We start from the raw sequence: 113,138 nt of genomic DNA, 5'->3' as shown, positions 1-113,138 counted from the left end.
TAAAGCCCGCGTTTTCAAATTGAGATTCTCGGCGATCGCGATCAGCGAGCTCAGGGTGGCGCCGCGGGCCGAGATATCAAACTTCTGGCGCATCGACAGCATATCGATGTGCATGCCGTAATAGCCGCACACCATCGCTAAACTGGCCAGCCCGCATTCGGCGGCCTCCGTTTGCAAGACCTGCGGCACTTTTCTTCTGAGCGACAGGTTTAGCTTGCCAACGATATTCTCATAAACTTTATTCACGAAGTGGCCCCGACACACTGTTTTTCATGTCATAAAATGGCGCGAACATCCATTGGTAGATGGGTCTTTTCTCCAGGAAAAGCGTAGCTTGCGCCTTCATGCCGCTTGAAAGGTTCAGCTGCTTTCCCTGATAGCCGAACTGCGTGTTATCGATAGCCACCAGCACTTTGTAGTACGACTCAACCAGTTCAGCCGATTGTCGAGTTGGCGAACTGCTGTAAGTGGACATTTCCTGAATTGATGCGGGAACATAAGCGATGCTTTCGATCACGCCGGGAAACTGACCAAATTTTTCATACGGAAAGGCGTCATAACGAACGTTGATATGATCGCCTCGGCTCACGTAAGGCACGCTGCTGTTGGGCAACCATAAAACCAAATAATAGATGGCATGATTACTGGGGATTAATTGCGCCAGGCTGTCCCCCGTATTGACCATTTGCCCAGGCGTCACGCTGAGCGATTCAACACGCCCGTCCGCCGGCGCATTGACAATCAATGAGCCGCTGGCGTCCGCTTCGGCCAGCTGCCGCAGGAGATCATTGCGCTGAAATTGATATTGCGAGATTTGATTATCGAAATCGGACGCTCTTGTCGCGAGATCGCTATTCAGATTAGTTATCTGCAAAGACTCTTGAATGCTTTGGTTATAGAGACTGTGGAACGTGCTCTGCTGCTGATAGTAGAGGTAAACCTGGTTATTCAGCTGATCCCGATTAATGAGCCCCTTACTGCGATACTCATCGTAATTTTTCATGGTTTCGCGCATAAAGTTAACGCCGTTGCGTGAATTTTCGACCATCTGTTTGGACTGGCTGTGCGCCAGTTTATATTGGTCAATCTGCGCTTGCAGATTGACCAAGGTCGTTTTCTTGTTCGCCTCCAATTTGGCGATGATGCTATCGACCTGCGCCAGTTGATTTTCTATCGCCTGCCGCGTGCTTGCGCTGACGGTGCCGGAATCCGTCACCCTGCTGACGTCTATCTGATAAAGATGCTGCCCTTTTTTTACCTGATCGCCCACATTGACAAAGCGTTGTGCAATGAATCCCTGCTGAGTAGCAAATATGTTGACCGATCTTGGCAGCGTCGTGACCTCTCCGCCCACGCTGATACGCCGGGTATAACCGCCATAGGTCACGAAAATGATCAGCACAGAAACGAATGAAAGTGAAATGCCCGCGATGACCCAGGCCGGCAACCCTGCAATTAACAATGCTTTTCCTGCCCATTTAGAACGACTATGCGATAAGGCCTCTTCCCTAAACAAATTCTGACCTCTCCATATATAGCGACACCGTTCATTTTTATCTTATCCATGGCCCAACACGGCGCTTATTTAGATTTAGTCCTTGTTGGCAAAACCCACAAGTAATAATAATCTTAAAAATCATAAAACTGCTTAAACGTCACAAAAAGTGCGACCCTAATATTATCGTCGGCGTTATGAGTTGCATATTGCAACGCCGACCTCTTTAATCTAAGCGTATTCTCATCAAGCCGTCATTCACAGAGGCCGCGAGAATTAAGTGGCGAAACGCTTTACGTTTCGTTCCTGAGGCATAGGGATAAAGTTGAAAGGATTTACTATGAAAGAGCTAAATACTGCAGAGATCGAAATCGTTTCTGGTGCTGGGATTATTTCCGATACGGCAAGCTTTGTATCAGGATTTGCCGGCGATGTTGTCATTGATACCGTAAAATTGGCCAATGATGCGCTTAATACCCGATTGATCTCTTCCGTAGGCCAAGGGTTCAACGCGATCGGTTTTGGCTTGGGCGCCGTTCATAATGTCGCGGACTCGCTTGGCTATGCGGCATTTAAAAGCGTTGCAGCCGTAGGCTCCCTGCTGGGCGGGGATGCAAGCCGTATCGAATATCATTACGAGAAAGAATGGGGTGCTTGAAAACAAGCGACTCCCTCTGAAAGATTAATAATGCTAACCACCTGCCCAATCAGGTGGTTATTTCAATTACGCACTCACTAACTCTTCTGTTTGAAAACCGCTTTGGTCAATGGAGAGGAGAACACGTTGTGCGGATCATACTTATTCAGCACGTTGCAGGCATGATTCCAACTGTCATTTTTCCCTGCCCCGGCATTAAAGCTGCGCGGAATTTTTTCTTCGAGTACGGTTTTATCCTGCCACGCTGCCTGTGAAGTATAACCCCAGCCTTTACTCCACTCTACGCGAACCGTCGCATAGTCGCCCGCATAGTGGCTAAAAATCCATTTTTCCATTTCACTGTAGAATTTATTGGCATCCGGCGTATCGGGCATGGTCAGAATATCCAACCAGATCGCGACATCCCATTCCGGATGGGATTCAACGGGGCGAATGGCCGAAAGATCGGGAACAATGGCATTGGCCACCGCGCTCTCTTTTGCACTGTCCAACCCGGTGACGCGAATTTCAATTGGGCCATTCATCGGAAATGAATTTTTGCGCTGGTAATCGGCCACCATTTCTTCATATTTTTTCGTGAAATCGTGCAATACATTCTGAATATTGCTCCGTTTCGTGATTATCGCGTAACCATTGGCCGTCACGCGCAGCGTTGTCGGCTTCACATACAACAGCAGATCCTTGCTCCACCCCCACAGATCCGCCGACACGGTGGCCCCTAAACCAATGCTGACCAACTCCATCTGCGCCTTGCCGAGTGTCGGGGTCAGCTCCGGGTGGCCATTATTGATTTTTTTAATGATATCTGAAATTTTAACCGGCAAATTATCCGAGAACGGATAGTTAAATGGACCATTAACCGGTTTTGACACTTTTGGGAAGCTATCTTCTTGCTTCCACACTTTCAGCCATGGTTTTTCCGTGAACGGGAACCAGATGACTTCAACGCGCCCGCACAGATCCAAGAAATGGCTGAAGGTATTTTTTGTCGTGCTCGCAGTGGAAAAAAGATCCGCCGCGGTGACATTAACATAACTTTGACAGCGTAAACGCCTGTTGCGCGGCACCTGCAGCGTCACTTCGCTGATAAAAGCCCGGCCGACATGCACCAGGAATGCCGAGCTCTCCGCATTATCACGCGTAAACTCCTTTAATACATACTTCGACCGTGCCTGATCCCAAACGACAGCTTTTAGCGACACCACGCTATTGCTCACGGAACCAAAGCTGGCAAACTCAGCCAGACGCTCATCTTTTGCCGGGATGCAGGTTCCATGGCCGCCGATGGCGAGCACGCCACCCAGGGTCAGATCACCAGGCGCCGGCGTCGCATAAAAGCCGAGTTTCTTTTTTTCTAATTCAGTGAGCAAAGCCTGCATTGTCACCCCCGTTTGCGCGGTGACGTATCCATGCTCTTCCACTTTATTGATTGAGATGTTTTTGAATTTCCTGGTGAGGTCGATCAGCACGACATTGCTGTTATCCTCCCCGTTTGCAATAACGAGCGGTGACCAGTTGTGCTTGATGCCAACCGGACGCACGCAATATTTATTCTCATGCGCCCAGTTAATCACGGCCAAGAGCTCATCCGTATTTTGTGGATAGCAGGTCAGAATATGATTGCCGGAGATTTCTTTTGACCAATTAACAAAGTTGACATACTCATAACCCACAGGGAACGTGTTCAAACTAGAACTAGTCATAACTGACTTCCTTTTAAAATTAAAATCGATAGAGATAAAAACGGCAACAGCCCGAGCGCTAATTAATCACCCTGATAAGCACCTCCTTTTCCTTGGGATACCCCCCTCTGTTTTACTGCCCGAATAGCGTCAAGACTTGCCAATATAAACCAACACCTTGACGTTAAGTTCTGCGTATTGAAAATTCTTTTCTTTATGCAATTCAATTAAAAAGCCGTTTCTTATTCGCACGCCAAGCAAAGGAAGATAGGCGTCATAGATGCTGTCAAAAAAAAACCAGGTATTCGTTCAACCTGCCGTTAAACTCGAACAACAAATACTGCCCTCTTATCAACGTCAGATTGCGTGTCTCGTAGTACCCTTTGCTGAGCGTTACCTCCCAACCGGATGATGCCAACTTTACCGTGCGCATTGACGTATCGGTGTTTTTCCCTGTGCGGCTGCTGTATTTCTGTCGTTCCTCTCCTCCAGAGCTGGAAGCGCTCATCGAATGATAGAGAAAAAACTTATATCCCTTAAGCAGGTATATGTTCTTGGGCATTTCGACAAAATGATATGCTGACGGATTTTGTATTAAAAAAGGAGGGAGGTGCTTGGAAAAGTCCCATTCCTGGCTCGTTCTAAAGTCCTTTGGGCTCTCACCGAAAAAGCGTTGAAAGGCGCGGCTAAAAGCCTGCTGCGAGCTAAAGCCGATAGCAGTAGCCACTTCCAATACTTTTAAATCAGACTGTTTGAGCATAACGGCGGACTTGCTCAGGCGCCTATTTCTGATATACGTCGCTATTTTCATTCCCGTATAACGCTGAAACATTCTTTGCAAGTGCCATTTCGAATAACCAGACAAATCCGATAACTTTTCTATCGAGAGATCATGCTGTATATTCATCTCGATCAAATTAACTAGCTCGACCACGATACTATGCTGGTAACTCATAATGACATCCATGCCCTAACAAAACCCACCCTCAGACAACCTGTTCATTGGGCTTTTATCCATTAAAATGAAAAACAAAGCGCTGCCGCAATCATGCAATTAGGATTAGAATGTGAAAAACGATGAACCTTTCATAGTTGATTGACAGAGAGATACTTCTTTTGGGGTAGACGTCCTCCGCGTGACGTTATTGGTATAATTCTTATAAAGCTTTTCCCTAGTGAAGGCTTTTCCTGTCTCTTTCATCTCGACCAATATCCATCCTGAAGTTGTGCAACTAAGCAGTCAAAAGAAAGCATGTCCTGGTATCCATTGATAAATCACTTGCCTCCCTCTCGGCGGTACATTTTAATACCCTTACATTTAGAGTAGCCTATGTAGATAGCTTAGAAAATATCAAATGCCAGATAATTATACAGTTCGCACTTTATGTTACGACGATAATTAAAAGATAAGAAAAATCATACAATTATAATTTCAACTCCAAGAAACTAATGCTGATAAAACTTAGAATCCGCCCTTGAGAATCGTTATTAAATACAATGAAACCGCTAATTTCCCTAATAAAAACAGAAGGAAAGATTTATAAAATAAGAAATAGACTAATTCGCCATATCCTTCTGATATATTTATTCGTCAGACCAAGTATTTCAGAAAAATCCCATAAAAAGGCTTGCAGAGTCCTTTAATTTTCGCAGAGGATTAATTAGCTACGCTATAGCCCGATGCCGATGAGTCGACGCGCCTCAATACGGCAATTCATTTTAATGCCGCGTCCCGGCGGGTACGGTGAATAAAGACCCGTTATCCGACGATATCGTCGCGCCGACGAAGTGCGCGTGGTTGCAGAATACCGTGCTGCGGATAGGCGCAAAGCCGAGATGGAAAACGCCGCGTCTCAGGAAATGAGCCGTAAGCAAAGCGCGGGCTGCTCCGTGCGGACTGTCTTCTCCGTTCGCCCCTCTCTCAACCCAGCCCTCCTTTCGGCTCGGAGGCCGTCTACGGCTTAGGGCGCCAAACATCGGGCATAAAAAAACCCGCCGTTAAGCGGGTTTGGTTCTCATGTGTGGTTCACTGACGCCAGCCTACGCCGGACGCGGGATTACTCCCTCTCGATTATAAACAAAACAAAAATATCAATATAAATCAAAAACATAAATATAAAAAAATTGCAAAGACCATGAACAATACCATACTCAAAATGGCTCAAGGGGATTACACCACTCGATTTTAACTAATTATCCTTTTTTCTTAACAACGTAACGCAAGGGCCTACTCTGCTTCTCCAAAACTCCCTCATCAATCAGACGTTGTAACCATGCCTTGGCCTGTAAGTTCGACACATTCAACGCAACTGCTACTTCGGCGTCATTCATCGGAGTGCTCAAAAGTTGCTGGATCGCTGCGCGTACAGCTGTGAAGAGCACCTCGGCCGGCGTTGCTTCAGCATGCTCAAATTTTTTAATGTCCTTTGTGGATGCTAAAGACTCTTTTGTTAATGGGGATAATTCTTCCGATGCCTCAGCTTTTGACTGTTCTTCAAGAACAATGTCAGCAGATTCTGACAGCTCAATCTCGGTCTGCGAATCCGATCTGCATGAGACTTGCTCTGCTGTTTTGACGTCAGCCAACAATGTGCCCTCTTTCGACGACAGAGAAAGATCTAACTGTGGAGAGGCTGCAGGCATTGGCATCGCTATATTGAATACGTCTTTGAAGGATTCAACGCTTTGCGGGTTGGGCCAAGGAAGTGCGCCTTTCTTTTGTAATCCGATTAAACCTTCGGAAGCTTCGCCCGTCGAGCGAATAAAAACAGGGACGAACCTTAGTGTCTCCAGTTGTTCAATGGCACCAGCCCATGTCCCCCCTTTATTAAGGTCGGAATTCACCACCAACGATGTATCCGCCAATGCATAAATCAACTTATTGCGCTGCATGGCATGCCCAATGTTGAAACCAGCGTTTGGATCATAGGCAGAAACTAGTGTGAGGTTACCGTCACGTAAACGATTTCTTTCTTCACGATTCATTACGGCCTTTTCAAGGTGTTCAGCAAGCACACCAATACTCTTTCCGCCTGACTCCAATGCACCACGCATGGCAGCTTGATCAATGCCTCTTGCCCCCCCAGACACAATGGCCCGTCCAGCACAGGCGGCTAACCGTCCAATGGACATGGTATAGTCAATTAATGGCTCACTCACATTGCGCGATCCAACAACTGCTAGCCCACCTGCGTCAAGTAGCCTAATATCGCCACAGCCATAAAGTATTGCTGGAGCGTCTTCACGCAGCCGAGCTTTAAGGCGGCGTGGATATCCAGGATCTGCACGACTTACAACCCAAATAGCTCTCGCTTGCCAGCGTTCCAGCACCTGACTTAATAGAAAACCACGAGCCAATAGACGTTGCATACGACTCTGATCAATCACTGTTTGGCAAGCGCGTAAAATCTCATCAGCGTCTGGGGTTAAAAGGTCTGCTGGTTGACGGTGAATCTCACGCAAATGACGAGCAAGACGCTTGTATTCTCCCGGAGTTAAAAGCTCAGCTGACGGCATCCCACGTCCTGCAATCAGTGGTGCCGTCAGTAGCAGAATCGCTTGAGTATTAGGTGAAATCTTTTGCATCAGTCATCGTGCCCAGTTTGTGAAAGAGCTATTGGCCAAACCTCACCGCTCCCAGCCTTTCGGAGGAGCCATGCTGCCACTGTTAGCGTCCATCGAGAATTAACAATGTCATCAACAAGTAACACTGGTCCACTAGGAATAGGCTCATTGGCTAATGCAAGAGAGCCATCAAGGTTACGTGCCTGCTGAGAGGAGTTCGCCATAGTCTTTTGCTCTGGCCTATCTTCAGTTTTTACGAGCACTTGATGAAAAGGCAGCCCTACGGCAGCGGCAAGTCTTTTAGCAAAACTCGGAACAATATCTGGATGCTTCAAAGATGGGATAGCTGTGACCCATTCAGGGGCTGGTGTGGGCCCCCATTGATGAAACATCTCAGCACATGCCTGAACCAATTGTTCAGAAAAATATCCATCTTTATAGCGATTTTCTCTTACAATACGTCCCCAACCAGCATCCCCCCATACACAAAGTGCTTTACCCGAATTAGCTCGATATGCAGGAGCGATGACTCCTCTAACGTCATACTTAGGCATTCCGCCATCAGGCCACTTCTTGCGGGGTTCAATAGGCAAGCTAGTGCGACAAAGAAATTCTATGGCTGCTTTGACCAGTGCTTCATTAACGGTTGAGGGCAGTGGGGGTAAGGTAGGTGCTGTAACACTTGATGGGTCGCCATCTAGAGCTCCAATTAGGAACCCCATATGATCACCGTACTGTAGGCTCGCGTAATGCTGCATCTGTTGATGCTCTTCCTGACGGAGCGCTGTGAGGCGTTCAGCCCGCTCCCAGAACGATTCGCTCAGCGTTGCAACGGTGAGTTGCCATTTAGTGCCATGTTTTGCAATGGGGGCCGGTGACTCAAGAGAAAGAAGTGCAATCGTCTTATCTACACGCCCTTTACTGAGATTGATACGGTTCAACAACTCGGGAACTGATAACCCCTCGGGCTCGTCTTCAAGCGCTTCCAATACATATCTAACCTCATGGCGTCTCGGGAAGGCGCTACGGATAAACCAGTCAGTGATATCTGACTCTTCCTGACCACTTAGGAGGATACCATAAGCGGACTCCATTGCTCGCCCTGCACGCCCCACTTGCTGATAGTAGGCGACAACCGAGCCCGGCATCTGGAAGTGAATAACAAACGCCAAATCTGGTTTGTCATAACCCATACCTAATGCAGTTGTTGCAACCAGAGCTTTGACTTCATTGTTGAGCAACGCCTCTTCCAACTGCTCGCGCTGAGCACCGGTTTCACCTGTATAGGCTTCAACATTGTAGCCTTGAGCTTTCAACCATTGTGCCACTTGATTAGCATCACGTACAGTCAACGTATAAATGATGCCATTACCTTTTAGCGTACCTAGCTGTTCTGCCAGCCAAGCTAGACGCTCGGCCTGACTTGGTAAGCGGATAGTTTGCAGGGAGAGGGAGGTCCTGTTTAAGTCTCCACGTGAAACGTGAAGATTCGGACCTAGGACAGAAGCAAGATCTTCCATCACTCGGTTGTTCGCCGTCGCAGTGGTGGCGAGCAACCGCAGGTTTGGCGGGAGAGTTTTGACGATTCTCTCAAGCAGGCGATAGTGTGGCCGAAAGTCGTGGCCCCAGTCTGAAATGCAATGAGCTTCATCAATGACCAGCATCGAAATTTGTGCTGCGATACTGGACAGAACCTGTGTTCTGAAGCGCTCATTCGCCAAACGCTCAGGTGAGATCAGTAGTATATCGATTTTACCCTTGGCCAATTCACCTTCAATTACAGCCCATTCATCCATATTATCAGAGTTTATTGTCGCGGCACGAACCCCCATCCGCTGTGCAGCAGCTATCTGGTTTCGCATGAGAGCCAACAGTGGAGAAATCAATAACGCTGGGCCATTTCCATTTTCTCGCAATATTTTAGTCGCGATAAAGTAGACAAAGCTCTTACCCCAACCAGTCTTTTGCACGACCAGCAAACGCCCCTTGCCTTCGACAATATGACGTATGGCATCTTCTTGGCCATCACGAAAACTTGCATCCCCGCGTCCGGAGCCGATTTGAAGAAGTTGTAACGCGCGTTTTGGATCAAAGACCATTAACCCCCCCAGCCTACCACTGGCATCAATATATTTTTTACTGCGCAACTTCTGTTGCTAGTATGTTTGGTACATTTTTGGCGTATAGGGCGAAACTATAACTCAAGTCTCAGGCTCTGATTCTGCCAAAAATTTATGGACTGACGCCGCCGAGGTGACTGTGACGCCGGGCCCGGTTGTAGAACACTTCAATGTAATCGAAGATATCCGCCCGGGCCAGATCCCGGGTTTTGTATATTCTCTTCCTGATGCGTTCTTTTTTCAGTGAACTGAAGAACGATTCGGCCACTGCATTATCCCAACAGTTACCACGCCGGCTCATACTGGGTGCCAGGTTATTGGCCCGACAGAACCGTTGCCAGTCGTCGCTGCCATACTGGCAACCCTGGTCTGAGTGCACGATGACCTCGCTGTCCGGTTTACGTCGCCAGACCGCCATCATCAGCGCATCCAGTGCCAGTTCGCGTGAGAGGGTCGGCTTCATCGACCAGCCCACCACGTTACGGGCGAAGAGGTCGATAACCACCGCCAGATACAACCAGCCCTGCCAGGTGCGGATGTAAGTGATGTCGGTGACCCAGACCTGATTGGCCCGGACAACGGTAAACTGCCGCTGTACGTGATTAGGGGCAACCACCGAAGGTCGGCCGGCGATACGCCGTGGTGCTTTATAGCCCCGCACGGCTTTAATCCGGTTCAGTTGCATAAGACGGCCCACCCGGTTTTTGCCGCAGGTTTCCCCGATTTCGTTCAGATCGCTATGAACCCGCCGGTAACCGTATACGCCTCCGCTCAGTGAATATGAATCACGGATAAGCGTCAGCAGACGCTGGTTATCTTTATCACGCGCCGAGACCGGGTTGTGCAGCCACGCGTAGAACCCGGCCCGGGCGACATGCAGTACCCGACACATCGTCGTCACACCCCATACAGTGCGGTGCTCATTGATAAAGCGGTACTTCAGTCGGGCTCCCTTGCAAAGTACCGCGCGGCCTTTTTCAGGATATCCCGTTCTTCTTCGGTACGTTTTAGCTGTGCCCGTAGTTTCAGGATCTCGCTTTTGGCTTCCAGTAAATCCCTGGCATGCTGTTCGCTGGTATCAGGTTTGATAGCTCGTAGCCACTTATAGAGGCTGTGTGCAGAAACACCCAAACGGTCAGATACTTCGGCAACGGAATAACCGCGTTCCGTTATCTGACGGACGGCTTCTTCCTTAAATTCAGGTGTAAATCGTGGTGTGCCCATACGCTCCTCCTATGCTCAAACTATAGGGCAGGATCGTCTACCGGGGTGGGGTCAGTCCATACCATAACTCAACCGAAATTTATCACATGGTACTTTTTCAAACCTGAATTCGAAACCAGAGAGTACCATCAAAAATTCCATTGAAAAAACCGTGCTTCCCGTTGCTAACGGCTGCCAGAAAGTGCCAGACGCAAAAACAAAAAAGCCCGCTGTTACGCGGACTTAGAGGTACTTTACTGCTTTTACGTGCAGGCTGTTGCCAGACGTTAAATCATTCCCACTCAATCGTCGCCGGCGGCTTGCCGCTGATGTCGTACACCACGCGGGAGATGCCGTCCACTTCGTTGATGATGCGGTTGGAGACGCGGCCGAGGAAGTCATACGGCAGGTGCGCCCAGTGCGCGGTCATGAAGTCGATGGTTTCCACCGCACGCAGGGAGACCACCCAGTCGTATTTGCGGCCGTCGCCCATCACGCCGACCGAACGCACCGGCAGGAACACGGTGAACGCCTGGCTGACTTTGTTGTACAGGTCGGCTTTGTGCAGCTCTTCGATGAAGATGGCGTCGGCGCGGCGCAGCAGATCGCAGTACTCTTTCTTCACTTCGCCCAGCACGCGCACGCCCAGACCTGGGCCCGGGAACGGGTGACGGTACAGCATGTCGTACGGCAGGCCCAGCTCCAGGCCGATCTTGCGCACTTCATCTTTGAACAGCTCTTTCAGCGGCTCGACCAGGCCCAGCTTCATCTCTTTCGGCAGGCCGCCCACGTTGTGGTGCGACTTAATCACGTGCGCTTTGCCGGTGGCGGAAGCGGCGGATTCGATCACGTCCGGATAGATGGTGCCCTGCGCCAGCCATTTCACCTGCTCTTGCTTGCAGGCTTCTTCGTCGAACACTTCAACGAACACGCGGCCGATAATTTTACGCTTGGCTTCCGGTTCGTCCACGCCCGCCAGTGCGGTCAGGAAGCGGTTTTCCGCCTCAACGTGCACGATGTTCAGACCGAAGTGGTCGCCGAACATTTCCATCACCTGCTTGGCTTCGTTCAGGCGCAGCAGGCCGTTGTCGACAAACACGCAGGTCAGGCGCTTGCCGATGGCGCGGTGCAGCAGCATCGCGGTGACGGAGGAGTCAACGCCGCCGGACAGGCCGAGGATCACGTGGTCTTCACCCACCTGCTCGCGGATGCGCTCGACCGCATCTTCGATAATGGTGGCCGGCGTCCACAGGGCTTCACACTGGCAGATGTCCAGTACGAAGCGCTCCAGCATGCGCTGCCCCTGACGGGTGTGGGTCACTTCCGGGTGGAACTGCACGCCGTAGAAGCGTTTTTCTTCGTTGGCCATAATGGCGTACGGGCAGGTATCGGTGCTGGCGACGGTCACGAAGTCGGACGGGATCGCGGTCACTTTGTCGCCGTGGCTCATCCACACGTCCAGCAGCGGTTTGCCGGCCGGGCTGATGGCGTCTTCGATGTCGCGCAGCAGCGCGCTCTCGTTGACGATTTCCACCTGCGCGTAGCCGAACTCGCGTTCGTTGGAGCCCTGCACATGGCCACCCAGCTGCATCGCCATGGTCTGCATGCCGTAGCACACGCCCAGCACCGGCACGCCGGCGTTGAACACGTAGTCAGGGGCGCGCGGGCTGTCGGCTTCGGTGGTGCTTTCCGGGCCGCCGGACAGGATGATGCCGCTTGGGTTGAATTCGCGGATCTGCTCTTCGCTAACGTCCCAGGCCCACAGTTCGCAGTAAACGCCGATTTCGCGCACGCGGCGGGCGACCAGTTGGGTGTATTGCGAACCGAAGTCCAGTATCAGGATGCGATGCTTATGGATATTTTGTGTCATGTGAGGCGAATTCCAGCAACAAGAGAAAAAGAGCGAAAATGTATGTTTTCGGGATGGGGCTTGGCGCCCCACCCCGGCCTCTCACTCAGGAGAGGTTAAGGCATCAGCCCATGCGGTAGTTCGGTGACTCTTTGGTGATGGTCACGTCGTGCACGTGGCTTTCCTGAATGCCGGCGCCGCTGATGCGCACGAACTCCGCCTTGGTGCGCAGATCGTCGATGGTGGCGCAGCCGGTCAGGCCCATGCAGGAGCGCAGGCCGCCCATCTGCTGGTGCACGATGGCTTTCAGCATGCCTTTATAGGCCACGCGGCCTTCGATACCTTCCGGCACCAGTTTGTCGGCGGCGTTATCGGTCTGGAAGTAACGGTCGGAAGAGCCTTTGGACATCGCGCCCAGCGAGCCCATGCCGCGGTAAGATTTGAACGAACGGCCCTGATACAGCTCGATTTCGCCCGGGGATTCTTCGGTGCCCGCCAGCATGGAGCCAACCATCACGCAGGATGCGCCCGCGGCGATCGCTTTGGCGATGTCGCCGGAGAAGCGGATGCCACCATCGGCGATAACCGGGATGCCGGTGCCTTCCAGTGCTTCCACCGCGTCGGCGATGGCGGTGATCTGCGGCACGCCCACGCCGGTCACGATACGGGTAGTGCAGATGGAGCCAGGGCCGATACCCACTTTCACCGCGCTCACGCCGGCTTCAGCCAGCGCTTTGGCGCCCGCTGCGGTCGCGACGTTGCCGCCGACGATCTGCAGATCCGGGTATTTGGCGCGGGTTTCGCGGATGCGCTGCAACACGCCTTCGGAGTGGCCGTGCGAGGAGTCGATCAGCAGCACGTCAACGCCTGCCGCCACCAACGCGTCGACGCGCTCTTCGTTGCCGGCGCCGGCGCCGACCGCCGCGCCCACGCGCAGACGGCCGTGCTCGTCTTTACAGGCGTTCGGCTTACGTTCCGCTTTCTGGAAGTCTTTAACGGTGATCATGCCCAGCAGATGGAAGCTGTCGTCCACCACCAGCGCTTTTTCTACGCGCTTTTCGTGCATCTTCTGCAGCACCACGTCGCGCGCTTCACCTTCTTTCACGGTGACCAGGCGATCTTTCGGCGTCATCACCGCAGTCACCGGCTGGGTCAGATCGGTCACGAAGCGCACGTCGCGGCCGGTGATGATGCCGACCAGCTCGTTGTCTTCGGTAACGACCGGGTAACCGGCGAAGCCGTTGCGCGCGGTCAGCTCTTTCACTTCCTGCAGCGTGGTGGCCGGAGTAACGGTCTGCGGGTCAGTGACTACGCCGCTTTCATGTTTCTTCACGCGGCTGACTTCTTCAGCCTGGCGCTCGATGGACATGTTTTTGTGGATGAAGCCCAGGCCGCCTTCCTGCGCCAGCGCGATGGCCAGACCGGATTCGGTAACGGTATCCATGGCTGCGGACAGCATAGGGATGTTCAGGCGGATGGTTTTGGTCAGTTGAGTGCCGAGCTCTGCGGTGTTAGGCAGAACCGTGGAGTGGGCTGGAACCAGGAGGACGTCGTCAAACGTCAGAGCTTCTTTAGCGATACGTAGCATGGGCAATATCTCACCAGGGTGGGCTGTGAAAAAGATAAAATATTGCCGCGGCATTATACAGAGCGGAATCGGTTGCCTCCAGCACTTTCTTACAAAAAGTCTTGATTACCTTTTTCAGCCATGTAGTATCGACCAATTAAGTGATTGTTTTGAAATTTGATCTGGGTCACATGTCGCTACCTGTTTCGCCTTCCATTTTTACCGTAAGCCGCCTCAATCAGACGGTTCGCCAACTGCTGGAAAGGGAAATGGGGCAGATTTGGCTCTCCGCCGAGATCTCCAACCTCTCCCAGCCCGCCTCCGGCCACTGGTATTTCACGCTGAAAGACGATCGCGCCCAGGTGCGCTGCGCGATGTTCCGCAACAGCAACCGCCGCGTCACCTTCCGGCCGCAAAACGGCCAGCAGGTCTTGGTGCGCGCCAGCATCACGCTGTATGAACCGCGCGGCGACTACCAGCTGATCGCCGAGAGCATGCAGCCCGCCGGCGACGGCCTGCTGCAGCAACAGTTCGAGCAGTTGAAACAGCGCCTGAGCGCCGAAGGGCTGTTCGATCAGCAGTTCAAGCAGCCGCTGCCCGCGCCGGCCAAACGCGTCGGGGTGATCACCTCCGCCAGCGGCGCGGCGCTGCACGATATCCTGCAGGTGTTGCAGCGGCGCGATCCGTCGCTGCCGATCGTCATCTACCCCACCTCGGTGCAGGGCGCGGAAGCGCCGATGCAGATCGTGCGCGCCATCGAGGCCGCCAACCGCCGCGACGAATGCGATGTGCTGATCGTCGGCCGCGGCGGCGGTTCGCTGGAGGACCTGTGGAGCTTCAACGACGAACGCGTGGCGCGGGCGATCTTCGCCAGCCGCATTCCGATCGTCAGCGCCGTCGGCCATGAAACCGACGTCACCATCGCCGACTTCGTCGCCGACCTGCGCGCGCCGACCCCTTCCGCCGCCGCCGAACTGGTCAGCCGCAATCAGCTTGAGCTGTTGCGCCAGCTGCAGTCGCAGCAGCAGCGGCTGGAGATGGCGATGGATTACTACCTGGCACAGCGCCAGCAGCAGTTCACCCGCATTCACCACCGTTTACAGCAGCAGCATCCGCATCTGCGCCTGGCGCGCCAGCAGACGCTGCTGTTCAAGCTGCAGCGCCGGATGGAAGACGGCATGCAGCAGCAGCTGCGCCAGGCCGCCCGCCGCAGCGAACGCGCCCAGCAGCGGCTGGCGCAGGTGCAGCCGCAGGGCCGCATTCACCGCTACCAGCAGCGCGTGCAGCAGCAGGAATACCGTCTGCAGCAGGCGATGGAGCGGCAGCTCAACGCCTACCGCCAGCGCTTCGGCGTGGCCTGCAGCCAACTGGAAACCGTCAGCCCGTTGGCGACGCTGGCGCGCGGCTACAGCGTGACGCAAACTCCGCGCGGCGAGCTGCTGAAAACCACCAAGCAGGCGCAGGTCGGCGAACTGCTGAAAACCCGCCTGCAGGACGGCTGGGTGGAAAGTGAGGTGAAAACCATCACCGTCGCCAAAAAGCCGCGCAAGAAACGCGCGGCCGAGTAAGCCTTACTCCAGCGTAAAACGCTCGCCCGGTTCGCCGTTCACCCACAGCGCGCGCGTTTCGCCTTCCGGCAGACTGAGTAGCAGCGTGCGCCAGGCCGGGCGGAAACGCCCTTCCGTCGTGATATCCAGCATGATGCGCTGAGGGTCGCAGCGCATTTCCCAGCGTAGCCACAGCGCATCGCCCTGCCGCCAGCCTTCGCTTTCACCGTCGTCCTCAAACAACAGCCCGCTGCTTGCGCCGCAGCCCTTGAGCGGAAACAGCCGCAGCTTGCGCCGATCGTCGGCGGCCACGTCCACATGCGCCAGCCGCTGCGACAGCGGTAGCGCCGCCCCGGCGCGCACCAGCAGCGGCAGACGCTCCAGCGGCGCCGCCAGCGTCACCGTCTGGCCGCCGCCGAACCACTGGCCGCTGTAGAAGCAGTACCAGCCTTCGCCGTTATCCGGCAGATACACCGAACGGCGACGTTGCCCCGGTTCCACCACGCTGGCCACCAGCAGATCGCGGCCGATCAGAAAATCGTCGTTCTCGCCGAAGGTGCGCGCATCCTGTTCGTGATCGAGAAAAGTCGGGCGCAGCATCGGCTCATCGTCGGTGCAGGCCTGCCACAGCAAGGTGTAGAAATACGGCAACAGCCGGTAACGCAGGTTGATCGCCTCGCGCACCGCCGGGGTGGCGCCCGGGTACATCCAGGGCTCGTTGACCGTAGCATCGTCGTTCCAGGAGTGGATGGTGAAACGCGGGTGCATCACGCCATTTTGCACCCAGCGCACCAGCAGCTCCGCGTCCGGTTTGTCGCCGGAGAAGCCGCCGACGTCGTGGCCGAGGTTATACAGCCCGGACAGGCTCATGCCCAGCCCCATGCGGATGTTGTAGCGCAGCGTCTGCCAACTGGTGCGGTTGTCGCCGCTCCAGGTCTGCACGTAGCGCTGCATGCCGGCGCAGCCGGAGCGCGAGATCAGGTACGGCCGCCGCTGCGGCGCGAAGCGCTGCTGGGCCTCCATCGAGGCGCGCATCATCAGCAATGGCATCACCGGTCGGATATGCTTGATGGCGATCGGGCGCCCGAAGCCGTGGCAGCGCGCTTCGCCGTCCCACACTTCGTATTCGTTGTTGTCATTCCAGGTGGAATCGATGCCCATCTCCAGCAACTGCTGCGTGACACCCTGCTGCCACCAGCGCACCGTCGCCGGATTGGTGAAGTCGAGGTGCGATCCTTCGTCGTCCCAGAAGCTGGAGCGTTCCGGCGCGTCGCTTTGCGAATCGCGGATAAACAGCCCCTGCGCCGCCACCGCCTGATACTGCGGGTGATCCTGCAGCAGGCACGGCTTGATGTTGGCCGCCAGCCTGAGGCCGGCGTCGTGAAACGCCTGGCTGAGCAGCCTGGGCTGCGGCACCTTGTCGTAGTTCCAGTTGAACACGTAGCGCTTGTTGTTGATCGAGGTGTAGCCCGACGACAGTTGGAAAGAGTCGCAGGGAATGGCGTGCTGGCGGCACAGCGCAATGAACTGTTGCAGCTGCTGCTGGGCGTCCGGCGCGTCGGTGTAGTGCATGGTCGAGCCGCTGTAGCCCAGGCTCCACTTCGGCCCGAAGTGGGTGCGGCCGGTCAGGCGCACGAACGCCTTGGTGACGTCCAATACCTTCGGCCCGAGGAACAGGTAGTAATCCAGATCGCCCGCTTCGGCCTGATAGCGGCGATAGGCCGTATGGTAGTTGTCTATCTCGTTGCCCAGATCCAGCCAGCAGCTGCTCAGGTTATCGTAGAACAGGCCAAAGCTCGCCTCCGGCCCACGGGTGATGGTGAACGGAATGTGTTTGTACAGCGGATCGGTGCTGGCCGCGTTGTACCCCATGGCGTCCAGATTGCGCATCTCGAAGCGGCGGCCGGTGCGCTCCAGATCGCCGGTTTTCTCCCCCAGGCCGTAATAGCGCTCATCGGCGAAGCGGCGTTGGTAGTGCGCCACGCCGTCGCCGTGCGCATTGAGCAGGTAGGCGCTGGTCGGCCGATCCGCCGCCAGCGGCCGCCACTCGCCAGCGGCATTGCAATGCTCCCATTCCAACCACAGCGGCTGATGCACCGTCACCCGCAGCAGCGGCGTGCTGACCACCAGCCGACCGCTCTCCTGGCGCAGCTGATAGCCCGGCAGGCTGAAGCCGGCGACGCTGAGCCGTTCGCGCCCTTCCCAAGGCACATCCTCCTGCGGCGCGATGCTCCAGGTGCGATCCAGCGCCAGCTCGCCGTTGCGCTTGATCAACACGCGGAACAAACCGTCTTCCAACACGTACAGACAGAAACGGTGACGTTCATCGACCAGCAGCTCGACATGGTCGGCATGCTGCGCCGCCAGCGTCCAATTTTTCAACGTTTTCATACATATTCCACTTAGCTGTGTGAAGGGGTTTTCTTACCGCCGCGCTCGGCGATCAGGGCAATCAGGAACACAGCGCCGATCAGATCGAAGAAGCCCATGGCGATAAACAGCGGGTTGAAGCCGATGGTGTCGGACACCGCGCCGATCAGCAGCGTGAACAGGAAGCTGGCGATCCAGGCGCTGGAGCCGCGCATGCCGTTGACCGTCGCCATCTGGTTTTTATCGAACGACTCCACCACCAGCGCGCTGAGCATGCAGGAGATCACCTGGTGGCCGAAGCCGCCGATCGAGATCAGCGCGATCGCCACATAGGGATTTTGGGTGATCGCGACGAACGCCAGCGACACCATCAGGAAAGCGCCGGTCACCGAGCTGGCGACCACCGAGTTGACGCGGCTGCAGCCGAACCATTTGCGATACAGGGTGGTGAGATAGCCGCTGGCGACGCTGCCGATATCTGCCGCCAGGAACGGCAGCCAGGCGAACATCGCGATCTGTTTCAGATCCATGCCGCGTTCGGTGGCCAGGTACAGCGGCACCCAGAAACTGAATACCGCCCAGGCCGGCTCGGCGAGAAAGGCCGGGATGGCAATGCCGTAAAACTTCTTGTTCTTGCACAGGCTGGCCAGCGAAGTGAAGAACGGCAGCTTCGGCAACACCGGCTCGTTGTCTTCGCGGATCAGATCCAACTCCTGCTGGCTAAGGTTCGGGTGCTGCTGCGGCGAGTGGTAGAACAGCCACCACAGCACTACCCAGATCAGCGCCAACCCGCCGGAGAACAGGAACGCCCCCTGCCAGCCGAAGGAGACGTGAGCGATGACAATGATCGGCGGCGCCAGCATGGCGCCGATGGAGAAACCGACGCCCGCCCAGCCGGCGGCGATCGGCCGCTCCTTTTTCGGGAACCAGTCGGAGATCGCCTTGGCGTTGGCCGGGGTGGCCGCCGCCTCCGCGCCCCCCATGAAGAAGCGCAGAATGGCCAATTGCAGCCAGCTGCCGGCGCCGGCGTGCAGCATGCATACCACCGCCCAAATGCCGGCGCAGATCAGAAAGCCCATCTTCAGGCCGATAACGTCGATCAGCCAGCCGCAGATCGGCTGGAACACTGTGTAGGCCAGCTGGAACGACGCCACTACCCAGGCATATTGCTCGGTGCTCATGTTCAGGCTGGATTTCAGCTCCGGCGCCAGAATGCCCAGCGAGTTGCGGGTGATGTAGTTGACCGTCACGCCCAGCAAGAACAGCGCCAGCATCCACCAGCGCAGCGATTTGAACTTGCGCCGGCCGCTCTGCGCGACCGCCTGATTGATCTCCACACTCATCGGTTCTCTCCCCGCGGCGGCCGGCTACGGCGACGCGCGTTTTGGTAGGGTACGTTGTGCTATCAAACACGGGACGGTGAAAACGGATCGGCGCCGTATCATTTGCCGACAGACAATCACAACCCCATGATTTATTTTTTGTTTTCTTTTTCGCACACCGTTAAAATTGGACTGACAGGTCGTTAAAATTGGTGTACCAATGCAGACTACTCAGCGATAGCGCACAGCGAAACGGGGTTTTTTGCAAAGATTTTCACTGGCGGGTGAAAAAATAGCCATAATGACCGTTAAATCCGGTCAAGACGCTGAAAATGCGCAGTGAAAATATTCTCATGGACGAATTTGAAGGAGATCACAAAATGAACGGAAAGCTGAAAATCCAGGAGATCGCCCGCCAAACCGGGCTGTCGATCAGCACCGTTTCCCGCGTGCTGGCCGGCAAGGCCAACACCAGCGCCGAGGCGCGCCGCAAGGTGTTGGACTGTGCGCAACAAAATGGCATTCTGCAGGGCATTTCCAGCGGCCGGCTGATGCTGAACAACGTGATGGTGTTCGCGCCGCAGCGCGCGTTCGACGTGCGCACCGACATCTTCTACTACAAGGTCATTCAGGGCATTGCCGCCGCGCTGATGGAGCACGAGGTGCGCATCCGCTACTGCGGGCTGGAAGAGCAACACAGCGACGGCGCGCTGTTTCTGGAAAAGATGAGCGATCCGCACACCGAAGCGGCGCTGATCATCGGCATCGACGACGAGCATATCCACACCCTGGCCGCCGATCTGCCCAAGCCCTGCGTGCTGATCAACTGCAGCGATCGGCAGATGCGGCTGGACAGCGTCTCGCCGGATCATCAGCTGATCGGCGATTACTCCGCCAGCTACCTGTTCCAGCAGGGGCACAGCCATATTCTCAACCTGCAGTGTCTGCGCCGCCACACCATGGAGCTGCGGCTGGCGGGCATCCGGCAGGCCTACGCCCGGCATCATCTGCCGTTCGACGACGGCCGCCATCTGATCACCACCTCCGGCTTCGGAGGCGAAGAGGCCGAGCAGGCGCTGACCACCTATCTCAACGGCATCCACGGTCACGCCCCGCTGCCGACGGCGATCCTGGCCGGCGGCGACTACATGGCGGTCGGGGCGGTCAAGGCGCTCAACAAGCGGGGGCTGAACGTGCCGGGCGACGTGTCGGTGATGAGCACCGACGGCTTCAACCTGGCGGAAATCCATGACGTGCCGCTGACCTCGGTGCAGGTGCCGCGCGACGAACTGGGTTACGAAGCGATCCAACTGCTGCAGCGGCGCATGCTGCGCGCCGACGCGCCGCCGTGCAATCTGCTGCTGCACGGCCGGCTGGCGGTGCGCGCCTCGGTGCGGCGCATCAGCCCGCACAAGACCGCGCCGGCGGTGAGCACGCATGACCACAGGCTTTATGACGAGTAGGCTACACTTAGGCACAGTGCATTCATTCGATGAGGTAAAATTTTTTGCCTAAGGAGAGCCACTATGCCAGCCCAGCGCATGCGTTCCGTCATTCCTCCCTACATGCTGCGCCGCATCATTGAACACGGCAACGCCCCGCAGCGCGACTGCGCGCTGCACACCCTGAACCACGTGCAAAGCCTGCTCGGCAACAAGCCGCTGCGTTCGCCGACCGAGAAAAACGCCCGAGCCGGCGAAGCGCTCCGCGATATCTACGACGCCCAGAACGGCACCCAACTGCCTGGCAAACCGGTGCGCAAAGAGGGCCAGCCCAGCAACCACGATGTGGCGGTGGACGAAGCCTACGACTACCTCGGCGTCACCTACGATTTCTTCTGGCAGGCCTACCGCCGCAACTCACTGGATAACCAAGGGCTGCCGCTGGTCGGCAGCGTACACTACGGCAAGGAGTACCAGAATGCCTTCTGGAACGGCCAACAAATGGTGTTCGGCGACGGCGACGGCGAGATTTTCAACCGTTTCACCATCGCCATCGACGTGGTCGGCCACGAGCTGGCGCACGGCGTGACCGAGAGTGAAGCCGGGCTGATCTACTACCAGCAGTCCGGGGCGCTCAATGAATCGCTGTCCGACGTATTCGGCTCGTTGGTCAAGCAGTTCCACCTGCAGCAAACCGCCGATAAAGCCGACTGGCTGATCGGCGCCGGGCTGCTCGCCAAGGGCATTAAAGGCAAAGGGCTGCGCTCGATGTCGGCCCCCGGCACCGCCTACGATGACCCGCTGCTGGGCAAAGATCCGCAGCCCGCCAGCATGAAGGATTACATCCAGACCAAGGAAGACAACGGCGGCGTGCACCTCAACTCCGGCATTCCCAACCGCGCCTTCTACCTGGCGGCGACGGCGCTCGGCGGCTTCGCCTGGGAGAAAGCCGGCTACGTCTGGTATGACACGGTGTGCGACAAAGCGCTGCCGCAAAATGCCGACTTCGCCACCTTCGCCCGCGCCACGGTGAAACATGCGCAAGCGCGTTTCGACCAGAGCGTGGCGGACAAGGTGCAGCAAGCCTGGCATCAGGTGGGGGTGGAATAATGAAACCGCTGCCGACGCTCAATCAGGATACGGTCATTGAGCTGGCGCGCGAGGGAGGCTTCGCCTACATTCCCAAACTGGCGGGCCAGCGCCGCATCGCGCTGGCCGATATCACGCCGGAACAGCGGCAGCGCCTGAATCAGTTGCTGAACCAGACGCTGCCCTATGCGCAGGAAGAAGGCCAGCCCAACTCCCCCGGCTGCGGTGACCAGCGCTACTACCGCGTACAGATCAACTACACCAGCCCCACCCTGAGCACCGAGATCGTGCTGTTAATCCCGGAAAGCAGCGCGCCGCAAGCGCTGGTGGATCTGTGGAAAACCGGCCAGGTGGATGAGTGAGGGCTTACAGCGGCTGATAGCTGAAATTCACCCGTTTTTTGGAGATCAGCCCGTGCCCGTTCTGGCACAGGTAATCCACCGCCCCGCAGGCCTTCAACTCTTGCAGCGGCTGCCCGCACTCCGGGCAGCTAGCCTGCTGCCGATAATCACGCTGACAGGCGGCACAATGGTAGTGACCCGCTACCCAATTCATGGTCTGACGACAGTGCGGACAATGCGCATCCATAACGGCTCCCAGGTTAAATCGCGCCCCATGAGCGCAAGAAATAGATCCCCAACGCGGTGGTGAAGAACGACCCGACGGTGGTGATAGCGATAATGTTAGCCGCCAGCGTGGCGTTGCCGCCCATGGCGCGCGTCATCACATAGCTGCCCGAAGCGGTCGGCGTGGCGGAAAACAGGAAGATGATGCCCAACGCCGCGCCGTGAAACCCGCACAGCCAGCCGGCCAGCGTCATCAGGAACGGCACCAGAAACAGCTTGGCCGCCGACGACAGCGCCGCCACGTTGGACGAGCGGAACATGGCGCGGAAATCCAGGCTGGCGCCGGTGCACAGCAGCGCCAACGGCAGCGACAGCGCGGAGATATAGCTGCCGGTCTGGCGGATCACGGTCGGAATGCCCAGCCCGGTTTGCGCATACAGCAGCCCGCACACTAGGCCGATGATCAGCGGATTGGTGACGATGCTGCGCAGCAGCGACAGGTGGCTGATTTTCTTGCCCTGCCCGCCCTGCAGGCTGCGCGTGAGGGTGATGACCGACAGTATGTTGAACAGGATCACCGTCACGGTCAGGTACAGCGAGGCGAGCGCAATGCCTTCGCTGCCGTAGGCGGTCATGGCGTAGGCCAGACCGACGATGGCGGTGTTGGCGCGAAAGCCGCCCTGTACGAACACCCCGCGCTCACGCGGTTCTTTCACCAGCCACTTGGCCGCCAGCTCCAAGAGCAGGAAGGTCGCCAGCGTGCCGACTGCGCCGAACAGCACCAGCGGCAGATTGCCAAGCAGTTGCGGATGGTTGGTGGCGATGCTGAAAAACAGCAGGCACGGCAGCGCCAAATTGAACACCAGGCGGGTCGCGCCGTCGACGAAACGGTCATCCATCAGGCGCCAATGGCGCAGCAGGATCCCCAGCAGCATCATCAGCAAATTCGGCACGGTGACGTTAAACGCAAAACTCCAGGTTTCCCAGGACATGGTGTTCCTTCAGGCAGGCGAGGTAATCCTCAGATAATAAAACGATTTCGGGCCAATAAAAAAGGGCGCGGCATCACTGCCGCGCCCCTCATGAGCGATTACTTGCTCTTTTTCAGGTGGCTCATCAGGCGCTTGCGCTTACGCATCTGGGTTGGCGTCAGCAGATTGCGTTTACCGGCGAACGGGTTGTCACCCTCTTTGAACTGGATGCGGATCGGCGTCCCCATCACGTTCAGCGAACGGCGGAAGTAGTTCATCAGATAGCGCTTGTACGAATCGGACAGATCGCTGACCTGGTTGCCGTGGATCACCACGATCGGCGGGTTGTAACCGCCGGCGTGGGCGTATTTCAGCTTCACGCGGCGGCCGCGCACCAACGGCGGCTGGTGATCGTCCACCGCCATCTGCATGATTTTGGTCAGCATCGAGGTGTTTACGCGGCGGGTTGCGCACTCGTAGGCTTCCTGTACCGATTCGAACAGGTTGCCGACGCCGCTGCCGTGCAGGGCGGAAATGAAGTGCACGCGCGCGAAGTCGACGAAGCCCAGACGCAGATCGAGCATTTCTTTCACATGCTCGCGATCTTCTTCACTCATGCCGTCCCATTTGTTGACCGCAATCACCAGTGAGCGCCCACTATTGAGGATAAAGCCGAGCAGCGAGAGATCCTGATCGGAGATGCCTTCACGCGCGTCGATCACCAGCAGCACCACGTTGGCGTCTTCAATCGCCTGCAGGGTCTTGATCACCGAGAATTTCTCGACGGTTTCGGTCACCTTGCCGCGTTTGCGCACCCCGGCGGTGTCGATCAGCACGTATTCACGTTCGTCGCGCACCATTGGAATGTAGATGCTGTCGCGGGTGGTGCCCGGCATGTCATACACCACCACGCGCTCCTCGCCCAGGATGCGGTTAGTGAGCGTAGACTTACCGACGTTCGGGCGGCCGACGATCGCCAGCTTGATCGGCAGATCCTGCGGGTTGAACGCTTCTTCCGGCTCTTCGTCTTCTTCGCCTTCCAGCGTTTCACCGTTTTGCTCAGCCCAGTAAGCGGCGTTGGCCTCTTCCTCGGTCAGTTCGACGTCCTCCGGTTTTTCCGGCACGAACGGCACCAGCACGTGTTCGATCAGCTGGGTCACGCCGCGGCCGTGAGAAGCGGCGATAGCAAACACTTCCCCCAGGCCGAGCGAGTAGAAATCGGCGGTGGCGGTGTCCGGATCCAGGCCGTCGGTCTTGTTGGCCACCAGGAAGGTCGCCTTCTGGCGGCTGCGCAGGTGCTGGGCGATGCCCTGATCCGCCGGCATCAGCCCAGCGCGGGCGTCGACCATGAACAGCACGATATCCGCTTCTTCGATCGCCAGCAGCGACTGGCCGGCCATGCGCGTTTCGACGCCGTCTTCGGTGCCGTCGATGCCGCCGGTATCGACGATGATGAATTCATTGCCTTCGATTTCAGCACGACCATACTTGCGGTCACGCGTCAGCCCCGGGAAATCCGCCACCAGCGCATCACGCGTATGGGTTAAACGGTTGAACAAGGTGGATTTACCCACATTCGGGCGCCCGACCAGCGCGACGACAGGTATCATTGTTGAAGCCTCATTACTTAATAATCAATGCGTTACTGCACTGTGGATAGACACCAGCGGTGCAGCTTATAAAATACGAAACGGCCCCTGAACATTCAGGAGCCGTTTTCCCCTTCATCTTTCGCGCCACAGCGGCGTTGTCTGCGCACCTTCGCCTCGGTCACTTAGCTCACTAAGCTCCCGAGGGCTCATGCGCTTGCCGCCTGGCTGCAACCCGAAATCTTTCGGGCGCAAGAAGGATCACGACGAGCGGCGTTAGCGGGTGAAAGCGTAAACTTTCCCGCCGCGAGCCTGGATGACCAGCTTGTCGCTGGCCACCATCGGCGCAGACAGGAAGCCGGAGCTGTCCACTTCCTGCTGGGCGACAAAACGGCCATCGGTGGTGTTGATCCAATGCAGATAGCCTTCGGCGTCACCGGTCACCAGATAACCATTATACATCACCGGCGGCGTCAGGTTACGGTGCAGCAGATCGCTCTGCGTCCACACGGTCACGCCGCCTTCGGTGCTGAGCGCCACCACGCGATCGTTCTGGTCGATCAGGTAGATGCGGCCCGCGTCGACGATGAAATCATTCACCGAACCCAGTTCGCGTTTCCAGATGATCTGGCCGGAACGCAGATCCAGCGCCGTCAGGTTGCCGTTGTAACCCAGCGCGTAGACCACGCCGTCAACGATCACCGGCGTGGTGTCCACGTCGTTCAGGCGATCGATTTCGGTCGCGCCGCTCGGCTGAGAAATGCGCTGTTGCCAGATAATCTGGCCCTGCTGCATCAGCACGGCGCTGACGCGGCCGTTGTCACCGCCGACGATGGCGGCGCCAAAGGCGACGGCCGGCGCGGATTCACCGCGCAGCGACAGCGAAGGCATATCCAGGTTAACCGTCCACTTCACCGCGCCGTCGGCTTCATTCAGCGCCTGCAGCATGCCGTTGGAGGTGTGCACCAACACCATACCGTCGCTGACAACCGGACGGGAGATCGCTTCGCCGGCCACTTTGGTCTGCCAGGCGATGGCGCCATCGACGGTGTTCAATGCGTAAACCACCGCTTTTTCGCTGCCGACGTAAACCTTGTCGCCCGCGACCGTCAGGCCGCCCGACAGCAGCGCAGACAGGTTGCTGGAGAAGAAGCCGGTCTTCTCGGAGAGATTGACCTTCCACTTCTCGTTGCCGCTGTCGGCATCCATCGCTTTCACGATGCCGAAGCGATCGGCGGCGTAAATGGTGCTGTCCTGATAGGCCGGACGCAGGTGGGAGTAATACTCACCGATGCCGTCGCCCACCGAGGTGCTCCACGCCTTGCTCGGCGTAAACTGATTTTCAACTTTCGGCAACGGCGACATGGTAACCACGTCTTCTTCGCTGTTAAACAGCGAGCAACCACTCAGCAAGGCAGCGGAAACCAGTCCGACCAAGAGTGTTTTACGCAATTGCATGGGAATTCCCCTTAGCTGGACAAGTTATTCAATTTCATGCGCAGCAGAACCTGCAGCGCCTGAGAAGCATTGGACTCAATGCCTTTGCTGTAAGCTTCGCGCGCGCCCTTGGCGTCGCCCTTGGCCAGCAATACATCGCCGCGCACATCCTGCATCATCGCCGCCCAGCCTTCGCCTTTCACGCCATCCAACGTTTTCAGCGCTTCATCCAGCTTTTTCTCCTGCAGCTGGACGCGCGCCAGACGCAGGTCGATCATCGCCAACAGGTTGTCGTCTTTGGTCTGGCCCTGCGCCAACGTCAGCTGCTGTCCCGCCTTGGCGAAATCATTCTGTTCGACAAAGTGCTTGGCCAACTGCAGCGCGGCCAGTACGCCGTAGCTGTTGCCGTTGGCCTGGACAAATTTCTCCGCGGCAGCCACGTCATCCGGCTTGCCGGCCGCCAGACGATCGCTGGCTTCCTGATAGGATTGCGATGCCGCCATCATGTTGGAGTTTTCATGGCTCTGCCAGTAACGCCAGCCAACCAGGGCACCAATTCCGAGCACCACGCCCACCGCCAGCGCTTTGCCGTTCTCGGCAAAGAACCGACGCAGTGCGTCGACTTGTTCGTTTTCAGTGGTATAGACTTCCACGGTGTCCTTCTCCTTAACCTAACATCAAAGCCAGACGCGCAGCGACTTCGCTTTGCGCCAGCGTTTCTTGTTCACCACTGCGCAGGTCTTTCACCACCACCTGCTGCGCCGCCACTTCGCTCTCACCCAGGATCAGCGCGATGCGCGCGCCCCATTTGTCCGCACGGGTGATCTGCTTCTTGAAGTTGCCGCCGCCGTAATTGGTCATCAGCTTCAGCTGCGGCGCCGCGTCGCGCACCTGCTCAGCCAGCCGCATCGCCGCGCTCTGGGTGCCCGCGCCGGAAGAGATGACGTACACGTCGATAGCCGACGGCGCCTTGAATTCCGGGTTGACCGCCTGCACCAGCAGCACCAGACGCTCCAGGCCCATGGCGAAACCGACCGCCGGGGTGGAGCGGCCGCCCAGTTGCTCGACCAGACCGTCGTAACGGCCGCCCGCGCAGACGGTGCCCTGCGCGCCCAGGCTGGTGGTCACCCACTCAAACACGGTGCGGTTGTAGTAATCCAGACCGCGCACCAGGCGCTCGTTAACGGTATATGGGATACCTGCCTGCGCCAAAAGTTCACACAGACCGGCGAAGTGAGCACGGGATTCTTCATCCAGGTACTCGGACAGGCGCGGCGCGTCGTTCAGCAGCGCCTGCACCTCAGGATTCTTGGAGTCCAGCACGCGCAGCGGGTTGCTGTACATACGGCGTTTGCAGTCTTCGTCCAGCACCTCGACGTGCTGCTCCAGGAACGCCACCAGCGCGTCGCGGTAGTTGGCGCGCGCCTCCAGCGAGCCGATGGAGTTCAGCTCCAGCTTGACGTGCTCGGCGATGCCCAGCGCTTTCCACCAACGGGCGGTCAGCAGGATCAGCTCGGCGTCGATATCCGGGCCCTGCAGGCCGAACACTTCCGCGCCCAGCTGATGGAACTGACGGTAACGCCCCTTCTGCGGGCGCTCGTAGCGGAACATCGGGCCGATGTACCACAGACGCTGTTCCTGATTGTACAGCAGACCATGTTCGATGCCGGCGCGCACGCAGCCAGCCGTCCCTTCCGGACGCAGCGTCAGGCTTTCGCCGTTGCGGTCTTCGAAGGTATACATCTCTTTTTCCACGACGTCGGTCACTTCGCCGATCGCGCGTTTGAATAACGGGGTCTGCTCTACAATCGGCAACCGGATTTCGCTGTAACCGTAGCCGCCCAGCACCTGCTTGAGGGTGCCTTCAATACGCTGCCATAATGCCGTTTCTTCCGGCAGGTAGTCGTTCATGCCGCGAATGGCTTGAATGTTCTTTGCCACGTGAGTTCTCTGTCCGTTGTCTGTAAAAATGAACCCGATTATAGGGACTTTGCCGCCCGGTATTCAACGCGGATGCGGTTTTCCGCCCTTCAGGTGCATAAACAAGCGGGCCAACAGGCCCGCCGTGTAGCGATAACGCTTATTTTTCCAGCAGATTGACCGTGATGCGGTTACTTTCGTCCATCATCGCGGCCTTGGCGCGAATTTTCGCCTCCAGCTGGTCGATCATCTGTTCGTTGTCGAAACGCTCTTTCTGGCGCACGCCGTCTTCATAGAAGCCGCTCTTCTTATGGCCGCCGGTCACGCCCATGGTGGACACCAGCGCTTCGCCCGGGCCGTTCACCACGCAGCCGATGATCGAAACGTCCATCGGCGTGATGATGTCTTCCAGACGCTGCTCCAGCGCGTTCACCGTGCCGATCACGTCGAACTCCTGACGCGAGCAGGTCGGGCAGGCGATGAAGTTGATGCCGCGCGCGCGGATGCGCAGCGACTTCAGGATGTCGAAACCGACCTTCACCTCTTCGACCGGATCCGCCGCCAGCGAGATGCGCAGGGTATCGCCGATGCCTTCAGACAGCAGCATGCCCAGGCCGATGGCCGATTTGACCGACCCGCTGCGCGCGCCGCCGGCTTCGGTGATGCCCAGGTGCAGCGGCTGATCGATGCGCGACGCCAGCAAGCGGTAGGATTGCACCGCCAGGAACACGTCCGACGCCTTGACGCTGACCTTAAACTGGTCGAAGTTGAGGCGATCGAGGATGTCCACATGGCGCATGGCGGATTCCAGCAGCGCTTCCGGCGTAGGTTCGCCGTACTTCTCCTGCAGGTCTTTCTCCAGCGAGCCGCCGTTGACGCCGATGCGAATCGGGATGTTCTTGTCGCGGGCGCAGTCCACCACCGATCGAATGCGCGATTCGTTGCCGATGTTGCCCGGGTTGATGCGCAGGCAGTCTACGCCATATTCGGCAACCTGCAGCGCGATGCGATAATCGAAGTGGATATCGGCGACCAGCGGCACGTTGACCTGCTGCTTGATCAGTTTGAACGCCTCGGCGGCGTCCATGGTAGGAACCGAAACGCGGACGATGTCGACGCCCACGCGCTCCAGCGCTTTGATCTGATTAACCGTTGCTTCAACATCGGTGGTACGGGTGTTGGTCATCGACTGCACGGCAATCGGCGCGCCATCACCAATAGGCACCTTGCCGACGTAAATGCGTGTAGATTTTCGACGGTTGATGGGCGCTTGGTTATGCATTACTTACTCTCCATTGCTGCTCTGACATCACGACCAGCCGCGCGATTACTGCGCGGCGACGGTCAGGCGAGCAACACGGTTTGACTTAACGAACCGGCTTAAATCAACCGGTTTACCCTGATACTGGATCTGAACTGCCGCCGGCGCGCCGATGGTCAGTTTATACGGCGCAGTGCCGGTCAGGTTCAGCTTGCCGCCTTGCTTCTGGGTGCCGCTGAACAGCGTTTTACCGCTCGCGTCGGTCACCTGCAGCCAGCAGTCGGCGGAGAAATCCATCACCAGCGCGTTCGGATCGGCCGCTGGCGCAGCCACGCCCGCATCGGCGGTCGGCAACGGCGCTTGTGCCGCCGGCGCGGTTTCCGGCAGGGTGGTCTGGCTTGGCGACACCACGGCAGGCTGCTGCTGGGCCGCGCTCGGCGCCTGGGCGGTCGCCACCGGCGCCTGAGTCGCTGCGCCGGTATCAGCCGGCGCGGCGCTGTTGTCGGTCAACGGCACGTTGGTGCCGGCGTCGGCATTGCCGTCGGTCAGCGGCACGGACTGCCCTTCGTTATTCTGTGAAAGCTGTGCCGAGGATTGATCGGCCATGGTGGCGATCTCTTCCTGCTGCGCCTTGTGGTTTTGCCACCACCAGGCGCCGGTCAGGCCGATCACCACGAACACGATAAGCCAGGTGAAGCTCATCAGCCAGCCGTCGCGTTTCTTGCGACGCTTGCCCAGCGAGAAACTTTGCATCGGCGCCACTTTCGCCATCTTCAACGGCGCCTGCTTGGCCAACATCGGCAGCAGTTCGTCTTCCGGCAGATGCACCAGCTTGGCGTAGGAACGGATGTAGCCGCGCACGAAGGTGGACGCGAGGTCAGCGGACACGCTGTCTTCCTCGATATCGCGCACGGTGGACATTTTGAGACACAGGCGTTCTGCAACGGTCTGTTGGCTCAGCCCGAGTTGCTCACGGGCCTGACGCAGGCGCTGGCCCGTCGTCATGGATACGGTTTTATCTTGGGAGGCTTCAGTATTCATTAGCTAAGAACTGCTGGTACTGTTTGGATTGTGGAAAACTTCGCGCTAGCTGCTTGCCATAGCGTTGAACGCTATCCTGGCGGCCGGCTAACGCGGCGAAACGAATCTGTAACCATAAGCTGCTGGCGCTGGCCGGCAGAACATGCTGATAAACATCCAATAAAAGTTGCGACTGGGCGCGCTTCCCTTCTCCAAATTGCTTTTCGGCCTCCGCCAGCAGCGGAGCGCCTTTGTCCGGATCGACTTTCAGCGCGCGGCTCAACAGCGTGCGCGCTTCATCGTTTTGTCCGGCCTTGAGAAAACAGTAACCTGCGTTTTCCAGGCTGTCGGCGACCTGGCCATAATCGGGCGCCAGCGCCGCAGCGCTAAACTGCTGTTGCGCCGGTACATACTGCCCTAAACCGCAAAGAAACGCACCGTAATTATTCAAGACGGTGCCATTGCCCGGCGCAAGTTTGAGCGCTTGCCGATAACGCTGTTCGGCCGCGGCGTTTTCACCGTTCCGCTGCGCGTAGAGCGCCATGCCCAACTGCGTGCGGTAATCCTGCGGGGCCGCGTCCAGCGCCTTTTCCAGGTTCTGGCGCGCGGCGTCCATGTCGCCTTGCTGCAGGTACTCCAGGCCCAGCTGCAACCGCGTCTGGCCCGCCTCAGAGACTTGCGCTTCCTTTTCCGGCGCTGAACCGGAACACCCGGCCAACAGTCCGGCCGCCAGCCACACACCCCACAGTTTCAGCTTCATGCCCGCATTCATTTCCTTATCGGCCGCCAGCTAACGCCCATTAGCGTGAATATTTCACATAACAGGCTGTTAGATAACAAAAAAATGGTGCTATAGGATTCAGACCGCCCGTACGTTGATAGGTTCCCCGGCCATTTTCTTTTTCAGGGTACGCTTGGTACGGTCGATCACTTCACCCGCCAGTTGCCCGCAGGCGGCGTCGATATCGTCACCGCGGGTTTTACGAACAATAGTCGTAAAGCCGTATTCCATCAACACCTTGGAGAAACGATCCACCCGGCTGTTGGAGCTGCGGCCGTACGGAGCGCCCGGGAACGGGTTCCATGGGATCAGGTTGATCTTGCACGGCGTGTCTTTCAGCACTTCCGCCAGCTGATGCGCGTCGTCGGTGCTGTCGTTGATATGATCCAGCATCACATACTCGACGGTGACGCGGCCCTGGTTGGCGTTGGATTTCTCCAGGTAGCGACGCACCGCGGACAGGAAGGTTTCGATGTTGTACTTGCGGTTGATCGGCACGATCTCATCACGGATGGTGTCGTTCGGCGCGTGCAGCGAAATAGCCAGCGCCACGTCGATCATGTCGCCCAGCTTGTCCAGCGCCGGCACCACGCCAGAGGTAGATAGAGTCACGCGGCGTTTGGACAGGCCAAAGCCGAAGTCGTCCAGCATGATTTCCATCGCCGGCACCACGTTGTTCAGGTTAAGCAGCGGTTCGCCCATGCCCATCATCACCACGTTGGTGATCGGGCGTTGGCCGGTCACCTTCAGCGCGCCGATGATCTTCGCCGCGCGCCACACCTGGCCGATGATTTCCGACACGCGCAGGTTGCGGTTGAAGCCCTGCTGCGCCGTCGAACAGAATTTGCACTCCAGCGCGCAACCTACCTGCGAGGAGACGCACAGCGTCGCGCGGTCGGCTTCCGGGATATATACGGTTTCGACCTGCTGATCGCCCACCTTGATCGCCCACTTGATGGTGCCGTCGGCCGAACGCTGTTCTTCCGCCACTTCCGGCGCGCGGATTTCCGCCACGCGCTGCAGCTTGCCGCGCAGGACTTTGTTGATGTCGGTCATCTGCTCGAAATCGTCGCAGCAGTAGTGGTAAATCCACTTCATCACCTGATCGGCGCGGAACGGTTTTTCGCCCATTTCGGCGAAGAACTCGCGCATTTGCTGGCGGTTCAGATCCAGCAGGTTGATTTTGGCCGCAGCCGGTTGCTCCACGTTAACGGAGGGGGTAATCAGCGAATTATTTTCAGACACGGTGTGCTCGGACGTGATGGGTTCTAACATAATGATCTCTGGCCTCGTTATTACACGTTATGGCGCTAAAGAATGGACAGTAAGTTGTGCATTTCAGCCCGCATGATTCGGGTGGCGGCACTAAAAACACGCCCCTGACAAGTCGTCTTATCAGGGGCGCGGCATTGTACAAATTTTAGTAGCGGGTTTCTATGGCTGAAAGGCATTCAGGGCATTTTTATTGTTTCAGCCGGTGAATGCCTGGCTATCAGCTCAGAAACGGCACGATTAACGTGCGCAGATTTCGCTTTCGTTGAAGAAGTAAGCGATTTCACGCTGTGCGGATTCAACGGAGTCGGAACCGTGAACGGCGTTAGCGGTGAAGCTGTCCGCGTAGTCGGCGCGCAGGGTGCCGGCCAGTGCGTTGTCCGGGTTGGTTGCGCCCATGATGTCGCGGTTGCGCTGCACGGCGTTTTCAGATTCCAGAACCTGCACCATGATTGGGCCAGAGGTCATGAACTCAACCAGACCGTCGAAGAATGGGCGGCCTTTGTGCTCAGCGTAGAAGCCTTCAGCTTGTTCGCGAGTCAGACGCAGCATTTTAGCGGCGATGATTTTGAAACCGGCGCGCTCGAAACGCGCGTAGATAGCGCCGATGTCGTTGTTGGCTACAGCGTTTGGTTTAACGATGGAAAAGGTACGTTCTACGGTCATGATGGCCTCTGTATGACTTCCAAAACAGGCCGGTCTGCAATGTTGCCGGCCTTCTCAAGTGGCGCAGATTATATGTGCGCCGTTAACGCTTGCCTACGGGAAAATCAACATTTCATTAAAAAAATATGATCTTCCTGCGGCATTTCCGACCACGCGCCGCGTTACTGGGTCTTGTCGGTGGACGGAATCAAATTGCGCAGCCAGCTGCCCCAGCGGCGCTGATAAAACGGCTGCGTATGGGCGATCAGGTAGTGGCTGATGCCGCGCTCTTTCTCCGACACCAGACAGAAATCCACCGGCTCGTCATTCGGCGCCGTTTCGCTGGCGACGCTGCCGGCCTCGTTGATCAACGCCTCGATCTCCGCCGGCTCGGCGTCCACTTCCAGCCCGATCAGCAGATTCGGCTTCTCGTCCGCCGCCTGGTCGTGCATCAGCGCCAGAAACGCGCGGCGCACCGGTTTGCGCTGGCTGAACAGCGTGGTCAGCGCATCCACCATCGCCGACGGGTACTCTTCGGGCTGCCCCAACAGGATTTGGGTTTCTTTGTCGACGTAATGCTCCACCGGTTTGACGACGCCGCCGGTCGCCAGCAGCATCGCCACCTCTTCCGGATAGAACTCTTTGCCGTACTCCGCCTTCGGGTTGAGGAACAGATCCGCGCCCTGGGTGATTTCGAACAGCACCCGCGCCGGCATGGCGATGAACGGCTGTTCGTCCTCAACGGCCTTCTGCAACGCTTCCAGCGAGGTGAAGAACGGAATGATGCTGCCGCCGTCCTGCTTTTCCCAATGCTGGATATTGACCGGCGTATCCGCGTTCAGCGTGATGTCGCCGTCCTGCTGCACCTGTTCGCTGTCGCCGAGGATCAACACCGTGGCATCGAGCAGTTCACGGAAGAACGCCGGGCGGTGGGCCGGCTCCGTCACCGCCAGCTTCAGCAGGCGTTCAAGCTCGTTCTCGCTCGGGGCGACATCGTGATGATGGGAACTCATGGCAAACTCCAGGGATCAAATAGCGAGGCCCAGCATGCTGGGCCCCGAAGATAATGCGCATTCTAGCGCCCGCCACGGCGGGCGTTCAATTATTTGGCTTTGCTCAGCAAGAGATTGGCCAGGGTGCGCACGCCCAAACCGGTCGCGCCGGCCGACCACTGATCCACCGCGCCTTTGCGATAGGTGGCGGAGCAGTCGATGTGCAGCCAGCCCTGTTGGTAATTCTTGACGAAGTGCGACAGGAAAGCCGCCGCGGTGCTGGCGCCGGCGGTGTAGGCCGGGCCGGCCACGTTGTTCAGCTCGGCGAAGTTGGACGGCAGCTGGCTGCGGTGGAACTCGGCCAACGGCAGACGCCAGAATGGCTCTTGCTCGGCGGCGGCGCTGCTCAGCAGCTCCTGCGCCAGCGCATCGTCGAAGCTGAACAGGGCGTGGTAGTCGTTGCCCACCGCGGTTTTGGCCGCGCCGGTCAGGGTGGCGCAGTCGATAATCAGTTGCGGATTCTGCTCAGAAGCGTCGATCAGGCCGTCGGCCAGCACCAGGCGCCCTTCCGCATCGGTGTTCATCACCTCAACGGTTTTGCCGTTGCGATAGCGAATGATGTCACCCAGTTTGAAGGCGTTGCCGCTGACCATGTTGTCGGCGCAGCACAGGTACAGCTTCACGCGCTGCTTCAGGCCGCGCGCCGCCGCCAGCGCCAGGGCGCCGGTGATGGTGGCCGCACCGCCCATGTCAGCCTTCATCGAATCCATAAAGGCGCTCTGTTTCAGGCTATAACCGCCGGTATCGAAGGTGATGCCCTTGCCGACCAGGCAAGCGAACACCGGCGCGTCCGGGTTACCGGTCGGGTTGAAGTCCAGCGCCAGCAGCACCGGCGGGCGTTCGGAACCGCGGCCGACGGTGTGGATGCCGGCATAGTTCTGCTCGCGCAGATCTTCGCCCTTGGTGATGCGGTAGCTGACGGCATCGCAGCCGACGTCGCACATCAGATCGACGGCGCGGGTCGCCAGTTGCTCCGGCCCCAGCTCTTCCGCCGGCATATTGATGGTGTCGCGCACCCAGTCAACGATCTTCAGGCGCTTATCCAGCTCCTGACGCGCGGCTTCCGGCAGATCGGCCCATTCGACGTTGCGCTGCCCTTTCGGCCCGCGGTAGCCCTGCCAAAACGCCCAGCTGTTTTCCAAATCCCAACCGTCGCCGGCCAGCTTGACGTTTTTGATGCCCTGGCCGTCAATTTTGCGGCCCGCGCGCTGGATCGCGCCCAGCTTGTCGGCGCCGGTCAGATGGATGGTCATCCCTTCGCCGTTGGTGCTCAGCAGCGCTTTCTCGCCCCAGCGGGCGTCGGCAGGTTGTTGCGACAGCATGACCTGCATGAATTCTGTTGTCATAGCCTTCTTACTCCGGATTATTCTTTTATTAATCTTGTCGGATACAAAATAAACGGGCCGCCTATGGCAGCCCGTTACGCTATTTACTCCGCTTCATCTAACCAGACCAGCAGGATCGCTTCCAGTATTTTTTCGTTGGAAGCCTGCGGATCATCATCGAACTCTTCCAGATCGCAGATCCACTGATGCATGTCGGTAAAACGCACGGTTTTCGGATCGGTGTCCGGGTATTGGTCGTACAGGGCTTCGCCGATTTCACGGCTGTCGGTCCACTTCAGTCCCATTATGATCTCCTGGTTGGCGCCGCGGCTAACAATTAATGCTCACGCGCGTGGTTGACGGTGTAGCGCGGCATTTCGACCACCAGATCTTCGTCGGCGACCAGCGCCTGGCAGCTCAGACGGCTTTCCGGCTCCAGCCCCCACGCTTTGTCCAGCATGTCGTCTTCCAGCTCGCTGCTCTCTTCCAGCGAATCGAAGCCTTCACGCACGATGCAGTGGCAGGTGGTGCAGGCGCAGGATTTCTCGCAGGCGTGCTCGATTTCAATGCCGTTGCGCAGCGCAACGTTGAGGATCGACTCCCCTTTTTCGGCTTCCAGAACCGCCCCTTCCGGGCACAGATCTTGATGGGGCAGGAAAACAATTTTAGGCATGGTTAAACCTCATCCACAGAATGGCCAGCCAGCGCGCGGCGAATGGAAGCGTCCATGCGGCGCGCGGCAAAATCTTGCGTTTGTGCATCTAATGTTTTGATGGCGTCTTCGATAGCGGCGGGGTCTTCACCCTGCGCCGCCTGCTGCAACGCCTGGGTCGCGGCGGCGATCGCCTGGCTTTCCGCCTCGCTCAGCAGCGCGGCGTCGGTGGCCAGCGCGCCCTGCAGGCTTTCCAGCACCCGCGCGGCTTCCACGCGTTGCTCCGCCAGCTTGCGCGCGCCCACGTCGCTTTGCGCGTTGGCCATCGAATCCTTGATCATGCCGGCGATTTCGCTGTCCGACAGGCCGTACGACGGCTTGACCTGGATCGAGGCTTCCACGCCGGTGGATTTCTCCATCGCGGTGACGCTCAGCAGGCCGTCGGCATCCACCTGGAAGGTGACGCGAATGTGCGCGCCCCCGGCAGGCAATGGCGGCAGGCCGCGCAGCGTGAAGCGCGCCAGCGAACGGCAATCCTGCACCAGCTCGCGCTCGCCCTGCAGCAAGTGGATCATCATCGCGCTCTGGCCGTCTTTAAAGGTGGTGAACTCCTGCGCGCGCGCCACCGGAATGGTGGTGTTGCGCGGGATCACTTTCTCCACCAGGCCGCCCATGGTTTCGAGGCCCAGCGACAGCGGGATCACGTCCAGCAGCAGCATGTCGCTGTCCGGCTTGTTGCCCACCAGAATGTCGGCCTGGATCGCGGCGCCGATGGCGACCACTTTATCCGGATCGATCGACGTCAGCGGCGTGCGGCCAAAGAAGGCGCCCACTTGCTCACGCACCAACGGCACGCGGGTAGAACCGCCGACCATCACCGCTTCCAGAACCTCGTCGGCGCCGACGCCGGCGTCTTTCAGCGCGCGGCGGCAAGCCATCAGCGTACGTTTCACCAGCGGGGCGATCAGCGCTTCAAACTGGGCGCGGGTCACTTCGCCCTGCCAACCGGCCACCTCAACGCGCACGCTGTCGGCATCGCTTAATGCGATTTTGGCGGCGATGGCGGCATCCAGCAGTTGGCGCTGCACGCCGTGATCGCTGCGATCGGCCACGCCGGCCTGCTCACGCAGCCAGTCGGCCAACAGATGATCGAAGTCGTCGCCGCCCAGCGCGGAATCGCCGCCGGTGGCCAGCACTTCGAACACGCCGCGGCTGAGGCGCAGAATGGAGATATCAAAGGTGCCGCCGCCCAGATCGTAAACCGCGATCACCCCTTCCTGGCCGGAATCCAGCCCGTAGGCGATCGCCGCAGCGGTCGGTTCGTTCAGCAGACGCAGAACGTGCAGGCCGGCCAGACGCGCCGCGTCTTTGGTGCCCTGGCGCTGCGCGTCGTCGAAGTAAGCGGGAACGGTGATCACGACGCCATCCAGCTCGCCTTCCAGCGCCGCTTGCGCGCGCGCGGACAGAGCCCGCAGGATGTCGGCGGAGACGCCGACCGGGTTAACCGGGCCGGCGGCGGTGACGATCAGCGGCAGGCCGTTGTCGCTGGCCTGAAATTGATACGGCAGGTTCGGGTAACGTTGCTGCACGTCCGCCAACGAGCGGCCCATCATGCGTTTGATGGAGCTGACGGTATTGGCCGGATCCTGCGCCGCCTGTTGGCGCGCATCCCAGCCGACGCGCTGTGCGTCCGCCTGATAATGCACCACCGAAGGCAGCAAATGGCGTCCCTGATCGTCAGCCAGCGTTTCCGCTTGCCCGCTGCGCACCGTGGCGACCAGCGAGTTGGTGGTGCCTAAGTCGATGCCGGCGGCCAGACGTCGCTGGTGCGGTGCGGCGCTGAGGCCAGGCTCACTAATTTGTAATAAGGCCATGTTGAAGCTTCCACAATCAGAATCAGAAGGTGTTACTCAAAACCCAGCAGTTTTTCTTCGAGTTGTTCAACCTGTTGCTGGAGTTTGTCCAAAAAGCGCAGCTTGCGCACGGTGTCGGCGGCATCCGCCCACTGTTCACTGTCCAACTGCTGCAGCATCAGCGCGCTGCGCTGCTTGATGGAGGTGGCCAGCCGCGCGCCGAAATCGGTCAGCAGGCTTTCCGCATCCGGCTTGCGCTCAATGGCGTCGAGCTCTTCACGCAGCTCCAGCTGTTCCATCAGAAACGCGGTGTCGCGCATCGTATGCTGTTCGTTGCCCAGATCGAAGCCGTGCAAAGATAGCATATACTCCGCGCGTTTTAACGGGTGCTTCAGCGCCTGGTAGGCTTCATTGATGGTCGCCGCCTGCTGCAACGCCATCAGGCGTTCGCGCTCCGGCTGGTTGGCGAAACGATCGGGGTGGAATTGGCGCTGCAGATCCTGGAAGCGGGACGCAAGCAGGCTGCCGTCCACGGTGTAGCGAACTGGCAGCCCGAATAAAGTAAAGTAATCCATAGCGTGCTCTGGGCGTTAGCGGATGAAGTTCCCCCGCCGAAACGGGGGAGCACGATGGACTGTCAGACGTTGAAACTCTCGCCGCAGCCGCACTCGCTTGAGACGTTCGGGTTGTTGAACTTGAAGCCTTCGTTCAGGCCTTCCTTAACGAAATCAAGCTCGGTGCCGTCAAGGTAGACCAGGCTCTTGCCGTCGATGATCACCTTGATGCCTTTGTCTTCAAATACGATGTCGTCATCGTTGGCTTCGTCAACAAATTCCAGCACGTACGCCATCCCGGAGCAGCCGGAAGTTCGCACTCCCAGACGCAGGCCAAGACCTTTGCCGCGGTTCGTCAAAAACGCCTGAACACGCTGCGCAGCGCTGTCGCTCATGGTAATAGACATCACAACCTCACACTTCACATCAAAGCCCGGCGCGGCCGGGCCGACTCAGACAAATTACTTGGCGCTATGCTTGCTCTTATAGTCGGCAATCGCTGCTTTGATGGCGTCTTCAGCCAGGATCGAGCAGTGAATTTTGACCGGCGGCAATTCCAGCTCTTCGGCGATCTGGGTGTTTTTGATCGCTTCAGCCTGATCGAGCGACTTGCCTTTCATCCATTCGGTCACCAGCGAGCTGGAGGCGATGGCAGAACCGCAGCCGTAAGTTTTAAAGCGCGCGTCTTCGATGATACCTTCATCGTTAACCTTGATTTGCAGCTTCATGACGTCGCCACAAGCCGGCGCCCCTACCATGCCGCTGCCGACGGTAGGATCTTCGTTGTCGAAAGAACCCACGTTGCGCGGGTTTTCATAATGATCGATTACTTTTTCGCTGTAAGCCATGACCTTGCTCCTGAAACCTGAGAATTAATGATGCGCCCATTCGATGCTGTTGATGTCCACGCCCTGCTTGAACATCTCCCACAGTGGGGACAGATCGCGCAGACGGCCGATGGATTTACGCACCAGTTGAATGGTGTAGTCGATCTCTTCTTCCGTGGTGAAACGCCCCAGGGAGAAACGGATCGAGCTGTGCGCCAATTCATCGCTCATGCCCAGCGCGCGCAGCACGTAGGACGGCTCGAGGCTGGCGGAGGTACAGGCTGAACCGGAAGAAACGGCCAGGTCTTTCAGCGCCATGATCAGCGACTCGCCTTCTACGTAGTTGAAGCTGACGTTCAGGATGTTCGGTGCGCCGTGCTCCAGATCGCCGTTCAGATACACTTCTTCCATATCTTTCACGCCGTTCCACAGACGGTCACGCAGGGTGCGCAGACGCGCCATCTCTTCGGTCATCTCTTCTTTGGCGATGCGATAAGCTTCGCCCATGCCGACGATCTGGTGGACAGGCAGGGTGCCGGAACGCATGCCGCGCTCGTGACCGCCGCCGTGTACCTGCGCTTCGATGCGGATGCGCGGCTTGCGACGCACGTACAGCGCGCCGATGCCTTTCGGGCCATAGATTTTGTGGCCGGAGAACGACATCAGGTCGACTTTCAGCTTGCTCAGATCGATAGGCAGTTTGCCCACGCTCTGGGTGGCGTCAACGTGGTAGATGATACCGCGCGCACGGCACATTTCGCCGATCGCTTCGATGTCCTGCACCACGCCGATTTCGTTGTTGACGTGCATGATGGAGACCAGGATGGTGTCATCGCGCAGCGCCGCTTCGAGATCCTGCAGGCTGATGATGCCGTTGCTCTGCGGCGCCAGGTAGGTGACTTCAAACCCTTCGCGCTCCAGCTGACGGCAGGTGTCGAGCACGGCTTTGTGTTCGGTTTTGCTGGTGATGATGTGCTTGCCTTTTTTCTGGTAGAAATTGGCAGCGCCTTTGATCGCCAGGTTGTCGGATTCGGTCGCCCCGGAGGTGAAGACGATTTCGCGCGGGTCAGCGCCCACCAGTTCGGCGATTTGGTTACGGGCGATGTCTACCGCCTCTTCCGCCTGCCAACCGAAACGGTGGGAACGGGAAGCCGGGTTGCCGAAAGTGCCGTCCAGGGTCAAAAACTGCATCATCTTCTCAGCAACGCGCGGGTCAACCGGCGTCGTTGCTGAGTAATCCAGATAAATCGGTAATTTCATTGCTCTTGTGCTCCGTACATCACTTCCAAAAACTAAAATAATTTCGCCAGCTGCTTATGCGCGCAGATTAACGTTGATAGTTTCTTGCGGACGGCCGTTGGCCGTGCGGCGCGTATCGTTGTTTTGACGATCCGCCACCACCAGCACTTCCTGGTTGTTGACCAGTTCTGCCAGCGTAATGTTGTTCAGGAACCCGCTGATGCGCTCGCTCAGATCGCGCCATAGGGCGTGGGTCAAGCAGCGATCGCCGCCCTGACAGCCTTCTTTGCCCTGGCAACGGGTTGCATCTACCGATTCATCGACGGCAGTGATGACAGCGCCAACGGCGATCTCACCCGCGTCTTTACCCAGCAGATAACCACCGCCCGGGCCACGCACGCTGGCCACCAGGCCATTCTTGCGCAGACGGGAGAATAATTGTTCCAGATAAGAGAGCGAAATACCCTGGCGTTCGGAAATGTCCGCCAGTGGCACCGGCCCTTCCTGGGAATGCAGCGCTACGTCGAGCATAGCGGTTACGGCATAACGGCCTTTGGATGTCAGTCTCATAGCTCAATGGTTACCTGTTGGTCAAATATGGCCGAAAGTCTGACATTCCTGAGTAAAACAGTCAACTATTTAACCCAGTAATTAACTCAAGTATTAGCACGTTTTGAACTTAGCAAGAACAAAGGTATATAAAATACATGTTATAACCTTTGGATAACTAATACTATTGTCACCCACCGTTATGCCACATCAATTAATTACCTTGATGTTTATCCTGTTTCTCTATCGACGTCAGCATGCCGCGCAGGATATTCAGCTCCTGCCCTTCCGGGCGCGCGCGGGTGAACAGCCGACGCAGGCGGTTCATCACCTGGCCCGGATGCGACGGGCGAATGAAACCGGTGCGCTGCAGCGTCTGCTCCAGATGCTGATAGAAACGCTCGAGGTCGTCCACCAGCGGATACGGCGTCTCTTCCAACTGCGGCGCGCCCGCCTGTTGGCGATCGAGGTAAGCCACGCGCACTTCGTACGCCAGGATCTGCACCGCCATCGCCAGGTTCAGCGAGCTGTAGTCCGGGTTGGCCGGAATGGCGACGTGGTAGTGGCACTTTTGCAATTCATCGTTGGTCAGCCCGACGCGTTCGCGGCCGAACACCAGCGCCACCGGCGCGTGCTCGCCCTCGTGTACCGCGCGCACGCCGCATTCGCGCGGCTCCAGCATCGGCCACGGCAAGGTGCGAGAACGTGCGCTGGTGCCCACCACCAGGCTGCAGCCGGCGATGGCGTCATCGAGGGTATCGACGATAGTGGCGTTGCCGATCACGTCGCTGGCGCCGGCGGCCAGGGCGATGGCCTGAGAATCGGGTTTGATCAGCGGATTAACCAGATAAAGGTTGGTTAACCCCATGGTTTTCATGGCTCTGGCGGTCGAGCCCATGTTGCCGGTATGTGAAGTCTCTACCAGAACAATGCGGATATTGTGCAGCATACAAACTCTGAGCGTGGCGGAAAATCGCAGCATCTTAACACAGCCGTAGGCAATTTGCCGAACAGCTGCTATACTTCGCGCCGTTTCCTGTTCTTTAACATCCTAGTTGGAAGATACCCATGCATCCGATGCTGACTATCGCCGTGCGCGCTGCGCGCAAGGCCGGTAACCTGATTGCCAAAAACTACGAAACCCCGGACGCTGTAGAAGCGAGCCAGAAAGGGACCAATGACTTCGTCACCAACGTCGATCGCGATGCAGAGCATCTGATCATCGACGTCATCCGCAAGTCTTATCCGCAACACAGTATCGTGAGCGAAGAACGCGGTGAGCTGATCGGCGAAGATCGCGATGTGCAATGGGTGATCGATCCACTGGATGGCACTGCAAACTTCATCAAACGTTTCCCTCATTTCTCCGTTTCCATCGCCGTACGCATCAAAGGCCGTACCGAAGTGGCCGTGGTTTACGATCCGATGCGCAACGAACTGTTCACCGCCACGCGCGGCCAGGGCGCACAGCTCAACGGTTACCGTCTGCGCGGCACCAACGCCAAAGATCTGGATGGCACCATCCTGGCGACCGGCTTCCCGTTTAAAGTCAAACAGCACGCCACGCCTTACATCAATATCGTCGGCAAGCTGTTCACCCAGTGCGCGGACTTCCGCCGCACCGGTTCCGCTGCGCTGGATCTGGCCTATGTCGCCGCCGGCCGCGTGGACGGTTTCTTCGAAATCGGCCTGAAGCCGTGGGACTTCGCCGCAGGCGAACTGCTGGTGCGTGAAGCTGGCGGCCTGGTCACCGACTTCGTCGGCGGCCACAATCACTTCAGCTCCGGCAACGTGGTCGCAGGCAACCCGCGCGTGGTGAAAGCCATGCTGGCCACCATGCGTGAAGAACTGAGCGAAGCGCTGAAGCGTTAATCGCCAGAAGCGAATCGAAAAAAAGCGCTGCCGATGCAGCGCTTTTTTTATGCCGGTTAGCGGGAGAAGGGGCGGATGCCGCCGCCGAATTCTGGCTGCGCGCTGACGTACAGCAACAGCCCGGCGGCCAACAGGATCAGACCGCCGGCCAGCGCCAGCGCCCCCCAGGCCACCGCGCTCCAGGCGGCGGGCGCGCGCGAACGGCTGAGGCGCACCGCCAGCCGGCGGCTGTAATGCACCAGCAGCGCCAGCATGGAGATGGTCAACGAGGTGCCGAACGCCATCGCCAGCGCGGAGATCACTCCCCAGCCGAACACGCCGATCACCTTGGAAAACAGCAACACCAAAATCGCTCCCGAACAGGGACGCATGCCCATCGCCAGCACGATGGCGGCCTGAGTGCGCCAATCGCTTCCCGCCTGCAGCTCGCTGTCGCTCGGCAGATGCCGGTGGCCGCAGCCGCAATTGGCGCTGTGCACATGATCCGCCGCCAGCGGCGTCAGGCTGTTGATGCGCAGCGCCGGCGCCGGGCGCATCGCCTTGATCGCCGCAAACAGGCGTTTCAGCGCGCGCCAACTCAGCAGCACGCCAAGCAGCATCACCAGGATAAAGCTGCCCTTCTCCAGCCAGAAACTGCTTTGATGCAGCTGGCGCGAAGAGAGCTGTAACACCACCAGCATCAACGTGACCAGCGCGATCGCCACCCCGCCCTGCACCAGCGAAGCGGCGAAGGTCAGCTTCAGGCTGCTTTTCAGCCGCGCCGGATGGGTGGCCAGATAGGTGGCGATCACCACTTTGCCGTGGCCGGGGCCGAGCGCATGCAAGACGCCATAGCCGAGGCTGAACAGCATCAGCGCCAGCCCGGCCTGCTGCGGCGCGGCCTTCACCTGCTGCAATAGCCCCGCCATCTGCTGGTGCAGCGCTTTTTGCCATACCACGCTCTGCATCAGCAGCTGCGGCCAATAGTGCCACGCCAGCAGCGCGGCGGCCGCCAGCGCCAGCGTAAACGGCAGCAGCGGCCACAGGCCGAAGGCCCAGTGGCGCCGGCTCGTCGTCGGTTGCGAGAGATTCAGCGACATTGCAGCGTCACCCGCTGGGCGAACTGCTGCCCCAGCGCCAGGTCTTCACCGGGCGAGTCGTTCTTGTCGAGCGACAGCGCATAGGCCTGCAGCGACGCATTCGGCTGGGGCGTCATCAGCTTGTAGCTGCACTGCTGCGCCATCTCCGGCGGCAAATGCAGCGCATTTTGATCTTTATAGGTCATATCCACGAAATAAGTCGGATCGTAAGTAGAAAGTTCGAACGGCTTGCCCGCCAGCGGCTGCGGTTCGGCCAACGGCAGCACGAACTCCAGCACCGCCTGGTTGCCCTGGCGCGACAGGTGATATTCGCTGGGCAAGTTCAGGTATTTCACCGGCTTGCCGTCGCGGTAAAGATCGGTGAAATAGTGCTGCCCCAGCACATTGGCCATCACTTCCGCCGCCAGCTTTTTCCATACTTCCGAATCGCTCTTGGCGTTTTTCGCATCGTAGAGCAGATCCGCCGAGGTGATTTCATCCATCACCCACACCATTTTCAGGCCGACCAGCCGCTGGTCCTTGGCGACAAAGGTGGTGTTCATGTCGATAAAGCTGTGTGGATGCGCGATCGCACCGGCGCTGAACACGGCGCCGAAAGCAGCCAAAAGACGACGTAACTTCATCATTATCCTGTCTTACCTGCATTTGTTATAACGTAACACAAATAACTGCCGAACGGCCCGCCTCTCCCGGCGATATTTGTGACGAAAGTTGTAAGCCGAAGTAAAAGCCGCGCTGTCATCCTGACGTTGCAAAGCCTTTTGCTATGCTTAGGCATAATCGCAACCTTTTATGCCGGAAGGTGATAATGAGCCTGGACACCTCTCCCGTGCCCGCGCTCTCCGGACAACAACGGCGCTGCCATCTGCTGCTGATGCTGTACACGCCGGAGCCCGAGTTACAACTGGAGACCCTAAGCCGAATCAACGGCGTCGCCCCCCCGATAACCCGGCAAGATATAGCCGAGGTAGCCAGTGAAATCCAGCGTTTCCATCACCTGGAGATCGCCGTCGATCCCGACCATGGCTACCAACTGCGGGGCAGCGCGCTTGACCAACGCCTGTGCCTGATCCATTGGCTGCGGCGGGCGCTGCGCTGCAGCCCGCTGTTTGTCGAAAGCCACTTCGCCCCGCGCCTGAGGCAAGCGCTGGCGGCCGATGCCGTCCCGACGTCTGCGCTGGCGGAGGCGATCGACGCCTGCGGGCCGCTGCTTAACCGCCACTTCGACGCGCGCGACCGCCAATTTCTGCAGCATTACCTGCTCTACTGCGCCTGGCAAAATCGCCTGCAGCAGCATCCGCGTTTCGACGCCGTTCAACGCGACTGGCTGCGGCAAAAGCCGGAGCAGCAAGCCGCCGCCTGGCTGCATCAGGCCTGCAACCGGCTGTTTAACCAGCCGCCGCAGGCAGACGAGCGCGATTTTTTGGCGCTGACCTTCACCCTGTTGAAAAATCACAGCTACCACAGCAATGACTCGGCGCAAGAGCAGCGGTTGATGACGGCGATCGACAGCATGGTCGAGCGTTTCCAGCAGCTTTCCGACATGGCCTTCAGCAACAAGGCGGAGCTGGTCAGCCAGCTGTTCGCCCACCTGGCGCCGGCGCTGGAGCGCTGCCGTTTCGCCATCGGCATCGACAATATGCTGCTGGAAGACGTGGTGCGCAAATACCCGCGGCTGATGCGCACCACGCAGGAAGCGCTGAAACCGCTGGAACAGGAGTACGGCGTGCATTTTTCCAACGAGGAGGCGGGCCTGGTGGCCATCAGCTTCGGCGCCTGGCTGATGCAGGACAACGCGCTGCAGGAAAAACAGGTGCTGTTGCTGACGCTGGACAACCCGCAGCTGGAAGAGGAGGTGGAATATCAGATCCGCGAGCTCACGCTGCTGCCGCTGAACATCAAGTATCTGCCGCTGAGCGACTATCTGCGCGGCGGAGCGCCGCAGGGCGTCACGCTGGTGATCACCCCCTACGCGGCGGTGCACAACGAGCCGCACCCGCCGCTGATCTATACCGAACTGCCGCTGGAAAACCGCCAGCGCCAGGCCATCCGCGCGCTGCTGGAAGCCCCTTAATCACCGGCTGACGCTGACCGCCGGCGGCCGGATGAACAAGGCCGGCACCGCGACCGCCGCCATCACCCAGAACACCCCGCCCTGCCAATGTTCGAACAGGAACCCGGCAATGACCGTCATGACGGCGATGCCGCCGCCCATCGCCAGCGCCGAATACACCGCCTGCAGTTGGATCACCTCTTGCCCCTGGCGCGCGGCGATAAAGCGCATCGCCGCCAGATGGCAGACGGTGAAGGTGCCGCAGTGCAGGATTTGGATCAGCAGCAGCCAACCCAGCTCGGTGCTGTAGGCCATCAGGCTCCAGCGCAACACGCCGCAACAGGCGGAAAGCAGCAGCAGGTTGCGCGCATTCCAGCGGCGGAACAGCACGTTGCTGCTGGCGAAAATAATCACTTCCGCCACCACGCCCAGCGACCACAGATAACCGATGGTCGAGGCCGAATAGCCCGCCTCCTGCCAGTAAATGGAGCCGAAGCTGTAGTAGCCGGCGTGCGCGCCCTGCAGCAGCGTGACGCACAGCAGGAAGCGCCACACCGGCCCCTCTTTCAGCAGCGCCCACAGCGAACGCTCGGCCCCGCCGTGCGTGCGCGCTTCGCCCTGCGGCATCACGCTCGGCTTCAGCAGCATGCCCAGCAGCATCGCCAGCACGCTGAGGATCAGGCTGTAGAGAATGGCGTTATGGCCCCACACCGCCACCAGTTGCCCGGTCAGCGCCGAGCCGATGACGAACGCCAGCGAGCCCCACAGCCGCACCCGGCCGTAGTCCATGCGGATCTGCTTTTGCCAGGTGGCGGCCAGCGCGTCGGTCAGCGGCACCAGCGGCGAGAAGAACAGGTTGAACCCCGCTATCACCAGCATCAGCCAGCCCCAACCGTTGCCGAAACAGAAGCCAACCGCGAAAGCCAGGGTCAGCAGCGCCAGCAGGCGCAGGGCGGCGACCAGATGAGAGGGATCTTTAACGCGGGGAGCAATCAGTAAACTGCCGAGGAAGCGGGCCACCAAACCGGCGCCGAGCAATATGCCGATGGTTTCGGGCGCGATGCCCTCGCCTTTCAGCCACACGCCCCAGAACGGTAAGAAAATGCCGTAGGAAAAAAAGTAGGTGAAATAACTGAGCGCGAGCCAACGCGTGGATTGCAGAACCATGATCCCTCCGGTGTGAGGGCAATACTTTGACAGAGCTCACACCGGCCCGCAATCTTCATTCCACTTCAATGCGTTAGAGTGCCAGACAGCTCACAGTTTGCCGCAAGCGGCCATAAAAAAACCCGCCGCAGCGGGTTTTGTCAGGCGAAAGCGGGATTAGGCGTAAACCGGCAGGCGGGCGCAGATATCCAGCACTTTCTTCTTGGTGCGTTCGATGGTGGCTTCATCGTTGATGTTGTCCAGCACATCACAGATCCAACCGGCCAGTTCGCGCACGTCGGCTTCTTTGAAGCCGCGACGGGTGACGGCCGGGGTGCCGATACGCACGCCGGAGGTAACGAACGGGCTCTTCGGATCGTTCGGCACGCTGTTTTTGTTGACGGTGATGTTGGCGCGGCCCAGGGCGGCGTCAGCTTCTTTACCGGTCAGGTTTTTGTCGACCAGATCCAGCAGGAACAGGTGGTTATGGGTGCCGCCGGAGACCACTTTGTAGCCGCGCTGCAGGAACACTTCCACCATCGCCTTGGCGTTGACCGCCACTTGCTGCTGGTAAACCTTGAACTCAGGCTCCATCGCTTCTTTCAGCGCCACCGCCTTGCCGGCGATCACGTGCATCAGCGGGCCGCCCTGGCCGCCAGGGAACACGGCGGAGTTCAGCTTCTTGTACAGCTCTTCGTCGCCGCCCTTCGCCAGGATCAGGCCGCCGCGCGGGCCCGCCAGGGTTTTGTGGGTGGTGGTGGTGACGATGTGCGCGTGCGGCACCGGGTTCGGGTACACGCCGGCGGCGATCAGGCCAGCCACGTGCGCCATGTCGACGAACAGGTAAGCGCCGATGCTGTCGGCGATTTCGCGCATTTTGGCCCAGTCAACCACGCCAGAGTAGGCGGAGAAGCCGCCGATGATCATTTTCGGCTTGTGGGTTTGCGCCTGTTTGGCCAGATCGTCATAGTCGATTTGACCTTTGTCGTCGATGCCGTAAGGCACCACGTTATACAGTTTGCCGGACAGGTTAACCGGGGAACCGTGGGTCAGGTGGCCGCCGTGCGCCAGGTTCATGCCCAGAATGGTGTCGCCCGGCTGCAGCAGCGCGGTGTAAACGGCGAAGTTAGCCTGGGAGCCGGAGTGCGGCTGCACGTTGGCGTAATCGGCGCCGAACAACTCTTTGGCGCGGTCGATAGCCAACTGCTCAACGATATCCACGTATTCGCAGCCGCCGTAGTAACGCTTGCCCGGATAGCCTTCAGCGTATTTGTTGGTCAGCTGGGAACCCTGAGCCTGCATTACGCGCGGGCTGGTGTAGTTCTCAGACGCGATCAGCTCGATGTGCTCTTCCTGACGCACCACTTCCTGCTCCATGGCACGCCACAGTTCCGCATCGTAATCGGCAATGTTCATTTCACGCTTTAACATCCGGCATCTCCTGACTTAAATCAGCTAACTAAAAAATCACCAAATAACTACCCGTTTGGGTTCTGGGTCACAGTGTAAACCGTTTCGCCCTACCGAAGATAGGTCTTGACAGAGGTTTTTACGCAAACGATTGGCTTAAGGCGGCGCAAGGCTTTGATCCGCGAAACGCTCCCGTTTATCAACGGACATTTCCTCATGCGAACAATGCGCTTTTTTCATGTTCTGTGAGCGCGATCGACGCCCGAAGAACACCGCAACGAAAACAAGGGTATTTACAAGCGGCGCGGAACCCAATAAGATGCATTTAAAATACATCATTACAATTGTCGTCAAGATCCCAACCCAAGGAGCGCCCCCATGCTGGATAGCCAAACCATCGCCACCGTGAAATCCACCATTCCCCTGCTGGCAGCAACCGGGCCGAAGCTGACCGCCCACTTTTACGATCGCATGTTCGCCCACAATCCGGAATTGAAAGACATTTTCAATATGAGCAATCAGCGCAACGGCGATCAGCGTCAGGCGCTGTTCGACGCCATCTGCGCCTATGCCGCCAACATCGAGAACCTTGCGGCGCTGCTGCCGGCGGTGGAGCGTATCGCGCAGAAGCACACCAGCTTCAATATCCAGCCGGAGCAGTACCAAATCGTCGGCGGTCACCTGCTGGCGACGCTGGACGAAATGTTCAGCCCGGGCCAGGAAGTCTTGGACGCCTGGGGCAAAGCCTACGGCGTGCTGGCCAACGTATTTATCCAGCGTGAAGAGCAGATTTATCAGCAGAGCGAAACCGACAACGGCGGCTGGCGCGATCTGCGCGCATTCCGCATCCTGAAGAAACAGCCGCAGAGCGACGTGATCTGCAGCTTCGTGCTGGCACCGGTGGACGGCGGCCGGGTGGCGGACTTCAAACCGGGGCAATACCTGGCGGTTTACATCAAGCACGACAGCCTGGAGCATCAGGAAATTCGCCAGTACTCGCTGACCACCTCGCCGAACGGCGAGTTCTACCGCATCGCGGTGAAGCGTGAAAATCAGGGTAAAGTGTCCAACTACCTGCACCAGCAGGCGCAGGAAGGCGACGTGATCTACATCGCCCCGCCGCACGGCGACTTCTTCCTCGACGTGACGCCGACTACGCCGGTGGCGCTGATCTCCGCCGGCGTTGGCCAAACCCCAATGCTCGGCATGCTCAACACCCTGCACGACAGCCAACATCAGGCGCAGGTCTACTGGCTGCACGCGGCGGAAAACGGCAGCGTGCACGCCTTTGCCGATGAAGTGGCGGATATTGCCGGGCGCATGCCGAATCTGAGCCGCCATGTGTGGTACCGCGAGCCGGGTGCCGATGACGTGGAAGGCCGCGACTACCACAGCCGCGGATTGATGGATTTGAGCGCGCTGCAAGGCAGCCTGGCCGATCCGCAGATGCACTATTACTTCTGCGGCCCGGTGGCCTTCATGCAGTTCGTGGGCAAACAGCTGCTGGAGATGGGGGTAGAGGCCGAGCGCATCCACTACGAATGCTTCGGCCCGCATAAAGTGCTGTAATGCGTGCGGAGCGCGGCCGTCAGACCGCGCTCCCTCTTCATTTCGCCTGCAGTTGGCGCGCGTCCTGGACCTGCTGTACCGTCACCGGCGCCGCCTGGTTGCCCCAGCTTCCCCGCAGATAGCTCATCAGATCCGCCGCTTGACGATCGTTCAACGCCCAGCCGTAAGCCGGCATGTCGAACGCCATCGCCTGCTGCGTGATCGGCGTATGCGCCCCTTCCAGCACCACCCGCAGCGCGGTCAGCGGATTGTCCGCCGTTACCGTGGCGTTGCCCGCCAGCGCCGGAATGGCGAAGTCGGTGCCTTCACCTTTATTGCCGTGGCAGGTCGAGCAGTACATCGCATAGGTCGCCTTGCCGCCCGAATTATCCGCCTGCACGACAGGCGCAGCGGCTTTGGCGGCGGTGTCCGGCGCCAGGCTGCGCAGGTACACCGCGATGGCGTTCAGATCGCCGTCGCTGAGGTACTGCGTGCTGTGGGTCACCACATCGCTCATCGGCCCGGCGACCGCCGCATGGCGGCTGCGGCCGGTCTTCAGCAGCGCCGTCACCTCTTCCGGCGGCAGCCCGCGCAGATTGGAGGCGTACCAGCCGTCCAGCTCGGCGCCGCTCAGGAACACCGGTTCCTTGCCGTCCAGCCCCTTCTCCTGCATCGCCCAGCCGCGCGGCGTATGGCAGCTGCCGCAGTGGCCCGCGCCCTGCACCAGATAAGCGCCGCGGTTCCACTCGGCGCTTTGCTGCGGATCCGCCTGATACGGCTGGTCGTCGTGGAACAGCTGATTCCACACCGCCAGCGGCCAGCGTATCGACAGCGGCCAGCTGATGTCGCTGTCCCGGTTGGCGACGTTCTGCGCCGGCACCTCATTCATCAGATAGTCATACAGCGCGCGCATGTCTTCCGCGCTCATTTTGGCGTACGAGGTGTACGGCATCGCCGGGTAGAGCCGGTGGCCGTCTTTGGCCACCCCCTGACGCATGGCGCGATCGAACTCCTCGAACGAATAGGCGCCGATGCCGTGCAGCTTGTCCGGTGTGATGTTGGTGGCGTAGATAGCCCCGAGCGGCGTCGGAAACTTCATGCCGCCCGCCAATTCTGCGCCGCCCGGCGCGGTATGGCAGGCGGTGCAGTCACCGGCTTTGGCGACGTATTCCCCGGCCGACATCGCCTGGGCAGAACCGCCGGCGGCCAGCAGGCTCAACAGGTACAGCGAGCGCAGACTCATGCTCCCTCCTTGGCGGCAATCTTGCCGTAGGCCAGTTCATTCACCGCACGCCACGCCTGATCGATCGCCGAGTTGGCGTACGGGCTCCAGTCGGCATCGGAGTTGGCGATAGCGATCTTGCCGATCGGCTGCCGCGCCGTTTCGATGATTTTCTTGGCTTCGTCTTCGTCATCAAACAGCCCGTTAAGGAAGTAGGAGTAACCGTGTGACCAGCGGTTGACAGTGATCGCCTGAATGTCGCGCTGATGATCGAAACCGGCCTCGCCCAGCATGCCCTGCAGCTGTTCGCGGATCATCTGTTCGTGCACTTCGAACGGCGTGCCCAGCAGCAGCGCGCGCCCTTTGCGCGACTGTTCGCGCGTGCTGAGGCCGCTGCCCGGCAGCGTCGGCACATACACCATATGCAGGCCGATCGGCCGATCCGGATCGCGCGGGTGCTGATACCCGCCCATGCTCACCGGATAGTCCAGCTTCACGCGGCTGTACGGCGCGGCCGGCGAATAGACCTCGTGCACGCCCAGCTTGATGAACGGCTGCCAGTTGCGGATCACCACCTTGCTGTACACCAGGGGCGCCTTGACGTTCTGCTTCAGCGCCTCCTGCTGCTCGTGCGCCATCTCCGGCACCAGATACGGGATCATCATGTTGTAGCCGGCCATCACCACCTGTCCGGCGCGCACTTTGGTCATCTTCTCGCCGGTCATGTAGGTGACTTCCACCTTGTCGCCGACGTTGGCCGCGTGCAGCCCGGTGCTGTTCAAACGCAGCTTCACCGGCGATTCCGGCCGATCGAGCTGGCTGTAGTCGAATTTAGCCAGCACCACGTCGTTCATGTCCTTGCCGGCCGGCGCCACCGCCGGGATCAGTTGGCGCACCATCAGGCGCGCCAGCGTGGCGTTGCCGTCCGGGAAGTGGAACACGTAAGGATCGTCGAGATCCGCCTGCGACTCTTCGTCCAGCGGCGGCAGATTCATGCCGTTCAGGCCCGGCAGATCGCAAATGCGCGCATCGCTGCACGACGTGCCGTCGATGCCCACCGCCTGGAAATCGTTGGTGGTCTGCTGGAAATAACGGATCGCCAGTTCGCTCAGGCCCACCTTCTCGCGCAGGAACTGGGTGTAGCTGTGGCTGTCGAGCCAGTCGACCTTCTGCTCCAGCGTCATCTCCGGCAGATAGTCTTTCTCCACCGTGTGCAGCGCGATCAGCGCCTGGCGATCGCTTTCCGGCAGCGGGAAATCGCCGATGAACGCTTCATAAGAGCGGCCGTTGAGGCGATCGCGCGGAATGTCGTCCGCCACCGTGCGGCCCGGATCGCCGCTCACCACCTTGTCGACGCCGAAGTTCTTGCGATCGAAGTAAACCCCGCGGCTCAAATTCAAATCCGGGTAGAAGGTGGTGTCGAAAGCCTGCTCCAGTTGGTCGATATCGACGCCGAGCTTGCGCAGCAGCCCCATCGCCACCGGGCTGAAGTTGGAGCGCGGCGACTGCAGCGATTCGCTGCCGCCGTAGCCGAGCAGCATGCCGTCGTCGCTGTTGAACTCGTTGCGCTTGGCGTGGCCGCCGAAGTCGTCGTGGTTGTCGATCAAAAGAATGCGCTGCTGGTCGCCTTTCAGCTGCTGCCAGAAACAGGCGGCCGCCAGCCCGCTGATGCCGGCGCCCACCACCACCAGATCGAACTCTTCAACGGCGGGCACGCTGCCGAAATCAAAGGTTTTGCCGTCGCGCCCCAGCTGGTGCGCATGCTCGAACGAGCCCGGATGATTGCCCCGCAGCCCGGTCAGCGCCGGCGGATAGTACAGGGTTTGATTGGCGGTTTGCGGCGACGCGCGCAAGATTTGCAGCGGCGTCAACCCGGCGGCGATGGTGATCGCCACTCCGTTGAGAAAATCGCGTCTGGTGATACCCATATAGGCTTCCTTTCAATTTTTATTATCATCAGCCGGCCGGAGCCGGCTCGAAGGCCGCGCTATTGTGCGGATAATTACTGTAAAATCAATGTTTGAACATGACATGACGAATGGCCGTGTAATCCTCCAGCCCGTACATCGACATATCCTTGCCGTAGCCGGACAATTTCTGGCCGCCGTGCGGCATTTCGCTCACCAGCATGAAGTGGGTGTTCACCCAGGTGCAGCCGTATTGCAGGCGGGCGCTTAAGCGATGCGCGCGGCCCACGTCGCGGGTCCACACGGACGACGCCAGGCCGTAGTTGGATTCGTTCGCCCAGGCCAGCACCTGCTCTTCGTCGTCGAACGGCGTCACCGTCACCACCGGGCCGAACACTTCGCGCTGCACGATCTCATCGTCCTGGCGCGCGCCGGCCAGCAGCGTCGGCTGGAAATAGTAGCCCGGCCCCTTCAGCTTCTCGCCGCCGGTCACCACCTGCACGTGCGGCAACGCTTTGGCTCGCTCGACAAAACCGGCCACCCGCTCCAGATGCTGGGCGGTAATCAACGGCCCCAGCTCGGTGCTCTCGTCGTCCGGCGCGCCGATCTTCAGGCTGGCCACCGCCTCGCCCAGCCGCTTGACCAGCTCGGGATAAATGTTTTTCTGCGCGTAGATGCGGCAGGCGGCGGTGCAATCCTGCCCGGCGTTGTAGAAACCGAAGCCGCGAATGCCGTCCACCACCTGCTGCAGATCGGCGTCGTCAAACACCAGCACCGGCGCCTTGCCGCCCAGCTCCATATGGGTGCGCTTAATGCCGGCGGCGGTGTGGGCGATGATGTGCTCGCCGGTGGCGATCGAGCCGGTCAGCGACACCATGCGCACCTTGTCATGCCCGGTCAGCCGATCGCCCACGCTGGCGCCGCGCCCGAACAGTACGTTGAGCACGCCCGGCGGGAACAGCCCGGCGGCCAGTTCGGCCAGTTTGAAGGTGGTCAGCGGCGTCTGCTCCGACGGCTTGATCACCACGCAGTTGCCCGCCGCCAGCGCCGGCGCCAGTTTCCAGGCCGCCATCATCAGCGGGTAGTTCCACGGCGCGATCGAGGCCACCACGCCGAGCGGATCGCGGCGGATCATCGAGGTATGCCCGGCCAGATACTCGCCGGCGGCCATGCCGGTCAGGCAGCGGCTGGCCCCGGCGAAGAAGCGAAACACGTCGGCCACCGCCGGCAGTTCGTCATTCAATACGCAGTGATAAGGCTTGCCGCAGTTGAGCGACTCCAGCCTGGCGAAGGTCTCGGCATGCTCGTCGATCAGATCCGCCAGCTTGAGCAGATGCTCGGCGCGCTCCTTCGGCGTGGTTTGCCCCCAGGCGGCGAACGCGGCGTCCGCCGCCAGCACCGCGCGATCGACCTGCTCCGGGCTGGCCTCCGCCACCTGCGCGATCACTTCGCCGGTCGCCGGGTTATACACCGGCTGGGTCGCGCCCTGGCCATTCACCAGTTGGCCGTCAATCAACAGTTGGCTTTGCATAGGGTTATCCTTTTATCAGAGGTCGGGTAAGGAAATTATTTGCCGCTGCCGGCGACGCTTTCTCCACCTTTGGTCAGGTAGTAAGCGCCGAGGATCGGCAGCATGGTCAACAGCATCACCGACAGCGCCACCACGTTGGTGATCGGCACGTCGCGCGGGCGACCGAGCTGGTTCAGCAGCCACAGCGGCAGCGTGCGCTCGTGGCCGGCGGTAAAGGTGGTCACGATGATTTCATCGAACGACAGCGCAAACGCCAGCATGCCGCCGGCCAGCAGCGCCGAGCCGAGATTTGGCAGGATCACATAGCGGAAGGTTTGCCAGCCGTCGGCGCCGAGATCCATCGACGCTTCGATCAGGCTGTACGAGGTGCGGCGGAATCGGGCGATGACGTTGTTGAACACGATCACCACGCAGAACGTCGCATGGCCGACGACGATGGTCAGGATGTCCGGCTCGATGTTCAGCGCCTTGAACGCCGCCAGCAGCGCCAAGCCGGTGACGATCCCCGGCAGCGCGATCGGCAGCAGCAACAGCAGCGAAATGCTGTCTTTGCCGAAGAAATCGCGCCGATACAGCGCCGCCGCCGCCAGGGTGCCGAGCACCAGCGCGATGGCGGTCGCCAGGCAGGCGATCTGCGCCGACAGCAGCACCGCATCGATAATGTCCTGCCGCCCGGCGGCGACATTGAACCAGTGCAGCGTGAAGCCCTTCGGCGGGAAGCTGAAGGCCGCGTCCTCGGTGTTGAAGGCGTAGATGGCGATGATCGCCAACGGGAAATGCAGGAAGACAAGTCCGCCCCAGGCGGCCAGCTTCAGCCCTAAGGGCGCGCGTTCAGAGTGCATCGAAAGCCCCCAGACGTTTGACGATGGAAAGATAGATGGCGATCAGGACGATCGGCACCAGCGTAAAGGCCGCGGCCATCGGCATATTGCCGATCGCGCCCTGCTGGGCGTACACCATGCTGCCGATGAAATAGCCCGGCGGCCCCACCAGCTGCGGCACGATAAAGTCGCCCAGCGTCAGCGAGAAGGTGAAGATCGATCCGGCGGCGATGCCCGGCACCGCCAGCGGCAAAATGACGTGGCGGAAGGTCTGCGCCGGCCGGGCGCCCAGATCCGCCGAAGCGTGCAGCAGCGAGGGCGGCAGGCGCTCCAGCGCCGCCTGGATAGGCAGGATCATGAACGGCAGCCAGATATAGACGAACACCAGAAAACGCCCCAGCCCCGAGGTCGACAGCGTGTTGCCGCCGACGCCGGGCACCGTCAGCAGCGAAGCCAACAGCGGCTCCAGCCCCAGGTGCTGCAGGAACCACTGCGCCACGCCGTCTTTCGCCAGCAGCAAAGTCCAGGCATAGGCTTTGACGATATAGCTGGCCCACATCGGCATCATCACGGCGATGTAAAAGAACGCCTTGACGCGGCCGCTGGTGTAACGCGCCATGTAATAGGCGATCGGGAACGCCAGCGCCGCGCTGGCCAGCGACACCAGCACCGCCATGGTCAGCGTGCGCAGGATGATGTCGTAGTTGGCCGGGTTGAACAGCGCCGCCAGGTTGGCGAAGGTCAGATCCGGCGTCACCGCCATGGTGAAATCGTCGAAGGTGTAAAACCCTTGCCACAGCAGCGTCAGCAGCGAACCGAGGTACACCGCGCCGAACCACAGCAGCGGCGGCACCAGCAGTAACAGCAGATACAGCGTCGGCCGGCGATAGAGCCAGGTCGACAGCGCGCGCACGGTACCGCCGCGCGCCGGGGGGGAATCGATGCTCATGTCCATCTCACCTCTCCTCCAGCAGCGGCACCATCGCCGCGCGCGGCCAGCAGGCGACGATCGGCTGGCCGATCTGCCGCTGTTGCCCTTCGGCGATCCACTGCGGATTGGCCTGGCTGACCAGCAGCTTTTCGCCGCCGTTCAGCGCGATTTCATAGCGTGTGGCCGCGCCCTGGTAATGGATTTCCTGCAGCGTGCCCTGCACCTGGATCTCGTCCTGCGCCGCGCCGCCTTGCTCCAGCAGGCGGATATGTTCCGGCCGGATCGAGAAGGTTCGGCTTTCGCCGAGCAGGCGCTGCGCCAGCTCGCTGCGCACCACGTTGGAGGTGCCGACGAACTCGGCGACGAACGGCGTCTTCGGCCGCATGTAAAGCTCGCGCGGCGTATCCACCTGTTCGATACGGCCGTTATTGAACACCGCCACCCGATCGGACATCGACAGCGCTTCGCTTTGATCGTGGGTGACGAAGATAAAGGTGATGCCCAGCTGGCGCTGCAGCTTCTTCAGCTCGCCCTGCATCTGCTCGCGCAGCTTGAGATCCAGCGCGCCGAGCGGTTCGTCCAGCAGCAGCACCCGCGGCCGATTGACCAGCGCGCGCGCCAGCGCCACGCGCTGCCGCTGGCCGCCAGACAGGTGCGCCGGCTTGCGTTCGGCGACGAAACCGAGCGCCACGCTCTCCAGCGCCTCTTGCGCCCGCGCCAGCCGCTCGCGTTTGGCGACGCCCTTCACCATCAGGCCGTAGGCGACGTTTTCCAGCACCGACATGTGCGGAAACAGCGCGTAATCCTGAAACACGGTGTTCACGTCGCGCTGGTACGGCGGCAGGTTGGCGGCTTCCTGGCCGTGGATGCGAATCGAGCCGGAAGTGAGTTGTTCAAAGCCGGCGATCAGGCGCAGGCAGGTGGTTTTGCCCGAGCCGGACGGCCCGAGCATGGAGAAGAATTCCCCGTCCTGAATGTCGATGGATACCCGATCCACGGCGCGAACATCGCCGAAAGTCCGCGAAACATCGATGAATTGCACGGCAATGGTCATTTTCTGTGCTCCATTCTGATGTAATTCGGGCGCAGCGGGCTGCGCCCCGCGGCTTAGCGGCCGCCCATGATGGCGATGTAATCCTGGGTCCAGCGGCTGTATGGCACAAACTTGCCGCCCTGCGCCTGCGGCGTTTTCCAGAAGGCGATTTTATCGAACTGGTTAAAGCCGTTGGTTTCGCAGCCCTTCTCACCCAGCAGCGTGCTGGCCTTGCAGCCAGCCGGCGAAGACGGCACCGACCCGAACCAGGCCGCCACATCACCCTGCACCTTCGGCTCCAGCGACCAGTTCATCCACTGGTAGGCGCAGCTCGGGTGTTTGGCGTCGCTGTGCAACATGGTGGTATCCGCCCAGCCGGTCACGCCCTCTTTCGGGAACACGGTGGCGATCGGCTGCCCCTCGCCCTTCAGGGCGTTGGCCTGATACGGCCAGGCGCTGGAGGCCACCACGCCTTCGTTTTTAAAGTCGCTCATCTGCACCGAGGTGTCGTGCCAGTAGCGGTGGATCAGCGCGTGCTGGCTGCGCAGCAGCTTCAGCGCCGCCTGATACTGCTCTTCGTTGAGCTGGTAAGGATCGCTGATGCCGAGCTGCGGCTGGGTGGCTTTCAGGAACAGCGCCGCGTCGGCGATGTAGATCGGGCCGTCGTAAGCCTGCACCCGCCCCTGGTTGCTCTTGCCGTCCGGCAGGTTCTGCTGCTGGAAGATCACCGCCCAGCTGTCCGGCGGCGTCGGGAAGGTTTTGGTGTTGTACATCAGCAGGTTCGGCCCCCACTGGTACGGCGTGCCGTAGGTTTTGCCGTCCACGGTGTACCAGGCGCCGTTCAACAGGCGCGGATCGATGTTCTTCCAGTTCGGGATCAGCGCGGTATTGATCGGCTGCACCCGCTTGCCGAAGATCAGGCGCAGCGAGGCGTCGCCGGAGGCGGTCACCAGATCGTAGCCGCCCTTGGCCATCAGGCTGACCATTTCATCGGAGGTGGCGGCGGTCTTCACGTTCACCGCGCAGCCGGTTTGCTTCTCAAACTGGGTGACCCAGTCGTAGTTTTTGTCGGACTGGCCGCGTTCGATGTAGCCGGGCCAGGCGATGATGTCCAGCCGGCCTTCGCCTTTGCCCAGCGACTGCGGCAGGTCGGCCGCCTGGGCCAGGCCACACAGCACGGTGAGACAGAGCGCGGAGACGGTGGTGGTGACTGCGGTAGTTTTTGCCATCGTAATTACCCCTGTGTTGCTTATCGGTATGCGGCAGGGAACGGCTGCCGCCTGATTTTTCTTGATATAACCGTTAGAAGCCGGCTTTGAACTTCGCCATTACGTGCCTGACAACGCTGTAATCCTGCAGCGAATCGCTGGACAGATCCTTGCCGTAGCCGGAGCGTTTCAGGCCGCCGTGCGGCATTTCGCTCGCCAAGGTGAAATGGGTGTTGATCCAGGTGCTGCCGTACTGCAGATGAGCGGCGATGTGCAGCGCCCGATCGATATTTTGCGTCCACACCGACGAGGCCAGGCCGTATTCCGAGTCGTTGGCCCACGCGACCGCCTGCTCCAGGTGTTCGAAGCGCGTGACGCTGACCACCGGGCCAAACACCTCGCGCTGCACGATCTCGTCGCTTTGCAGGCAGCCCGCCAGCAGGGTCGGCTGATAGTAGAATCCCGGCCCGGAGTGCGCCGCGGCGCCGGTGATCAATTCGATATGCGGTTGGCTGAGCGCCCGCTCGACAAAGCTGGCGACGCGATCGCGCTGGCGGCTGCTGATCAAGGGGCCGATCTCGTTGTCCTGATCGCGCTTGCGGGCGAAACGCAGGCTGGCGACCGCTTCGCCCAGCGCGTCCACCAGTTTGGGATAGATGCCCGCCTGCGCGTAGATGCGGCAGGCGGCGGTGCAGTCCTGGCCGGCGTTGTAATAGCCGTAGGTGCGAATGCCGTTGACCACCTCGTCGAGATCGGCGTCGTCGCAGACGATCACCGGCGCTTTGCCCCCCAGCTCCAGATGAGTGCGCTTGACGCTTTTGGCCGCCGCCTGGAGAATTTTTTGCCCGGTGACGATATCGCCGGTGACCGACACCAGCCGCACCTGCGGGTGCCCCACCAGCTGGCTGCCGACCCCTTCCCCGCCGCCGTAGACGATATTCAGCACGCCCGGCGGCAGGATCTCCTGCAGCGCCGGCACCAGCGCCAAAATGGTCAGCGGCGTGTGCTCGGACGGTTTGAACACCACGGTATTGCCCGCCGCCAACGCCGGCGCAATCTTCCACGCCGCCATCATCAGCGGATAGTTCCAGGGGGCGATCGAGGCCACCACGCCGATCGGATCGCGGCGGATCATCGAGGTGTGGCCCGGCACATACTCACCGGCCAGTTGCCCTTGCTGCGTACGCACCGCGCCGGCGAAGAAGCGGAACACGTCGACCGCCGCCGGCAGATCGTCATTGAGCGCCTGATGCAGCGGTTTGCCGCAGTTGAGGGCTTCCAGCTGCGCCAGCTGCGGCGCCTGCCGCTCGATGGCGTCGGCGATGCGCAGCAACAGCGTGGCACGCTGGGCCGGCGTAGTGCGCGACCAATGGCCAAACGCCTGCTGCGCGGCTTTCACCGCGCTGCCGACCTGCGCCGAAGAGGCTTCGGTAAGGGCGATCAGCGTCTCGCCGTTGGCCGGATTGACGATGCACTCCTGCTGGCCTTCGCCGTCGATAAGCTGACCGTTAATGAACTGCTGACAGGACAAACCTGAGAGAACCTGCACATCCGCCATCGCCTGACGCCCCTAAGTGACAAAAACGTTAACCAAATGTGAATAAGTTAGTTTTAATCAGCCTAAGCGAGCCTCTGGCGGGCAACAAATTCTAAATACTGAACGACGCGTTCGATTAAATCGAATGCTTAAGCCCGGCGGCGTGTTTGCTGCCGTTCTCGCGCGCGATGGTGAGGAACGGCGTCACCAGCTCCGGCCGCGCGCTGCCGCGCCGCCATGCCAACCCGATGTCCAGCGGCTCCAGCAAATCGTCCAGCTTGCGCGCCTCGATCATGTTGCCCTCCAGCGACCAGGCGCGGTACGCCATGTCCGGTTGGATGGAGACGCCCATCCCCGCCGCCACCAGGCTGCGCACCGCCTCGGTCGAGGCGGTCTTCATGGCGATCTCCGGCTTCAGCCCGGCGCGCGCCCAGATGCGCCGCGCGTGCACGTCCATTTCATCGGCGTTGAGCTGGATCAGCGGCTGTTTGGCCACGTCCGCCAGGCTGATGCTCTCGTGCTCCAGCAGCGGGTGCAGCGGCGGCAGCCACAGACGATACGGCGAGTGCATCAGCACCTCGGTCTGCAACGCGTCGCGGTCTTCGATATTCGACAAGATCAGCACGCCGATATCGATCTCGCCGCTGACCAGCAGATGCTCGATGTACGGACGTTCGTCTTCAACCACCTGCACGGTGACGTTGGGATAAGCCGATTTAAAGCGCGTGAGCAACTCCACCAGGAAGTAACCGGCCACCAGGCTGGTGACGCCGATGGTCAGCTTGCCGGTCAGGCTTTCGGTGCCGATCTGCAGGCTGCGCTTGGCGTTGTCCACCGTCGCCAGGATCAGATACGACTGGCGCAAAAATTGGTGCCCCTGATGGGTCAGCGTCATGCCCTTGGCGTGGCGATCGAACAGCCGCACGCCGATCTCGGTTTCCAGCTGCTGGATCGCCAGCGTCAGTGAAGACTGGGAAACAAACACCGCCTGGGCGCCGGCGGAGATCGACCCGGTTTCCGCCACGGCGATGAAGTGGCGGATTTGGCGTAATGTCATCATCCCCATCGCCTTTCAAGCCGCTGCGTTGTTGTCTGCGTTCGCTTACCCCAGTCACTTACTTGAGTAAGCTCCTGGGGATGCACGCCCTTGCCGCCTAGCCGCAACTTGAAATTCATTGGGGATCACCTTAATCAAAATAGTTACGTTGATTGTAGTTCTCGCGAGAGAAGCGATCGGGAAAAGTATCAAAAACGCGATAGCGTTCGCTTTTTTAGAATGCCGACAGGCAAAAATGGGGGGAACAATGAGGCGAAGAAGTGCGATGTGCGGGGGACTGAAATGACAAGGGCGCAGCACGCTGCGCCCTGATGGCCGATGATCCTGCGGAGGCTCAGATCGCTTCTTCGTCCTGCTCGCCGGTACGGATGCGCACCACGCGCGCCACGTCGAAGACGAAGATTTTGCCGTCGCCGATCTTGCCGGTCTGCGCCGTCTGCATGATGGTTTCCACGCAGGTGTCGACGATGTCGTCGGCAACCACAATCTCGATCTTCACCTTAGGCAGAAAGTCGACCATGTATTCGGCGCCGCGGTACAGCTCGGTGTGGCCCTTCTGGCGGCCGAAGCCTTTCACTTCGGTGACCGTCATGCCGGTGATGCCCACTTCGGCCAGCGCTTCGCGGACGTCATCCAGTTTGAACGGCTTGATAATCGCGTCGATCTTTTTCATCTTCTTTCCTTTTACCAATTTTTGCGGCCAAAACCGGATGTGATGGGGTAGCGGCGGTCTTTGCCGAAGTTACGGGCGGTGATGCGCGGCCCGACGGCGGCCTGACGCCGCTTGTATTCGTTGATGTCCACCAGGCGGATCACCTTACGCACGATCGCTTCGTCGAACCCTTCGGCCACCAGATCGGCGACCGACTTGTCGCGCTCAACGTAGCCTTCCAGGATCGCATCCAGGATATCGTACGGCGGCAGGCTGTCCTGATCGACCTGATCCGGCGCCAGCTCGGCGGACGGCGGACGATCGATCACCCGCTGCGGGATCACGTAGGAGACGGTGTTACGGTATTCGGACAGCTTGAACACCAGCGTTTTCGGCACGTCTTTCAACACGTCGAAACCGCCGGCCATATCGCCGTACAGCGTGGCGTAACCGACCGCCATTTCGCTCTTGTTGCCGGTGGTCAGCACGATGCTGCGGCGTTTGTTGGACAGCGCCATCAGCACCACCCCGCGGCAACGCGCCTGCAGGTTTTCTTCGGTGGTGTCGCGCTCGGTGCCGGCGAACATCGGCGACAGCTGGCCCATAAAGGCGTCGAACATCGGTTCGATGGAGACGATATCGAACTCCACGCCGAGGATTTCCGCCTCTTCCTTGGCGTCGGCGATGCTGATATCCGCGGTGTAGCGGAATGGCATCATCAGCGCCTGCACCTTGTCTTTGCCCAACGCATCCACGGCGATCGCCAGCGTCAGCGCCGAGTCGATGCCGCCGGACAGCCCCAGCACCGCGCCTTTAAAGCCGTTTTTGGTCACGTAGTCGCGCACCGCCAGCACCAGCGCCTGATACACCTGCGCCAGCTGCGGCAGTTCGGCGGCCGGATCGGCCATCGGCACCACATCCAGCTCGTTGAATTCCAGGCGGGTCACCTGCTCGTCGAAAGCCGCCAGACGGTGGGTCATGGTGCCGGCGGCGTCGAAGACCTTGGAGCAGCCGTCGAAGATCAGCTCATCCTGGCCGCCGACCTGGTTGAGGTACACCAGCGGCAGCTGGGTGCGCTGGCAGTGGCCGGCCATCAGCGTTTTGCGGATATACGGTTTTTCGCGGTTATACGGCGAGGCGTTGATCGACAGGATAATCTCCGCGCCGGCCGCCTTGGCGGCGTCGATCGGCTCAGGGAACCACAGATCTTCGCAAATCAGCAGCCCCAGACGGTAGCCCTTCAGCGCCACCACGCAGGTGTCGTTGCCGGCGTGGAAATAGCGCTTCTCATCGAACACGCCGTAGTTCGGCAGCTGCTGCTTGAAGTAGCGGGTCAGCAGGCGGCCTTCGGCGAACAGCGACAGCGCGTTATACAGCTTGTCGCCTTCGCGCCACGGGTGGCCGACCAGGATCGCCGTCTCGGCGGAAGCCTGCTGCAGGCGCAGCAGCTGTGCATCACAGCGCTCATAGAAATCATTGCGATACAGCAGATCTTCCGGCGGGTAGCCGGACAGCGCCAGTTCGCTGAACATGACCAGATCGGCTCCCGCCTTCTGCTGCTCCTGCACGATTTGCAACATGCGTTCGGTGTTGCCTTCAATGTCGCCGACCAGCAGGTTCAGCTGGGCCAGGGCGATGGAAAGTGATCTGCTCATTTGTGTACGATCCCGCTTAATACGTTCCATGGTGCTCTACGCCGGGGCGCGCCGCGGCAAAGAGAACGGAGTGTAAATCATTCCGCCGGATTTGTTGAGAACCTGCGTGGCAGGCGCCGGCGGGAAACTGTCATTCTTTAAAATCGTTGGCGTCCAGCTCGTGGCGCGACAGCAATTTGTAAAACTCGGTGCGGTTGCGGCCCGCCATGCGCGCGGCCTGGGTCACGTTGCCCTTGGTGATCTGCAGCAGCTTGCGCAGGTAATGCAACTCGAACTGGTTGCGCGCTTCGGCGAAAGTCGGCAGTGCGGTGTTTTCCCCTTCCAGCGCCTGCTCCACCAACGCTTCGCTAATCACCGGCGCCGAGGTCAGCGCCACGCACTGCTCGATGACGTTGACCAGCTGACGCACGTTGCCCGGCCAACTGGCGGTCATCAGCCGCTTCATGGCGTCGGTCGAGAAGCTGCGCACGAACGGCTTGTGCCGCTGCGCCGCTTCGCGCAACAGGTGATTGGCCAGCAGCGGGATATCTTCGGCGCGCTCGTTGAGTGCCGGGATCTTCAGGTTCACCACGTTGAGGCGGTAGTAGAGATCCTCGCGAAACTCGTTCTTCGCCATCGCCTTTTGCAGATCGCGGTGGGTGGCGGAGATGATGCGCACGTCAATGTCCAGATCGCGATTGCTGCCGAGCGGCCGCACCTTGCGTTCCTGCAGCACGCGCAGCAGCTTCACCTGCAGCGACAGCGGCATATCGCCGATCTCGTCGAGGAACAGCGTGCCGCCCGCCGCCGCCTGGAACAGCCCTTCGCGGCTGCTGACCGCGCCGGTGAAGGCGCCCTTGGCGTGGCCGAACAGTTCGGACTCCAGCAGTTGCTCCGGCAGCGCGCCGCAGTTGATGGCGATGAACGCCTTGCTGGCGCGCGGGCTGGCCGCGTGGATCGCCTGCGCCACCACCTCTTTACCGGTGCCGCTCTGGCCGTTGATCAACACGCTGACGTCTGACTGGGCCACCATTTTCACCTGCTCCAGCAGGCGCAGCATCAACGGGCTGCGGGTAACGATGTCTTCCCGCCAGGCATCGTCGCCGGCCGGGCTGGCCGACAGCGCGAGCGCCTCGTCGATGGCCTTGTACAGCGCATCGCGATCCACCGGTTTGGTGAGAAAGCTGAACACCCCCTGCTGGGTGGCGGCCACCGCATCGGGAATCGAACCGTGCGCGGTGAGAATGATCACCGGCATGCCCGGCTGATGTTTTTGGATCTCGGCGAACAGCGCCATGCCGTCCATCTCATCCATGCGCAGATCGCTGATCACCAGATCGATCTGTTCGCGCGCCAGCAGGCGCAGCGCTTCCTGGCCGCTTTCGGCGGTGGTGACGTGAAAACCTTCGCTGGTCAGGCGCATGCCCAGCAGCTTCAGCAGGCTGGGATCGTCGTCAACCAATAACAGGTTGGCCGGTTTGCGTGCGGTCATTGCGCGTGGGACTCCTTATTGGCGGGATGCGGCGTATAGGTGTCTTCCGGTTCAACCGGCAGCGCAGTGCCCTTTTCCGGTTCGTCCTGCGGCTCAGCCCCTTTGGCGGCCGCGCCGCTTTTACCGGCGGCGTCGCCCTTTTGCGAGCCCGCGCCGCTGTCCGGGATTTCCCCTTGCAGCTGCTTGCGCGATGAGAGCTGGCGCTCGATATCGGTCAGGTTTTCCAGCTTGCGCGAGGTGTCCTGCAGCTGCGACTGCAGGCGCGCCTGATTCTGGCGCAGCGAATCGATCTGGCTGTCGCTGCTCTCCTGCAGATGCTGATAGCGCGCTTTCTCATCGAACAACGTGATCTGCAGCATCTGCTGCTGGCGCCACAGCTGCGTCAACGGACGCAGCGAACCGGGGAACTCCATCCGGTAACTGTTGATCCTGTCGAGCATCTGGCGACGTTCGCCGGAGGTCGGCTGTGCGCTCCCCAGCAGGATGCTCTGTTTGAAAACGCCGGACCAGCTGTCACCCGGCACCGTTTTCGCCAGCGCACGCGCCTGGGTCGAGCCGATGCGATCGGCGCAGTCCATCGCGCGCAGCCAGTAGAGCGCGTTATCCAGCGCATCCTTGTCGTCCAACTGCCACAGGGTATCGCAAGCCGCGGTGCGGTAATCGATCACCTTGGTATCCGGGATCGCCTCTTGCTGCTGAGCGCTCAGGCCGCCGCTGACGGCGCGATCGACGCAGCCCGCCAGCAACAGCGGCATAAAGAAAACGGCGCCCAACCAGCTGATCGGGCGTTTGCCGAGCGGCGCTCTGTGCGTGGCACGCGGTGAACGTTCGGTCTGTGAAAGACGAAGGCGCTTAGACCATGTGTACATTATTTATTCATTCTCGGCGGTTAACGGCAGTTCAATGCGGAAGCAGACGTCTGCACCGGCGACCGTCGCCAGTTGCAGCTCACCGCGCATGCGACGGATACAGTCCTGAGCGATGCTCAACCCCAGTCCGCTTCCTTTTACCGCCCCTTTTCGCTGGTGACTACCCTGGAAAAAAGGCTCGAAAATCATGGCTCTTTCAGCCTCGGGGATCGGCGTGCCGGTATTGGCGACGTCGATTTGCACCCGTTGTCCAACCTGACGGCTGCGGATCCAAATGTTACCGGATTCCTTGCCGTAGTGCACCGCATTGGAGTAGAGATTATCCAGCACGCGCATTAATAGCGTAGGCTCTGCCCAGCAGATTTCCGCCTCCAGCGCGATTTCGGTGGAAATCATCTTCGCCCGCGCCGGCAAACTGTGCGCGGCGACCACCAAATCGACCATCTCGCGCAGCTCGACGTTCTCGTGTTCCGCCGGGCCATCGGCCAGTTTGCGGTTGTAATCCAGCAGCTGTTCAATCAGCTGCTGCAGGTGGCGACTGCTGTTGTCAAGGATCGCCACCACCTCTTTCTGATCGGAAGTCAGCGGCCCCGCCACCTCGTCGGCCAGCAGCTCGGTGCCTTCGCGCATGCTGGCCAGCGGCGTTTTCAACTCGTGCGAGATATGGCGCAAAAATTCGTGGCGCTGCGATTCCAGCCACGCCAACCGCTCGCTCAGCCAAATGATACGCTGCGCCAGCGAACGCAGCTCGCGCGGCCCTTTGAACGATGCGGTGCTGCCCAGCGCACGCCCCTCCCCCAAGCGGTTGATCATCCGTTCCACGGCCTTGACCGGCCCGATGATCATGCGGGTAAACAGCACCACCAGCAGCACGCTGACCAGGAACAACAGCAGCGCCTGCCAGCCGAAGAACTGGCCGCGCTCGGCGATGGCTTGCTGCAGTTGCTGGCCGCGCGAGAACACCACCGCACGCGTGGCCTGCACCATTTCGGCGTTGGAACGGGAGAACGATTCGAGCAAGGCCGAAGCCTCTTGGTCCGGCCCGCTGTTATGGCATTTGATCGCCGCCAGCTGGGTCAGCAACTGACGCAGCGTTTGGTAGTAGCGCTCGTCCGGCAGAATCGGCGCATGGGCGTCCAGCATCTGCGAATACTGTTTGCGCTGGTTCTGGTACAGCTTCTGCAGCGTAGGATCGACCAGCACGCAGTACTGACGATAGCTGCGCTCCATCTCCAGCGCCACGCTGGTCATCGCCTCGCTGCGCCGCGCGTCCACCAGCGTGGTGCGGTTAATGTCCGCCGCCTGCGCGCTGAGGTGATCCAGGCTCTGGTAGGCTTGATAGGCCAGCACCAACAGCGGTAGCAGCACCAACAGGAAGGCCAGCAGCACCAATTGCCGCAGCGAACGGGGGAATAAACGCCATTTTTTCAACGAAATCATCTCATTCTCTCAGCTCTGTCACGATGCTAACTGACTCGCCGGAAAGAGAAAAGCCCGGCAGGGGAGAATCCTGAACGCACAAGGAAAAAGCGGCAGAATCGGCGAACCGCGCCCATAGGCCTGGCCTGCCGACGGCATGCGGCCCCGGTAACATCAACCGGTGCGAAAACGAGCGTGTGGGGATAGCGTCTGCGTTCGAGGACATAGGCAACGAAAGGGGCATAAGCGCAGCGTTGAGAATTGACATCGGGGCAAGAAACTTGCCCCAACGCAAGGAAAGTGTGGATGCCCTTAAACCTCGTCCCCAGGGTGATGTAGCACAGCGGCTGGCATCGAACAGGACGAATAGCATCCGTAAGTATCCAGGATTGATGAACCCTTCATCACAGTTGGATACAGGCGGTGCCTCACTCCACGTGTCGCCCGATGCTTGATAAAGCCGCTTGCACGGTCTGTTATCGGTTTGGTTGGACGATAGGCACCATTTCTTTGGCATCATTCGGAGGCTTATGAGGCGATTTGCCGTCTAATTACGGCGCCGTCATAAAAAGGTGAATGAGCAGCCGCCGAGAATAATGCACGTAGCGTGCCAATTTTGCAATAAAAATCATAACACAATGATTCTATTTGAAAATAAAACAAAACAAGCAAATTCCATCGTCCATTACACGGTGATGAATGATGAAAAAAAAGCCGTGCTGTCGCCAAATGCAGACAACTAAAGTCAAACCTGATTACCGCCAATAAAATCAAATAGTTAAATGTCTCCATTTAGCGACACGAAAAATAGCGCCTGTCGCAAAATGCAGACACTGCCGCCAGACGGCGAACACCGGCCATAAAAAAGGGCGCAATTGCTTGCGCCCTCTGTACGGTGGTGGCCGTTTTTAACCCAGTTGCTTACGGGCGTTGCGGAACATGCGCATCCACGGGCTGTCCTCGCCCCACTCTTCCGGGTGCCAGGAGTTGCTGACGGTGCGGAACACGCGTTCCGGGTGCGGCATCATCACCGTGGCGCGCCCGTTGGCGCTGGTCACGGCGGTAATGCCGTTCGGCGAACCGTTCGGGTTAGCCGGGTAAGCCTCCGTGACCTGACCGGCGTTGTTGACGAAACGCAGCGCCACCAGGCCATGGCTTTCCAGCGCCGCCAGATGCGCCGCATCGCGCACTTCAACGTGCCCTTCACCGTGGGAAACGGCGATCGGCATGCGCGAACCGGTCATACCTTGCATGAACAGCGACGGGCTGGCCGCCACTTCCACCAGGCTGAAGCGCGCCTCGAAGCGATCCGACAGGTTACGCACGAAGCGCGGCCAGTGTTCGGCGCCCGGGATCAGCTCGCGCAGGTTGGACATCATCTGGCAACCGTTGCATACGCCCAGCGCCAGCGTCTGCGGACGGTGGAAGAACGCTTCAAACTCGTCGCGCACCCGCTCGTTGAACAGGATAGACTTCGCCCAGCCTTCGCCGGCGCCCAGAACGTCGCCGTAAGAGAAGCCGCCGCAGGCCACCAGCGTGTGGAAGTCCTGCAGATCGCGGCGCCCGGTCAGCAGATCGCTCATGTGTACGTCCACGGCGTCAAAGCCGGCGCGGTGGAACGCCGCCGCCATTTCAACGTGGGAGTTCACCCCCTGCTCGCGCAGCACCGCCACTTTCGGGCGAGCGCCCTTGGCGATGTACGGCGCGGCGATGTCTTCCTGCGGCGCAAAGGTCAGTTTCACGTTCAGGCCGGGATCTTGTTCATCCTGCTTGGCCTGATGTTCCTGATCGGCGCACGCCGGGTTGTCGCGCAGACGCTGCATCTGCCAGGTGGTTTCCGCCCACCAGGTGCGCAGCGTATTGCGGCTTTCGCTGTACAGCGCCTTGCCGTGTTGGTTGATGACGAAACGATCGCCGGCCTGCGCGCTGCCGATGTGATGCACGTTGTCGGTCAGCCCGTGCTGCGCGAACGCCCGCTTCACGTCGTCAAGACGTTCGGCGCTCACCTGGATCACCGCGCCCAACTCTTCGTTGAACAGCACCGCCAGCGCATCGTCGCCGAGGCCATCGAGGTTAACCTCTACGCCGCAGTGACCGGCGAAGGCCATCTCCGCCAGCGTCACCAGCAGGCCGCCGTCGGCGCGATCGTGGTAAGCCAGCAGCGCGCGATCGGCTACCAGCTGCTGCATGGCGTTGAAGAAGCCCGCCAGCTGCGCGACGTTGCGCACGTCGGCCGGTTTGTCGCCCAGTTGGCGATAAACCTGCGCCAGCGCGGTGGCGCCCAGCGCGTTATGCCCGTTGCCCAGGTCGATCAACAGCAGCGCGCTGTCGCCCTTATCGGTGCGCAATTGCGGCGTCACGGTATGGCGCACGTCTTCCACACGGGCGAAGGCGGTGATGACCAGCGACAGCGGCGAGGTCATTTCACGTTGCTCATTGCCTTCCTGCCAGCGGGTTTTCATCGACATGGAGTCTTTACCCACCGGAATGGTGATGCCCAGCGCCGGGCACAGTTCTTCACCCACCGCTTTTACCGCCTCGTACAGGCCGGCGTCTTCACCCGGGTGGCCTGCGGCGGCCATCCAGTTGGCGGACAGCTTCACGCGCTTCAGGCTGCCGATTTCCGTGGCGGCCAGGTTGGTCAGCGCTTCCCCGACCGCCAGGCGGCCGGAAGCGGCGAAGTCCAGCAGCGCCACCGGCGCGCGTTCGCCGAGCGACATCGCCTCGCCGTAATAACTGTCCAGGCTGGCGGTGGTGACCGCGCAGTCGGCCACCGGGATCTGCCACGGGCCGACCATTTGGTCGCGCGCCACCATGCCGGTGACGGTGCGGTCGCCGATGGTGATCAGGAAGGTTTTCTCCGCGACGGCCGGCAGATGCAGCACGCGCTTCACCGCGTCGGCCAGCGTGATGTTCTCACGCTGCACCGCCTGGCCCTGCGCCTGCAGACGGGTCACGTCGCGGGTCATCTTCGGCGTTTTGCCGAGCAGCACGTCCAGCGGCATGTCGATCGGTTGGTTGTCGAAGTGGCGGTCGTTCAGCGTCAGGTGCTGTTCTTCGGTCGCTTCGCCGATCACCGCGTAAGGCGCGCGCTCGCGGCGGCAGATCTCATCGAACTGCGCCATCTGCGCCGGGGCGATCGCCATCACGTAACGTTCCTGCGATTCGTTGCACCACACTTCCAGCGGGCTCATGCCCGGCTCGTCGTTGAGGATGTCGCGCAGCTCGAAGCGGCCGCCGCGGCCGCCGTCGCTCACCAGTTCCGGCATGGCGTTGGACAGGCCGCCGGCGCCGACGTCATGGATAAACAGGATCGGGTTCTGGTCACCCAACTGCCAGCAGCGGTCGATCACTTCCTGACAGCGGCGTTCCATTTCCGGGTTGTCGCGCTGCACCGACGCGAAGTCCAGATCGGCATCGGACTGGCCTGACGCCATCGATGACGCCGCGCCGCCGCCCAGGCCGATATTCATCGCCGGGCCGCCCAGCACCACCAGCTTGGCGCCGACGGTGATTTCCCCTTTCTGGACGTGATCGGCGCGGATGTTGCCGATGCCGCCCGCCAGCATGATCGGTTTGTGGTAGCCGCGCAGCTCGACGCCGTTATGGCTGTTGACGCGCTCTTCATAGGTGCGGAAGTAGCCCAGCAGCGCCGGACGGCCGAATTCGTTGTTGAACGCCGCGCCGCCCAGCGGGCCTTCGGTCATGATATCCAGCGCGGTGACGATGCGTTCCGGTTTGCCGAAGTCCTGCTCCCACGGCTGTTCAAAGCCGGGAATGCGCAGGTTGGACACCGAGAAGCCCACCAGGCCGGCCTTCGGCTTGGCGCCGCGGCCGGTGGCGCCCTCGTCGCGGATCTCGCCGCCGGAGCCGGTCGCGGCGCCCGGCCACGGCGAGATCGCCGTCGGGTGGTTGTGAGTTTCCACCTTCATCAGGATGTGCGCGTCTTCCTGATGGTAATCGTACGTGCCGTTGTCCGGCGCGGCGAAGAAGCGGCCGACCTGCGAGCCTTCCATCACGGCGGCGTTGTCTTTATACGCCGACAGCACGTAGTCCGGCGTCTGCTCATAGGTGTTCTTGATCATTTTGAACAGCGATTTAGGCTGCTGTTCGCCGTCGATGATCCAGTCGGCGTTGAAAATCTTGTGGCGGCAATGCTCGGAGTTGGCCTGCGCGAACATATAGAGTTCGATATCCGTCGGGTTGCGCCCCAAACCGGTAAAGGCATTCAGCAGGTAGTCGATCTCGTCCTGCGCCAGCGCCAGGCCGAGCCGGACGTTGGCCTGCTCCAGCGCAGCGCGCCCTGCGCCCAGCACGTCGACCGACTGATACGGCGCCGGCTGATGGTGCGCGAACAGCTGTTCGGCCTGTTGCAGCTCGCTGAAGACGGTTTCCATCATGCGATCGTGCAACAGCGCGGCGAGTTGGCGCCATTGGGTTTCCGTCAGCTCGGGCGCCTTGACGTAGAACGCCAGGCCGCGCTCCAACCGCAGCACCTGCTGCAAACCGCAGTTGTGGGCGATGTCGGTGGCTTTGGAAGACCAGGGAGAAATGGTGCCCGGGCGCGGCGTAACCAGCAGCAGCCGGCCTTCGGGAGCGTGTTCGGCGAGAGAAGGACCGTACTTGAGCAGACGCTGAAGCTTGGCGTGTTCTTCGGCACTTAGCGGTGCGCTGACATCGGCAAAGTGGACGTACTCGGCGTAGATATCACTGACGGGCAGGTGAGCGTCCTGGCAGCGGGACAGCAGTTTGGTAATGCGAAAAGCCGATAAAGCGGGCGAACCACGCAGAATTTCCATAATCAAAGTTCTCTCGTCTTCGAAGCGACGGATAAGACGCTTCATTGGGCGCAACAGGGGAAAACGCGCGCCATTATAGAGAATCCTCGCCGCCGACGAAACCGTTTGCGTAGGGATTATTGATAAAAGCATGCCGCACCGTCGAATTGTCATAACGTGTCAATAAAGTTGCACACTGGCGTTTTGTTGCGCAAAATGCCCCCCGCACTGGTGATTTAACCATGAGAAAAGTCGCGGTTGTCGTCGCCGGTGTACCTGTGCCACCACTGGATAACTATTTGAAACGTCTTAAAATAAACTACATCCTCATCGGCGTTGTCACCCTGCTTCTGGCTCTCGCGCTGTGGCCCAATATCACCTGGCGCAGCGGCCAGGGCGGGCAACTCCAGGAGATCATTTCCCGCGGCGAGTTGCGCATCAGCACGCTGAATTCACCGCTGACCTATTTCAACACCAAGCAAGGGCCGGGTGGGCTCGACTACGAACTGGCCAAGCGCTTCGCCAACTACCTCGGGGTGAAGCTGGTGGTGATCCCCCATCAGAACATCAATGACCTGTTCGACGATCTGGACGACGACGACGCCGACCTGCTGGCGGCGGGCCTTATCTACAACCAGGAACGCCTCAGCCGTGCGCGCACCGGCCCGGCCTACTATTCTGTTTCCCAACAGCTGGTGTACCGGCTGGGCACCCCGCGGCCGAAAAGCTTCGCCGACATCAAAGGCAAGCTGGCGGTCGCCTCCGGTTCCGCGCACGTCAGCACGCTAAAACAGCTCAAGCAGGATAAATACCCGGATCTCGCCTGGGAGTCCTCCAGCGATCTCACCTCCAAAGAGCTGCTGGAACGGGTGGCCGACGGCAAGCTGGACTACACCCTCGGCGATTCGGTGACCATCGCGCTGCTGCAGCGCATCCATCCGCAGCTGGCGGTGGCGTTCGACGTCACCGACGAAGAGCCGGTCACCTGGTATCTGAAACGCGACGGCGACGACAGTCTGTACGCGGCGATGCTGGATTTCTACAGCCAGATGGTGGACGACGGCACCCTGGCGCGGCTGGAAGAGAAGTACCTCGGCCACGTCGGCAGTTTCGACTATGTGGACACCAAAACCTTCCTGTCGGCCATCGACTCGGTGCTGCCCAACTTCCGCCCGCTGTTCGAGAAGCACGCCAACGAGATCGACTGGAAGCTGCTGGCGGCCATCGCCTATCAGGAATCGCACTGGAATCCGCAGGCCACCTCCCCCACCGGCGTGCGCGGCCTGATGATGCTGACCCGCGCCACCGCCGACGGCCTGGGGGTCAACGACCGCCTCGATCCGGAAGAGAGCATTCAGGGCGGCGCGCTCTACCTGCAGCGGCTGATGGCCAAGGTGCCGGACAGCGTGCCGGAAGACGAGCGTATCTGGTTCTCGCTGGCGGCCTACAACATGGGCTGGGGCCACATGCTGGACGCGCGCAAGCTGACCAAGACGCAAAAAGGCAACCCGGACAGCTGGGTCGACGTCAAACAACGCCTGCCGATGCTCAGCCAAAAGCGCTACTACCCGCAGTTGACCTACGGCTATGCGCGCGGGCGTGAAGCCTACAACTATGTAGAAAATATCCGCCGCTATCAGGTCAGCCTGGTGGGCTATCTGCAGGAAAAAGAGAGAAAGGCGGCGCAAGCGGCCGCCGAGCAGGAGGCGTTGGGGCAAGGCTATCCGACGGTGATGCCGGAACTGGCGCTCAACTACTGATTATTCCGGCTTATCCGCCGCCCGCTGCGCCAGCCTGAGCGCTTTTTTTTGTTCGCGGCGCAGGCGGAAGAAATTGCTCAGGGTGGCGGCGCATTCGTCCGCCAGCACGCCCGAGACGATCTCCACCTGATGGTTCATGCCCGGATGGCGCAGAATGTCCACCAGCGAACCGGCCGCGCCGGTTTTCTCGTCGGCGGCGCCATACACCAACCGGCGGATACGGCTGTGCACCATCGCGCCGGCGCACATCACGCAGGGCTCCAGCGTGACGTACAGCGTGGCGTTCAACAAGCGGTAGTTTTGCAGCACCGCGCCGCCCTGGCGCAGCGCCATGATCTCGGCGTGCGCGGTAGGATCGTGTCGGCCGATCGGGCGGTTCCAGCCCTCGCCGATGACCTGATTGTCCAGCACCAGCAGCGCACCCACCGGCACCTCGCCCTCTTCCTGCGCGCGCAGGGCCAGCTGCAATGCCTGACGCATCCAGTACTCATCGTTATATTCAGTCATCGCATAATTCCTCGTGCGCTTTTGCGGCGGGCATTATACACACTAGCCTCCCTTTGTCGTAGCCGCCCGCCAATGGCTATACTGGCCGAATCAGCATGTGACTCAGGGACAAGAAGCATGAAACTCAGTAAAAAGAACGCCGTCGTGGTGCGCAAGGCGCTGGACGGCTGGGTTGGGGAAGGCGCCATGACGCCCGAACAACGGCAGCAGTTGCTGCTGCATGTGGACGTACAACCTTTCGACTGGCGGCGGCTGGCGCGCTATGCGTTTCTCGCCGCGCTGGCCTCGCTGCTGATCGCCGTCACCAGCCTGTTCGCCGACAGCGCACTGCTTGCATGGCTGAGCGAACTGTTCCGCTTCGACGCGCCGGTACGCATGGCGATCGCCGGGGTGTTGGCGGCGCTGGCCTACGTCTGGGCGCTGCGCCGCCGCCAACGGCACCCGGAAAAACGCTACGGCAACGAGGCGGCATTGTTTGTCGCCGTGTTGCTTACCGCCTGCGCCTTATGGCAGTTGGGGGTCTGGCTGGATAACGGCAGCGGCCGGGTTTCCGTACTGCTGCTGGTCGCCGCGCTGCTGTACGGCGCGATCGGCTGGTTCAGCCGCTCCGGGCTGGTGTGGTGGTTCGCCCTGCTGTCGCTCGGCAATGCCTTCGGCGCAGAGACCGGCTACCTGTCCGGCTGGGGCGCCTACTGGCTCGGCATGAGCTACCCGATTCGCTTTATCGCCTTCGGCGCGGTGCTGATCGCCGCCGCATTGCTGCTGCGGCCGCTATTGGCGCAGCGCGGCCTGCAGCGGGTGTCGCTGGCGATGGGCCTGCTGTACCTGTTCATCGCGCTGTGGCTGCTGTCCATCTTCGGCAACTACGGCGATCTCGACAGCTGGTACCGCGCGCGCCAGATTGAGCTGTTCCACTGGAGCCTGCTGTTCGGGCTGGCCGCCTTCGCCGCCATCTGGCTGGGGTTGAAGCATGACGACGCCATGCTGCGCGGTTTCGGGCTGACCTTCCTCGGCATCAACCTGTACACCCGCCTGTTCGAGTTTTTCTGGGACAGCATGCCGAAGGCGATTTTCTTCGCGCTGCTCGGCCTGAGCCTGTGGGCGCTGGGGCATTATGCGGAGAAGATTTGGCAGCTCGGGCGCAAACCGCACGACGTAACCGACGACTGATCGCGGCAGCGATAACAGCAAAGGGCGGAATTCTCCGCCCTTTGTTTATTCCAGCTGCTGCAGCTCGCCCTGCTTGCTTACCCGCCAGCGGTGTTCGCAAAAAAACAGCAGCGGATTGTCCTGCTTGCTGTCGCTGTAACCGCTGTACAGCTTCAGCGGCGCGCCGAGCCGTTGCTCCAGCTGCACCACTTTTTGTACGCCCAGACAGCGCAAGGTCAGCACCCAACCGCCGCAGCGTCGCGTGATGCGGCTGCCGATCAACCGCACCCGCGGCAGAAACGCCGAATCCCGATACACCTGCGCCACCAGTTGCTCCGGCGAGCCGGTAATCAGCCACACCTCGGCATCGTGTTCATCCAAATACTGCCGCAGCCGCATTTGCACCACCGGAAACGCGGTCACCTTCTGGCGGAAAGCCTCGATAAACTGCCGCTCCAGCGCCTTCAGCGTCGCTTCGGAGCGCCCGAAAGTGATCGCCCACAGCAGCAGGCTCATCGGCCAACGCGCGGCGCGCCCCAGCAGCAGCAGCGCCAACCCGATCGGCGGCAGCAGCGGTATCACCAGCAACAGGTTCAGCGGTAAGCGGCGCAGCAGAAAGCGCAAGAAACTGCCGAACATATCCTCCTGATGCAGGGTGCCGTCCAGATCGAAAAAGACCACGCGGCGCCCCTCTGCGGCCGGTTGTTGCTGCTTGTCGCTCAAACGCTACTCCTCGGGATCGTTGAACCCCATCATCCAGGTGAAGAGAAAACCGGCGATAATCGTAATCAACATCCCCGCCAGATACAGCATCACCTTACCTGAGACGATGGTCAACGCCAAAGGCAGCCCCGAAATGCCGAAGGTGATGACCGTCGCCACCTTCCAGTAGCTGATTAACGCGCCGCCGACCGCGCCGCCGAGGCAGGCGCCGATAAACGGCCGACCCAGCGGCAGCGTCACCCCGAAGATTAGCGGCTCACCGATGCCGAGAATGCCGACCGGCAATGCCCCTTTGATCACCTGCTTCAGCCGCGCGTTGCGGGTTTTCAACAGCACCGCCAACGCCGCCCCCACCTGCCCGACGCCGGCCATCGCCAGGATCGGCAACAGCGGGTTGGAACCGTGTGCCTGCACCAGCTCGACGTGGATCGGCACCAGCCCCTGATGCAGGCCGGAGAGCACCAGCGGCAGGAACAGCCCCGAGAGCAGCGCCCCCACCAGCAGCCCGCCCTTGTCGATCGCCAGATTGGCGCCGTGGGCGATGGCATCGGAAATATAACCCCCGATCGGCTGCAGGATCAGGATCGCCAATGAGGCGGTGACCAGCGTGGTCAGCAGCGGGTTAAGGATCAGCTCGACCGACTCCGGCAACAGCGTGCGCAGGCGTTTCTCCACCCAGCACATCAACGCCACCACCAGCAGTACGGCGATCACCCCGCCGCGCCCCGGCTGCAGCGCCTCCCCGAACAACGTGATCTGCGCCAGCGCCGGGCTGGAGAGGATCCCGGCCATCACGCCGCCCATCGCCTGCGAGCCGCCGAATACCCGCGCGGCGTTGACCCCGACCAGAATGTTCATGATGGCGAACACCGCGCTGCCGAAGATCGCCAGCAGCCCCAGCGCGTTCGGGTAGTCCACGGCCAGTTGACCGGCGATGTCGGGCCGTTTCAGCAGGTTGATGATGCCGGTGATCAGGCCCGAGGCGATAAACGCCGGGATCAGCGGAATAAAAACGTCGGCCAGCTTTTTCAGCGCGCCGCTCATCGGCGCAGCGTATTTTTGCTTGGCCTGCGCCTTGGTGCGGGCGGCGTCACCGACGGCGGGCTGCGCGCTGCCGCTCAACAGCCCGCGCATGGCGTCCACCACCTTGGCAGCGGCGCCCGGGCCGACGATAAACTGATGCTGCTCACCCTGTTTGATATAGCCCTTCACGCCGGGCAACTGCTTGAGAGCGGCCAGATCCAGACGCTGCTCGTCGCTGACTTCGACGCGCACCCGCGTCATGCAGTTCTCCAGTTTGAGGATATTGCCCTCGCCCCCCACGCCCGCCAGGATCTGTGTCGCCAATGCCGTTGTCTTGTCCATCGCCGCCCCCACCGTGAATTAACGCGCCAGCGCCGCGCGCAGGTAGCCATCGTGCCGCTGCAGCCGCTGCTGCGCCTCTTCGGCGCTGACGCCGGCCAAAAGCATCAGGATCGCCGGTTTAACCTCAAAGCCGGTCTGCGCCAGCGCCGCTTCCGCCTGAGCGCGTTCGGCGCCGGTGGCCTCCACCACGATGCGGCAGGCGCGATCCACCAGTTTGACGTTGGTGGCCTTCACGTCCACCATCAGGTTCTGGTAGACCTTGCCCAGTTTGACCATCGCGCCGGTCGACAGCATGTTGAGCACCAGTTTCTGCGCAGTGCCGGATTTCAGGCGCGTCGAACCGGTCAGCGCCTCCGGCCCCACCACCGGCGAAATCGCCACCTGCGCTTCGTGCGCAATCGGCGAATCCGGGTTGCAGGAGATGGCCGCCGTCGGGCAACCCAGCCCGCGCGCATAGCGCAGCGCGCCGATCACGTAAGGCGTGCGCCCCGAGGCCGCCAACCCCACCACCATATCGACGGCGGTCAGGTTCAGCGCCCGGAGATCGGCCTCGCCCAGGGCTGCGTCATCTTCCGCCCCCTCCACCGCTTTGAGCAGCGCACCCGGCCCGCCGGCGATTAGCCCCACCACCACACCGTGCGGCACGCCGAAGGTCGGCGGGCACTCGGAGGCATCCAATACGCCCAGGCGCCCGCTGGTGCCAGCGCCCAAATAAATCAGCCGCCCGCCGGCCTTCAGCGCCGCCGCGGCCAAATCGACCGCCTGCGCGATCGCCGGCAGCACCTTTTCAATCGCCTCCGGCACCTTGCGATCTTCCTGGTTAAAGCAGCGGACCATGTCCAGCGTCGACATTTCATCCAGCCCCATGGTGGCCGGGTTGCGGGTTTCCGATACCAGTGCGCCTAAGTTCATCTGTTCACCTTTGAATTTTTAATTCACAAAACTTAATCAATATTTGAATATTTTATTCAACAAAGCGAGCGCTATTTGCTATTTTAACGGTGAGCTCACAAAAATTTTCACCGCGCGTTTTCGCCCTCTGCATGGCAAAATGGCCGCTGGTTTCCAGGGAAAGAACAATGAGTACCCTTCTGCGCATTCGCCAGATGTATCCGACACTGGCGCAAAACGACCGCAAGCTGGCGGACTTTCTGCTGAATAACGCCGAGCAGGCGCGCCATCTCAGCTCGCAAAAGCTGGCCCAGTTGGCCGGCATCAGCCAGTCGAGCGTGGTGAAGTTCGCCCAAAAACTGGGCTATAAAGGTTTCCCGGCGCTGAAGCTGGCGCTGAGCGAGACGCTGGCTCAGCCACAGGTTGAACCGGTAGTGACCGTTCACAACCACATCCTCAGCAGCGACACGCTGAAAACCGTCGGTGAAAAGCTGCTGGCGGAAAAGCAGGCGGCGCTGCGCGCGACGCTGGACATCAACAGCGAAGAACGGCTGCATCAGGCGCTGGACATGCTGCGCCAGGCGCGCCGGGTGATGCTGATCGGCATCGGCGCCTCCGGGCTGGTGGCCAAGGATTTTTCCTTCAAGCTGCTGAAAATCGGCGTGATGGCGGTGGCCGAAGCGGACATGCACGTCCAGTTGGCGGCGGTGCAGGCGCTGGACAAGCGCGATCTGCTGCTGGCTATCTCCTTTAGCGGCGAACGGCGTGAAATCAATCTGGCGGCGGAAGAGGCGCGCCAGGCCGGCGCCAGGGTGCTGGCGCTGACCAGCTTCTCGCCCAATGGTCTGCAGCAGCGCGCGGACCACTGCCTCTATACCATCGCCGAAGAGCCCCATACCCGCAGCGCGGCCATCTCCTCCAGCACGGCCCAGTTCGCCCTCACCGACCTGTTGTTTATGGCCCTGATCCAGCACGATCTCGATCATGCCCGCGATCGCATCAAGCACAGCGAACAGTTAATGAAAAAGTTGGTTTAACCGGTATAATCGCCGCTGCGAAAATACCCCTGTTAATAATGAGAGATACGTCATGGCCCTGCTAATCACACGCAAATGCATCAACTGCGACATGTGCGAGCCGGAATGCCCGAACCAGGCAATTTCGATGGGTGATGACATTTACCAAATCGATACCGATCGCTGCACCGAGTGCGTTGGTCATTACGATACGCCGACCTGTCAGCAGGTTTGCCCTATCGACAACACCATCATCACCGATCCGCAGCATCGCGAGACTAATGAGCAGCTGTGGGACAAGTTCGTGGTGTTGCACCACGCCGATCGCATTTAATCGCCGCAGGACTGACAAGGGCGCCACAGGCGCCCTTTCTCTTTTCAGCTTTCGACGATCACCGTCGCGCAGGCATAACGCCGTTCGTCGGCCAGCGAAACGTGGATCGCGGTGACCCCCATCTCCCCCGCCAGTTCGGCGGCGCGACCGTGCAAACGAATATTCGGCTTGCCCAGCGCATCGTTGAACACTTCGAACTGGTTGAACGCCAGGCCGTTGCGAATGCCGGTGCCGAACGCCTTGGCGGCGGCCTCTTTCACCGCGAAACGTTTGGCCAGAAAGCGGATCGGCTGCTGGTGCTGCTGATACAGCGCCCACTCGGCGTCGCTCAGCACCCGGCGCGCCAGACGATCGCCGCTACGCTCCACCACCGCTTCGATACGCGCCATCTCGACGATGTCGGTACCCAGCCCGAGCACCGCCATTACCGGCGCGCTTCCCGCATCAGCACTTTCATGTCGGCAACCGCGGCCGGCAGCCCGCTCATCACCGCCTGGCCGATAATCGCATGGCCGATGTTGAGCTCGTGCATTTCCGGCAGCGCGGCGATCGGCTGCACGTTATGGTAGGTCAGGCCGTGGCCGGCGTTGACCTTCAGCCCCTTCTCGGCCGCGTAGGCGGCGGCTACCGCGATGCGACGCAGCTCGGCCTGTACCGCCAGCTCGCCCTGCGCTTCCGCGTAGGCGCCGGTGTGGATTTCGATGTAAGGGGCGCCCACCGCCACCGCCGCGTCGATCTGGCGATGATCGGGATCGATGAACAGCGAAACCAGAATGCCCGCCTGCGCCAGGCGCTCAACCGCCACGCTCATTTTGTCCAGCTGGCCGGCGACGTCCAGGCCGCCTTCGGTGGTCACTTCCTCGCGTTTTTCCGGCACCAGGCAGCAGAAATGCGGCTGCAGCTCAATGGCGATGTCCAGCATCTCGTCGGTCACCGCCATCTCCAGGTTCATGCGCGTCTGGATGGTCTGGCGCAACAAGCGCACGTCGCGGTCGGTGATATGGCGGCGATCTTCGCGCAGATGCACGGTAATGCCGTCGGCTCCCGCCTGTTCGGCAATGAATGCCGCCTGAACCGGATCCGGGTATTGGGTTCCGCGCGCGTTACGTAACGTGGCGATGTGATCGATATTGACGCCCAGCAGCAAATCAGCCATGACAACCTCTAAATACGATTTTCAGTGCCAGCAGTTTACACGCGGGCGCAGGGCGGCAAAAGGGGAAAAGGTCAGGCGTCGTCGACCGGCGTATTCGGCTGTTTGCGCACGAATTGGCGGAACAGTTCGCGGCTCTTCAACGGCTTGCCGCCGAGGTAGGGCTTCAGCGCCATGCGGGTGAAGCGCTTGGCGGCGCGCAGCGTCTCGGCATCGGGAAACTGCCGTTCCGCCAGCGCGCGCAGTTCGCGCCCGGTGAAGCTGTAATGATCCACCACCAGGCTGGCGATAAAGCCTTTCTCTTCGCGGTAGCGGTAGGTCATGGCGTCATCCACCGGCAGGCCGCTGCCGGCGCAGTGCAGAAAATCGAGGCCGTAGCCGAGATGATGCAACAAAGCCAGCTCGAACTGGCGCAGCGCCTGTTCCGGCGAACTGTCTTCCGCCGCCAGCGCCTGCAGGCATTGCAAGTAGTCGAAGAACAGCACCGAGTAGTTGGTTTCCTGCTCCAGCACGCGCGCCAGCAGTTCGTTCACGTACAGGCCGCTGTAAAGCATCATGCCGCTGAGGGGTAAACCGAGAGAGACCGCTTCGGCGTTGCGCAGCGTTTTCACTTCGCCGCGGCCGCCCCAGCGCACTAACAGGGGGGTAAAGGGTTGCAGGCAACCCTTCAGATTGGAGCGGCGGCTGCGCGCGCCTTTCGCCAGCAAACGCACCCGCCCATGACCTTCGGTAAACAGATCCAGCATCAGACTGGTTTCACTGTACGGCCGCCCATGCAGGACGAAAGCGCGCTCCCAGCCGTCCATGGATCGTTACTTCAGATCGTCAACATAGCCCAGGCTGCGCAGCGCACGTTCGTCGTCCGCCCAACCGGATTTCACTTTCACCCACAGCTCGAGATGCACTTTAGCGTCGAACATCTGTTCCATGTCCTGGCGCGCTTCGATGCCGATGGTTTTGATCTTGGCGCCCTTGTTGCCGATGACCATTTTCTTCTGGCCTTCGCGCTCAACCAGGATCAGGCCGTGCACATCGTAGCCGCCGCGATCGTTGGCCACGAACTGTTCGATTTCTACCGTCACCGAGTACGGCAGCTCTTCGCCCAGGAAACGCATCAGCTTCTCGCGGATGATCTCAGACGCCATAAAGCGCTGGGAACGATCGGTGATGTAATCTTCCGGGAAGTGGTGTTCCGCTTCCGGCAGCAGCTTGCGCACGATGCCGGCGATGGTGTCGACGTTCATCCCTTTCTCGGCGGAGATAGGCACCACGTCGAGGAAATTCATCTGCTGGCTGAGGAACGCGATATGCGGCAACAGCTTGGATTTGTCGGTAACGTTATCGACCTTGTTGATCGCCAGCAGTACCGGGCAACGCAGGCTGCGCAGCTTGTTGACCACCATTTCGTCGTCGGCGGTCCAGTTGGTGCCTTCGACCACGAAGATCACCAGCTCAACGTCGCCGATCGAGCTGCTGGCCGCGCGGTTCATCAAACGGTTGATGGCGCGTTTTTCTTCGATGTGCAGCCCTGGGGTATCGACGTAGATCGCCTGATAGGCGCCATCGGTGTCGATGCCCATGATGCGGTGACGGGTCGTCTGCGGCTTACGCGACGTAATGGAAACCTTCTGCCCCAGCAGTTGGTTCAGCAACGTCGATTTGCCCACGTTCGGGCGGCCGACGATGGCGATAAACCCGCAGTGTTGTTTTACTTCGCTCATTCAAGCTCCAGCTTTTTCAGCGCTTGTTCCGCTGCCGCCTGCTCGGCTTTACGGCGGCTCGAGCCGGTGCCCACCACGGGCTCGCTCAAACCACTCACCTGGCAGTGGATGGTAAACTCCTGGTCGTGCGCTTCTCCGCGAACCTGCACCACCAAATAAGAAGGCAACGGCAGATGACGCCCCTGCAAAAATTCCTGCAAACGGGTTTTCGGGTCTTTCTGCTTATCGCCGGGGCTGATTTCGTCCAACCGGCTGCGATACCAGTCCAAAATCAGGCGCTCGACGGTCTGGATGTCGCTGTCCAGGAACACGCCGCCGATCAATGCCTCCACCGTATCCGCCAGGATTGACTCGCGGCGGAACCCACCACTTTTCAATTCGCCCGGCCCAAGCCGCAGACATTCGCCCAGGTCAAACTCGCGCGCCATCTCCGCCAGCGTGTTGCCGCGCACCAGCGTGGCGCGCATGCGGCTCATGTCGCCCTCGTCTACGCGAGGAAAACGGTGATAGAGCGCATTGGCGATGACAAAGCTCAGAATCGAGTCACCCAGAAACTCAAGACGTTCATTGTGTTTACTGCTGGCGCTGCGGTGAGTCAAAGCCTGCAGTAAAAGCTCCTGCTGTTGAAAAGTGTAGCCCAGCTTCCGCTGCAGCCTGTTTATTACGATGGGGTTCATGAGTTACCAATAGATCAAGAATGCGTCAAAAACTTGCAGCACACGGAACAGGCCTGCTTCGCCGAAAGCCGATCCAAAGCTGTTTCGTTTGCAGTGGCTCCCAGCAGGAGCCAACTTTTATCGCTCGAGAAAGTATTCTACAACGAGTGGAAACATAATGCTGTGTTTATATCCCCTTAATCTTTCACGCCGCAGTAGGCTGCGGCGTGAAATTGACAGGGAATAAATCAGCGATTAATGAATGCCGCCGATCCGGCTGAAACGCACGCCGGTAGGCCACTCGCCTTCCTGTTTTTCAAAGCTCATCCAGATGGCTGTGGCTTTGCCCACCAGATTCTTCTCCGGCACAAAGCCCCAGTAACGGCTGTCCGCGCTGTTGTCACGGTTGTCGCCCATCATGAAGTAATGCCCGGCCGGCACCACCCACTCCGCCAACGGTTTGCCCGGCTGTTGATAGTAAGCGCCCACCCGATCCTGCGCGTCCGGCACGGTCAGGATGCGATGCGTAACGTTGCCGAGGCTTTCCTGGCGCTCACGCATGCGAATGCCGCCCGACGGCACGTTATCGTTCAGCGGGATCTGATAGAAGCCGTTGCTGGCCTCGCCCATGCCGCTGCGGCTGAACAGCTGCACGAAGTCGCTCGGCTGCGCATCGGCGTAGGTCACGGCCAGCGCGGTATCGCAGGACTGCCCGCTGTTGCAGGACGGCTGCACCGTGACGCGCTTATTCACCGGATCGTAAGTAATACGGTCGCCCGGCAGGCCAATCACGCGCTTGATATAATCCAGCTTCGGATCCAGCGGATATTTAAATACCGCAATATCGCCACGCTTCGGATGGCCGGTTTCAATGAGCGTCGTCTGGGTAATCGGATCTTTAATGCCGTAGGCATATTTCTCCACCAGAATGAAATCGCCAATCAACAGCGTCGGCATCATTGATCCGGACGGGATCTGGAATGGTTCGTAAATAAACGAACGCACCACAAAGACCAGCAGCAACACCGGGAACACCGATGCGCCAGTCTCTACCCAACCAGGCTGCTTCGCCACTTTCGCCAGCGTTTTATCGTCGACGGCGCCCGCGGTCTGTTCGTTGACCGCCGCGATCTTCGCGCGGCGGGCCGGCGCCCATTTAAAGCGCTCGAAGCACCAGATGATCCCGGTGACCAGAGTGGCCAACGCCAGGACCAGGGCAAACATATTCGCCATGCAAACTCCCTCGTTTCGCGAACTCGTCGCGGTTACTTGCCGTCTTTACCGACGTGCAGAATGGCCAGGAACGCTTCCTGCGGCAGCTCGACGTTGCCGACCTGCTTCATGCGTTTCTTACCGTCTTTCTGTTTCTGCAGCAGCTTTTTCTTACGGCTGACGTCACCGCCGTAGCATTTCGCCAGCACGTTTTTACGCAGCTGCTTCACGGTGGAGCGCGCGATGATATGCGTGCCGATCGCCGCCTGAATCGCGATGTCGAACTGCTGACGCGGGATCAGATCTTTCATCTTCTCCACCAGTTCACGGCCGCGGTACTGCGAGTTGTCGCGGTGGGTGATCAGCGCCAGCGCATCCACGCGCTCGTTGTTGATCAGCACGTCCACGCGCACCATGTCGGAGGCCTGGAAGCGCTTGAAGTTGTAATCCAGCGACGCATAACCGCGCGACGTGGACTTCAGGCGGTCGAAGAAGTCGAGCACCACTTCCGCCATCGGGATTTCATAAGTCAGCGCCACCTGGTTGCCGTGGTAGACCATGTTGGTCTGCACGCCGCGCTTCTCAACGCACAGGGTGATGACGTTGCCCAGGTATTCCTGCGGCATCAGCATGTGACATTCGGCGATCGGCTCGCGCAGTTCCTGGATGTTGTTCAGCGGCGGCAGCTTGGACGGGCTGTCGACGTAGATCACTTCTTTGCCGGTGGTTTCCACTTCGTAGACTACCGTCGGCGCGGTGGTGATCAGATCCAGATCGTATTCACGCTCCAGACGCTCCTGAATGATCTCCATGTGCAGCAGACCGAGGAAGCCGCAGCGGAAGCCGAAGCCCAACGCGGTGGAGCTTTCCGGCTCGTAGAACAGGGAAGCGTCGTTAAGGCTCAACTTGCCCAGCGCATCACGGAAAGATTCATAGTCGTCGGAGCTGATTGGGAACAGACCGGCGTACACCTGCGGCTTCACTTTCTTGAAGCCCGGCAGCGCTTTATCCGCCGGCTGACGCGCCTGCGTCAGGGTATCGCCCACCGGCGCGCCGAGGATATCTTTGATCGCGCAGACCAGCCAACCCACTTCGCCGCAGTTCAGCACGTCGCGATCGACCTGCTTCGGCGTGAAGATGCCCAAACGATCGGCGTTATACACCTGACCGGTGCTCATGACCTTGATCTTGTCGCCCTTGCGCAGGGTGCCGTTCTTGACGCGCACCAGAGACACGACGCCCAGGTAGTTATCGAACCAGGAGTCGATGATCAGCGCCTGCAGCGGCGCCTCCGGATCGCCCTGCGGCGGCGGGATGTCGCGCACCAGGCGCTCCAGCACGTCGGGCACGCCGACGCCAGTTTTGGCCGAGCAGCGCACGGCATCGGTGGCGTCGATGCCGACGATGTCTTCGATTTCCTGCGCGGCGCGATCCGGATCGGCGGCCGGCAGGTCGATTTTGTTCAACACCGGCACCACTTCCAGATCCATTTCGATCGCGGTGTAGCAGTTGGCCAGCGTCTGGGCTTCTACGCCCTGGCCGGCGTCCACCACCAGCAGCGCGCCTTCGCAGGCCGCCAGCGAGCGGGAAACTTCATAGGAGAAGTCAACGTGGCCGGGAGTGTCGATAAAGTTAAGCTGATAGGTCTGCCCATCCTGCGCTTTATAATCCAGCGTCACGCTCTGCGCCTTGATGGTGATGCCGCGCTCACGCTCCAGATCCATGGAATCGAGCACCTGCGCAGCCATTTCACGGTCGGTCAAGCCACCGCAGATTTGGATAATGCGGTCAGACAGCGTCGACTTACCGTGGTCAATATGGGCAATAATGGAGAAATTTCGTATATGCTTCATTATAAAAGTTTTTCTGCCTTGGTATTTCTGAATTACTCGCCTATAGAAACCCGCATGGACCTAAAGCGACAGTGAATGGGTGAGGCCGTCTTGCACCTGAATCGCTGCATTCTACATGCCACACCACTGAAAACCTAGCGATCGGTGCAGTGAAGGCATTCTATTATGCGCCGCTAAATGTTACAGGGCGCCCCGGCGGGTGAAAACAGATGTTAACGCGGACGATGCGGCCTGAACCCAAGGCTTGCCGGTGCTTCGTGGCCGTCAAACTCCGGCATTAATACATAACCGGCCACAGCGCAATAAACCCTCTCCGAAATTATAAAAAAAGAATATTTGGATCAACCTCTTAGAATTCCATTTTGCCCCACTTCCTTTAGGAAAAACCCCATATACGCCACCACCGTCCCTCGGATAGAAAGGGCATGAGCTCCGCGACAAAACATTATTCAGGGCACTACATCGGCAGCCCACCGGGGTTCACCAGCATATCTGCGTACGTTGATTGGAAGGTGCATTATGATCGATAAAGGGCAAATGCTGAGCCGGCACGATTTTTCAAAGGTCAACTGGGGCATACTGGCGGCGGCGGCGCTGCTGTTTAGTGTGGGGGCGGCGCTGTTGGTGCTGCCGCTGCTGAGCAGCATTGACGAGAGCCAGGTCATCACGCTGTTGCAGGCCGGCGCGGGCACGATTTTACTCGGCTGTACGCTGCTGGCGCTGCGGCATTATCTGCGTCCGGCGCTGACTTATCGTCTGTACGAGCACGGCGTGCGGGTCTTTGACAGCCACCATCACAAAGAGCGTTTCATCCCGTTTGAGAAGATCAGCGACATCTATCGCTTTCGCGGCGGCCAGGCTTTTGGCGGGCTGTTTGACGTTACGGCGTTCCGCGCCGGTGCGGATCAGCCCTGGTGCACGGTTTTCAGCAACGTCGCCCACTCGTGGCGATTGGCGGACGTAATCGTCGACCAACAGCTGCAGCAGCGCGGGCCGCTGGCGCTGAATGCGCTCTATCAGGGGGGGACGGTGTCGTTTCACACCATAGAGGGCGACGCGCGCTGGCTGTGGCAGTTACTGCTCGGCAAGCGGCAAGGCACGCCGGCCGAAACGCTGCGGCTGAGCGCCACCCTGCTGACGACGGAACGGGGAAACGTGCCTATCGAACAGATCCGCACGTTGGAAAATCATCCGCAGCGCGGCATCCGCTTATTCGATGGCCAGGGAAATGTGCTGTTCGCGATTAACTACGATTCGCTGCTCAGCGCCGATCTGTTCATCGCGCTGTTGGAGCATATGATCCACAACCGCATCCCCGCCTATCACAACCCGGCGATGACGCGGCCATCGGTTTAAATCAGCGGGGAGTTTTCCGCCTGCAGGCGCATCGCGGTAGGCGGCAACCCAATCTGCAGCACCACCGGCTGGTAATCGGCCTGCTCACCCAGACGTCGAGCCAAGCGGCGAGCCAGCATAAAGGCCGCACCACCGCCCAATACGGCGCCGACTGCCGCCGAGGCGTCGCTGCCGAAACAATATTGCAGCAATGTGCCGCCCAACATCATGCCCAGCAGCGGCGTCAGGTAAACCAGCATGGCGGAGCGCAGCAGGCTGCCTTCCGCGATGCCGACCTCGACGCGCTGCCCCGGTTCGAGCGGCTGATCGATATGTACCTGCAGCTGATGCTCGGTTTCCGGCACCAGCTCGTTCAGCGCACGCGCGCCACAGCCGGAGCGCGCGGTGCAGCTGCCGCAGCCGGCCTTGGGTTCACAGCGCAGCAGCGCTACGCCCTGTTGCCACGATACCACCGTGGCCCACTCTTTCATCATTACGGCGATACCTTGAAAGAAATGCTGTCGGCGATGCGCTTGGCCGTCGCCGGCGGCAATTCGCCCACAATCGTGATTTCGTTGCCCGCGCGCACTTCGGTCTGAATGGTGCGGCGCCCCTGACGGTAGTACTGCTGCCCGGCGCCGCTGCCCGCCGGGCTGACGTTGACCGAGAAGCTGAACAGACCGTCGCTGTAGAGCCGGGACTCCACCGGCACGGCGACGTTCGGCAATTTGCGGCGATTGCGCGCCACCTCGTCCACGCCGGCCGGCAGCCAGCCGGTGCTCCAGCTGAGCTGGACGTTTTCCACCGCCGGCAGCGACAGCAGCGGCGGCAAATTGGCCTTGAGCAGCCCCTGCATCGCGCCCTGCACGTCGGCGCCGACCGCGAAGGAGATCACCCGATATTGCTCCAGCGTTTCGCCGTCGCGATCGAGTAGATCCACCCGCAGCGGCAGCTTGGTGTCTTCGTCCATCCAAACGATGTAGCTGTAGCGGGAACCGTCGCGCGCCACCACGCGCAGCACTTCACACGGCCGATCGGCGATGCGGGTGCTGCCCACGGAGATGAAGTCGTAATACTTCGCCAGACGAGTGAAATCAGCATAGACGATCGCCGGCAGCGCATCGACGATGTGATCGCCGGTGAGCGTGAACGGTTCCAGACCGGGTTCGAAGTAGCTGATCCCGCCGCCGCGCTGCAACACTTCGCGGCGCGGGCCGTCCATATGCAGCAGCTGGCCGAGCGGCACGTTGCCGATCACCGCATGGCGATAGCGCAACGACTCGATTCCCTGCTTGCTGACGCTGATGTAGGCGAGCTCGTAATTGAGAGAACGGCTGGCGCTGCTCATCTGTTGCAATAACGCCCCGGACGCAGTTGGCTGCGCCGGGGCGATGCTGGAATAGAGCAGGCTGCCCGTCAATAAACAAACGGAGAACCAGATTTGCTTCATTACTGCTGTTGCATTCCTAAAGACTGAGTTCCGGGAACCTGAATGGCAGCCTGTTGCGGGTTGCCTTGCTCAAGCTGCAGCTGATCCGAATGCAGGCGACGTTGCAGTTCATAGTCCTGCAGCATGGCGTTGATACGCTTGCGCTGTTCCTGCACCTGCTGCTGTTGGCCGCTGCCGGTGGAGAAACTGTCGGCAGGTACGCCCAGGCTGACCGGCGAGGCCTGGCCCATGATCGGCAGCGTGGTGAAGGCCGGCGATTCGGACGCGTTCGATGGCGCAGAAGGCTGGTTGTACTGCTGCACGCCGACGATCACCGCCAGCGACACGCAGGCCGCCATGCCGATTTGCGTAATCTGGCTCGCCCAAGGACGCACTTTGTCCCAGAACGGCATTTTCTGCCAGGTGTGAGGCTGCGGCTGAGATTCCTGAACGGCGGAAGGCACCAGCCGGGCGGGTTCTTTCTCAAGTGCAGCGGCGACGCGATCGGCGATGTCGAGATGCATCACTTGCCCGACATCACCTCGCAGTGTGTCACGTATCAGGTGATAGCTCTGCCAGCTTTGTTGAAGCGTTCGATCTTGCGACAGAGAACTCAACAGCTCGCTGTCGAACGATTCACCATCCATCAGAGCGGAAAGCTTTTCTTTCTGCATGCCTAAGTACCCTTCCTGTGCCCGCCATTGCTAACGCTGGATCAGCGGTTGAACTTTATTATCGATAGCTTCCCGGGCGCGGAAAATACGCGAACGTACGGTTCCGACCGGGCAATCCATGATGGCGGCTATCTCTTCGTAGCTTAGACCATCCAACTCCCGCAGGGTAATCGCCATGCGAAGATCCTCAGGGAGCGACTCAATGGTACGGAAAACTATCTGTCTCAGCTCTTCTGACAACATTAAGTTCTCAGGGTTCGAAATTTCTTTCAGTGCGCCCGCACTTTCGTAATTTTCCGCATCGTTGGCGTCCACATCACTGGATGGCGGACGGCGCCCCTGAGCAACCAGATAATTCTTTGCCGTGTTCACGGCGATTCGATACAACCAGGTATAAAAAGCGCTGTCGCCACGGAACGATTCCAGTGCGCGATAGGCCTTGATAAACGACTCCTGCACCACATCGGGCACATCGCCCTGCGGCACATAGCGGGAAACGAGACTCGCCACCTTATGCTGATAGCGCACTACCAGTAGGTTAAACGACTTCTGGTCGCCCTTTTGGACCCGCTCGACCAGAACTTGATCCGTTAACTGCTCGCTCATCCGAGGTAAACTCTCCCCAAATCCGTCTCCACGCGTAAAATTGTACTGCCAGCCATACATTATTTTCCTGAGCAAGCACTCGCTTGGAGTTCATATAGAACACGAAGTTCCATATCGCCATTGTTTTTTCTGTTGATGTCACCCTATCCGTGGCTTTTGCCCGGACAGTTAGGCTAACATGAAATTCACTCTTCTTCTGCACACATCATACGTTATGCAACCATCATCTGAACATGTTAGCGATGTCCTGATCGTCGGCAGCGGCGCTGCGGGCCTGTCACTGGCGCTGCGCCTGGCGCAGCATTGCAAGGTTACCGTCCTCAGCAAGGGGCCGCTCAGCGAGGGCGCCACCTTTTACGCCCAGGGCGGGATCGCCGCGGTGTTCGATGAGACGGACAGCATTGCCTCACACGTTGATGACACTTTGATTGCCGGCGCCGGCCTGTGCGACAAAGAGGCCGTCGAATTCATCGCCGGCAACGCGCGCCACTGCGTGCAGTGGCTGATCGATCAGGGCGTGCTGTTCGACACCGAGGTCAACGCACAGGGCGAGGCGCATTATCACCTCACGCGCGAAGGCGGCCACAGCCATCGCCGCATCCTGCACGCCGCGGACGCTACCGGTAAGGAAGTAGAGACCACGCTGGTGGGGAAAGCAAGCGCTCACCCCAATATTTGCGTGATGGAACGCCGCAACGCGGTTGACCTTATCACCTCGAACAAAATCGGCCTGCCGGGCACCCGCCGAGTGGTGGGCGCTTACGTCTGGAACCGCGAGCTGGAACGGGTGGAAACCTACCGAGCCAAAACGGTGGTGCTGGCCACCGGCGGCGCGGCCAAGGTGTACCAATACACCACCAACCCGGACATCTCCTCCGGCGACGGCATCGCCATGGCCTGGCGCGCCGGCTGCCGGGTCGCCAACCTGGAATTCAACCAGTTCCACCCGACCTGCCTGTTCCATCCGCAGGCGCGCAACTTTCTGCTGACCGAAGCGCTGCGCGGCGAAGGGGCTTACCTGAAGCGCCCGGACGGCAGCCGCTTTATGCCGGATTTCGATCCGCGTGGCGAACTGGCCCCGCGCGATATCGTCGCCCGCGCCATCGACCATGAAATGAAGCGCCTGGGCGCCGACTGCATGTACCTGGACATCAGCCACAAGCCGGCGGAATTCATCACTCAGCACTTCCCGATGATCCACGAAAAGCTGCTGACGCTGGGCTTCGATCTGACCCGGCAACCGATCCCCATCGTTCCGGCGGCGCACTACACCTGCGGCGGCGTGATGGTCGATCAGCATGGCCGCACCGATCTCGACGGGCTGTACGCCATCGGCGAGGTCAGCTACACCGGCCTGCACGGCGCCAACCGCATGGCGTCGAATTCGCTGCTGGAGTGCCTGGTTTACGGTTGGTCGGCGGCGGAAGACATTCTGCAGCGCCTGCCGTTCATCCAGCAGGCCAAACAGGTGCCGCACTGGGATGAGAGCCGGGTGGATGATGCGGACGAACGGGTGGTGATCCAGCACAACTGGCACGAGCTGCGGCTGTTCATGTGGGATTACGTCGGCATCGTGCGCACCACCAAGCGGCTGGAGCGCGCCCTGCGCCGCATCAACACGCTGCAGGCGGAAATCGACGAGTACTACGCGCACTTCCGCATCTCCAACAACCTGCTGGAGCTGCGCAATCTGGTGCAGGTGGCCGAGCTTATCGTGCGCAGCGCCATGGCGCGCAAAGAGAGCCGCGGCCTGCACTACACGCTGGACTACCCGGATTTGCTGCCGGAAGCGCTGCCGACCATTTTGCAACCTTAAACGAAGCGACAGGGCGCCTTATCGGCGCCCTTTTCCTTTCAGTAGAACAGATAGAAGTCGGCGATCAACCGGCGGAAATCGTCGGTATAGCCGCCGTCGGCCTGTTTGATCGCCAGCGCCTGCTCCCGCAGCGGCGTTTCCCGCCGGGTCAGCGCCAGCAGCATCCGGTGCCGCGGCGTATCGGCGCGATCGCTGACGTTCACTTTCGCCGCCGTGTGCCAGCCACTTTGCTGCGCCAGGCGTTCGAATTCGGCGCCGATGTCGTGCGGCAGCACCACGCAAAACGTCCCCTGCGCGGCCAGCAGCTGCGCCGCGCAGGCCAACAGCGCGTCGTGCGTCAGGGTTTCGGTGTAGCGCGCGTTGTGGCGCGCCTGGTCGCGGCAGGCCACCGCCGGCTCGAAATACGGCGGATTGCTGACGATCAGATCATACTCAGCGGCATGCTGCTGCGCATAATGGTGAATATCCTGCGCATGCACGCGGATGCGCTGCGGCCACGGCGATTCCGCCGCGTTTTCGCGCGCCTGGCCGGCGGCGGCTTCATCCAGCTCCACCGCGTCGATGGTCACTTCGTCGCCGCTGCGCTGCGCCAGCATCAGCGCGATCAGCCCGCTGCCGCTGCCGATGTCCAGCACCCGGCGCGCCTGCCCCAGCGGCGCCCAGGCGCCGAGCAGCACCCCGTCGGTGCCCACTTTCATGGCGCAACGATCGTGGGCGACAAAGAATTGTTTAAAGGTAAAACCCCCGCGGCGCGGGGTAAAATCGGCTTTCGATCGCTTGCTCACACTCACCACCCGGCTATAAAACTGGCGTAGCATAAGGCAATCTGATCGACGGGAAAAGAGCGGCTTTCCGCTTAAATAGGTGAAGATCGCGGCCAACCCGTCTATAATCGGCGCCCCAAGTAGAGGTAGACCATGACAGCAACCACTTTTTCCGAACTCGAACTCGATGATCGCCTGATCGACGCGCTGCGCGACAAAGGCTACGATCGCCCCACCGCCATTCAGGCCGCTGCGATCCCGCCGGCGATGGACGGGCGCGACGTCTTAGGTTCGGCTCCGACCGGCACCGGCAAAACCGCCGCCTTCCTGCTGCCCGTGTTGCAGCACCTGCTGGACTTTCCACGCAAGAAATCCGGCCCGCCGCGCGTGCTGATCCTGACGCCAACGCGCGAGCTGGCGATGCAGGTCGCCGACCAGGCGCGTGAATTGGCTGCTCATACCTCGCTGGATATCGCCACCATCACCGGCGGCGTCGCTTACATGAACCACGCGGAAGTGTTCAGCGAAAACCAGGACGTGGTGGTCGCCACCACCGGCCGCTTGCTGCAATACATTAAAGAAGAGAACTTCGACTGCCGCGCGGTGGAAACCCTGATCCTCGACGAAGCCGACCGCATGCTCGACATGGGCTTCGCGCAGGACATCGAAACCATCTCCGCCGAAACCCGCTGGCGCAACCAGACGCTGCTGTTCTCCGCCACGCTGGAAGGCGAAGCGATCCGCGAATTCGCCGAACGCATCCTGAAAGAGCCGGTGGAAGTGGAAGCCGATCCGTCGCGCCGCGAACGCAAGAAGATCCTGCAGTGGTACTACCGCGCCGATGACGTGCAGCACAAAACCGCGCTGCTGATCCACCTGCTGAAACAGCCGGACGTGCAGAAATCGGTGATTTTCGTGCGCAAGCGCGAGCGCGTGCATGAGCTGGCCACCTGGCTGCGCGAAGCGGGCATCAACACCTGCTATCTCGAAGGCGAGATGGTGCAGGCCAAACGCAACGAAGCGGTCAAACGCATGATGGATGGCCGGGTTAACGTGCTGGTGGCCACCGACGTTGCCGCGCGCGGCCTGGATATCCTCGATATCACCCACGTGTTCAACTTCGACATGCCGCGCACGGCGGATACCTACCTGCACCGCATCGGGCGTACCGGCCGTGCCGGGCGCAAAGGCACCGCCATTTCGCTGGTGGAAGCGCACGACCATCTGCTGCTGGGCAAAGTGGGCCGTTACCTGAACGAGCCGCTGAAAGCGCGCGTGATCGACGAACTGCGGCCGAAAACCAAGGTGCCGAACGAGAAGAGCAACGGCAAGCCATCGAAGAAAGTGCTGGCCAAACGCGCGGAAGATAAAGCGAAGAACAAAGAGAAGGCCAAGGTGAAAGTGCGCCATCGCGACGCCAAAAACGTCGGAAAACGCCGTCAGGCGAAGGCCAAACCGGCCGGCGACGCAGAATAACCACCGCTGCCTAAGAAAAAACCGCCTGTACAGGCGGTTTTTTTATTGGCGTTTACTGCTGCGCGTAATGCGTGGCCAGGCGGCGCCCCTGCAGCCATTTATCCAGCTCGCGGAACTGCGCCTTCAGCTCGTCATTCTGCAAATGCGCCGGCGTTTGCGAGAAATAAAACTGGAACGCATAACCCTGCTGATTGCGCGCCTGGGCATCGGCCCCGGCCTGCAACAGCAACAGCGCCAGATGCGGCGCGTTGATCTTCGCCGCCAGATGCAGCGGGGTATCCCCCAGCCGATCGCTCAGGGTGGTGTCCGCCCCGGCCGCCAGCAACAACCGCAGTTGCTCCTCGCGCCCGGCCAGCACCGCCGCCGCAAGCGGCGTGGCGCCGGTAACGGCATTGCGCACGTTCACCTGCGCCCCTTCAGCCAGCAGCAACCGCAGATACTGCACGTCTTGCAGTATCGCCGCGGTGTGCAGCGCGCTGTTGCCGTCCAGCCCCGCTACCGACGGGTCGGCCCCGAGATCCAGCAACGCCTGCACGCTGGCCGGCTGCTGCGAAAGCACCGCCCACTGCAACAGCGTGACCTGCCGATCGCCTCGTTCGCGCAAGCGATCCTGCGTAGCCTGCGCATGGATGCCCTGCGCATCGCCGCGCGCCACCGCCTGAGCCAGCGCCAAGTTGCCGCGGCCGTCAAACGGTGAAATCTCCTGCCCCATCTGTTGCTCCTTAGCCATCATCAGTAAACCGGTCACCGCGACCAGCGCCAGTAAGGCTATCGCCAGCGCTCGCCGCAAGCGACGCCCTTCAGGCATTGGCCTTCGCCTCCCACGGCTTTTGTTCCGCCATCGAGCTTATCACCTTGTCGATGCCGTGCGCCGTCAGGCTGCGATCCAGATGCTTGCTCGGCCGCCAGTCATCGATACCGGTCAGGGTATCGTTGTTGGCCAGGGTGATGTTGTGGCCAATGGCGTTCGGGATCAGCGAAGTCGACTCCTGGGTGCTGGTCAGCATGTCATATTGTTCGCTGTAACGACGGATGCCGCCGGCTTCGGCGTCTTTCTTCGCCGCCGCCGGATCGATACCCAGGCGATTCAGCGTGTAATCTGACACCCCGGCCGCATTGAAGGTGACCGCGACGGTGCCGGTCGCCAGCGCCGCCGTGGCCGCCAGACCGCCGCCGAGCGAATGACCGGCGATCACCAGCGCATCGCCGAAGGCCGCCTTGGCGCTTTTGGCGGCGGCAACCGCCTGATTGTACTGCACATCATCATAGCCCGTCGCTTGCCGCACGTTGCTCAGCCAGTCGCGCCAGTCGTTGGTGCCGGCAAACGCCAACACATACTGCTTGTCGTTGCTGTAAACCCCGGCCTGGAAACCGCTGCCTGCGTCGTGCAGGCTGGCGGGATCGATGCCGAAACCGAGCAGCGCGCTGTCGCTCAAGCGGTTGAACCCAGCGGCGCCCTGACCGTTCAGTGAATAAACGTCCTTGGCCAACAGCGCCAACGCATAATCACCCTCCTGCGATTGCTGCCCCCGGGTCACGCCCGGCGCTGCCGCCGCCGTCGGCGCCGCCGCGGAGATATCGCCGACCAGCGTATTCAACATGGCCTGCGCATTGAGCGAGTTCTGAGAGGGAGTGGCCACCGGCGCCGAATTTGCCGGCGCTGCCGCGGGCTGCGCCGCCGTCACCGTCTCGGCAACGGCGCGAGGTGTAGGGATCGCGGCCACCGGGGATACTGCAGAGGTAAAACTTAAAGGCATACTCATGCCGACTCCTTGTCGATAGACTTTTTATTGAGCACCTAAATAGGTGCTGATTTAGCTATCGGCAGGTCGGATGAGTTCTGTATTAGAAATGCTTATCTTTGTACAGAATGTGATCCGCATTCCGTTTTCGGCCGTCAAACGCAAGAAAGGGAGCCGAAGCTCCCTGATTGACAGCGCCGCAAATTACAGGCTTTCGGTAAAGGTGCGGGCGATAACGTCGCGCTGCTGTTCCGGCGTCAGGGAATTGAAGCGCACCGCATAACCGGACACGCGGATAGTCAGCTGCGGGTATTTTTCCGGGTGCTTGACCGCGTCTTCCAGGGTTTCGCGACGCAGCACGTTGACGTTCAGGTGCTGACCGCCTTCCACACGCACGGTCGGCTGCATTTCCAGCGGCACTTCACGGTATTCGATCTGGCCCAGGTCGCTCACTGCGACAACCTGATCTTCCGCGTAGTTGGCCTTGGCGCACACGCAGCGGGCTTCCGCTTTTTCATCGTCCAGCAGCCAGAAAGAGTTCACCAGCGCCTGGTCGTTCGCTTTGGTAATTTGAATACCGGTAATCATTATGTTGCCTCCGTACAAGGGCGTAAAAATTCACGTCGTGAGAAAACCCAATCCTGGTTTCGGCCATTTGGTAAAACCATTGTTGTCTTGTTGTTCTGTATACCAGCCTGACCGGGCCAGTTCCTTGATTAAAGTCAATTTTTACCGGGTAGGCGTAGGGCGTGAAGGGGCAAATTTATGTTTTATATCAATTTTACCACCGCGGCAAAAACCAATTATTTTTGTAAATTTTCAAAAATAATTGCATTACGCGCGGCGACGAGAAATGAAAAGCGGGTTTCGCTGCGCGAGCCGACACGGTAAGCTATAGCCCATGAATTGCTAAAGAAAACAAAGGAGAGCGTTTATGGCCACCTCCCTCACCTGGCATGACGTGATCGGCAAAGAGAAAGAGCAGCCCTATTTTGTTGAAACGCTCGCCTTTGTTGCCGCTGAACGTCAGGCCGGTAAGACCATTTATCCACCGCAGAAAGACGTGTTCAACGCGTTCCGCTTTACCGAACTGGCGGACGTCAAGGTCGTCATCCTCGGCCAGGATCCGTATCACGGGCCCAATCAGGCGCATGGCCTCTCTTTCTCGGTGCGCCCCGGCGTGCCGGCGCCGCCGTCGCTGGTGAACATGTATAAAGAGCTGGCGACCGACATTCCCGGTTTCGAACGCCCGGATCATGGCTACCTGCAAAGCTGGGCCGAACAGGGGGTGCTGCTGCTCAACACCGTGCTGACGGTAGAGGGCGGCCGCGCGCACTCGCATGCCAATTTGGGCTGGGAAACCTTTACCGATAAGGTGATCGCCGCCCTGAACGAGAACCGCGAAGGCGTGGTGTTCCTGCTGTGGGGCTCGCACGCGCAGAAGAAAGGCAACTTTATCGACCGCAACCGCCACCACGTGCTGAAAGCGCCGCACCCATCGCCGCTTTCCGCCCACCGCGGTTTCCTCGGCTGCCGCCACTTCTCGCAGGCCAATCAGCTGCTGGAGCAGCAAGGGCTCACGCCGATCGACTGGATGCCACGCCTGCCGCAGGCGTAGCACAGAGACAAGAAAGGCACCCTTGGGTGCCTTTCTTTATATCGTTGCCGGAGCGATTACGCCTTGGCCTTGGAGACCGCGACCATCGCAGGGCGCAGCAGGCGGCCGTTCAGCGTATAGCCTTTCTGCATAACCATCATCACGTGGTTCGGCTGGTGATCGGCGGATTCCATCATGCTCATCGCCTGATGCACTTCCGGGTTGAACGGCACGTTGACGTCGCCGACGATTTCGATGCCGTACTTGCGCACCACGTCCAGCAGCGATTTCAATGTCAGCTCGATGCCTTCAATCATTGCGGCCAGTTCCGGATTGTTTTTATCCGCCAGATCCAGCGCGCGCTCCAGGTTGTCGATCACCGGCAGCAGATCGCCGGAGAATTTCTCCAGGGCGAACTTGTGCGCTTTCTCGACGTCCAGTTCGGCGCGGCGACGGATGTTTTCCGCTTCCGCTTTGGCGCGCAGCAGGCTGTCGCGCTCTTGCTGCTGAGCTTCCGCCAGTTGGGCTTCCAGTTCGGCGATACGCGCATCGCGCAGATCGACGCCTTCCGCCGCTTCCGGCAGCGTATCCTCGTGATGAGCGTGTTGTTCCATTTCTTCCGAGACTTGCTCGTTTGGCGTCTTCTGTTCTTTACTACTCATGAATATCTCCGCGTTTTAGCATTAATCTCGCAACTTGGCTTATTATGGGGATCAAAACCGGGGTTTCAAGTCAACCGGTCACAATGTGGGGCATAAACGGGTCCCGGTGAGGAAAATCACAGCAAATGAATAAAAAATTCGCCTGTATTGGCATTGTTGGCCACCCGCGTCACCCTTCAGCGCTGGCAACCCACGAGATGCTGTTCCACTGGCTGGTCGCCCGCGGCTATTCAGTGATGGTCGAACGCCAAATCGCCCATGATTTGGGGCTGAAAGACGCCGTGACCGGCAGCCTAGCGGATATCGGCCAGCGCGCCGACCTGGCAGTGGTGGTCGGCGGCGACGGCAACATGCTCGGCGCCGCGCGCGTGCTGGCGCGCTATGACATCAAGGTGATCGGAGTCAACCGCGGCAACCTCGGCTTCCTCACCGATCTCGATCCCGACAACGCTCTGCAGCAGCTGGCGGACGTGCTGGAAGGCGAGTACATCGACGAACAGCGTTTCCTGTTGGAAACCATCGTGCATAAAGAGCACCAGCAGTGCCGCATCAGCACCGCCATCAACGAGGTGGTGCTGCACCCCGGCAAAGTGGCGCACATGATCGAATTCGAGGTGTACATTGACGATCGTTTCGCCTTCTCACAGCGCTCCGACGGCCTGATCATCGCCACCCCGACCGGCTCCACCGCCTACTCGCTCTCCGCCGGCGGGCCGATCCTCACCCCGTCGCTGGAGGCGATCGCGCTGGTGCCGATGTTCCCGCACACCCTTTCCGCCCGGCCGCTGGTGATCAACGGCGACAGCACCATCCGCCTGAAGTTTTCGCAGATCGGCAGCGATCTGGAGATTAGCTGCGACAGCCAGATCGCGCTGCCGATCCAGGAAGGCGAAGAAGTGCTGATCCGCCGCAGCAACTTCCATCTGAACCTGATTCACCCGAAGGACTACAGCTATTTCAACACGTTAAGCACCAAGTTGGGCTGGTCTAAAAAATTGTTCTAAAATCTGCGCCGGCCACTTTACTGTATATAAAACCAGTTTATACTGTATGAAACTACAGTTATGTGTTTATACACAGGAAGGTTCCCATGCTGGCGCAATTAACCATCAGCAACTTTGCTATCGTTCGTGAGTTGGAAATCGATTTTCAACCGGGCATGACGGCGATCACCGGTGAAACCGGCGCCGGCAAATCCATCGCTATCGATGCGCTCGGGCTGTGCCTCGGCAACCGCGCCGACGGCAACGTGGTGCGCCTGGGAGCCGCCCGCGCCGACATCTGCGCCCGCTTCTCGCTGGCGGACACCCCGTCCGCGCGCGAATGGCTGGAGCAGAACCAGCTGGACGACAGCAACGAATGCCTGCTGCGGCGGGTGATCAACGCCGACGGCCGTTCGCGCGGTTTTATCAACGGCACCGCCGTGCCGCTGTCGCAGCTGCGCGAGTTAGGGCAACGCCTGATTCAAATCCACGGTCAACACGCCCATCAGCTGCTGCTCAAGCCGGAGCACCAAAAAGCGCTGCTCGACGCCTACGCCGACGAACCCGCCCTGCTGGCGGCGATGAGCCAGGCCTACCAGCGCTGGCACCAGAGCTGCCGCGAACTGGCGCACCATCAGCAGCAGTCCATCGAACGCGAAGCGCGCAAGCAACTGCTGCAATACCAATTGAAAGAGCTGAACGAATTCGCGCCGCAGGCCGGCGAGTTCGAGCAGACCGACGCCGAGTACAAGCGCCTGGCCAACAGCGGCCAGCTGCTGACCCTCAGCCAGCAAACGCTGCAGCTGCTGGCCGACAGCGACGAGAACAACATGCTCAGCCAGCTTTACAGCGCCAAACACCTGCTGCTTGAGCTGGCCGGGCTGGACGATAAGCTCAGCGGCCTACTGGACATGCTGGAAGAGGCCTCTATCCAGATCAGCGAAGCCAGCGACGAGCTGCGCCATTACGCCGATCGCATGGATCTCGATCCCAATCGCCTGCACGAGCTGGAGCAACGCCTGTCGCGCCAAATCAGCCTGGCGCGCAAACACCAGGTCGCGCCGGAAGAGCTGCCGCAGCTGCATCAGCAGTTGCTGGATGAACAGCAGCTGCTATCTCAGCAGGAAAGCGACCATGAGCATCTGAACGAGGCGGTCACCCTGCATCATCAGCAGGCGCTGGCGCTGGCGGAGCAGCTGCATCAGAAACGCCTGCACTACGCCGCCGAGCTGACCACGCTCATCACCGACAGTATGCAGGCGCTCTCCATGCCGCACGGCAAATTCAACATCGACGTGCGCTTCGAACCGCAGCACCTGAGCGCCGAAGGGGCCAGCCGCACCGAGTTCTGCGTCTCCACCAACCCGGGGCAGCCGCTGCAGCCGCTGGCGAAGGTCGCCTCCGGCGGTGAGCTGTCGCGCATCGCGCTGGCCATTCAGGTGATCACCGCCCGCAAGATGGAAACCCCGGCGCTGATCTTCGATGAGGTGGACGTGGGCATCAGCGGCCCGACCGCCGCCATCGTAGGCCGTTTGCTGCGCCAGCTCGGCGAATCCACCCAGGTGATGTGCGTGACTCACCTGCCGCAGGTGGCCGGATGCGGGCATCAGCACCTGTTCGTCAGCAAGCAGACCGACGGCACGGTCACCGAAACCCAGATGGCGCCGCTGGATAAACGCGCCCGGCTGCAGGAGCTGGCGCGCCTGCTCGGCGGCAGCGAAGTCACCCGCAATACGTTGGCAAACGCCAAAGAACTGCTGGCGGCATAAAAAAGCTCAACTTTTTCACTTTCCTGCGGTCTGACAGTGACGCTGTTGGCCCGAGAAATATCTAAAGTGCGGCGCGGCGGTGATCCAAAGCCATCTCAACAGCCTGAAAAAGGCCAAGCGCTTGAGGTGCTAAAGGAAAGCCAATGCGTCGCAACGTGAAAGATGAAGGGTATAAAGGTTTCCAACTGCCGCAAGGTCTATTATCATCGGCATCCTATGCCCTAAAGGAATGTGATTACTATGCGCTGTAAAACGCTGACTGCCGCCGCTGTAGTTCTTGTGATGCTGACTGCAGGCTGTTCTACTTTTGAAAAGGTGGTTTATCGTCCTGACATCAACCAGGGGAACTACCTGACGTCGACCGACGTGGCGAAAATTCAGAAAGGGATGACCCAACAACAGGTCGCTTACACATTGGGCACCCCAATGCTGCAAGACCCGTTTGGAACGCAAACGTGGTTCTATGTATTCCGTCAGCAGCCTGGCCATGAAGATATCACCCAGCAGACGCTGACGCTGACCTTCGACAGCGCAGGCGTGTTGACCGATATCCAGAACAAACCGGCGCTGACCAAGTAATCGGCGTCGGCCGCTCTTCCGGCCCATGGGGGGGCATGGTGTTCCTCATGACAGTCGCAGGCTGCAACGCGGAAGAGAAAATCAATTTCAGATAAAAAAATAAGGCGCTATAAGCGCCTTATTTTTTTGCCTTTTCTGCCCGTTGCCGGCGCAGCTCTTTCGGATCGGCGATCAGCGGCCGGTAAATCTCCACCCGGTCGCCGTCGTTCAGCGTATCGCCCAGCTTGGCCGGGCGGCTGTAGATGCCGATTTTGTTGCTCTTGAGATCGATATCCTGGCGCAGCTCCAGCAGGCCCGAAGCCTGGATCGCCTGCTCAACGCTGCTGCCCTCGGCCAGCTTCACCTTGCGCAGGTACTGCCGCTCCGGCAAGGCGTACACCACCTCGACCAGGATGTCAGACACTGTAGACCTCTTTCGCCCGCTGGGTGAATGCCTGCACCATGCTGCCCGCCAGCTCTTTGAACACCTTGCCGAACGCCAGCTCAATCAGTTTGTTGGTGAACTCGAAGTCCAGGTGCAGCTCCACCTTGCAGGCCTCTTCGCTCAGCGGTGTGAACTGCCAACCGCCCATCAGCTTGCGGAACGGGCCATCGACCAGCTGCATATTGATGCTCTGGTTATCCAGCAGCGTATTGCGCGTGGTGAAGGTTTTGCTGATACCGGCCTTGGCGACGTCCACCGCGGCGGTCATCTCGTTGGAGGTAGCGTTAAGCACCCGGCTGCCAGTGCAGCCTGGCAGAAAATCGGGATAAGAATGAACATCGTTAACCAACTGATACATCTGCTCGGCGCTGAACGGCACTAATGCAGACCGACTGATCTGGGGCATATCATTTCCTGTAAGACATAAAACGTACAGATAATATCATTTATCTGGCGGCAAACAAAAAATCTGCTACGGGATGAGGGCACCAAAAATGCGAAAAATTGCGCAGGTGCTGAACGGGAAAGGATTTCTTTCGCTGAAGCATCCAGTATAATGAACGCACTATGACAAAGAAAAAAGCACACAAACCCGGTTCCGCCACCATTGCCCAAAACAAGCGCGCGCGTTTCGAATACTTCATTGAAGAAGAATTCGAGGCGGGCCTGTCGCTGCAAGGGTGGGAAGTTAAATCGCTGCGTGCCGGCAAAGCCAACCTCAGCGACAGCTACGTGACGTTCCGTGACGGTGAAGCCTATCTGTTTGGCGCCACCATCACCCCGCTCAACGTGGCTTCGTCGCATGTGGTGTGCGATCCGACGCGTACCCGTAAACTGCTGCTGAACCGACGCGAGCTGGACACCCTGCTCGGCCGCGTCAACCGCGAAGGTTACACCGTGGTGGCCTTGTCCCTGTATTGGAAAAATGCCTGGAGCAAGATCAAGATCGGCGTAGCCAAAGGCAAGAAAGAGCACGACAAACGCGATGACATCAAAGATCGCGAATGGCAGACGGCGAAAGCCCGTATCATGAAGCACGCCAATCGTTAAGCCGCTGGCTTATCGAGGTAAACTTCTGGTATACTGCACAAAGTTACTTGGGGCTGATTCTGGATTCGACGGGATTTGCGAAGCCCTAGGAGCATGCCGAGGGGCGGTTGGCCTCGTAAAAAGCCGCAAAAAAATAGTCGCAAACGACGAAAACTACGCTTTAGCAGCTTAATACCCTGCTTAGAGCCCTCTCTCCCTAGCCTCCGCTCTTAGGACGGGGATCAAGAGAGGTCAAACCCAAAAGAGATCGCGTGGATGTCCTGCCTGGGGCTGAAGCGTTAAACTCAATCAGGCTAGTCTGTCAGTAGCGTGTCCATCCGCAGCTGGCCGGCGAATGTAAAGATTGGACTAAGCATGTAGTGCCGACGGTGTAGTAATTTCGGACGGGGGTTCAAATCCCCCCAGCTCCACCAAATACGTCGCCAGTGAACCAGATAGACCCGGCGATAATAGCGAAAAAGCCCACAACTTCGGTTGCGGGCTTTTTTGTGTCTGTTCATCACCAACGTGTCAAAGATCGTTCCAGTCCGGCAACCTGTTCGCCTTTTTTCGCCAATAGTGGAAAAGCGCCATAAAAAAGCCAAACAGCAGGCCGGCGGCGAGGCTTAATATCAGGGCCTCGTCACCAGTATGTCCCTGATTTTTCCATACCATGAACCACATCAGCACGCCCCACAGCGGGCCAAACCAAATGCCGAAGAACAGCATATTCAGCCAGAAAGGCGCAAACGGCGGCGGTGGCATATTCACGTCCATTCGCCACAGCAAGCGCAAGATTGGCGGCGCATAGTTACTCCGCCACATCTTCTTTTCCTCCATCAGCGCTATCGCCTTATCCCTTTGTTGTTCAAACGTCATCGTTCGCTTCCTTTCAGTAGAGATTACCCTTTGGTGAGATGATACGCGCTTAAGCCCCATTCCCAAATATCCGGCATGCCCGCAGGCATGCCGGCCCCCTCTCACCGCCCCTCTTTTTCCCCCAGGAAGAAATACCACAGCGGAATGGAAAGCAGCAGGGTGAACACCTGCGTATACAGCAACACCATCAGGCTCTGCATGATCACCATCTGGGCGCTCCAGTCACCGATCGGCAGTTGAAACTGTTCGACGGTGCCGCCGAGGATCGCTCGGCCCATCACGCAACCGACCGCTACCGCCACCGTCGCCACCGCCGCGCGGAACTTGCGCACCTTGGCGCGGCGGGCGGCCGCTTCCGGCGTTTCATCCCGCTGGCCTTGCCGCTGGCCGCGCCAGCGCCATACGTCCACCAGCAGTAACGCCGCGAGGCTCACCCCCATTACCGGCAGGCAATAACCCAGCGCCGCTGCTACCAGCAGCGTGCCGGCGCGCGCAGGCAGGGAAAGCGCCATCCAGGCGGCAACCAGCGTATGCACCGGATGCTGCGCACCCGCCGCCGGGCGGCGACTCCACCACATGCGGTAACCCAGCACAATCATCAGGCACAGCCCGAGGCCGAACGCTGCCAGCAGCAGCTGATTCGGCAAGCCGAACAAAATGCCCATGTGGGCGTCGATGCCCCAGCGGGTCAGCTTGGCGATGAGCGGGAAGGTCTCGAACCGCACCTGATCGATGACGGCGAAGCTTTGCGGCGCGATGGCAACCGCGTCCACCTGCGTCGGCCAGCTGCGATCCACTTCGGTTACCGTCCAGGCTTTGCCCTCGCCTTTCGGCTGGCGCAGCTCGACCTTGGCGGCGTCGATCCCGGCGGCGCGCGCAGCGTGCAGCGCCCGATCCCAGTCGCCGTTCAGCGCATTGGCCTGCACGGCAGGGTTCATCTTCATGCCCGGCATCATCCCGCGGTGCTCGGCGTGCGGATCGGCCGGCATCTGCGGCGCATCGGCCTGCAGGCTAGTGTTGACCTGCGGCGTCAGCCAGCCCAGGTTGGCCCGCAGCGCGTCGATGTTGCCACCGGCCCACTGCGACCAGGTCAGCCCGGTAGCCGAGAAAAACAGCAGCCCGGCCAGCAGCGCCACGCCCAGCGTGATATGCCAATGGCGGCTGGCGGCGAAGCCCCCTTTTGCTCTTTTCAGCCTGCGCTTCGGCCGCGTCGCCAGCCACAGCGCCACGCCGCCCAGCGCGGCCACCCACAGCCAGGAGGCCGCCAGCTCGCTGTAGTTGCGCCCCAGATCGCCAAGCAGCAGGCTGCTGTGCAACTTATCCAGCCAGGTGCGCAACGGCAGCACGCCGGAGGTGCCGTATACCGTCATATCGCCCTTGATCGCCAGGGTGTAAGGATCGACAAACAGCGCGCGCGACTCGGAAGCGCCCAGATCGGCGCCCGCGAACTGCACTCGCGTGGTGTCCATTACGCCGGGTGCCGGGCGCACGGCGTAAATGCGTGCCTCGTCACCCACCGCGCGGCGGGCGGCGGCGATCTGGTCAGCCAGCGATCTCGCCTGCCCGTGCGGTTCAGTGAAAAGCGCATCGCGATACAGCGCCTCTTCAAGCTGCGGCGTCAGCACATACAGCGTGCCGGTCAGTGCTGCGACAAAAATAAAAGGAGCGACCAGCAGGCCGATATAAAAATGCAGCCGTCTGATCAGGTTCAGCATCGCGCCACGCGGCGATGCGGCAGGTGGAGTTTTGGTTATTGAAGACATGGCCTTTCTCGTTTTTCAAACTGTGCGCGCAGGCAAACCGTCCGCAGCGATACGGACGGCGTTACCCATGATCAAGCAATAAGGAAAATCGGCTGGCCGGGCGGCCCGCGCGGGCTGGGCCGCAGAGCAAGGCGCCGAATGGGCGGGGGGACGATGCGCGGCGCGCAAGGCAGGCGCGCGATACGCGTCATCAGCCACAGCAGCGGGACGAATACCCACAACAGCAGCGGCACATGGATCAGCAGCTCGCAGTAGCCGCAGAAAATCATCTCCGCCGAGTCCATGCCGTGGTGGCCGGCATGCTCGGCGGCGGGCATCGCCATCCCGTGCATGTCGTGCGGCATGGCGGCGTCCGTTTGCATCATGCCGCCCATCATCTGATGGTGCATCAGCGATTTCGACACCACCGGCGCCACAAACAGCAACAGCACCGCCATAATGGCGATGCAGACGGTGAAGCGTTGCGGTAGCTGGCGTGGCACTCTCATCGCGGCGGCGAATTAACCCGGTCGGTGGCGAACAAGCGGCCAGTGTAACCCGCGAGGCGCGATGAGGTGAAAGAAAAGTCAGATTTGTCTTGCTCGCCCCCGGCGGCGGTGATCACAGCACCCGCGAATAGACCCGCGAGGCCTCGCCCCAGGGGTGATAGCCGAGCCCGTTATAAACGAAGCCATTACGCTCGTAGTACCCTTCCAGATCGGTGCAAAGGTGCAGTTGCGGGAAACCCAGCCGGCGGGTTTCCGCCGCTACATGCTCAATCAGTTTGGCGCCGTAGCCCCTGCCGCGCTGCGTCTCTTCTACGTAGAGCGCGCACAGCCAGGGATACAACTCCCCACGGCTGATAAAGTCGTTGGTGATGAGCCCCGCGCAGCCGAGGATTAGGTTATTTTCCATCAGCAGGTACCACTGCGGCAGCGGGTTGGCAGCGCCGAGGCTGCGGTTGATGGCGTCTTCATACATCATCAGCGTCTCTGCCGTGGCCCAGTGCCGCTGAAAATACGCAATGGCGCGCGGCGCCAGCTCGGGCGCTTGCCGCACCGAAATCATGTCCATCGTCATTCCCGTTATTCATGTTGTCAGCGTAGAATTATGCAGCAATATGCATGGTATGGCAGCGGCATTCCGCCGCCGTCATTCACCCCAAGGAGTCATCATGACGCAAAATATCTATGACAATCAGGCTTTCTTCGACGGCTATGCGCAGCTCAGCCGCTCGCAGCACGGTCTGGACGGCGCGCCGGAATGGCCCGCCATCCGCCGCATCCTGCCGGATTTGCAGGGAAAAAGTGTGGTCGATCTCGGCTGCGGCTACGGCTGGTTCTGCCGCAGCGCGCGCGAACAGGGCGCAGCCAGCGTGCTGGGGCTGGACGTTTCGGAAAAAATGCTGGCCAAGGCGCGGGAGATGACCGCCGACGCGGGCATCGAGTATCGTCGGCAGGATTTGGCGCAGCTGCAGCTGCCTGTGAACCGTTACGATCTGGTCTACAGCTCGCTGACGCTGCACTACCTCGAGGATTTGTCCGCGCTGTTCGCCACGGTGTACGCCGCGCTGAAACCTGGCGGGCAGTTCATCTTCACCGCCGAGCACCCGATCTATACCGCCCCGGCGCAGCAGGGCTGGCTGACCGACGGCAACGGGCAGAAATCCTGGCCGGTCAACGGTTACCAGCGAGAAGGCCAGCGCGTTTCCAACTGGCTGGCGGAAGGCGTCATCAAGCAGCACCGCACGCTTGGCGGCTATATCAACCCGCTGGCGCATCAAGGGTTTATCATCCAGCATTTGAACGAATGGGGCCCCAGCGCGCAGCAAATCGCCGCTAACCCGGCGCTGGACGAAGAGCAGGAGCGCCCGATGATCTTCATTCTCGCCGCCCGCAAACCCACCTGATCCTGACCTGATTCACCCGCAGTAAACCGATCACACCACCACAGTTGGGGAGGCCGCCTCCCCCCAATGACGGTTACGCCGGCAGCGCCGCCCCGTGCGCCGCGAAGTACGTCAGCGCCTCGCCCTCCATACGATAACGCACCCACTCGCCCTGCGGCTGCGCGCCGATGCTGAGGTAGAAATCGATGGCCGGTTGGTTCCAGTCCAGCACGCTCCACTCCAGGCGGCCGCACTGCCGTTCGCACGCCAGCCGGGCGATGTGCCGCAGCAGCGTTTTACCGGCGCCCGCGCCGCGATGCTTCGGCGCCACGTACAGGTCTTCCAGATAGATGCCGTTTTTACCCAACCAGGTGGAGTAACTCATAAAGAACACCGCATAACCCGCCGGCTCGCCGTTCACCGTACAAATCAGCGCTTCGGAACAGGCGCCCGGCCCAAACAAGCTGCGTTCGATGTCTTCCACGCTGGCCAGCACCTGCTCGCGCGCCTTTTCGTACACCGCCAGCTCGATAATCATATCCAGAATCAGTTTGGCGTCGCTTTTTTGCGCCGGGTAAATCTCAATGGCCATGGTAAATCCTGGGTGTGTTGATGACTGTGCTTGCCAGCATACCGCGCCTCTCATGCTGCATGAACGGCATTTTCATCAACAGGTAATGAATATCATGCATCTGGATCTGAAACGCCGCGATCTCAACCTGCCGCAGGTGTTCGAAGCGGCGTTATAGCGCGGGTTCGCCGATTGGCAGATACCCCTGCCACAGCGGCCGGGCCGGTTTCCCGTGCGGGTTGGCCCGCAGATGCACGTGGTAGCCTTGCAGCGCCTGCAGCAGCAGACAGTCGTCCACCTCGGCCAGGTCATCCTTGTGCTGCTGCGCGCTGTCAGTCAGCAGCGCCCGTTTGGCTTTGTCTTTCGCCTCGTCGGCGGAGCGCGCCACGAACAGGCCGAACTGGTGCAATTCCGCCAGCTCATCGCTGCGGTAACCGCCCACGTTAACGAAAAACAGCTTCTCTTCACCGGCGAACGGCGCAGACTCCAGGCTCACGTCGTAACCGTCCGCCCAGTCGATGCGCGCATAACCGTCGACATGCACCTTGCGCTTATCGCCGAACCACTTTTCGCGCAGCAGCGGATACGCCTCTTCCGGCCGATCCTCCGCCGCAAACTGCACGTCGTGCAACTCAATATTGGCGCCCGGCGCCGTACCGCCCACATAAAACATCAATAATCCCGGCATGTTAGTCTGCTCTCCTTGGTGATAATCGCTATATAATCTAATGCATAACGAAACACCTGCCAACGGCGGCGCCATTCTGTGTTATCAATAGATGAGGTTTAATCTGTTGTGGAGGAACGCATGGCATTCAATATCGGTGATTTTGTACAACGCACCACCGGCGGCCCGAAGATGACCGTGGTGGCGATCGACGGCGAAACCCTGGTTTGCAGCTGGAATGAACTGGGTAAAGAGCAGCGTACGGAGGTGCAGGCCAACGAGGTGGCGCTGTACCACGAAGACGGCGATTTCGGCGTCTGCTGAATGATCGGGGCGCGCCGCGCCCCGTTATCGCCTCAGGCGCGAATGTCCTGATAGGCTGGGGTGGTATCGAACTCATGCTTGGCGAACGGGCATAGCGGAATGATTTTACGCTGCTCCGCGCGCATTTTCTCCACCACCAGCGCCACCAGCTTTTTGCCGACGCCCTGCCCCTTCAATGACTCATCCACCCAGGTGTGATCGATAATGGTCAGCTTGTCGCCGCTCGGCACGAAAGAGATCTCGGCGATCAGCTTGCCGTGCTCGTCATTGATATAAAAACGCTTCTCGTCTGCCAGTATTTTATGTTCCATATTATTTCTCCCTATATTTCAGTGCGCCGCTGGGGCAAGTGTCGATAACGCGTTTCACTTCGGCCGCGTCGGCATTATCCGGCATAATCCACGGCCGGCGGTTCAGGGTAAAAATAGCCGCGTTGCCACGCACGCAGTTGGCGGAATGGCGGCATATCGCGCTGTTAAAATAAACGTCAATCTTGTCGCCGGAATAACGGCGGTAACCGGCGGCGGTCAATTCCTCATCCATCTTGGCCTCACATTGCCTGTTTTATTGTTTTTGCTCCAGGCTCAAGTATAGGCAATGCCGTCGGCTTCACCACGCGTCTCACCCAATGAAAAAAGTGGCGCAACCGCCCGTCGCCGCTAGAAAAAAACGTAAATTGTTCTAATCTTTAATCAGCAAGACAACATAATTCCGACAGTGGCTAAGGAGTTCGAAATGGGTGATAGCTCAAAAGACGGCGTAATTCTGCTGTCCCGCATTCTACTGATGGTTCTGTTTATCATTTTCGGCTGGATGAAACTGGTCAACTTCGGTGCGACCGTCACGGCGATGGAAGGCTATGGCACGCCGATGCCTTATTTGGCGGCGATCGTTGCCGTGGTAGTGGAGTTTATTTTCGGCATCGCGCTTATTCTCGGCCTGTTTACTCGGCCTATCGCGGTCATTTTCGCCCTGTATGTGTTGGGCACCGCGTTTATCGGCCATCCGTTCTGGAAAATGACCGGCATGGAAATGATGGGCAACGAAATCAACTTCTTTAAAAACATCAGCATCATTGGCGGTTTACTGTTGCTGGCGGTAACCGGTGCCGGCCGTTATTCGCTGGACTATAAAATATTTAATAAATAATTCATCGATGGCCGGCGATATTCGCCGGCCATTTTATTTCGGCTATCCTTTCACCGGCTGCGCTTGGCGTGGCGCTCAAAGTTTTCTGCCCTGGCCTGCGCCGATTTACGCAGCGTGACATAGCAGGCGCCCTCGCCGCCGTCGCGCGGTAAGGCTCGGCAAAATGCCTGTACCTGTTCAAACTGCGCCAGCCACTTAGCGACGTAACTGCGCACGATATTCGGATGGCTTTCGTTCTGCCGCCCGCGGCCGTGCACGATCAGCAGTGAACGCAGGTTTTGCGCCTCCGCCTGCACGATGAAGCGAAACAGCGCCTGCCGGCTGGCTTCGACCGACTGACGCAGCAGGTTCAGCGATGCCTGCGGCGGGTAACGCCCGTTACGCAGTTTGTCCAGCACGCCCTGCTGAATGCCTTCCCCTTTGAACTCCAGCGGCTGTTCACAGGGGATCACTTCGAGAAAATCGGTGCTGAGGAAGTTTTCCTGCCGCAGCCGCTGCGCGTCGCGCCGTGCGCTTTTGTCCACCGCCACCTGCGGCTTGAGGTACAGCGTCTGCCGTCCGCTCTCCAGCGGCACCACGTCCGCCATCGCCTGTTCAAAAAAGTCTTTTTCCTGCTCGCTCATGCTCCACCTCTCTTGAACGGCAGCCTTTACGGCTGGGAATGGGGTCGATTGTAAGACGCCTTGTCACGGTTGCAAGCCGGGAATTGTCAGCGGCATGTGTCTCATTTGTCGTCAACGGGTGAGCTTGCGAACAGTTTTCGCTATACTGCTAAGCCATCATTGAGTGCCGCAAAGGATCGAGCCCATGACAATGCGCGAGCTGGAAATCCAGTTTCAAAATGCGATGAATGAGTTGCAGAGCAGCTTCGAACGGCAACACCGCGAATGGCAGCAGAGCTACCAGGCGCTGCAGCAACTGCTGGAAGAAGCCAAACAGCGCGAAGCCGCGCTGCGGGCGCAGAATGAACAACTGGCGCGCAAACTGAGCACCGCCAGTTCGGTGCCGGAACAGCATGCGCTGGTCAAGCAGATCAAAATGCTCGGCGCCCATCTGGACGCGCTGGCCAAAGACGCGGCCACCTTCAATCACCACCTGCGCCAACAGAGCGCGGTCGGTAATTTCAGCGGCGAACAGCATTGATAGCGGGCGCTGTCGCACAGCGCCTCCCGCCCCTCTTCTGGCGTATTGAGAGTGTAATAAAGCCTAAATGACCTGGATCATCCTCGCCGCCCTGATCGTCGTATTCATTATCGGTTACCGCATCTTGACGTCCGACACCCGCAAAGCCATCGATTCGCTGGCCCATCTGCTGAGGGTCAAGCCGATGCTGATCGAATCGATGATCCAGGAAATGGGCGGCCGCCAAAGCCAGACCTTTATCCGCATGCTGAACAACGGCTACACCGAAGAGATGCACCAGGCGGCTTATCTGCTGTTCATCTACCTGACGTTCATCAAACAGGCGGACGACGAACAGATTGCCCTGTGGCGCGACGTGCTGCTGCGCGCCGGGTTGTCGCCGGAGCTGCATGCCGAGCACACCGAAGCGGCGCTGTTTTACTTCGCCGAGCTGGATATCGATGCGTTTGAACTGGCGCAGTTCCGCCGCGCCTACAACGAGCGTTTCAACCGCGAAGCGTTGGCGCACGGCTGATCGCGTCCCCCGGGCGGGGGACCGATTACAGGAACATGCTGTAGAGGTAGCGCGACAGCGCTTCGCGCGAGCTGAAGCCGTGTGCGATGCCGTAGCGCTGGTTCGGGGCGTCGCTGCTTAAATCCAGGGGAAACTCCAGATACTGCTCGCTGGTGCGCACCGGGGAGGTCGGCGTGGCGAAATGCACGCTTCTCTCTTTCAGCGCCGGGTGGATCACCAACGCGGTTCTGCCCATCCGCGCTTCGCGATTCACATACACATAATGCGTACCCTTGCGGTAGCCATAGGCCTGATCGGTGACATAATCACGCTCAAAGCCGGTATTCTCCAACACTTTAGCCACTTCATCCGGCCGTAAATACATCGATTCCTCCTCTCATTCTGGACCGCTGAGCGACCTTACCGTAATCATTCAC

At 59.9% G+C, this 113,138-nt stretch carries 109 protein-coding genes and 1 other RNA gene (1 of these 110 running past the window's edge); 26 read left to right on the top strand and 84 right to left on the bottom strand.

Annotation, left to right across the window (positions count from 1 at the left end):
- Both ACJ8PL_RS21955 and ACJ8PL_RS21950 read right to left on the bottom strand, forming a co-directional pair.
- Window positions 1-246: the beginning of a peptidase domain-containing ABC transporter gene (locus tag ACJ8PL_RS21955; RefSeq protein ID WP_442531390.1), read on the bottom strand. The gene continues 1,869 nt to the left of window position 1, outside the view; only the first 246 of its 2,115 coding nucleotides appear in the window; its start codon is at window positions 244-246; the stop codon falls past the left edge of the window.
- Window positions 239-1,516 (bottom strand): HlyD family secretion protein, encoded by a 1,278-nt coding sequence (locus tag ACJ8PL_RS21950; RefSeq protein WP_033639628.1) that lies wholly within the window; start codon window positions 1,514-1,516, stop codon window positions 239-241. The genes ACJ8PL_RS21955 and ACJ8PL_RS21950 overlap by 8 nt, the downstream gene beginning before the upstream one ends.
- A gap of 319 nt (window positions 1,517-1,835) precedes the next feature.
- On the opposite strand from ACJ8PL_RS21950, the gene ACJ8PL_RS21945 reads away from it, so the two are divergent.
- Window positions 1,836-2,153, top strand: a complete 318-nt coding sequence (locus tag ACJ8PL_RS21945; protein ID WP_016929740.1) for a hypothetical protein — start codon at window positions 1,836-1,838, stop codon at window positions 2,151-2,153.
- Window positions 2,154-2,230: 77 nt separating this feature from the next.
- Here the strand turns inward: ACJ8PL_RS21945 and ACJ8PL_RS21940 are convergent, their stop codons facing one another.
- From ACJ8PL_RS21940 to guaB, 7 genes are all read right to left on the bottom strand, one after another.
- Window positions 2,231-3,856, bottom strand: a complete 1,626-nt coding sequence (locus ACJ8PL_RS21940) for a cholesterol oxidase substrate-binding domain-containing protein (protein ID WP_442531389.1) — start codon at window positions 3,854-3,856, stop codon at window positions 2,231-2,233.
- Between the two features lie 265 nt (window positions 3,857-4,121).
- Complete coding sequence (locus ACJ8PL_RS21935) at window positions 4,122-4,790, bottom strand: helix-turn-helix domain-containing protein (RefSeq protein WP_442531388.1); 669 nt, start codon at window positions 4,788-4,790, stop codon at window positions 4,122-4,124.
- Between the two features lie 1,238 nt (window positions 4,791-6,028).
- On the bottom strand, window positions 6,029-7,420 hold the full coding sequence (locus ACJ8PL_RS21930; protein WP_442531387.1) for a DNA-processing protein DprA: 1,392 nt from the start codon (window positions 7,418-7,420) through the stop codon (window positions 6,029-6,031).
- Window positions 7,420-9,546, bottom strand: coding sequence for a RecQ family ATP-dependent DNA helicase (locus ACJ8PL_RS21925; RefSeq protein ID WP_442531386.1), 2,127 nt, complete (start codon window positions 9,544-9,546; stop codon window positions 7,420-7,422). Before ACJ8PL_RS21925 ends, ACJ8PL_RS21930 begins: the two co-directional genes overlap by 1 nt.
- Window positions 9,547-9,631: 85 nt before the next feature.
- Window positions 9,632-10,743 (bottom strand): IS3 family transposase gene (locus tag ACJ8PL_RS21920; protein ID WP_442531385.1). Its coding sequence is split into 2 segments (ribosomal slippage): window positions 9,632-10,497 and window positions 10,497-10,743, totalling 1,113 coding nucleotides; the frame shifts between segments, so codons are not numbered across the junction.
- Window positions 10,744-11,014: 271 nt separating this feature from the next.
- Complete coding sequence (gene guaA / locus ACJ8PL_RS21915) at window positions 11,015-12,592, bottom strand: glutamine-hydrolyzing GMP synthase (RefSeq protein ID WP_442531384.1); 1,578 nt, start codon at window positions 12,590-12,592, stop codon at window positions 11,015-11,017.
- Between the two features lie 103 nt (window positions 12,593-12,695).
- Entirely contained in the window at window positions 12,696-14,159 is a 1,464-nt protein-coding gene (guaB, locus tag ACJ8PL_RS21910) for an IMP dehydrogenase (protein WP_004941460.1), read from the bottom strand.
- Between the two features lie 170 nt (window positions 14,160-14,329).
- Between guaB and xseA the strand changes: the two genes are divergently transcribed.
- On the top strand, window positions 14,330-15,706 hold the full coding sequence (xseA, locus tag ACJ8PL_RS21905; protein ID WP_115436747.1) for an exodeoxyribonuclease VII large subunit: 1,377 nt from the start codon (window positions 14,330-14,332) through the stop codon (window positions 15,704-15,706).
- Window positions 15,707-15,709: 3 nt separating this feature from the next.
- On the opposite strand, the gene ACJ8PL_RS21900 is transcribed toward xseA, so the two are convergent.
- Window positions 15,710-18,076, bottom strand: coding sequence for a glycoside hydrolase family 31 protein (locus ACJ8PL_RS21900; RefSeq protein ID WP_421086040.1), 2,367 nt, complete (start codon window positions 18,074-18,076; stop codon window positions 15,710-15,712).
- 11 nt (window positions 18,077-18,087) lie between these two features.
- Window positions 18,088-19,398, bottom strand: a complete 1,311-nt coding sequence (locus ACJ8PL_RS21895) for an MFS transporter (RefSeq protein ID WP_016929747.1) — start codon at window positions 19,396-19,398, stop codon at window positions 18,088-18,090.
- A gap of 359 nt (window positions 19,399-19,757) precedes the next feature.
- Between ACJ8PL_RS21895 and ACJ8PL_RS21890 the strand changes: the two genes are divergently transcribed.
- The 3 genes from ACJ8PL_RS21890 to ACJ8PL_RS21880 all read left to right on the top strand — a co-directional run bounded on the left by ACJ8PL_RS21890 (window position 19,758) and on the right by ACJ8PL_RS21880 (window position 22,270).
- The gene (locus ACJ8PL_RS21890) at window positions 19,758-20,840 is read left to right on the top strand and encodes a LacI family DNA-binding transcriptional regulator (protein WP_079450436.1); all 1,083 of its coding nucleotides are present in this window, start codon (window positions 19,758-19,760) and stop codon (window positions 20,838-20,840) included.
- Between the two features lie 63 nt (window positions 20,841-20,903).
- Window positions 20,904-21,929, top strand: a complete 1,026-nt coding sequence (locus ACJ8PL_RS21885; RefSeq protein ID WP_033639624.1) for a M4 family metallopeptidase — start codon at window positions 20,904-20,906, stop codon at window positions 21,927-21,929.
- The gene (locus ACJ8PL_RS21880) at window positions 21,929-22,270 is read left to right on the top strand and encodes a protealysin inhibitor emfourin (protein WP_016929750.1); all 342 of its coding nucleotides are present in this window, start codon (window positions 21,929-21,931) and stop codon (window positions 22,268-22,270) included. Before ACJ8PL_RS21885 ends, ACJ8PL_RS21880 begins: the two co-directional genes overlap by 1 nt.
- A gap of 4 nt (window positions 22,271-22,274) precedes the next feature.
- On the opposite strand, the gene ACJ8PL_RS21875 is transcribed toward ACJ8PL_RS21880, so the two are convergent.
- From ACJ8PL_RS21875 to trmJ, 22 genes are all read right to left on the bottom strand, one after another.
- Complete coding sequence (locus ACJ8PL_RS21875; protein ID WP_028127372.1) at window positions 22,275-22,496, bottom strand: zinc ribbon domain-containing protein; 222 nt, start codon at window positions 22,494-22,496, stop codon at window positions 22,275-22,277.
- Window positions 22,497-22,509: 13 nt separating this feature from the next.
- Entirely contained in the window at window positions 22,510-23,466 is a 957-nt protein-coding gene (locus ACJ8PL_RS21870) for an AEC family transporter (RefSeq protein ID WP_048795796.1), read from the bottom strand.
- Window positions 23,467-23,564: 98 nt separating this feature from the next.
- Complete coding sequence (gene der, locus ACJ8PL_RS21865; RefSeq protein ID WP_015378774.1) at window positions 23,565-25,055, bottom strand: ribosome biogenesis GTPase Der; 1,491 nt, start codon at window positions 25,053-25,055, stop codon at window positions 23,565-23,567.
- 255 nt (window positions 25,056-25,310) lie between these two features.
- The gene (bamB, locus tag ACJ8PL_RS21860) at window positions 25,311-26,492 is read right to left on the bottom strand and encodes an outer membrane protein assembly factor BamB (protein WP_116404010.1); all 1,182 of its coding nucleotides are present in this window, start codon (window positions 26,490-26,492) and stop codon (window positions 25,311-25,313) included.
- A gap of 11 nt (window positions 26,493-26,503) precedes the next feature.
- Window positions 26,504-27,124 carry a YfgM family protein gene (locus tag ACJ8PL_RS21855; protein ID WP_442531383.1) on the bottom strand — a complete coding sequence of 207 codons (621 nt, stop codon included), beginning with the start codon at window positions 27,122-27,124 and terminating at the stop codon, window positions 26,504-26,506.
- Between the two features lie 13 nt (window positions 27,125-27,137).
- Window positions 27,138-28,412, bottom strand: a complete 1,275-nt coding sequence (gene hisS / locus ACJ8PL_RS21850; RefSeq protein ID WP_239442439.1) for a histidine--tRNA ligase — start codon at window positions 28,410-28,412, stop codon at window positions 27,138-27,140.
- A 139-nt stretch (window positions 28,413-28,551) separates the two neighbouring features.
- On the bottom strand, window positions 28,552-29,673 hold the full coding sequence (ispG, locus tag ACJ8PL_RS21845) for a flavodoxin-dependent (E)-4-hydroxy-3-methylbut-2-enyl-diphosphate synthase (RefSeq protein WP_016929756.1): 1,122 nt from the start codon (window positions 29,671-29,673) through the stop codon (window positions 28,552-28,554).
- Between the two features lie 45 nt (window positions 29,674-29,718).
- Window positions 29,719-30,693: a cytoskeleton protein RodZ gene (gene rodZ / locus ACJ8PL_RS21840; protein WP_016929757.1), complete on the bottom strand. Its 975-nt coding sequence runs from the start codon at window positions 30,691-30,693 to the stop codon at window positions 29,719-29,721.
- Window positions 30,683-31,432, bottom strand: coding sequence for a type IV pilus biogenesis/stability protein PilW (gene pilW / locus ACJ8PL_RS21835; RefSeq protein ID WP_028127503.1), 750 nt, complete (start codon window positions 31,430-31,432; stop codon window positions 30,683-30,685). Before pilW ends, rodZ begins: the two co-directional genes overlap by 11 nt.
- A 99-nt stretch (window positions 31,433-31,531) precedes the next feature.
- Complete coding sequence (locus tag ACJ8PL_RS21830) at window positions 31,532-32,728, bottom strand: bifunctional tRNA (adenosine(37)-C2)-methyltransferase TrmG/ribosomal RNA large subunit methyltransferase RlmN (RefSeq protein WP_239442440.1); 1,197 nt, start codon at window positions 32,726-32,728, stop codon at window positions 31,532-31,534.
- Between the two features lie 237 nt (window positions 32,729-32,965).
- The gene (gene ndk, locus ACJ8PL_RS21825; protein WP_004941424.1) at window positions 32,966-33,391 is read right to left on the bottom strand and encodes a nucleoside-diphosphate kinase; all 426 of its coding nucleotides are present in this window, start codon (window positions 33,389-33,391) and stop codon (window positions 32,966-32,968) included.
- Between the two features lie 161 nt (window positions 33,392-33,552).
- Entirely contained in the window at window positions 33,553-34,383 is an 831-nt protein-coding gene (gene sseB / locus ACJ8PL_RS21820) for an enhanced serine sensitivity protein SseB (protein WP_110147285.1), read from the bottom strand.
- An 89-nt stretch (window positions 34,384-34,472) separates the two neighbouring features.
- On the bottom strand, window positions 34,473-35,768 hold the full coding sequence (gene pepB, locus ACJ8PL_RS21815; RefSeq protein WP_028127505.1) for an aminopeptidase PepB: 1,296 nt from the start codon (window positions 35,766-35,768) through the stop codon (window positions 34,473-34,475).
- A gap of 83 nt (window positions 35,769-35,851) precedes the next feature.
- Window positions 35,852-36,052 carry a Fe-S cluster assembly protein IscX gene (gene iscX / locus ACJ8PL_RS21810; RefSeq protein WP_006327336.1) on the bottom strand — a complete coding sequence of 67 codons (201 nt, stop codon included), beginning with the start codon at window positions 36,050-36,052 and terminating at the stop codon, window positions 35,852-35,854.
- A 32-nt stretch (window positions 36,053-36,084) separates the two neighbouring features.
- Complete coding sequence (gene fdx / locus ACJ8PL_RS21805) at window positions 36,085-36,420, bottom strand: ISC system 2Fe-2S type ferredoxin (RefSeq protein WP_004941417.1); 336 nt, start codon at window positions 36,418-36,420, stop codon at window positions 36,085-36,087.
- 2 nt (window positions 36,421-36,422) lie between these two features.
- The gene (gene hscA / locus ACJ8PL_RS21800) at window positions 36,423-38,273 is read right to left on the bottom strand and encodes a Fe-S protein assembly chaperone HscA (protein ID WP_442531382.1); all 1,851 of its coding nucleotides are present in this window, start codon (window positions 38,271-38,273) and stop codon (window positions 36,423-36,425) included.
- A 32-nt stretch (window positions 38,274-38,305) separates the two neighbouring features.
- Complete coding sequence (gene hscB / locus ACJ8PL_RS21795) at window positions 38,306-38,827, bottom strand: co-chaperone HscB (protein ID WP_079450439.1); 522 nt, start codon at window positions 38,825-38,827, stop codon at window positions 38,306-38,308.
- A gap of 62 nt (window positions 38,828-38,889) precedes the next feature.
- Window positions 38,890-39,213 (bottom strand): iron-sulfur cluster assembly protein IscA, encoded by a 324-nt coding sequence (gene iscA / locus ACJ8PL_RS21790; protein ID WP_004941410.1) that lies wholly within the window; start codon window positions 39,211-39,213, stop codon window positions 38,890-38,892.
- Between the two features lie 54 nt (window positions 39,214-39,267).
- Window positions 39,268-39,654 carry a Fe-S cluster assembly scaffold IscU gene (iscU, locus tag ACJ8PL_RS21785; protein ID WP_004941408.1) on the bottom strand — a complete coding sequence of 129 codons (387 nt, stop codon included), beginning with the start codon at window positions 39,652-39,654 and terminating at the stop codon, window positions 39,268-39,270.
- 24 nt (window positions 39,655-39,678) lie between these two features.
- Entirely contained in the window at window positions 39,679-40,893 is a 1,215-nt protein-coding gene (gene iscS / locus ACJ8PL_RS21780; protein WP_016929764.1) for a cysteine desulfurase, read from the bottom strand.
- Window positions 40,894-40,947: 54 nt separating this feature from the next.
- Window positions 40,948-41,442 carry a Fe-S cluster assembly transcriptional regulator IscR gene (gene iscR / locus ACJ8PL_RS21775; protein ID WP_004941404.1) on the bottom strand — a complete coding sequence of 165 codons (495 nt, stop codon included), beginning with the start codon at window positions 41,440-41,442 and terminating at the stop codon, window positions 40,948-40,950.
- A 193-nt stretch (window positions 41,443-41,635) separates the two neighbouring features.
- Window positions 41,636-42,370, bottom strand: coding sequence for a tRNA (cytosine(32)/uridine(32)-2'-O)-methyltransferase TrmJ (trmJ, locus tag ACJ8PL_RS21770; RefSeq protein WP_015378781.1), 735 nt, complete (start codon window positions 42,368-42,370; stop codon window positions 41,636-41,638).
- A gap of 119 nt (window positions 42,371-42,489) precedes the next feature.
- Between trmJ and suhB the strand changes: the two genes are divergently transcribed.
- Window positions 42,490-43,293: an inositol-1-monophosphatase gene (gene suhB / locus ACJ8PL_RS21765; protein WP_004941400.1), complete on the top strand. Its 804-nt coding sequence runs from the start codon at window positions 42,490-42,492 to the stop codon at window positions 43,291-43,293.
- Window positions 43,294-43,349: 56 nt separating this feature from the next.
- On the opposite strand, the gene ACJ8PL_RS21760 is transcribed toward suhB, so the two are convergent.
- Entirely contained in the window at window positions 43,350-44,372 is a 1,023-nt protein-coding gene (locus tag ACJ8PL_RS21760; RefSeq protein ID WP_016929766.1) for a nickel/cobalt transporter, read from the bottom strand.
- Window positions 44,363-44,998 (bottom strand): DUF1007 family protein, encoded by a 636-nt coding sequence (locus ACJ8PL_RS21755; protein WP_028127507.1) that lies wholly within the window; start codon window positions 44,996-44,998, stop codon window positions 44,363-44,365. Before ACJ8PL_RS21755 ends, ACJ8PL_RS21760 begins: the two co-directional genes overlap by 10 nt.
- A 182-nt stretch (window positions 44,999-45,180) precedes the next feature.
- Here ACJ8PL_RS21755 and csiE point away from each other — a divergent pair, with 182 nt between their 5' ends.
- The gene (csiE, locus tag ACJ8PL_RS21750) at window positions 45,181-46,446 is read left to right on the top strand and encodes a stationary phase inducible protein CsiE (RefSeq protein WP_284065683.1); all 1,266 of its coding nucleotides are present in this window, start codon (window positions 45,181-45,183) and stop codon (window positions 46,444-46,446) included.
- Here csiE and ACJ8PL_RS21745 read toward each other — a convergent pair whose 3' ends face one another.
- Together ACJ8PL_RS21745 and glyA are read right to left on the bottom strand one after the other, a co-directional pair.
- A complete protein-coding gene (locus ACJ8PL_RS21745; protein ID WP_016929769.1) occupies window positions 46,447-47,592 on the bottom strand; it encodes a 3-phenylpropionate MFS transporter in 1,146 nt (381 codons plus the stop codon).
- Between the two features lie 156 nt (window positions 47,593-47,748).
- Complete coding sequence (glyA, locus tag ACJ8PL_RS21740) at window positions 47,749-49,002, bottom strand: serine hydroxymethyltransferase (protein ID WP_004941389.1); 1,254 nt, start codon at window positions 49,000-49,002, stop codon at window positions 47,749-47,751.
- A gap of 357 nt (window positions 49,003-49,359) precedes the next feature.
- On the opposite strand from glyA, the gene hmpA reads away from it, so the two are divergent.
- A complete protein-coding gene (gene hmpA, locus ACJ8PL_RS21735; RefSeq protein ID WP_442531381.1) occupies window positions 49,360-50,550 on the top strand; it encodes an NO-inducible flavohemoprotein in 1,191 nt (396 codons plus the stop codon).
- A 37-nt stretch (window positions 50,551-50,587) separates the two neighbouring features.
- On the opposite strand, the gene ACJ8PL_RS21730 is transcribed toward hmpA, so the two are convergent.
- From ACJ8PL_RS21730 to purL, 15 genes are all read right to left on the bottom strand, one after another.
- Window positions 50,588-51,772, bottom strand: a complete 1,185-nt coding sequence (locus ACJ8PL_RS21730) for a c-type cytochrome (RefSeq protein ID WP_442531380.1) — start codon at window positions 51,770-51,772, stop codon at window positions 50,588-50,590.
- On the bottom strand, window positions 51,769-53,679 hold the full coding sequence (locus ACJ8PL_RS21725; protein WP_442531379.1) for an NAD(P)-binding protein: 1,911 nt from the start codon (window positions 53,677-53,679) through the stop codon (window positions 51,769-51,771). The genes ACJ8PL_RS21730 and ACJ8PL_RS21725 overlap by 4 nt, the downstream gene beginning before the upstream one ends.
- Window positions 53,680-53,764: 85 nt before the next feature.
- Window positions 53,765-55,189 (bottom strand): aminobutyraldehyde dehydrogenase, encoded by a 1,425-nt coding sequence (gene patD / locus ACJ8PL_RS21720; protein ID WP_016929773.1) that lies wholly within the window; start codon window positions 55,187-55,189, stop codon window positions 53,765-53,767.
- A gap of 35 nt (window positions 55,190-55,224) precedes the next feature.
- Window positions 55,225-56,031 carry an ABC transporter permease gene (locus ACJ8PL_RS21715; RefSeq protein ID WP_442531378.1) on the bottom strand — a complete coding sequence of 269 codons (807 nt, stop codon included), beginning with the start codon at window positions 56,029-56,031 and terminating at the stop codon, window positions 55,225-55,227.
- Window positions 56,021-56,965: an ABC transporter permease gene (locus tag ACJ8PL_RS21710; protein ID WP_016929775.1), complete on the bottom strand. Its 945-nt coding sequence runs from the start codon at window positions 56,963-56,965 to the stop codon at window positions 56,021-56,023. The genes ACJ8PL_RS21715 and ACJ8PL_RS21710 overlap by 11 nt, the downstream gene beginning before the upstream one ends.
- Before the next feature lies 1 nt (window position 56,966).
- Window positions 56,967-57,995: an ABC transporter ATP-binding protein gene (locus ACJ8PL_RS21705; RefSeq protein ID WP_015378790.1), complete on the bottom strand. Its 1,029-nt coding sequence runs from the start codon at window positions 57,993-57,995 to the stop codon at window positions 56,967-56,969.
- Window positions 57,996-58,048: 53 nt separating this feature from the next.
- Entirely contained in the window at window positions 58,049-59,203 is a 1,155-nt protein-coding gene (ydcS, locus tag ACJ8PL_RS21700; RefSeq protein WP_442531377.1) for a putative ABC transporter substrate-binding protein YdcS, read from the bottom strand.
- Between the two features lie 73 nt (window positions 59,204-59,276).
- The gene (locus ACJ8PL_RS21695) at window positions 59,277-60,740 is read right to left on the bottom strand and encodes a gamma-aminobutyraldehyde dehydrogenase (protein ID WP_016929778.1); all 1,464 of its coding nucleotides are present in this window, start codon (window positions 60,738-60,740) and stop codon (window positions 59,277-59,279) included.
- 115 nt (window positions 60,741-60,855) lie between these two features.
- On the bottom strand, window positions 60,856-61,779 hold the full coding sequence (locus ACJ8PL_RS21690) for a LysR substrate-binding domain-containing protein (protein WP_015378793.1): 924 nt from the start codon (window positions 61,777-61,779) through the stop codon (window positions 60,856-60,858).
- A 331-nt stretch (window positions 61,780-62,110) separates the two neighbouring features.
- A complete protein-coding gene (glnB, locus tag ACJ8PL_RS21685; protein WP_004847623.1) occupies window positions 62,111-62,449 on the bottom strand; it encodes a nitrogen regulatory protein P-II in 339 nt (112 codons plus the stop codon).
- A gap of 11 nt (window positions 62,450-62,460) precedes the next feature.
- Window positions 62,461-64,083 (bottom strand): NAD+ synthase, encoded by a 1,623-nt coding sequence (locus ACJ8PL_RS21680; protein WP_016929779.1) that lies wholly within the window; start codon window positions 64,081-64,083, stop codon window positions 62,461-62,463.
- A 130-nt stretch (window positions 64,084-64,213) separates the two neighbouring features.
- Complete coding sequence (gene glrR, locus ACJ8PL_RS21675) at window positions 64,214-65,554, bottom strand: two-component system response regulator GlrR (protein WP_004941361.1); 1,341 nt, start codon at window positions 65,552-65,554, stop codon at window positions 64,214-64,216.
- On the bottom strand, window positions 65,551-66,423 hold the full coding sequence (gene qseG / locus ACJ8PL_RS21670) for a two-component system QseEF-associated lipoprotein QseG (RefSeq protein WP_318670137.1): 873 nt from the start codon (window positions 66,421-66,423) through the stop codon (window positions 65,551-65,553). Before qseG ends, glrR begins: the two co-directional genes overlap by 4 nt.
- 3 nt (window positions 66,424-66,426) lie before the next feature.
- The gene (locus tag ACJ8PL_RS21665) at window positions 66,427-67,863 is read right to left on the bottom strand and encodes a sensor histidine kinase (RefSeq protein WP_004941357.1); all 1,437 of its coding nucleotides are present in this window, start codon (window positions 67,861-67,863) and stop codon (window positions 66,427-66,429) included.
- A gap of 887 nt (window positions 67,864-68,750) precedes the next feature.
- Window positions 68,751-72,641, bottom strand: a complete 3,891-nt coding sequence (gene purL / locus ACJ8PL_RS21660; protein WP_097101506.1) for a phosphoribosylformylglycinamidine synthase — start codon at window positions 72,639-72,641, stop codon at window positions 68,751-68,753.
- Window positions 72,642-72,919: 278 nt separating this feature from the next.
- Here purL and mltF point away from each other — a divergent pair, with 278 nt between their 5' ends.
- Entirely contained in the window at window positions 72,920-74,380 is a 1,461-nt protein-coding gene (gene mltF / locus ACJ8PL_RS21655; RefSeq protein ID WP_016929782.1) for a membrane-bound lytic murein transglycosylase MltF, read from the top strand.
- On the opposite strand, the gene tadA is transcribed toward mltF, so the two are convergent.
- Window positions 74,381-74,887, bottom strand: a complete 507-nt coding sequence (gene tadA / locus ACJ8PL_RS21650) for a tRNA adenosine(34) deaminase TadA (protein ID WP_015378796.1) — start codon at window positions 74,885-74,887, stop codon at window positions 74,381-74,383.
- A gap of 117 nt (window positions 74,888-75,004) precedes the next feature.
- Between tadA and ACJ8PL_RS21645 the strand changes: the two genes are divergently transcribed.
- Window positions 75,005-76,057: a DUF2157 domain-containing protein gene (locus ACJ8PL_RS21645; protein ID WP_261106636.1), complete on the top strand. Its 1,053-nt coding sequence runs from the start codon at window positions 75,005-75,007 to the stop codon at window positions 76,055-76,057.
- A 45-nt stretch (window positions 76,058-76,102) separates the two neighbouring features.
- On the opposite strand, the gene yfhb is transcribed toward ACJ8PL_RS21645, so the two are convergent.
- From yfhb to murQ, 3 genes are read right to left on the bottom strand one after another with little or no spacing between them, the layout of a single operon-like run.
- Entirely contained in the window at window positions 76,103-76,759 is a 657-nt protein-coding gene (gene yfhb / locus ACJ8PL_RS21640) for a phosphatidylglycerophosphatase C (protein ID WP_016929785.1), read from the bottom strand.
- Between the two features lie 3 nt (window positions 76,760-76,762).
- Entirely contained in the window at window positions 76,763-78,124 is a 1,362-nt protein-coding gene (locus ACJ8PL_RS21635) for a PTS transporter subunit EIIC (protein WP_049299989.1), read from the bottom strand.
- A gap of 18 nt (window positions 78,125-78,142) precedes the next feature.
- Window positions 78,143-79,036, bottom strand: coding sequence for an N-acetylmuramic acid 6-phosphate etherase (murQ, locus tag ACJ8PL_RS21630; protein WP_442531376.1), 894 nt, complete (start codon window positions 79,034-79,036; stop codon window positions 78,143-78,145).
- Between the two features lie 167 nt (window positions 79,037-79,203).
- On the opposite strand from murQ, the gene ACJ8PL_RS21625 reads away from it, so the two are divergent.
- Together ACJ8PL_RS21625 and ACJ8PL_RS21620 are read left to right on the top strand one after the other, a co-directional pair.
- A complete protein-coding gene (locus ACJ8PL_RS21625; protein WP_033639602.1) occupies window positions 79,204-80,052 on the top strand; it encodes a MurR/RpiR family transcriptional regulator in 849 nt (282 codons plus the stop codon).
- 52 nt (window positions 80,053-80,104) lie between these two features.
- On the top strand, window positions 80,105-80,365 hold the full coding sequence (locus ACJ8PL_RS21620; RefSeq protein WP_016929789.1) for a YfhL family 4Fe-4S dicluster ferredoxin: 261 nt from the start codon (window positions 80,105-80,107) through the stop codon (window positions 80,363-80,365).
- A gap of 44 nt (window positions 80,366-80,409) precedes the next feature.
- Here ACJ8PL_RS21620 and acpS read toward each other — a convergent pair whose 3' ends face one another.
- The 7 genes from acpS to lepA all read right to left on the bottom strand — a co-directional run bounded on the left by acpS (window position 80,410) and on the right by lepA (window position 86,960).
- On the bottom strand, window positions 80,410-80,790 hold the full coding sequence (gene acpS / locus ACJ8PL_RS21615) for a holo-ACP synthase (RefSeq protein WP_004929169.1): 381 nt from the start codon (window positions 80,788-80,790) through the stop codon (window positions 80,410-80,412).
- Window positions 80,790-81,521: a pyridoxine 5'-phosphate synthase gene (pdxJ, locus tag ACJ8PL_RS21610; protein WP_016929790.1), complete on the bottom strand. Its 732-nt coding sequence runs from the start codon at window positions 81,519-81,521 to the stop codon at window positions 80,790-80,792. Before pdxJ ends, acpS begins: the two co-directional genes overlap by 1 nt.
- 71 nt (window positions 81,522-81,592) lie before the next feature.
- Window positions 81,593-82,324, bottom strand: coding sequence for a DNA repair protein RecO (recO, locus tag ACJ8PL_RS21605; RefSeq protein WP_004929165.1), 732 nt, complete (start codon window positions 82,322-82,324; stop codon window positions 81,593-81,595).
- Window positions 82,325-82,330: 6 nt separating this feature from the next.
- Window positions 82,331-83,239: a GTPase Era gene (gene era, locus ACJ8PL_RS21600; protein ID WP_004929162.1), complete on the bottom strand. Its 909-nt coding sequence runs from the start codon at window positions 83,237-83,239 to the stop codon at window positions 82,331-82,333.
- A complete protein-coding gene (rnc, locus tag ACJ8PL_RS21595; protein WP_004929158.1) occupies window positions 83,236-83,916 on the bottom strand; it encodes a ribonuclease III in 681 nt (226 codons plus the stop codon). The genes era and rnc overlap by 4 nt, the downstream gene beginning before the upstream one ends.
- A 234-nt stretch (window positions 83,917-84,150) precedes the next feature.
- Window positions 84,151-85,128, bottom strand: coding sequence for a signal peptidase I (lepB, locus tag ACJ8PL_RS21590; protein ID WP_016929791.1), 978 nt, complete (start codon window positions 85,126-85,128; stop codon window positions 84,151-84,153).
- A 32-nt stretch (window positions 85,129-85,160) separates the two neighbouring features.
- Window positions 85,161-86,960, bottom strand: a complete 1,800-nt coding sequence (gene lepA / locus ACJ8PL_RS21585) for a translation elongation factor 4 (protein WP_016929792.1) — start codon at window positions 86,958-86,960, stop codon at window positions 85,161-85,163.
- Between the two features lie 519 nt (window positions 86,961-87,479).
- Between lepA and ACJ8PL_RS21580 the strand changes: the two genes are divergently transcribed.
- Complete coding sequence (locus ACJ8PL_RS21580; RefSeq protein ID WP_016929793.1) at window positions 87,480-88,316, top strand: hypothetical protein; 837 nt, start codon at window positions 87,480-87,482, stop codon at window positions 88,314-88,316.
- Here the strand turns inward: ACJ8PL_RS21580 and rseC are convergent.
- Genes rseC through rpoE form a run of 4 tightly spaced genes read right to left on the bottom strand, consistent with a single transcriptional unit; the run spans window position 88,313 to window position 91,004 of the window.
- Window positions 88,313-88,789, bottom strand: a complete 477-nt coding sequence (gene rseC / locus ACJ8PL_RS21575) for a SoxR-reducing system protein RseC (protein WP_048794671.1) — start codon at window positions 88,787-88,789, stop codon at window positions 88,313-88,315. The genes ACJ8PL_RS21580 and rseC overlap by 4 nt on opposite strands.
- A complete protein-coding gene (rseB, locus tag ACJ8PL_RS21570) occupies window positions 88,789-89,745 on the bottom strand; it encodes a sigma-E factor regulatory protein RseB (RefSeq protein WP_016929794.1) in 957 nt (318 codons plus the stop codon). Before rseB ends, rseC begins: the two co-directional genes overlap by 1 nt.
- A complete protein-coding gene (gene rseA / locus ACJ8PL_RS21565; RefSeq protein WP_016929795.1) occupies window positions 89,745-90,398 on the bottom strand; it encodes an anti-sigma-E factor RseA in 654 nt (217 codons plus the stop codon). Before rseA ends, rseB begins: the two co-directional genes overlap by 1 nt.
- Window positions 90,399-90,428: 30 nt before the next feature.
- A complete protein-coding gene (gene rpoE, locus ACJ8PL_RS21560; protein ID WP_004929136.1) occupies window positions 90,429-91,004 on the bottom strand; it encodes an RNA polymerase sigma factor RpoE in 576 nt (191 codons plus the stop codon).
- Window positions 91,005-91,218: 214 nt separating this feature from the next.
- Between rpoE and nadB the strand changes: the two genes are divergently transcribed.
- Complete coding sequence (gene nadB, locus ACJ8PL_RS21555; RefSeq protein WP_016929796.1) at window positions 91,219-92,820, top strand: L-aspartate oxidase; 1,602 nt, start codon at window positions 91,219-91,221, stop codon at window positions 92,818-92,820.
- 38 nt (window positions 92,821-92,858) lie between these two features.
- Here the strand turns inward: nadB and trmN are convergent, their stop codons facing one another.
- On the bottom strand, window positions 92,859-93,638 hold the full coding sequence (gene trmN, locus ACJ8PL_RS21550; protein WP_016929797.1) for a tRNA(1)(Val) (adenine(37)-N(6))-methyltransferase TrmN: 780 nt from the start codon (window positions 93,636-93,638) through the stop codon (window positions 92,859-92,861).
- A gap of 99 nt (window positions 93,639-93,737) precedes the next feature.
- On the opposite strand from trmN, the gene srmB reads away from it, so the two are divergent.
- Entirely contained in the window at window positions 93,738-95,060 is a 1,323-nt protein-coding gene (srmB, locus tag ACJ8PL_RS21545; protein ID WP_016929798.1) for an ATP-dependent RNA helicase SrmB, read from the top strand.
- Window positions 95,061-95,112: 52 nt separating this feature from the next.
- Here srmB and ACJ8PL_RS21540 read toward each other — a convergent pair whose 3' ends face one another.
- From ACJ8PL_RS21540 to grcA, 3 genes are all read right to left on the bottom strand, one after another.
- The gene (locus ACJ8PL_RS21540; protein WP_079450451.1) at window positions 95,113-95,868 is read right to left on the bottom strand and encodes an ankyrin repeat domain-containing protein; all 756 of its coding nucleotides are present in this window, start codon (window positions 95,866-95,868) and stop codon (window positions 95,113-95,115) included.
- Complete coding sequence (locus ACJ8PL_RS21535) at window positions 95,861-96,823, bottom strand: phospholipase (protein ID WP_442531375.1); 963 nt, start codon at window positions 96,821-96,823, stop codon at window positions 95,861-95,863. The genes ACJ8PL_RS21540 and ACJ8PL_RS21535 overlap by 8 nt, the downstream gene beginning before the upstream one ends.
- Window positions 96,824-97,006: 183 nt before the next feature.
- The gene (gene grcA / locus ACJ8PL_RS21530) at window positions 97,007-97,390 is read right to left on the bottom strand and encodes an autonomous glycyl radical cofactor GrcA (RefSeq protein WP_004929114.1); all 384 of its coding nucleotides are present in this window, start codon (window positions 97,388-97,390) and stop codon (window positions 97,007-97,009) included.
- Window positions 97,391-97,736: 346 nt separating this feature from the next.
- Here grcA and ung point away from each other — a divergent pair, with 346 nt between their 5' ends.
- Window positions 97,737-98,420 (top strand): uracil-DNA glycosylase, encoded by a 684-nt coding sequence (gene ung / locus ACJ8PL_RS21525; RefSeq protein ID WP_004929112.1) that lies wholly within the window; start codon window positions 97,737-97,739, stop codon window positions 98,418-98,420.
- A 56-nt stretch (window positions 98,421-98,476) separates the two neighbouring features.
- Here the strand turns inward: ung and grpE are convergent, their stop codons facing one another.
- Window positions 98,477-99,061 (bottom strand): nucleotide exchange factor GrpE, encoded by a 585-nt coding sequence (grpE, locus tag ACJ8PL_RS21520; RefSeq protein WP_016929801.1) that lies wholly within the window; start codon window positions 99,059-99,061, stop codon window positions 98,477-98,479.
- 125 nt (window positions 99,062-99,186) lie between these two features.
- On the opposite strand from grpE, the gene nadK reads away from it, so the two are divergent.
- From nadK to bamE, 3 genes are all read left to right on the top strand, one after another.
- Window positions 99,187-100,065 carry an NAD(+) kinase gene (nadK, locus tag ACJ8PL_RS21515; RefSeq protein WP_004929107.1) on the top strand — a complete coding sequence of 293 codons (879 nt, stop codon included), beginning with the start codon at window positions 99,187-99,189 and terminating at the stop codon, window positions 100,063-100,065.
- Window positions 100,066-100,151: 86 nt separating this feature from the next.
- A complete protein-coding gene (gene recN / locus ACJ8PL_RS21510) occupies window positions 100,152-101,813 on the top strand; it encodes a DNA repair protein RecN (RefSeq protein ID WP_038870807.1) in 1,662 nt (553 codons plus the stop codon).
- Between the two features lie 240 nt (window positions 101,814-102,053).
- Window positions 102,054-102,392 carry an outer membrane protein assembly factor BamE gene (gene bamE, locus ACJ8PL_RS21505; RefSeq protein ID WP_004929101.1) on the top strand — a complete coding sequence of 113 codons (339 nt, stop codon included), beginning with the start codon at window positions 102,054-102,056 and terminating at the stop codon, window positions 102,390-102,392.
- Window positions 102,393-102,510: 118 nt separating this feature from the next.
- Here the strand turns inward: bamE and ACJ8PL_RS21500 are convergent, their stop codons facing one another.
- The gene (locus ACJ8PL_RS21500; protein WP_442531374.1) at window positions 102,511-102,795 is read right to left on the bottom strand and encodes an RnfH family protein; all 285 of its coding nucleotides are present in this window, start codon (window positions 102,793-102,795) and stop codon (window positions 102,511-102,513) included.
- A complete protein-coding gene (locus ACJ8PL_RS21495) occupies window positions 102,788-103,222 on the bottom strand; it encodes a type II toxin-antitoxin system RatA family toxin (protein ID WP_004929096.1) in 435 nt (144 codons plus the stop codon). The genes ACJ8PL_RS21500 and ACJ8PL_RS21495 overlap by 8 nt, the downstream gene beginning before the upstream one ends.
- A gap of 161 nt (window positions 103,223-103,383) precedes the next feature.
- On the opposite strand from ACJ8PL_RS21495, the gene smpB reads away from it, so the two are divergent.
- Both smpB and ssrA read left to right on the top strand, forming a co-directional pair.
- Complete coding sequence (gene smpB / locus ACJ8PL_RS21490) at window positions 103,384-103,866, top strand: SsrA-binding protein SmpB (RefSeq protein WP_004929094.1); 483 nt, start codon at window positions 103,384-103,386, stop codon at window positions 103,864-103,866.
- Between the two features lie 49 nt (window positions 103,867-103,915).
- Window positions 103,916-104,279: a transfer-messenger RNA gene (gene ssrA / locus ACJ8PL_RS21485) on the top strand.
- 97 nt (window positions 104,280-104,376) lie between these two features.
- Here ssrA and ACJ8PL_RS21480 read toward each other — a convergent pair.
- From ACJ8PL_RS21480 to ACJ8PL_RS21465, 4 genes are all read right to left on the bottom strand, one after another.
- Entirely contained in the window at window positions 104,377-104,724 is a 348-nt protein-coding gene (locus ACJ8PL_RS21480) for a DUF6404 family protein (RefSeq protein ID WP_110147320.1), read from the bottom strand.
- A gap of 101 nt (window positions 104,725-104,825) precedes the next feature.
- Window positions 104,826-106,487: a DUF2534 family protein gene (locus ACJ8PL_RS21475; protein ID WP_442531373.1), complete on the bottom strand. Its 1,662-nt coding sequence runs from the start codon at window positions 106,485-106,487 to the stop codon at window positions 104,826-104,828.
- A gap of 71 nt (window positions 106,488-106,558) precedes the next feature.
- Window positions 106,559-106,969 carry a DUF2946 domain-containing protein gene (locus ACJ8PL_RS21470; RefSeq protein ID WP_442531372.1) on the bottom strand — a complete coding sequence of 137 codons (411 nt, stop codon included), beginning with the start codon at window positions 106,967-106,969 and terminating at the stop codon, window positions 106,559-106,561.
- Between the two features lie 118 nt (window positions 106,970-107,087).
- Complete coding sequence (locus tag ACJ8PL_RS21465; RefSeq protein ID WP_028127516.1) at window positions 107,088-107,540, bottom strand: GNAT family N-acetyltransferase; 453 nt, start codon at window positions 107,538-107,540, stop codon at window positions 107,088-107,090.
- A gap of 100 nt (window positions 107,541-107,640) precedes the next feature.
- Here ACJ8PL_RS21465 and ACJ8PL_RS21460 point away from each other — a divergent pair, with 100 nt between their 5' ends.
- Window positions 107,641-108,375: a class I SAM-dependent methyltransferase gene (locus tag ACJ8PL_RS21460; RefSeq protein ID WP_116404022.1), complete on the top strand. Its 735-nt coding sequence runs from the start codon at window positions 107,641-107,643 to the stop codon at window positions 108,373-108,375.
- 73 nt (window positions 108,376-108,448) lie between these two features.
- Here the strand turns inward: ACJ8PL_RS21460 and ACJ8PL_RS21455 are convergent, their stop codons facing one another.
- Together ACJ8PL_RS21455 and ACJ8PL_RS21450 are read right to left on the bottom strand one after the other, a co-directional pair.
- Window positions 108,449-108,946: a GNAT family N-acetyltransferase gene (locus ACJ8PL_RS21455; protein ID WP_442531371.1), complete on the bottom strand. Its 498-nt coding sequence runs from the start codon at window positions 108,944-108,946 to the stop codon at window positions 108,449-108,451.
- Between the two features lie 151 nt (window positions 108,947-109,097).
- The gene (locus tag ACJ8PL_RS21450; protein WP_442531370.1) at window positions 109,098-109,613 is read right to left on the bottom strand and encodes a DUF1543 domain-containing protein; all 516 of its coding nucleotides are present in this window, start codon (window positions 109,611-109,613) and stop codon (window positions 109,098-109,100) included.
- Window positions 109,614-109,733: 120 nt separating this feature from the next.
- Here ACJ8PL_RS21450 and ACJ8PL_RS21445 point away from each other — a divergent pair, with 120 nt between their 5' ends.
- Window positions 109,734-109,916, top strand: a complete 183-nt coding sequence (locus ACJ8PL_RS21445; protein ID WP_016929823.1) for a YodC family protein — start codon at window positions 109,734-109,736, stop codon at window positions 109,914-109,916.
- Between the two features lie 32 nt (window positions 109,917-109,948).
- Here ACJ8PL_RS21445 and ACJ8PL_RS21440 read toward each other — a convergent pair whose 3' ends face one another.
- Together ACJ8PL_RS21440 and ACJ8PL_RS21435 are read right to left on the bottom strand one after the other, a co-directional pair.
- Window positions 109,949-110,227, bottom strand: coding sequence for a GNAT family N-acetyltransferase (locus ACJ8PL_RS21440; protein ID WP_016929824.1), 279 nt, complete (start codon window positions 110,225-110,227; stop codon window positions 109,949-109,951).
- A gap of 1 nt (window position 110,228) precedes the next feature.
- Window positions 110,229-110,459, bottom strand: coding sequence for a (4Fe-4S)-binding protein (locus ACJ8PL_RS21435; protein ID WP_016929825.1), 231 nt, complete (start codon window positions 110,457-110,459; stop codon window positions 110,229-110,231).
- Window positions 110,460-110,651: 192 nt separating this feature from the next.
- Between ACJ8PL_RS21435 and ACJ8PL_RS21430 the strand changes: the two genes are divergently transcribed.
- On the top strand, window positions 110,652-111,065 hold the full coding sequence (locus ACJ8PL_RS21430) for a DoxX family protein (protein WP_016929826.1): 414 nt from the start codon (window positions 110,652-110,654) through the stop codon (window positions 111,063-111,065).
- A 50-nt stretch (window positions 111,066-111,115) separates the two neighbouring features.
- Here the strand turns inward: ACJ8PL_RS21430 and smrA are convergent, their stop codons facing one another.
- Entirely contained in the window at window positions 111,116-111,688 is a 573-nt protein-coding gene (gene smrA, locus ACJ8PL_RS21425; protein WP_442531369.1) for a DNA endonuclease SmrA, read from the bottom strand.
- A gap of 184 nt (window positions 111,689-111,872) precedes the next feature.
- Here smrA and ACJ8PL_RS21420 point away from each other — a divergent pair, with 184 nt between their 5' ends.
- Window positions 111,873-112,208 carry an MbeD/MobD family mobilization/exclusion protein gene (locus tag ACJ8PL_RS21420; protein ID WP_004928976.1) on the top strand — a complete coding sequence of 112 codons (336 nt, stop codon included), beginning with the start codon at window positions 111,873-111,875 and terminating at the stop codon, window positions 112,206-112,208.
- A gap of 67 nt (window positions 112,209-112,275) precedes the next feature.
- Entirely contained in the window at window positions 112,276-112,722 is a 447-nt protein-coding gene (locus ACJ8PL_RS21415; protein ID WP_025303978.1) for a DUF1198 family protein, read from the top strand.
- 25 nt (window positions 112,723-112,747) lie between these two features.
- On the opposite strand, the gene ACJ8PL_RS21410 is transcribed toward ACJ8PL_RS21415, so the two are convergent.
- The gene (locus ACJ8PL_RS21410; protein ID WP_016929830.1) at window positions 112,748-113,086 is read right to left on the bottom strand and encodes a DUF2002 family protein; all 339 of its coding nucleotides are present in this window, start codon (window positions 113,084-113,086) and stop codon (window positions 112,748-112,750) included.
- Between the last annotated feature and the right edge of the window lie 52 nt (window positions 113,087-113,138).

This window comes from Serratia sp. CY83965, from assembly GCF_052166375.1.
Taxonomy (GTDB): domain Bacteria; phylum Pseudomonadota; class Gammaproteobacteria; order Enterobacterales; family Enterobacteriaceae; genus Serratia; species Serratia marcescens.
This window is presented reverse-complemented; position numbering and strand designations above follow the sequence as displayed.

Bases quoted from the DNA above. Each gene is read 5' to 3' on its own strand.
- smrA (WP_442531369.1), bottom strand. From the start codon at position 111,688: ATGAGCGAGCAGGAAAAAGACTTTTTTGAACAGGCGATGGCGGACGTG.
- rpoE (WP_004929136.1), bottom strand. From the start codon at position 91,004: ATGAGCGAGCAGTTAACGGATCAAGTTCTGGTCGAGCGGGTCCAAAAG.
- rseC (WP_048794671.1), bottom strand. From the start codon at position 88,789: ATGATGAAAGAGTGGGCCACGGTGGTATCGTGGCAACAGGGCGTAGCG.
- ACJ8PL_RS21695 (WP_016929778.1), bottom strand. From the start codon at position 60,740: ATGGCGGATGTGCAGGTTCTCTCAGGTTTGTCCTGTCAGCAGTTCATT.
- iscU (WP_004941408.1), bottom strand. From the start codon at position 39,654: ATGGCTTACAGCGAAAAAGTAATCGATCATTATGAAAACCCGCGCAAC.
- ACJ8PL_RS21665 (WP_004941357.1), bottom strand. From the start codon at position 67,863: ATGATTTCGTTGAAAAAATGGCGTTTATTCCCCCGTTCGCTGCGGCAA.
- ACJ8PL_RS21645 (WP_261106636.1), top strand. From the start codon at position 75,005: ATGAAACTCAGTAAAAAGAACGCCGTCGTGGTGCGCAAGGCGCTGGAC.
- ACJ8PL_RS21935 (WP_442531388.1), bottom strand. From the start codon at position 4,790: ATGAGTTACCAGCATAGTATCGTGGTCGAGCTAGTTAATTTGATCGAG.
- lepB (WP_016929791.1), bottom strand. From the start codon at position 85,128: ATGGCGAATATGTTTGCCCTGGTCCTGGCGTTGGCCACTCTGGTCACC.
- glyA (WP_004941389.1), bottom strand. From the start codon at position 49,002: ATGTTAAAGCGTGAAATGAACATTGCCGATTACGATGCGGAACTGTGG.
- ACJ8PL_RS21725 (WP_442531379.1), bottom strand. From the start codon at position 53,679: ATGGGTATCACCAGACGCGATTTTCTCAACGGAGTGGCGATCACCATC.
- ACJ8PL_RS21620 (WP_016929789.1), top strand. From the start codon at position 80,105: ATGGCCCTGCTAATCACACGCAAATGCATCAACTGCGACATGTGCGAG.
- ACJ8PL_RS21890 (WP_079450436.1), top strand. From the start codon at position 19,758: ATGAACGGAAAGCTGAAAATCCAGGAGATCGCCCGCCAAACCGGGCTG.
- sseB (WP_110147285.1), bottom strand. From the start codon at position 34,383: ATGAGTTCCCATCATCACGATGTCGCCCCGAGCGAGAACGAGCTTGAA.
- era (WP_004929162.1), bottom strand. From the start codon at position 83,239: ATGAGCGAAGTAAAACAACACTGCGGGTTTATCGCCATCGTCGGCCGC.
- ndk (WP_004941424.1), bottom strand. From the start codon at position 33,391: ATGACCGTAGAACGTACCTTTTCCATCGTTAAACCAAACGCTGTAGCC.
- qseG (WP_318670137.1), bottom strand. From the start codon at position 66,423: ATGTACACATGGTCTAAGCGCCTTCGTCTTTCACAGACCGAACGTTCA.
- ACJ8PL_RS21440 (WP_016929824.1), bottom strand. From the start codon at position 110,227: ATGGAACATAAAATACTGGCAGACGAGAAGCGTTTTTATATCAATGAC.
- ACJ8PL_RS21495 (WP_004929096.1), bottom strand. From the start codon at position 103,222: ATGCCCCAGATCAGTCGGTCTGCATTAGTGCCGTTCAGCGCCGAGCAG.
- grpE (WP_016929801.1), bottom strand. From the start codon at position 99,061: ATGAGTAGTAAAGAACAGAAGACGCCAAACGAGCAAGTCTCGGAAGAA.
- ACJ8PL_RS21710 (WP_016929775.1), bottom strand. From the start codon at position 56,965: ATGGACATGAGCATCGATTCCCCCCCGGCGCGCGGCGGTACCGTGCGC.
- fdx (WP_004941417.1), bottom strand. From the start codon at position 36,420: ATGCCTAAAATTGTTTTCCTGCCCCATCAAGATCTGTGCCCGGAAGGG.
- tadA (WP_015378796.1), bottom strand. From the start codon at position 74,887: ATGACTGAATATAACGATGAGTACTGGATGCGTCAGGCATTGCAGCTG.
- ACJ8PL_RS21445 (WP_016929823.1), top strand. From the start codon at position 109,734: ATGGCATTCAATATCGGTGATTTTGTACAACGCACCACCGGCGGCCCG.
- ACJ8PL_RS21875 (WP_028127372.1), bottom strand. From the start codon at position 22,496: ATGGATGCGCATTGTCCGCACTGTCGTCAGACCATGAATTGGGTAGCG.
- ACJ8PL_RS21940 (WP_442531389.1), bottom strand. From the start codon at position 3,856: ATGACTAGTTCTAGTTTGAACACGTTCCCTGTGGGTTATGAGTATGTC.
- hscA (WP_442531382.1), bottom strand. From the start codon at position 38,273: ATGGCCTTATTACAAATTAGTGAGCCTGGCCTCAGCGCCGCACCGCAC.
- pepB (WP_028127505.1), bottom strand. From the start codon at position 35,768: ATGACAACAGAATTCATGCAGGTCATGCTGTCGCAACAACCTGCCGAC.
- der (WP_015378774.1), bottom strand. From the start codon at position 25,055: ATGATACCTGTCGTCGCGCTGGTCGGGCGCCCGAATGTGGGTAAATCC.
- xseA (WP_115436747.1), top strand. From the start codon at position 14,330: ATGTCGCTACCTGTTTCGCCTTCCATTTTTACCGTAAGCCGCCTCAAT.
- suhB (WP_004941400.1), top strand. From the start codon at position 42,490: ATGCATCCGATGCTGACTATCGCCGTGCGCGCTGCGCGCAAGGCCGGT.
- rnc (WP_004929158.1), bottom strand. From the start codon at position 83,916: ATGAACCCCATCGTAATAAACAGGCTGCAGCGGAAGCTGGGCTACACT.
- nadK (WP_004929107.1), top strand. From the start codon at position 99,187: ATGAATAAAAAATTCGCCTGTATTGGCATTGTTGGCCACCCGCGTCAC.
- recN (WP_038870807.1), top strand. From the start codon at position 100,152: ATGCTGGCGCAATTAACCATCAGCAACTTTGCTATCGTTCGTGAGTTG.
- rseA (WP_016929795.1), bottom strand. From the start codon at position 90,398: ATGCAGAAAGAAAAGCTTTCCGCTCTGATGGATGGTGAATCGTTCGAC.
- glnB (WP_004847623.1), bottom strand. From the start codon at position 62,449: ATGAAAAAGATCGACGCGATTATCAAGCCGTTCAAACTGGATGACGTC.
- srmB (WP_016929798.1), top strand. From the start codon at position 93,738: ATGACAGCAACCACTTTTTCCGAACTCGAACTCGATGATCGCCTGATC.
- ACJ8PL_RS21895 (WP_016929747.1), bottom strand. From the start codon at position 19,398: ATGAGTGTGGAGATCAATCAGGCGGTCGCGCAGAGCGGCCGGCGCAAG.
- ACJ8PL_RS21410 (WP_016929830.1), bottom strand. From the start codon at position 113,086: ATGTATTTACGGCCGGATGAAGTGGCTAAAGTGTTGGAGAATACCGGC.
- ACJ8PL_RS21830 (WP_239442440.1), bottom strand. From the start codon at position 32,728: ATGTTAGAACCCATCACGTCCGAGCACACCGTGTCTGAAAATAATTCG.
- murQ (WP_442531376.1), bottom strand. From the start codon at position 79,036: ATGAACTTAGGCGCACTGGTATCGGAAACCCGCAACCCGGCCACCATG.
- ACJ8PL_RS21625 (WP_033639602.1), top strand. From the start codon at position 79,204: ATGAGTACCCTTCTGCGCATTCGCCAGATGTATCCGACACTGGCGCAA.
- ACJ8PL_RS21475 (WP_442531373.1), bottom strand. From the start codon at position 106,487: ATGTCTTCAATAACCAAAACTCCACCTGCCGCATCGCCGCGTGGCGCG.
- ACJ8PL_RS21535 (WP_442531375.1), bottom strand. From the start codon at position 96,823: ATGAGTATGCCTTTAAGTTTTACCTCTGCAGTATCCCCGGTGGCCGCG.
- ACJ8PL_RS21885 (WP_033639624.1), top strand. From the start codon at position 20,904: ATGCCAGCCCAGCGCATGCGTTCCGTCATTCCTCCCTACATGCTGCGC.
- guaB (WP_004941460.1), bottom strand. From the start codon at position 14,159: ATGCTACGTATCGCTAAAGAAGCTCTGACGTTTGACGACGTCCTCCTG.
- nadB (WP_016929796.1), top strand. From the start codon at position 91,219: ATGCAACCATCATCTGAACATGTTAGCGATGTCCTGATCGTCGGCAGC.
- ACJ8PL_RS21420 (WP_004928976.1), top strand. From the start codon at position 111,873: ATGACAATGCGCGAGCTGGAAATCCAGTTTCAAAATGCGATGAATGAG.
- pilW (WP_028127503.1), bottom strand. From the start codon at position 31,432: ATGAAGCTGAAACTGTGGGGTGTGTGGCTGGCGGCCGGACTGTTGGCC.
- csiE (WP_284065683.1), top strand. From the start codon at position 45,181: ATGAGCCTGGACACCTCTCCCGTGCCCGCGCTCTCCGGACAACAACGG.
- recO (WP_004929165.1), bottom strand. From the start codon at position 82,324: ATGGACGGCTGGGAGCGCGCTTTCGTCCTGCATGGGCGGCCGTACAGT.
- ACJ8PL_RS21430 (WP_016929826.1), top strand. From the start codon at position 110,652: ATGGGTGATAGCTCAAAAGACGGCGTAATTCTGCTGTCCCGCATTCTA.
- pdxJ (WP_016929790.1), bottom strand. From the start codon at position 81,521: ATGGCTGATTTGCTGCTGGGCGTCAATATCGATCACATCGCCACGTTA.
- ACJ8PL_RS21455 (WP_442531371.1), bottom strand. From the start codon at position 108,946: ATGGCCATTGAGATTTACCCGGCGCAAAAAAGCGACGCCAAACTGATT.
- hscB (WP_079450439.1), bottom strand. From the start codon at position 38,827: ATGGATTACTTTACTTTATTCGGGCTGCCAGTTCGCTACACCGTGGAC.
- ACJ8PL_RS21760 (WP_016929766.1), bottom strand. From the start codon at position 44,372: ATGTCGCTGAATCTCTCGCAACCGACGACGAGCCGGCGCCACTGGGCC.
- ACJ8PL_RS21415 (WP_025303978.1), top strand. From the start codon at position 112,276: ATGACCTGGATCATCCTCGCCGCCCTGATCGTCGTATTCATTATCGGT.
- iscA (WP_004941410.1), bottom strand. From the start codon at position 39,213: ATGTCTATTACCATGAGCGACAGCGCTGCGCAGCGTGTTCAGGCGTTT.
- ACJ8PL_RS21460 (WP_116404022.1), top strand. From the start codon at position 107,641: ATGACGCAAAATATCTATGACAATCAGGCTTTCTTCGACGGCTATGCG.
- ACJ8PL_RS21480 (WP_110147320.1), bottom strand. From the start codon at position 104,724: ATGACGTTTGAACAACAAAGGGATAAGGCGATAGCGCTGATGGAGGAA.
- iscX (WP_006327336.1), bottom strand. From the start codon at position 36,052: ATGGGACTGAAGTGGACCGACAGCCGTGAAATCGGCGAAGCCCTGTAC.
- bamB (WP_116404010.1), bottom strand. From the start codon at position 26,492: ATGCAATTGCGTAAAACACTCTTGGTCGGACTGGTTTCCGCTGCCTTG.
- ACJ8PL_RS21755 (WP_028127507.1), bottom strand. From the start codon at position 44,998: ATGATGAAGTTACGTCGTCTTTTGGCTGCTTTCGGCGCCGTGTTCAGC.
- lepA (WP_016929792.1), bottom strand. From the start codon at position 86,960: ATGAAGCATATACGAAATTTCTCCATTATTGCCCATATTGACCACGGT.
- ydcS (WP_442531377.1), bottom strand. From the start codon at position 59,203: ATGGCAAAAACTACCGCAGTCACCACCACCGTCTCCGCGCTCTGTCTC.
- rodZ (WP_016929757.1), bottom strand. From the start codon at position 30,693: ATGAATACTGAAGCCTCCCAAGATAAAACCGTATCCATGACGACGGGC.
- ACJ8PL_RS21870 (WP_048795796.1), bottom strand. From the start codon at position 23,466: ATGTCCTGGGAAACCTGGAGTTTTGCGTTTAACGTCACCGTGCCGAAT.
- ACJ8PL_RS21635 (WP_049299989.1), bottom strand. From the start codon at position 78,124: ATGGACAAGACAACGGCATTGGCGACACAGATCCTGGCGGGCGTGGGG.
- iscR (WP_004941404.1), bottom strand. From the start codon at position 41,442: ATGAGACTGACATCCAAAGGCCGTTATGCCGTAACCGCTATGCTCGAC.
- ACJ8PL_RS21690 (WP_015378793.1), bottom strand. From the start codon at position 61,779: ATGATGACATTACGCCAAATCCGCCACTTCATCGCCGTGGCGGAAACC.
- ACJ8PL_RS21730 (WP_442531380.1), bottom strand. From the start codon at position 51,772: ATGAGTCTGCGCTCGCTGTACCTGTTGAGCCTGCTGGCCGCCGGCGGT.
- ACJ8PL_RS21745 (WP_016929769.1), bottom strand. From the start codon at position 47,592: ATGGTTCTGCAATCCACGCGTTGGCTCGCGCTCAGTTATTTCACCTAC.
- ACJ8PL_RS21930 (WP_442531387.1), bottom strand. From the start codon at position 7,420: ATGCAAAAGATTTCACCTAATACTCAAGCGATTCTGCTACTGACGGCA.
- purL (WP_097101506.1), bottom strand. From the start codon at position 72,641: ATGGAAATTCTGCGTGGTTCGCCCGCTTTATCGGCTTTTCGCATTACC.
- patD (WP_016929773.1), bottom strand. From the start codon at position 55,189: ATGCAAAGCCAACTGTTGATTGACGGCCAACTGGTGAATGGCCAGGGC.
- rseB (WP_016929794.1), bottom strand. From the start codon at position 89,745: ATGAAGCAAATCTGGTTCTCCGTTTGTTTATTGACGGGCAGCCTGCTC.
- ACJ8PL_RS21715 (WP_442531378.1), bottom strand. From the start codon at position 56,031: ATGCACTCTGAACGCGCGCCCTTAGGGCTGAAGCTGGCCGCCTGGGGC.
- ACJ8PL_RS21705 (WP_015378790.1), bottom strand. From the start codon at position 57,995: ATGACCATTGCCGTGCAATTCATCGATGTTTCGCGGACTTTCGGCGAT.
- ACJ8PL_RS21880 (WP_016929750.1), top strand. From the start codon at position 21,929: ATGAAACCGCTGCCGACGCTCAATCAGGATACGGTCATTGAGCTGGCG.
- trmJ (WP_015378781.1), bottom strand. From the start codon at position 42,370: ATGCTGCACAATATCCGCATTGTTCTGGTAGAGACTTCACATACCGGC.
- trmN (WP_016929797.1), bottom strand. From the start codon at position 93,638: ATGCTACGCCAGTTTTATAGCCGGGTGGTGAGTGTGAGCAAGCGATCG.
- ACJ8PL_RS21450 (WP_442531370.1), bottom strand. From the start codon at position 109,613: ATGCCGGGATTATTGATGTTTTATGTGGGCGGTACGGCGCCGGGCGCC.
- ACJ8PL_RS21680 (WP_016929779.1), bottom strand. From the start codon at position 64,083: ATGAGCAGATCACTTTCCATCGCCCTGGCCCAGCTGAACCTGCTGGTC.
- grcA (WP_004929114.1), bottom strand. From the start codon at position 97,390: ATGATTACCGGTATTCAAATTACCAAAGCGAACGACCAGGCGCTGGTG.
- bamE (WP_004929101.1), top strand. From the start codon at position 102,054: ATGCGCTGTAAAACGCTGACTGCCGCCGCTGTAGTTCTTGTGATGCTG.
- ACJ8PL_RS21580 (WP_016929793.1), top strand. From the start codon at position 87,480: ATGATCGATAAAGGGCAAATGCTGAGCCGGCACGATTTTTCAAAGGTC.
- ACJ8PL_RS21435 (WP_016929825.1), bottom strand. From the start codon at position 110,459: ATGGATGAGGAATTGACCGCCGCCGGTTACCGCCGTTATTCCGGCGAC.
- ispG (WP_016929756.1), bottom strand. From the start codon at position 29,673: ATGCATAACCAAGCGCCCATCAACCGTCGAAAATCTACACGCATTTAC.
- ACJ8PL_RS21945 (WP_016929740.1), top strand. From the start codon at position 1,836: ATGAAAGAGCTAAATACTGCAGAGATCGAAATCGTTTCTGGTGCTGGG.
- acpS (WP_004929169.1), bottom strand. From the start codon at position 80,790: ATGGCGGTGCTCGGGCTGGGTACCGACATCGTCGAGATGGCGCGTATC.
- glrR (WP_004941361.1), bottom strand. From the start codon at position 65,554: ATGACCGCACGCAAACCGGCCAACCTGTTATTGGTTGACGACGATCCC.
- iscS (WP_016929764.1), bottom strand. From the start codon at position 40,893: ATGAAATTACCGATTTATCTGGATTACTCAGCAACGACGCCGGTTGAC.
- hmpA (WP_442531381.1), top strand. From the start codon at position 49,360: ATGCTGGATAGCCAAACCATCGCCACCGTGAAATCCACCATTCCCCTG.
- ung (WP_004929112.1), top strand. From the start codon at position 97,737: ATGGCCACCTCCCTCACCTGGCATGACGTGATCGGCAAAGAGAAAGAG.
- ACJ8PL_RS21540 (WP_079450451.1), bottom strand. From the start codon at position 95,868: ATGCCTGAAGGGCGTCGCTTGCGGCGAGCGCTGGCGATAGCCTTACTG.
- ACJ8PL_RS21900 (WP_421086040.1), bottom strand. From the start codon at position 18,076: ATGAAAACGTTGAAAAATTGGACGCTGGCGGCGCAGCATGCCGACCAT.
- guaA (WP_442531384.1), bottom strand. From the start codon at position 12,592: ATGACACAAAATATCCATAAGCATCGCATCCTGATACTGGACTTCGGT.
- ACJ8PL_RS21465 (WP_028127516.1), bottom strand. From the start codon at position 107,540: ATGGACATGATTTCGGTGCGGCAAGCGCCCGAGCTGGCGCCGCGCGCC.
- smpB (WP_004929094.1), top strand. From the start codon at position 103,384: ATGACAAAGAAAAAAGCACACAAACCCGGTTCCGCCACCATTGCCCAA.